This window comes from Paraburkholderia sp. UCT70 (assembly GCF_050434085.1).
GTDB classification, from domain to species: Bacteria; Pseudomonadota; Gammaproteobacteria; order Burkholderiales; family Burkholderiaceae; genus Paraburkholderia; species Paraburkholderia tuberum.
In genome coordinates this window covers 1-115,343 of record NZ_JBNPVZ010000003.1, presented here as the reverse complement: position 1 = coordinate 115,343, position 115,343 = coordinate 1, and the positions used below count along the sequence as shown (strand labels likewise).

Genomic DNA, 115,343 nt, shown 5'->3' with positions numbered 1-115,343 from the left:
TCTCACTAACGTACAGAAGTCCTATACGAGCGGTAACTCGGTGATCCGCGACGCCAACCTCGAAGTCGGCAAGGACGAATTCTGCGTGTTCCTCGGGCCGTCGGGCTGCGGCAAGTCCACGCTGCTGCGCATGATCGCCGGTCTCGAATCGATCACCGACGGCGAACTGCGCATCGACGGTCAACTGATGAACAACGTCGAACCCGCGAAGCGCCAGGTCGCGATGGTGTTCCAGAACTATGCGCTCTATCCGCATATGAGCGTGTACGAGAACATGGCATTCGGCCTGCGTCAGGCGAAGGTCGATAAGGCCACCATCGACAGGAAGGTGCGCAGCGCCGCTGCCGCGCTGCAACTCGACAGCTACCTCGAACGCCGCCCCGCCGCGCTGTCCGGCGGCCAGCGCCAACGCGTGGCGATCGGGCGCGCAATCGTGCGCGAGCCGGGCGTGTTCCTGTTCGACGAGCCGCTGTCGAATCTCGACGCCGCGCTGCGCGTGCAGACGCGTACCGAAATCGCCCGTTTGCATCGCGAGTTCAACCGCGCGAGCGCGGTGTACGTCACCCACGACCAGATCGAAGCGATGGCGCTCGCCGACAAGATCGTGCTGCTGCACGCCGGCGCGGACATGGAAAAACACGGCAGCATCGCGCAGATCGGCGCGCCGCTCGATCTGTACCACCGGCCGAAGAGCCGCTTCGTCGCAGGCTTCATCGGTTCGCCGAAGATGAACTTCATGCCGGCCACGGTGCTCGCGGTCGACGCCAAGGGCATTCAGGTCGAGCTGACCACGGGCGAGCGCGTGCGCGCCGAGGTCGACGGCCGCAGGCAGCGCGTCGGTTCGCAGGTCACGCTCGGCATCCGGCCGGAGCACCTCGCCCTGCCATCGGCGCAGGCCGGCGTGCAGACAATCCGCTGCGCCGTGCGCCTGGTCGAACGGATGGGCGAGCACAGCTACGTGCATGTGGACGGTGGCGGGCGCGACGGCAACACGATGATCGCCAAGCTGCCCGGCGACGGTGGCGTGACGCACGACGAACGCGTCGAACTGGCGTTCGCACCGCACGCGTGCCACGTGTTCGACGACAAGGATTTCGCGCTGCCGCGTCTGCACTGATCCGCTTGCGATCGCGGTACTCGGACGACGCGAGCAGGCGCAGTCCCACCGCATCGTGTCGCTAGAGCCAAACGAATGACCCGTAGTCGATCAAACACGGCGAATACGAGTTGCGGCTGCGTTCGATCGATTAGCAGGACTGCGAAGTGCGGAAAGGTATCTGAAATAGAAGGGGATGGCATCCGGCCTGAAGCAACGCCATGCCGCACGCTTGTCAGGAACAACGGATTTGTCGGCGCTTCATGCGCTTCGTACACCAGGATAAAAAAAAGGAGTTTTCGATGTTGCTTCGCCAAAGTGAGGTCCAGCTCTACCGCAATCCAGCGGCAGCCGTGGAAGAGCGCGTGGCCGATCTGCTCGCGCGCATGACACTCGACGAAAAGATTGCGCAGCTTCACGCCGCGTGGCTGAAGCTGTCGGCCGATGGCAATCACAAGGCGCGTAGCATCGATTTCGCGCAGAGCGCCAACCAGATCACGGTCGACGAGATCCTGCAGCATGGCCTCGGCCAGATCACGCGTCCGCTCGGCACGCATACGGTCGATCCGAAAGAAGGCGTACGCGCGCTCAACGAGCTGCAGCGTAAGATGGTCGAAGACACGCGCCTCGGCATTCCGGTGATGTCACACGAGGAATGCCTCGTCGGGCTCATGATCAAGGACGCGACGCTGTTCCCGTCGCCGTTGAACTATGCGGCGACGTGGAATCCGCAACTGGTCGGCGAAGTGGGCACGATCATCGGCGAGCAGGCACGCTCGATCGGCTGTCATCAGGGGCTCGCGCCGGTGCTCGACGTGTCGCGCGACCCGCGTTGGGGCCGCACTGAGGAGACGCTCGGCGAAGACCCGTATCTGGTTGGCGTGCTCGCGTGTCATTACGTGAAGGGCCTGCAGGGCGAACAGCGCGATCTGCTCGCGACGCTCAAGCATTTTGTCGGTCATTCGGCGAGCGAAGGCGGCCGCAATCATGCGCCGGTGCATGTCGGTCCGCGTGAGCTCAACGACGTGTTCATGCTGCCTTTCGAAATGGCCGTGAAGCTCGCGAACGCGGGTTCGGTGATGCCCGCCTATCACGACGTCGACGGCGTACCCTGTCATGGCGATCGCGCGCTGCTGCACGACACGCTGCGAGAGAAATGGGGCTTCGACGGTCTCGTCGTCGCCGATTACGCGGGCGTCGACCTGCTGTTCAGCCATCATGCCGTGGCGCGCGACAGCGCGTCGGCCGCAGCCCTCGCGTTCAACTCCGGCCTCGACGTCGAGCTGCCGGGTCACGAGTGCGCGGTGCATCTGAAGGAAGCGCTCGAGCGCAACGAGATCAGCGAAGCGACGATCGACACCGCCGTCTCGCGCGTGCTGCGCGTGAAATTCCAGCTCGGCCTGTTCGAGAATCCGTACGTCGATCCCGAACGCGTCGACGTGAAAAGCGCGACCGCGGGCGATACCGCGTATCAGGTCGCGCTCGAATCGGCGGTGCTGCTGCGCAATCAAGGCGACGTGCTGCCGCTCGACGCGCACGGCTCCGAAAAGATCGCGGTGATCGGCCCGACCGCCGACGATCCGCTCGCGCTGCTCGCCGGCTACAGCTTCCCGGTGCACCTGATCAACAGTGGCGAGCAGTCCACTGCTTCGATCGCGACGCCGCTGCGTTCGCTGCGCGCGTTGCTCGGCGACGAGCGCGTAATTCACGCGCAGGGTTGCGACATCATCAAGGAGCGCCGCGCGGGCGCGCCGGTGTTCCCGGGCGACGTGTCGCTCGATCTGACCGGCGACGCGCATTGCGACGAGCTGATCAGCAAGGACACCGACGGCATCGCGGCCGCGGTCGAAGCCGCGCGGCAAGCGGGCGTCGCGCTGGTGTTCGTCGGCGATCTGGCGGGCCTGTTCCAGTCCGGCACGGTCGGCGAAGGGTCCGATACCGACAGCCTCGACCTGCCTGGCGTACAGCAGGCGTTGCTGCAGGCGGTGGTCGACAGCGGCACGCCGACGGTCGTCGTGATGACGGGCGGCCGTCCGTACAATCTCGGCGGCCTCGAAGACCGCATCGCCGCGCAGATCATGGCGTTCGCGCCGGGCGAGCGTGGCGCCGAGGCGCTCGCCGATCTGCTGGTGGGCCGCGCCAATTTCAGTGGCCGTCTGCCGCTGTCGGTGCCGAAGAGCGCGGGCGCCGTGCCGTACGTGTATAACCATCGTCTGAAGAGCGCGGGAACGCCGATTGCATACCATTTCGGCTGCCGCTATCCGTTCGGCTTCGGTCTGGGCTATACGCAGTTCCGTTACGGCGATCTCGCGCTCGCGCACAGCGAAGTGCCGATCGAAAACGGTACGATCGAGTTGAGCTTCGCGGTCGACAATATCGGCGCGCGCGACGGCACCGAGATCGTGCAGATCTATGCGCGCGACCGGCACGCGTCGGTCGCGCGGCCGGTCCGCGAGCTGAAGGCGTTTGCACGCGTGCCGCTCGCGGCCGGTGCGTCGGCGCGTGTGCGCGTGAAACTGCCGGTCGACATGCTGAACTTCACCGACGCGTGCGGCGAGCGTATCGTCGAGCCCGGTGACTTCGATCTGCTGGTCGGCAGCTCGAGCCGCGACATTCATCTGAGCGGCACGGTCGCCGTCGCGGGCTCCGCGACGAGAACGCTCGAACGCAACTGGCGCATGCTGAGCGAGGTCGAGATCGTGGCCTAAGCGGCGGGTCAGGGCGGCGAGCGCCGTCCTGTGTGTGGTCCTACTCGTAACAAGTGGAAAATCTGATGTCGTATGCAACCTATCCAAGTCTGTCGGACAAAACCATCGTCGTGACCGGCGGCGGCAGCGGGATCGGCGCCGCGACCGTCGAGGCCTTCGCGCAGCAAGGCGCGCGCGTGTTCTTCCTCGACGTCGCCGAGCACGATTCGCTCGCGCTGCAGGAAACGCTTCGCCACGCGAAGCATCCGCCGCTGTTCCGCCGCTGCGACCTGAAAAATGTCGACGCGATCGAACACACCTTCAACGAAATCGTCGATGCGGCCGGCCCGATCGACGTTCTCGTCAACAACGCCGGCAACGACGACCGGCACGAAATCGGCGAGCTTACCGCGAGCTACTGGGACGACCGTATCGCGGTGAATCTGCGCCACCAGTTCTTCTGCGCTCAGGCCGCCGCGAACGGTATGCGTCGCGCGGGGCGCGGCGTGATCCTGAATCTGGGCTCGGTGTCGTGGCATGTCGCGCTGCCGAACCTGGCGATCTATATGACCGCCAAGGCCGGCATCGAAGGGCTCACGCGTGGTCTCGCGCGTGATCTGGGCAGCGCGGGCATCCGCGTGAATTGCATCATCCCCGGGGCGGTGAAGACACCCCGGCAGATGCAGCTGTGGCAATCGGCGGAAAGCGAAGCGAAGGTCGTCGCGAGTCAGTGTCTGCAACTGCGCATCGAGCCCGAGCACGTCGCGCGTATGGCGCTGTTCCTCGCCTCCGACGACGCGTCACGCTGCTCCGGCCGCGATTACTTCGTCGACGCAGGGTGGTACGGAGAATGAGCATGCCGGTTCCTGTGTGCGTATGGGCGGTCGGCGCCGAGCTGGCCGAAGGGCCGCTATGGCAGGCCGCCGAAAACGCGGTGTATTTCGTCGATATCAAGGGGCGCCGGATTCATCGGCTGTCCGTCGCGACCGGCGAGCAGCGGACGTGGCAGGCGCCCGACCAGCCCGGTTTTCTGGCGCCGCTCGCGGACGGCACGTTCGTATGCGGGCTGCCATCCGGCTTGCATCGCTTCGATCCGGCGAGCGGCGAGTTCAGCAATCTCGCCGACGTCGAACCGCATCTGCCGGGCAACCGCCTCAACGACGGTTTCGTCGATGCACGGGGACGCCTGTGGTTCGGCTCGATGGACGATGCGGAAGAGGCGCCGAGCGGCACGCTGTATCGCGTGAACGAGCAAGGCGCGGCAATCGCGCAGGACGACGACTACGTGATCACGAACGGCCCGGCAACGAGCCCGGACGGCCGCACGCTGTATCACAACGACACGATGCGGCGGGTGGTTTATGCCTTCGACGTCGCCGCGGACGGCACGCTGTCGGGCAAGCGCATCTTCGCCGCCATCTCCGGCGACGGCCATCCCGACGGCATGGCAGTCGATGCCGACGGCTTCGTGTGGATCGCGCTGTTCGGCGGCTGGCGGATCGAGCGTTACTCGCCGGCGGGCGAGCTGGTCGATCAGGTGCCGTTGCCGTGCGCGAACGTGACGAAGCTCGCGTTCGGCGGCGACGATCTGCAAACCGTCTATGTGTCCACCGCATGGAAGGGACTGACGGCGGTCGAGCGCCAGCATCAACCGCAGGCGGGCGGGCTGTTCTCGTTCCGCGCGCCGGTGGCGGGGCAGGCTCAGGCGCGCTGCACGGTGGGCTTCGAGCGCTAGACGACAACAACACAGCGACAGGACAAGCCGCAAAACGCAACCCTGACGTTGCCTGGTCGCTCCGCAAGGAGCGGCCCGCTATCATGTGCGTTCCATGACTTTCGCGCATTCGCCCCGATACCTATCATGACGTCCAGGCCGCCAGTCCCGCCCCGCATGTCCGATGTTGCCGAACGCGCGGGCGTCTCGAAGATGACCGTGTCGCGCGTGCTCGCCGGCCGCAACGTGTCGCAGGCGACTCGCGAACGCGTGCAGAAGGTCATCGACGAACTCGGCTACGTCGCCGATGCGGCGGCGGGCGCGCTGTCGTCGGGACGCTCGGCGTTCGTCGCGGTGCTGGTGCCGTCGCTGTCCAGCTCGAACTTCTCCGACACCGTGCGCGGACTGAATGCCGTGCTGGGCCCGCACGGTCTGCAACTGCTGCTCGGCGACACGGACTACCGTCTGGAACAGGAAGAACTGCTGGTGCGCTCGATGCTGCGCCACCAGCCGCGCTGCGTCGCGTTGACGGGCGGCCGGCACACCGAGGCGACGCGCATGCTGTTGCAGCGCGCCGGTATTCCGGTCGTCGAAATGTGGGATCTGCCCAGCGATCCAATCGATACGGTCGTCGGCTTTTCGAACTCGGCGGCGGCGCGCGCGATGGTCCGGCATCTGCACGAGCGCGGTTATCGGCGGATCGGCTTCATCGCGGGTGCCAGCGAGCGCGACCGGCGCGGACACGACCGGATGCGCGGCTACGTTGCCGAAATCAAGGCGCTCGGTCTCGGCGATCCGCGCGTGATCCGGCTCGGCGATTCGCCGATCACGATGAGCCACGGCGCACCGGCGATCGGCGCATTGCTCGACACGTGGCCCGATACCGAGGCCGTGATGTGCGTGAGCGACATGTCGGCGTTCGGCGCGATCATGGAGTGTCACCGGCGCGGGCTGTCGGTGCCGGGCGACATCGCGGTCGCCGGGTTCGGCAACTTCGAGGTGTCGTGGTGCTGTCAGCCGAGCATCACGACGGTGTCGGTCGACGCGTACGGCATCGGCCTGCGCGCTGGCGAAACGCTGCTTGCGGCGCTCGCCGATCGCGAAGCGGGCGAGGTGCATCGCAGGAAAGCGGTGAAGATCGATTTCACGGTGATTGCACGCGATAGCGCGTAGAGGACACGCTGCGAGCATCAGCGGCGCGACGCTGAATTCGCAAGCCGCGAACACCTCGAACTACCCTTAATTAAACAGATCAGGGATATCCCTTGGTTGCCCGGATGGTAAGCCGGGCGTAACATCCACAGCCAGAAATGTTACCGGTAACTTATCGGCGAGGTTCGTCGGCTCGAATCGCACGAGCGGCGAAGCAACGGCATTTCCCACGAAAAACAGGCTGATGGAGATACGAATGACCGCTGTGCCGTCCGCAATCGCCGCGCCCGCCGCGCGCGTCGACGAGTTCGAGGAAAGGACCTATCGCAAGGTCGTGCGCCGGCTGCTGCCGGTACTGTTGCTGTGCTATGTGGTTGCGTATCTGGATCGCGTGAACGTCGGCTTCGCGAAGTTGCAGATGCTCGACGATCTCGGCCTGTCCGACACGATGTACGCGATCGGCGCGAGCGTGTTCTTCTGGGGCTATTTCATCTTCGAAGTGCCCAGCAACGTGTTCCTGCATCGCTACGGTGCGCGCTTCTGGATCGCGCGGATCATGTTCACGTGGGGGCTCGTGTCGATGGCGCTCGCGTTCGTCGCGCCGCTCGCGCGCGTCGCGCACGTCGAAACCGCGACGATGTTCTACATCCTGCGCTTCCTGCTCGGGCTCTGCGAGGCCGGCTTCTTCCCCGGCGTGATTCTGTACCTGAACTTCTGGTTTCCGTCGCAGCGCCAAAGTCGCGTGATGTCAGGCTTTCTGATCGCAATGCCGGTCAGCCTGATGCTCGGCGGCGTCGTGTCGGGCTGGCTGATGAACCATACGGCCGGCCTGCTCGGCTATCAGGGCTGGCAATGGATGCTGCTGATCGAAGGCGTGCCGTCGCTGCTGACCGCGTTCGTGGTGTACTTCTCGCTCGACGACGGCATTGACCGCGCGCGCTGGCTCACGCCGCAGGAGAAGAGCCTGCTCGCGGCGAATCTGCAGCGCGAAAGCGCGCACAAGACAGCGCGCTTCGGCTCGGCGGTGCGCGATCCGCGCGTCTGGCTGCTGGTCGCGATTTTGCTCACGTTCAATACCGGCTTCTACGGCCTCGCGTTCTGGCTGCCGTCGATCATCAAGGCGACCGGCGTGCAGGATCCGCTGCATATCGGCCTGTTGACCGCGATTCCGTACGGCGTGGCGATCGTCGCGACGCTCGCGAACGCCGCGCATTCGAAGAAAACCGGCGAGCGGCGCCTGCATGCGGCGATTCCGGCGCTGATCGGCGGAATCGCTCTGATCATGAGCGCGGCTTTGGCGCATCATGTGGTGTGGGCGATCACGTTTCTGACGATCGCCACCGCCGGCATCCTTGCGCTGATGCCGATTTACTGGACGTTCCCGGGACAGCTGCTGTCGGGCGCCGCGGCCGCGGCCGGCATCGCGATGATCAACGCGATCGGCAATCTGTCCGGCTTTACCGGTTCGATGATCACCGCCGTGGCGAAAGATTTGACCGGCGACATCAACAACGGCACTTACGCACTCGGTGCGTGTCTGCTGGTCAGTTGCGTGCTGATCCTGCTCGTGCCGCGCACGATGCTGACGCGGGCCGCCTCGAATGAAGGCAGCGGCCCCGGCCGCGAGACAGCGCGGGCACAGAAACACGCGGAGCACGCATAAGAAACCCTCACCCAGACAGAGAGACAAGCATCATGTCAGCATCCACCCCGCGCCGGCTGCGCAGCCAGGAATGGTTCGACGAACCCTCGCATGCGGATATGACGGCACTGTACGTCGAGCGTTTCATGAACTACGGTCTGACGCGCGAAGAGCTGCAGTCGGGCCGGCCGATCATCGGCATCGCGCAGACCGGCAGCGATCTCGCACCGTGCAACCGGCATCACATCGAGCTCGCGGCGCGCACGAAGGCCGGTATTCGCGACGCGGGCGGCATTCCGATGGAGTTTCCGGTGCATCCGCTCGCCGAGCAGAGCCGCCGGCCGACCGCAGCGCTCGATCGCAATCTCGCGTATCTGGGCCTCGTCGAAATCCTGCACGGCTTCCCGCTCGACGGCGTGGTGCTGACCACCGGCTGCGACAAGACCACGCCCGCGTGCCTGATGGCGGCGGCCACCGTCGATATGCCAGCGATCGTGCTGTCCGGCGGTCCCATGCTCGACGGCTGGCACGACGGCAAGCGCGTCGGGTCGGGCACCGTGATCTGGCATGCACGCAATCTGCTGGCAGCCGGCGAGATCGACTACGAAGGCTTCATGGAGCTGACTACCGCGTCGTCGCCGTCGATCGGTCACTGCAACACGATGGGCACCGCGCTGTCGATGAACAGCCTCGCCGAAGCGCTCGGCATGTCGCTGCCCGGCTGCGCGAGCATTCCGGCCGCTTACCGCGAGCGCGGCCAGATGGCCTACGCGACCGGCAAGCGCATCGTCGACCTCGTGCGCGAGGACCTGCGGCCGTCGAAGATCATGACGAAAGAAGCGTTCGAAAACGCGATCGTCGTCGCATCGGCGCTCGGCGCGTCGACCAATTGTCCGCCGCATCTGATCGCGATTGCGCGGCACATGGGCGTCGAGCTGAGTCTCGAAGACTGGCAGCGCGTCGGCGAGCAGGTGCCGCTGATCGTCAACTGCATGCCCGCCGGCGAATATCTCGGCGAGAGCTTCCATCGCGCGGGCGGCGTACCGGCCGTGATGCGCGAGCTCGCGAAAGGCGGCCTCGTGCACGAGGATTGCCTGACCGTGTCGGGCCGCACGATGGGCGAAATCGCGGCCGCCGCACCCGCGCCGGATCGCGAGGTCATCAAGACGACCGACGATCCGCTGAAGCACGGCGCGGGCTTCATGGTGCTGTCCGGCAACTTCTTCGACAGCGCGATCATGAAGATGTCGGTGGTCGGCGATGCGTTCCGCAAGACCTACCTGAGCGAGCCCGGTGCGGAAAACAGCTTCGAAGCACGCGCCATCGTGTTCGACGGCCCCGAGGACTATCACGCGCGCATCAACGACCCGTCGCTTGAAATCGACGAGCATTGCATCCTCGTGATTCGCGGCACGGGCACGGTCGGCTATCCGGGCAGCGCCGAGGTCGTCAACATGGCGCCGCCGGCGGCGCTCGTGCGCCAGGGCATCACGTCGCTGCCGACGCTCGGCGACGGCCGTCAGAGCGGCACGTCGGCGAGCCCGTCGATTCTGAACATGTCGCCGGAAGCGGCGGTGGGCGGCGGCCTTGCGCTGTTGCGCACGAACGACCGCATCCGCGTCGATCTGAATTCGCGCAGCGTCAAAGTGCTGGTCGACGAAGCGGAACTCGCGCGACGTCGCGAAACCGTGCACTTCGAGATTCCGCCCGCGCAAACGCCGTGGCAGGAGCTGTATCGCAAGACGGTCGGCCAGCTTTCGACCGGCGGCTGCCTCGAACCGGCGACGCTGTATCTGAAGGTGATTGCCGAGCGCGGCAACCCACGGCATTCGCATTGACCTGCAGGTGACAAGGCCGGGCTTCGCACGCAACGCGACGCCCGGCGTTGGCCGTTTTCCCACTTATCCGAAAGAGCCCATCCCATGTCCGCAACTTCCCCCTCCAGCTTTCTTCCCGGCGATCTGAACGACGCACTGCTGATCGGCCGCGTGTGGCGCAAGACCGAGCAGCATGAAGGACCGTGCGTGGTCGTCGTGCGCGGCGGCGAGGTGTTCGACATTACCGCGGCCGTGCCGACTACCGCCGACCTGTTCGAGCGCGACGATGCCGCGCAATTTGCGCGCAGCGCGCCGGGCGTGCCGCTCGGGCCGGTCGCGCAGCTGATCGAGGCGAATCTGCCGGGCGCGAGCGCACCGGCCGCGCGCGTGCTCGCGCCGTGCGACGTGCAGGCGATCAAGGCCTGCGGCGTCACGTTCGCGGTGAGTCTGATCGAGCGCGTGATCGAGGAGCAGGCCGGCGGCGATCCGGCGAAGGCGAAGGAAGTGCGCGAGACGATCGCGTCGACGATCGGCACCGATCTGTCGAAAATCAAGCCGGGATCGGAGGCGGCGATGAAGCTGAAGGCCGAGCTCGAGCGTCGCGATGCGTGGTCGCAATACATGGAAGTCGGCATCGGTCCGGACGCCGAAGTATTTTCGAAATCGCAGCCGATGTCGGCAGTCGGCTTCGGCGCGGACGTCGGTCTGCTCGCCGCGTCGGTGTGGAACAACCCGGAGCCGGAGATCGTGCTCGCGGTGAATAGCCGCGGCGGCATCGTCGGCGCGACGCTCGGCAACGACGTGAACCTGCGCGACATCGAAGGCCGCTCGGCGCTGTTGCTCGGCAAGTGCAAGGACAACAACGGCTCGTGCGCGATCGGCCCATTCGTGCGGCTGTTCGACGACACCTTCTCGCTCGACTCGGTACGCAGCGCGAGCGTGTCGCTGCGCGTCGAAGGCGCCGACGACGACTTCGTGCTCGACGGCGTGAGCCACATGAGCGAGATCAGCCGCGACCCGGCCGACCTCGTCGCGCAGACCTGCGGCCGCCACCACCAGTACCCGGACGGCTTCATGCTGTTCCTCGGCACGATGTTCTCGCCGATCAAGGACCGCGACGCGCCCGGCGGCGGCTTCACCCACCACCTCGGCGATCGCGTGACGATTTCGACGCCGCAGCTCGGCGCGCTGACCAACACGGTGCGCCTGTCCGCCGAAATCGAGCCGTGGACGTTCGGCGTGCGCGCGCTCTATCGCAATCTCGCGGCCCGTGGCCTGCTCGTTGCTGAATAACCGGATTGTCGTTGCAATTTTCGAAAGGAGAATCAGGACATGAGTCAGTTCGCAAACTACATCGACGGACAGTGGGTCGACGGCGCGAGCGTGTCGCGCAACGTCAATCCGTCGAATCTCGACGACGTGATCGGCGAATTCGCGCAAGCCGACGCCGAGCAGACGCATCGCGCGATCAGCGCCGCGCGCAAGGCCTTCGCGCAATGGTCGTTGTCCACGCCGCAGCAGCGCTTCGACGTGCTGGACCAGGCGGGCAGCGCGATCCTCGCGCGCAAGGCGGAGCTCGGCAAGGTGCTCGCGCGTGAAGAGGGCAAGACGCTGCCCGAGGCGATCGGCGAAGTGGGTCGCGCCGGGCAGATCTTCAAGTTCTTCGCGGGCGAAGCGCTGCGCGTCGGCGGCGAAGTGATGCCGTCGGTGCGGCCGGGCATGACGGTCGAAATGACGCGTGAGCCGGTTGGCGTGGTCGGCCTGATTACGCCGTGGAATTTTCCGATTGCGATTCCGGCGTGGAAGATCGCGCCGGCGCTTGCGTACGGCAACACGGTCGTGATCAAGCCGGCCGATCTGGTGCCGGGCAGCACGTGGGAGCTGATCAAGATCATCGCCGAGGCGGGCGCGCCGGCGGGGGTGATCAACCTCGTGATGGGGCGCGGTTCGGTGGTTGGCGAGGCGCTCGTGTCGTCGCCGGATGTCGATGCGATCAGCTTCACCGGTTCCGTTTCGACGGGCCGCGCGATCGGCGCGAAGTGCTTCGATTCGGGCAAGAAATTCCAGCTGGAAATGGGCGGCAAGAACCCGATGGTCGTGCTCGACGACGCCGATCTCAATGTCGCGATCGAAGCGTGCATCAACGGCGCGTTCTACTCGACGGGCCAGCGTTGCACGGCATCGAGCCGGCTGATCGTGACCGCGGGGATCTATGACCGCTTCATCGACGGCATGAAGGCGCGCATGCGCGCGCTGAAGGTCGGCGATGCGCTCGCGGACGGCACGCACATCGGCCCGGTCGTCGACGACAAGCAGTTGGCACAGGACGAGCGCTATCTGGCGATCGCGCGCGAAGAGGGCGGCACGGTGTTCGGCGGCGAGCGCGTCGAAGGCTCGACGCGCGGCTATTTCTTCGCGCCGGCGCTGGTCACGGAGACGACCCCGGCTATGCGCATCAACCGTGAAGAGGTGTTCGGGCCGGTGGCGTCGGTCATCAAGGTCAAGGACTACCAGGAAGCGCTCGCGGTTGCCAACGACACCGAGTTCGGGTTGTCGGCCGGCATCTGCACGACATCGCTGAAGTACGCGAGTCATTTCCGCCGCCATGTGCAGGCCGGCATGGTGATGGTCAACACCGCGACGGCGGGGGTCGATTATCACGTGCCGTTTGGCGGGCGGAAGGGGTCGAGCTACGGTCCGCGCGAGCAGGGCGCCTACGCCCGCGAGTTCTATACGTCGGTGAAGACCGCGTATATCAACCCGGGCGCGGTCTGACGCAGAACTAACAACAGAGCTCCCCAAAACGGAACTGGCCCGCCATCGCATTCAGTCGCGATGGCGGGCCAGTAGGGGAAGCTGCGAGAGCGCCAAGCCGAGCGCTCCGGCAGGTACAGCTACATCAACAGCAACTTTCCAACCTGCAACGCCTTACTGCGGCGCTGCGTGACCTTGCTGCGACGAACCGCTGGTCACGCCGCCGACCGCGGTGTTTTGCGCCGCGACTCGGGCTTCGGCAGCCTGAATGTTCGACGGATATTCGTTCGGGTTCGAACGTGCCGGGTTGTAGCCGGCTTTTTCGATCTGAGCCAGCTCTTCACGGACTTGCGCGCGGGTCAGCGGCTGGTTCGATTGAGCGAAAACGGCAACCGGAGCAGCGAGGGTAGCGGCGATAACGACAGCTTGAACGAGCGATTTCATTTTTACTACCTCCAGGTTTTGTCTTTCTAGGCTGCGAAACCATTTGTTTGCAGCAGTGATGACAGTCTAGGGGGAGCGGAAAGTAGGGTAAATACCTAATTTCTGAAATCACTGTTTCCGAAACCAAAACAATAATGAGACAGCAAGGCCATCGAGCATCGATTTGCGAAGCGATCCGCGACAGCTGGCGCGCATGAGTCAGCCGGCTGATATGGCCTTGATGAGCAGCAAGCCCGCGCCGGCGACGGCTATGGCGCCGCTCGCCCGGGCGACGAGTGCGCCGTCCGGCGCAAGTCGCTCGGCCGTAATGGCGGCCGTCACGGCGGCCATCAAGCGCAAATCCGTCATGCCGACGACCAGCAGAATTGCCGTGAGACCCCCGCAGCAACCGGCGCAATCGATGCCGATGCGCAGACCGTATCTCCACGCGCTCGGCGCATCGGCGGGAAGGCTGGGCGTCGTGCGGCTGCAGGCGAGGCGGCGGGCTTTCCATGTGCTGAACTGCAACGCGCCCGCGAGCAATGCGACCACGCTGACCGCCAGCGGCATCGAACGCGCGAGCGCTGGCCACCGCAACTCGAGCGCCGCGAGCGACGCGCCCAGCGCAAACACGGCCACGCCGAGCGCCGTCCATACGACCGCATACGCGCCACTCACGAGCATCGTCAGCAGGGCCAGTCGCTCCGCACTTGCGCGCGAGCCGATCGCGTCGCGATAGCGCAGCAGCGTCGGCATCAACGACGGCAGCATCATCGCCGCCATCATCACGATCCACATGCCGATGAACGATGCCGCGGCGCGGGCCCACGTGCGCCCGCAGGTCGGCATCCACAGCGTCGACATCGACCAGCCGCCGGGCATCGGCAACGCGCCCATCGCCGACATCGACGCGCCGTGGGCCAGTGTCGCCGCGACGCTCGCGGCGAATATCAGCACGCAGACGCCGACGAACACGCGCTGCGATGAGCGCGCCGCGCGCCGTGTGGCAAGGCGCTGCCGGCTCGTGCAAACAGCGCGCACGAGCGGACTCATGACCGCTCGTACTCGTCGTGACGGCGCCACCAGATGCCCGTCTCGTTGCGCCCCTTCGGCGCGCGATCGAGCCACTGGTACATGCCCCACAGCGCATCGACACCGCGCGCGTAAGTCGAGTACGTGTGATAGACGACGTCGTCTTCGAGCACGAACGCGCTCATGCCTGGCCGGTCGCGCGAATAGGTGGCCGCGTCGGTGCCGCAGGTCGCCGCGAACTGCGCGACCGGTTCGGGCGCGGGACTCACGTCCATCGCGTGACTGTTGCGTGCGTAGTTGTACTCGATATCGCCATCGCGCTGCTGTGCCTCGGTGAACGAGACGTTGAAGTCGAAATTGAAATCGCCGCTTGCCGACGAGGCCCATGGAAACGTCCAGCCCATGCGCCGCTTGTACGTCTGCAGCTTGTCGAGCGGCGCGCGCGACACCGCCGTCAGCATCACGTCGTGATGCGCGAGATGCACGGCGAAGCCGGCGAAGCCGTCCGCGATCGACGAGCACGATGGGCAGCCCGCCTTGTAGTCGGGGCCGAACATGAAGTGGTAGACGAGCAGCTGCGAACGTCCTTTGAACAGATCGGCGAGCGACGCGCTGCCTTGGTCGGTATCGAAGCGGTAGGCCTTGTCGACCCTGACCCACGGCAGCGCCTGGCGTTGCCGCGCGAGCTCGTCGCCGTGTCGCGTGTGGGCTTTTTCCGCGTCGAGCAGCGCGCGTCGCGCGGCGAGCCACTGTTCGCGTGTTCCGATCGGATGCGTAGTCATCGTGGGTACCTCCGTGAGTCGTGCCGCGCCGCGCGAGCCCTTGCCCGACGGCGTCGGTGACGGTTGATGGTCGTGCTAGATTAGGGCCGGGCATCGATCGGGTGGGAGTGACAAGTGTGGCGGGATTCGCTTGATGCATTGACGTGCTACTCGCGGACTCGCACGCCGTGGACGCGCTGATTTCCGCGGCGGCGCGCGCGCTCGCGGCCGGCGATCCGCTTGGCGCGCTCGACCGCGTCGCGTTGCGCGACGACGCGCCGGCGCTCGCGCTGCGCGGCATCGCGATGGCGCAGCTCGGCGATTTCGGGCGCGCCAAGGCGTTGGTGCGCGACGCCGCGCGCGCGTTCGGCGCGCAGCATGCGGTGGCGCGCGCGAGATGCGTGGTCGCCGAAGCGGAGATCGCGCTGGCGTCGCGCGATCTCGCATGGCCCGTCAAAACACTCGACGCTGCGACCGCCACGCTCGACGCGTACGGCGATCGCGTCAATGCCGCGCATGCGCGGTATCTCGCGGCGCGGCGTCTGCTGCTGATCGGCCGTCTCGACGAAGCGGAGCGCAAGCTTGCCGCGCTCGATCCCCGGCCGTTTCCGCCCGCACTGCGTGCCGCGCATGAACTGGTCGTCGCGGGAGTCGCGCTGCGGCGTTTGCGCAGCGGCGCCGCCCGTGCCGCGCTGGCGCGGGCCGGACGCGCGGCACGCGAGGCCGGCATTCCGGCGTTGATCGCGGAAGTCGAAAGCGCATCGGTGGCACTGGGCAAACCGGCGGCGCGCATGATCGCGCATGGCGAAGAAGAACCGATCCCGCTCGATGAAGTCGAGAAGCTATTGACCTCGAATCGCGCTGGCGGCGCGTTGATCGTCGACGCTTGCCGCTACGCGATCCGCGATGCGAACGCGGCGGTTGCGCTCGCGAGCCGACCGGTGCTGTTTGCGCTCGCCCGCATGCTCGGCGAGGCATGGCCCGACGACGTGCCGCGCGACGCGCTCGTCGCACGGGCGTTCCGCGCCAAACGCGCTGACGAATCGCATCGCGCGCGGCTGCGCGTCGAGATCGGCCGGCTGCGCACGGCGCTCGGCACGCTCGCGAGCGTCAGCGCGACGACGCGCGGCTTCGCGCTCGCGCCGCGTCACGCCCGCGAGGTCGTCGTGCTGGCGCCGCCGGTCGAAGGCGAGCATGCGGCGCTGCTCGCGTTTCTGTCGGATGGCCAAGCGTGGTCGAGTTCCGCGCTTGCCCTCGTGCTCGGCGCGAGTCAGCGCACCGTGCAGCGCTCGCTCGACTCGCTCGCCGCGGCCGGCAAGGTGCAGCCAGTGGGCGAGGGGCGCGCGCGCCGCTGGATGACGCCGCCCCTGGCCGGATTCGCGACGGCTTTGTTACTCCCTTCCCCGTTCCCTTCATGATTAGGATGGCCACCATGAACCGCTCTGCCGCCAGAATCGTCCGTGAATATGGGCCCTTTACGGGCGTCGACAAAGTGCATGGCGTCACCTACGACGGCCGACTGGTGTGGATCGCGACCGGCGAACGGCTCGACGCGTTCGATCCGGCGAGCGGCGAGACGCTGCGCTCGATCGCGGTGCCCGCCGACGCGGGCACGGCCTTCGACGGCGAACACCTGTTCCAGATCGCGCACGGCCGCATCCAGAAGATCGACCCGCAGAGCGGCCGCGTGCTGTCGACGATCGCGGCGCCCGGCGACGGCGGCCAGTCGGGGCTGACATGGGCCGAAGGTTCGCTATGGGTCGGTCAGTATCCCGAACGAAAAATCTATCAGGTCGATCCGGACACTGGCGCGGTGCTGCGCACGATCGAGTCGAATCGCTTCGTGACCGGGATCACGTGGGTCGACGGCGAGCTATGGCATGGCACGTGGGAAGGTGACGAGAGCGAGCTGCGGCATCTCGATCCGCGCAGCGGCGAGGTGCTCGAGCGCGTCGAGATGCCGGCCGGCGCGGGCATTTCCGGACTCGAATCGAACGGCGCGGATCTGTTCTTCTGCGGAGGCGGCAGCAGCGGGCTCGTTCGCGCCGTGCAGCGTCCCGTGCGAGAGAGCGACTCGCAATTGCCGGTCGATTCGACGAGCGAGTGATTCATCATGCAAGCAGCGCGTCCTCGTTATCGGCGCTGGTATTTGGCTTACTTGTACTCGCCGATAACGTAAGTCATCGTTGGTAAACGAAGTATTCCATTGCGTTACTCTTATCGCGAGACTACTCCCCATACGCGGGCCGCCTGCAGCGACTTCTAGCAGGCCGTGGCAAAGCACCCAGCCACCGCCGGATAGCGGTCCCGTCATCTCGCTTCTTCAGCCTCGCCCCACCAGTGCTCGCATCAGACCCACCGACGCGGCGCATGCGCCACCACCCGGTACTCGAATAGCGGTGGAACGTACATCACGTCGCTTCCCGGCTACAAATAGACGATCGACGCTCAAGGAGCTTGTCGTCCCTCTTCCTGCGGGGCGTCCAGTCCAAACCGCAACACCCTCGGATGCTGCACCGCACACGCGAAGCATTCCGAGTGTTTTTCAACAGTAGCGGGGAATTGAGAGCATTTTCGCTGCGCCCGCAACAACTACGACGGTTGGTTCTCAGCTTTATTTTCGTCTTCGTTGCTTGCCCGTGCATTGCGGCTGTTCGAACAGATGTGATCAGAACCAAGCCAGGTTCACGCTCCAATCCTTATCGTTAGCAGACATACGCCTTACACAAACCCTTCATATTATTCGCTCGTTTTACTAAGTCTTGCCCCACACAAGCGGTTGCCGATACAACTAACAAAGGGTCCCCAAATGTCATCGCATCACAAAATGCGCCCAGCGCTTTGTCTAACGTCCGTTGCCGCTGCCTGCGTGCTCGCAGCTTGCGGCGGAAATTCGGATAGCCCCTCTGCCAGCAACAACAACGGTGGCACGACCGCCGGCACGACTTACTCGGGCGTGGTCGCCGCAGCCGCCTTCGTCCCGGGCAGCTCGAGCGGCAACCCAACCTTGAAGGCCGGCTACTACTCTGGTGCCACCGTGTTCGTCGATGCCAATGGCAACGGTGTGCTCGACAGCGGCGAAGCCTCCGCGAAGACCGACAGCAACGGCCATTTCTCGTTGACCACGACCGCCACCGGTCCGCTCGTCGCTGACATCACGACCTCGGCCACCAACACGGCAACGGCCGCCAAGGTCGCCAGCCACCTGATCCTGCGTGCTTCGGCCGACCAGATCGCCGACCAGGGCGCCACCAAAGTCGTGATCAGCCCGATGTCGAGCGAAGTGCAGCGCCTCGTCGAAGCCAATGGCAGCAAGTACGCGACCGAGAAGGCTAATCTGTCGACCCGTCTGTCCGGCCCGGCATTCAACAACGCCTCCGTGACGGTTTCCGCCGGCGACGTCCTGGCCGACGCCAACACCCTGTCCGGCGCCGAGCAGTACGCGGTGCTGTTCGAAGAAAACGCACTGACGAACCGCTACACGTACGCCACCGCGAAGCTCGATCGTGGCGACAAGTACCCCGATGCGCTGGCCGTTGCCGGTGGCGACCCCACCCTGACCGGCGTTTCCGGCATCACCGCTGGCGAAACCATCCCGACGGATACGCGCAAGGCGATCACCTTCGCACAAGCCCAGCAGGCTGCGTTCAACGTCGAAGCGATTCCGCGTTACGACAACGTCTTCGTGATCATGCTGGAGAACAGCAGCACGAACCGCATCAAGGGTTCGGCGTACATGCCGGCGGTCAACTCGATGATCACCAACGGCAACTACTTCTCGACCTACTTCGCGACCGGCAACCCGTCCGAGCCGAACTACACCGCCCTGGGCGGCGCCGACGACTTCGGTATCGGCGACGACAACTGGTGGGGTTGCGCCGCCGCCGGCGCCAACGCCCCGACGGACAAGGCTTTCGCCGGCGGCACGGCTTCCGACGGCCAGCCCCTGCCGTCCCACGTCGCGCTGCCGCCGAACGACCCGATCATCGGTACCACCGCCGGCGGCGCCACCGTGGCCGTTGGATCGCTGCTGTCCAATTACACCGCGGCCACCAACCAGACGTGCTCGACGGACGGCACCGGTTCCGTCGCCAACCACAACATCATGAACGCGCCGAACCTGTTCACGCAGATTTCGAGCGCGGGCCTGACGTGGCGTACCTACAGCGAATCCTTGAACCCGGGTCAGGATCCGCGCGCCGACAGCCTCGGTGACACGGGTGTATCGCAGGCCTACAACCAGACCGACGGTAGCATCACCGTGACGGGCACGCCGTTCGCCATGCCCGGTTCGCTCTACAAGACCAAGCACCATCCGGGCATGGCCTATCAGAACGTGCGTAGCCTGCCGGAGTTCTTCGCGAACAACCGCACGATCTTCGGTACCCAGTACTACACGAATGCGGCCGACCTGACCAACACCACGCTCTACAAGGTTCCGACCGGCTACAACGTCGACCAGTTCAGCACCGACCTGGCCAAGGGCGACGTCGGTACGCTGAACTTCATCATGCCTGACCAGTGTGATGACCTGCACGGCGCCGGCAGCGACGGCACCTGTAAGGACAGCACGACCGCCTCGGGTACCGTTCCGGCTCATGCGCTGCTGACCCGCGCCGACTATTACACCAACGCCGTGGTGCAGAAGATCAAGGCCTCGCCGCTGTGGCAGAACAAGCAGCGCAACGTTGCCATCGTGGTCATGTTCGACGAAGGCAATGGCATGTCCAACGGTGCCGGCAGCTCGTGCTGCGGCTGGGACGTGGGTGGCAAGGCTACGCAGATGCAGAACGCGGACGGCAGCTGGACTCCGGTTCAGGCGAAGTACGGCAACGGCAACAAGGGCCATGGCAACTCGATCTTCGTCCTGATGACCAACCAGCAAGACGTGGGCGCCGCGCCGAAGGGCGTCGCCGACAGCGATACGTACAGCCACTTCTCGTTCGTGCGCACATTGCAGGACATGTTCCAGCTGGCCGACCCGGCTGTTCCGACCTCGTACGCCAACCGTTCGAAGTACACGGAGTCGTACATTGCGCAGAACATCGCCAACCTGCCTGAGTACGCTGGCAGCGCCGACACGCACTACGACGCGGTTCGTCCGATGAACCACGCCTACGTGATTCCGGCCGGCTACACGCAGAAGTTCCAGACGGGTGACGTGAGCGATCCGGCGCAAGTTGGTCCGGACGCGACCCAGAAGAACCTGTGGGCGACGAAGTAATAAAAAGCACTAAACGGTAAGCACGCGCAAGCGTGCCATTCATCAAGCAGTAGCCTGCGCGGGAGAGCGGTTCGGCCGCTCCCCCGCCAGCTGTTTTATCGAACAAAGCCGGGGGAGTAGCGATGCGCAAGGTTTATGCGGGGGCGCTGTATGTCATCTTGTCGACACTGGCCGCTTGCGGGGGCGGGGGCTCGTCACAGTCTGCTTCGACAGACGCAGGCACGGGCTCCTCGGGCTCCACGGGGTCGGCGCCCACGAGCAAGCTGAGCGCTGCGGCCCAGGTCGGCGAGAAAATGTTCTTCGACAAGAACCTGTCCGGCGGCAAGAACCAGGCATGCGCGAGCTGCCACGATCCGGCGTATGCCTATGGCCCGCCCAACAGCCTGGCGGTGCAGCTGGGTTCCGATGGCGTATCGGAAGGCCAGCGCGCGGTTCCCTCGCTGCGCTACAAGTCCATGACGCCCGCCTACGACGACAACGCCTCGAACCCGGACGGCATCACGGCGAACGCGCCGGGCGGCGGATTCATGTGGGACGGCCGCGGCAAGACGCTGGCCGACCAGGTGGCGCTGCCCCTGCTCAATCCCATCGAGATGAACAACGCCTCCAAGGACGCGGTGGTGCAGGCGGTAAAGAGCTCCTCGTATGCCGCACAGTTCACGGCGGTGTACGGCCCGGCCGTGTTCGGCGATACGGACACGGCGTTCCAGGACATCGGACTCGCGCTGCAGGCCTACCAGAACGAGGACCCGAGCTTTGCGCCGTATTCCAGCAAGTTCGACCTGTATGCGAACAACAAGATCGGCGGCACGTTGACGCCGGCCGAATTGCGCGGGATGAACCTGTTCAACGATACCGATCGCGGGGCCGGCTGCGTGGCCTGCCATTTCATGGGCGCCAACTTCAACGGCTCGAACGCGCTGGGGACCGACTTCACCTATCAGGCGATCGGTGCGCCGCGCAACGACACGTCGATCCCGGACAATCCGAACCCCATCGCGGCCAACCTGAAGGCGAGCTACTACGACATGGGGCTGTGCGGCCCGATCAATAACGGCAGCTATGACAGCCACACGCCGCTTTCGGCCACCAGCGGCGCCGGTCCGGACCCCTTTACGGGCGTGAACAACCCGGATCCGTATTGCGGCCGCTTCAAGGTGCCGACGCTGCGCAACGTCGCCGCGCGCAGCGCCTTCTTCCACAACGGCGTGTTCCACTCGCTGGAGCAGGTGGTGCGCTTCTACAACACGCGCGACACCAACCCCGAGTACTGGTATCCGTCCACGGGTGGCGATTCCACCAGGCTGACCAGCAACCCGAGCTATGCGCTGCAACCCACCTATGCAGCGGGCGCGACGGTGAACATGTTCAACGATCTGCCGGCCGCCTACCAGGGCAATATCGACGAGGAACTGCCGCTGGGGCAGGGCCAGACCGACGCGGGCGGCACCACCGCGTTGAACGGTGCGCAGCCGCGTGCTGTCCATTCGGCGCCGCAACTGTCGGATCAGGACGTGCAGGACGTGATCTGCTTCCTGAATACTTTGAGCGACGGCTACCAGCCTGCCGCGACCCAGCCCACGAGCGGTAGCTGCGTGAATTGATCTTTTTGAATACTTGAACTATCCACGATGATGCATTTTTCGAATCCGGTGCGCGGCACTGCCATTGCGGTTTCCCTGACGGCGTTGTTCCTGCTGGGCGGTTGCCAGAACAAGGCCGAGCCTACCGCGGAGAACTTTACCAACACGATCACGCACTACCTGGCCGATCGCGGCCACCTGTGCGTGGCGAAATACGATTGGCCCATCCACGTGGCCGATCAGGACATCGTGGTCACGCATTCCCGCGATGCGCTGCAATTGCCGGTGATGGAAAAGCTGGGCCTCGTCAAGAGCACCGTCATGACGCTCGAGCGCACTGGCGAGGACGGGGCCAGGATCGAGGCGCCGGGACGCGAGTATGTGCTGACCGACGAAGGCAAGCAGTTCTACCTGCACAAGCCGGTGGTGGTGGCGACGCCCGGCAAGACGGTCACGCACGACGCCGATTTTTGCGTGGCCACGCTGACCCTGGACAAGGTGGTGGGCTGGGAGCCGCCCCAGACTCACGACGGCGAGACCAGGACCTCGGTGCTCTACACCTATAAGATCGACCCGGCGCCTTTTGCCAGGACTCCCGAGTTCCAGCGAGCGTTTCCCATGGTGGCGCGCGTGATCGAAGGCGCGGGCACCATGCAACTGCGCGAAGGCGTGCGCTTGACCAAGGACGGCTGGGTAGCGGAAGAATATCTCGTTCGATGATCGTTGAGTTCGCCGACGCCGTATTCCAAGGCGATCGTTCCCGCACGTGGGCCGGTCCATGCCGCTGCGCCAGGACCAGGTGCACCCTTACGGTGTCCCCGCTGGACTCAGCCCCGTGCTCGCAAAATAAATCACGAGAAAATACAGCAGCACATAGAGCGCGTAGGTCTGCCCGTTGCCGGTATAGACGCGGCGTATCCGAGCCGCCGCCACGAGCGCGAAGTGCGATATGCCGCGCCAGAACATCTGCGCGACCGGCGGCACCGTGCGGCTCAGGATCGGCCGGTAGAAGTGGTAAAAATCCGGGGCGTTGCGCGCATTGCCGCGGCGGCTGCGGTAGTACAGCACACTGAGCCCGAACACGATCGCCGTGACGATCAGTACGACGATCACGACCGGCGTCGGATTCCAGAACCCGTAGATGCTTTCGAGCGACATGCCGCCCCACACCAGTGTCGCCGCGAACTGCGGATCGATCGCGGCCGACACCGGTTCGAGCAACACCTTCGGAAAGAACGACAGGACCACGATACCGACCACGAACAGCAACTGCGGCACCAGCAGCATCACAGGCGCTTCGCGCACCTGCGGCCGCTGCGGCGGGCGCGGTTTGAGGAAGACGCCGTTCAGCAGGCGCAGCATGTACAGAAAGCCGGCGCAGGTCGCGATCAGCCCGCACACGGCGAGCCCGTACCAACCCTTGTCGGTCATTGCGCTCAGTAGCAGCCATTTGCCGCCGAAGCCCATCAGCGGCGGCAGGCCCGACATCGAGACGAGCGCGATCACGACCATCGCGAACGTGAGCGGCATCTCGCGCGCGAGGCCGCCCACATCGGCGAAGTTGCGCGTGCCGGTGCGCGAGATCACGCCTGCGAGCGCGAGGAACAGGATGCCCTTCACGAACATGTGATTGGCGACCAGATACAGCGCGGTGACCCAGCCGAGATGGCTCATCAGGCCGATCGCGGCGACGATATAGCCGGTCTGGCTCATGCTCGACAACGCGAGCATCCGTTTGAAGTCGTTCTGCCGCAACGCCATCAGCGCGCCGAACAGGGTCGTCAGCATGCCTATCCAGGTCATCGCGTGCGCGAGTTCGAGGCCGACCTCCGAGCGTATCGTCAGATAGGTGCCGATCAACAGGCCGAACATCGCGACCTTGCTGACCACTGCCGACAGCATCGCGGTCACGTCGTCTTCCGCTTCGGTGTAGGCGCCCGGCAGCCATACGTGCACGCCGATCGCGCCGGCCTTGATCAGGAAGCCCGCCGCGAGCAGCACGAACGCGCGGTTCGCCTCCGGTCCCGAATGGATCAAAGCTGACAGCGCGATGCTATCGTCGATCGCCGCGACGTTGGCGAAGCCCGCCAGGAGGAAGAACGCCGCCAGCAGCGAAAACAGCAGGAAGGTCAGCACATGCGGTCCCGCGCGCCGGCACTTCGCGATCAGGAAGCACGACGACAGCGTGATGATTTCCCAGCTATAGAAGAACTCGAGCGAGGTGGATGAGCGCAGCAGCGCCGGAATCGACAGCGATAGCACGACGAGCATCGGATAGAAGCCGGCGCGCACGTCGTCGCGATAGAGACTCGCCGCTGCGATCACGAGGCTGCCCGCGAGCAGCAGCCAGGCGAACAGTCCGGCGATACCGCGCGAGCCCTCGCAGAGGAGACTGCCGATCAATCCAATCGCGATCACCGCGAGCACGCCTTTCACGCGCCCCGGCAGACGATCGGCCGCATAGAACAGCGCACCCGCCGCGAGCGGCGAGAAGATCCACGCCGACGCGACGCCCGAGAACACGGCTGCCATATAGGCCGCCGCGATCAGCAGCACGGCGACGCCGAACAGCGGCAACAGCGCGGCGATGTTCGGCCGGGCTTTGGCCTCGACGTCGGACGGAGCCAGCGCGCGCACGAACCAGTGGAACATATAACCCGCTTCGAGCAGCGAGCCGGTCAGGATCAACACGATCCAGTACGGCTTGTCGGCGGCGGTCAGGCGCATCACGAGTTCCCACTTCGCCCAGAAGCCGGGGAATGGCGGCAGTCCCGCGATCGCGACCAGGAAGAGGCCGAGCAGGCCGATCAGCAACGGGCTGCGCGACAGGATCGCGCGAGCATCGTCGCCGTGCCGCCGCAGCACGCCGATCAGCCAGAACAGCCCCGCCTTCGCGAACAGATGGTTGATGAAGAGCCCGCCGACGACGAGCGGGATCGATGCGTCCGCGCCGATCTGGCGCAACAACGCGAGCGACAGCATCAACAGCGCCATCTGCCCGATCGACGAATAGCCGAGCAAGCGTTGCGGCTTCGTCTGCTTGATCGCGAGCAGGTTCGAGAACAGGAACGTGACGCCGCCCGAGACGGCGAGCAGCGTCAGCAGGCCGTCGAACAGCGGCAGCAATTTCAGCAGCGCGAAAAACACGCCCGCCGATACGCCGACCGATACCATCGCGCCGACGCCGCTCGGCGCGGTCTCGTAGACGTCAAGCCCCCAGCCGTTGGCTGGAAACGGCTTCAGCTCGATCACGAGACCCGCGAACACGAGCAGGATCGCGGTCGTGCCGATCGGGCCGCCGAACTGGTCGCGCAGCGACAGCAGTTCGTCGATGTTCAGCGTGCCGCTCACGTAGTAGAGCAGCACCGCGCCGAGCAGAAAGAGCGTCGACGCGATCACGGTCGCAAAGATGTACTTGAATGCGGCGGCGAGCGCGGCGGGCGTGCGCTCGAGCCCGAACAGGCCGTATGTCGCGATCGACACGATCTCGAGAAACACGAACAGGTTGAACAGATCGCGGGTCATCACCATGCCGTCGATGCCCATCACCAGAATCAGGTACAGCAGCAACGCCGCGTAGTTGCCGCGCAGACGGTCCCACAGATGCAATGCGCCGAGCAGCGCGACCACATTGACGCTGAACGTGAAGAAGCCTTCCCACAAGCCGAAGCGCAGATTGATCGACACCGGCGGCAACGCGCCCGCGGTCAGCACCTCGATCGTGTCGCCGCCGTCGAGCAGGCCGTAGAACGACACGCCGGAGACGAGCACGATGCCGCACAGCGCGATGAAAAAGCCGAGCGTGAGCCATGGCTTGCCGAGCCGGTACAGCAGCGGAATGACGAAGCCGCCGCCGAGCCCGAGAATGAAGATGTGCAGCGGATGAAACAGCGCGGCTACCATTTCGACTCGGTGAAGGCGTCGATGGAAAGCGTCTTTCTGGCGGCATGAAGACGGATCGCGAACGACAGCATGATGGCGGTGACCGATAGCCCGATCACGATCGCCGTGACGACGAGTGCCGATGGAATCGGATCGATCGCGCGGTGCGCGGCGGCGGATTTGCTGAGCGCCGCGTCGATGATCGGCGCGGTGCCGCCCGTGACGTAACCGGTCGCGACCATCACGATGTGCAGGCCCGTGTCGATCACCGCGAAGCCGATGATGATGCGCAGGATGTTGCGGTGGGTCAGCATGCCCCACAGGCCGATCAAGGAAAGGCAGAAGCCTGTGATCAGCAGGATCTTCGAAACCGGGATGCCCGTGCTCATGCGCTCTCCTTCTCGTTCAGCTTCTGAACCGGTCGATGATGACGCTAAGCTCCGCGCCGACCTTGACGCCGAGCAGCGTGGAAATCAGCGGGATCGCGCCGGCGCTGAAGAACGCGCCGAACTCGCCGCGCGGCAGAAAGCGCGGGTCGAGAAAACCGCCCGCGAGCACGAGGCCGAGAATGCCGATGCACACGTAGATCACGCCCGCGAGCGACTCGACGACGCTCAGCAGCGCGACGTTCAGCGTCGAGCGGGGCCGCGCGAGCAGCATCAGCATCACGGCGGACGCGACGATCGCGCCGCCCTGGAAACCGCCGCCCGCCGACAGATGCCCGTTGACGATCACGTAGCCGCCGAAGGTGAGGATCATCGGCAGCAGCACCTGCTTGCCGGTATGTACGATCTCGCCGGCTGGGCGGCGCGCGGGCGCGGATTCGTCCGCCGCAGCGGCGGAAGTCGCGTTGCTTTCCTCTTTCAGCAGCACGCCGACGCTCGCCGCGACCATGAATAGCACCGCGACTTCGCCGAGTGTGTCGAAGCCGCGAAAGGTGATCAGAATGCCGGTCACGATGTTCGGCGCGCCGAGTTCGAGCGGCCCTCTGACGACGTAGTACCAGGCGAGCGGGCGCAGCGCCTGCAACTCCGTGTAGCCGCCGACCAGCCGCCAGAACACGACCGCGAACAGCAGCACCGTCAGCAGCGCAAACGCGCGACGCATCATGATTCGGCCTCCCCCGCGGTGCGCCCGCCTTCGTCGGCGAGTGCGTCGGTGATCGTGGACGAGGTCATCGGCGTGCGGATCAGCCAGGCGGCGCGCGATAGCGCATGCGAGGACACCGGGTTGGTCACGAGCACGAAGTAGATCAACAGGATCAGACGGAAGGTCCAGTTCGGGTGATAGAACGCGAGGCCGATCAGCACGAGCATGTTGCCGAGCGTCGACGCCTTGGTGCCGGCCTGAATGCGCGTATACGCATCCGGCATGCGCAGCAGCCCGAGGCCGGCGGAGAACAGAAAGACGGCGCCCACCAGGATGAACACGCTGCCGATCAGTTCGAACATGCGCTAGCCCTTCTGATAACCGGTTTTGCGGATCGCGTACAGAAAGATGAAGGTCGCGAGTCCGGAACCGATCGCGGCTTCGGCCATCGCGACGTCGGGCGCGGCGAGCAGCAGGAAGGCTATCGCGGCGAACAGGCTCGCGAGCCCCGAGCTCACCATCGCGGCCAGCAGATTCTTCAGGCAGACGGCCAGTACGCCGCTCACGAGGATGCTCGCGCACATCAGCAGCAGGAGCAGTTCGAGCATGGCTCACAGCCCCCTTTCGAGAAAGCGCGCAATCGCGAGCACCGCGAGAAAGCTCAGCAGTGCATAGACAAGTGCGACGTCGATATAGACGAAACGACCGGAGACTTGCGCGTACAGCGCGATCAGCGACAGCGAGACGACGGTCAGCATGTCGATCGCGACGATGCGGTCGACGAGGGTCTTGCCGATCACGAGACGGATCACGCCGAACAGGATCGCGAAGAAGATCAGCACGGCGGCGATCCGGAGCATGATCTCAGCCAAAGATTTTCTCCAGATGCTTTTCGAACGGTGCGACGAGTGCCTCGGTCGCTTCGTCGATATCGGTCGTCTTCACGTCGAGCCAGTGAATGAATAGTATGTCGTCCCGAATATCCATGACGAGCGAGCCCGGCGTGAGCGCAATAGAATTGGCGAGCGCGAGACGGCCAAGCGGTGTTTGGAGGCGCGTGCGAACCTTGACGATGCCGGGCTTGATGTCGATACGCGGCGAGTACACCAGCGCCATCACGTTCAGATTGGCGCGTACGAGCTCGACGACGAAGGTCGCGCTATACGCGGCGAAGTGATACGGTGCGCCTGGCGTTAGACGTAGGCGCTGCCATGCTTCGCTCGACGATACGAAGACACGCGCGATGACGAAGGTAATGGCGAGACCGACGAGTGCGGGTTCGACGGCGAGCGATGCATTGGCGATCATCCAGATGACGAACAGGACGACCCAGAGGCCAGGCATTCCCCGAGGAACGAACGACGACATCGGTTTTCCGTTGTTCGCAGCCATGTCATCGGTTCCTCAGGAGCCCTTGCGGAAAATTCTAAGTGACAATTTGTGGCAAATCAACCGGCGCACGGTTGTCTGCCGGTGGTCGTTTTGCGAGCGTCAATGCGCGCGGCGCTTATCGGCTGCTCATCGAGTGAATCAGTGTCATTGCGATCTTTTCAATAAAATGGCGCGCGAAATGCCGACGCCGATCGGCGCGCATTTATTTTGAAACAGACTGCGTTGCCGCGATAAGACGCGACGTTGAATCTCTAAGCGGCGCCGTTCCGTTTTTAATCACCTGTGACTGATCGGAATCTGGAAGTCTAGTCGCCAGTCTATGCGCGCGCTGCATAAATTGATTTTTTTAATGAATTTGCGCCGGTGACCAGATCACGGTCGAATGTCGGGTTTCGCGCGGTCCGCGTGTGTCGCCGTGCCGCCTGTTTGACTTCTTCAAATGACCAATAAGGAGCAACAATGAAAGCCATGCTGGCAACCCTGACGATTGCGCTGCTGGCCGTCTCGTCCGGAAGCGCAATCGCCAAGGATTGGTCGACCGTGCGGTTCGGGGTCGACGCGAGCTACCCACCGTTCGAATCGAAAGCGGCCGACGGCAAGCTCGTCGGCTTCGATATCGATCTCGGCAATGAGATCTGCCGCCGGCTCAACGCGAAATGCGTGTGGATCGAGAATTCGTTCGACGGCATGATTCCCGCGCTGAAAGGCCGCAAATTCGACGGCGTGCTGTCGACGATGTCGATGACGCCCGCGCGCCAGGCGCAGATCGCGTTCTCGTCGAAGGTGTTCCGCATTCCGACGCGTCTGGTCGCGAAGAAGGGCTCGCCGATCGAGCCGACGCCGGAAGCGCTGAAGGGCAAGCGCATCGGCGTCGAGCAGGGCTCGATTCAGGAAACCTACGCGAAGACGTATTGGGAGCCGGCCGGCGCCGCGATCGTGCCGTATCAGGATCAGGATCTGGTGTATTCGGATCTGCTTGCCGGCCGTATCGACGCGTCACTGCAAAACGCGGTGCAAGCCGATATCGGCTTTTTGCGCACCGCGCGCGGCAAGGGCTTTGGATTTGCCGGTAATCCGCTTTACGACGCGAAAACGCTCGGCAGCGGCACAGCGATTGGTTTGCGTAAAGAAGATACCGATCTGCAGGAAAAGATCGACCAAGCCATTGCCGACATCCGCGCCGATGGCACTTACGACCGCATTGCGAAAAAGTATTTCGATTTCGACGTGTACGGTCAGTGAGCCGAGGCCGCGCCGCACGTGACCAGTTTCGACCTGGCACTCGCGCGGCCCGACACCTAAACTTGTGTCATGACCGTCCTGAGCCGTGCTACGGCAAGCCGGGATGCCCGAATCGGTTGCAACCGGCGCCTCACGCGGCGCTGCAGGTTTCCGCTTACAAAAGTGAGCGGGCAGGGGGCGGCGCAATGCGGCCACCGGCTCGCATGCGGATCGCCTTGCGCACGGCGCGATCCGCATCGGGGAGGCACCGACATGCACGGCTTTCAGATCACGTTCTTCACCCAGCAGGGGCGCAGCCATCATGGCAAGCCACTTGCCGACTGGCTCGTGCGTCTCGCGAGCGAACTCGGCCTGCGCGGCGCGACCCTGATCCCGGCTTGCGAAGGCATCGGCCATCATCATCGCATTCACTCCGCGCACTTCTTCGAGCTTGCCGATCAGCCGTTGTCCGTCGTGATGGCGGTGACGAGTGACGAAGCCGATCGGCTGTTCGATCGACTGCGCGCGGAGGGTTTGCATCTGTTCTACGTGAAGACGACCGCCGAGTTCGGCGTCGTCGGCGAGGCCGACGGGGCTTGAACGACCGGGCCTCGCTGGCAAGCCCCACGCCTCGCTCGTCCAGGCGACGAAGTCGGCCGCCATGTCGGAGTCCACGGGCCGATCGCAGTCTCGTCGAAATCGTTGATGTCGAATACGAGCGCGCGCTCGGGGGTTGCGAAGCCACCGAAATGCATCAGGTGGCAGTCGCCGCAGATCTGGAAGTGAAAGCCGCTGTTCGCGGTCTTCGCAAGATCGTGCGCCTGGATGATCGCGCTGCCGCGATAGAACGTGAACGGCGACGCGAGCATGCGGCCGCAGCGCAGCGGCACGAGGGATTCGACGCGCCCGCGACTGCTTTCGCGCAGCACGCGAATCGGATCACGATGGATGTTGCCGATGTCGGAGTGGGCGCTGCGCGGCGTGTTCTTGCGTGCATGGCGGCCGACTTCGCGGCGCTCCGCGAGCGTTTCGGGTGGCTTCATCGTTTGCCCCGTGGAAATGCGGCGTTATTCGCCTCGTTTTGCGGTGCGGGCCCCGAGAAAAGCGGTGAACGACGGTCTTGCCTGCTCGCACCCTAGCGTGTCCGCGCGGTGATTGCCAGAGAGGGAGCCCGCTATGTGCCCGCGGATGTCAGGCGCCGCGCATGCGCCCGCTGGGCGTACGCGCGCCCGGTGTGGCCATTGGGCATGTCGCATGCTTCGCTGCAAGAGCCGAGTCATCCCAGGGAGAGCGAATCATGCGGCAGGTTTCGGCAAACATGCTGATCGCGCTGTCGGCCGTTGCGTTGCTGGCGGGCGCGTCCGGCTGCAAGCGGACGGCCGGGAATGGCGGTATCTCGACCGGCCAAGTGAGCAGCGGTGTCATGAGCAATTCGGCGAGCCCGCGCGGCACACCGGGCGATAGCGACGCGGCAAATCGTGCGAACGGCGAGGCGGGCGCGGCGGCGAGCGCAGCGCCCGCCGCGAGCGACGCCGCGCCGGTCCGCAGCACGCCGGCGAGCACGGCGTCCGCGACGCAGTAAGCGTCGCTTAGGCGCGGCGGCGCATTGGTCGCCGTTCCGTGCGCGCAGGCTTGCTCTCGGTCGCGCGCATGGCGACGCGATGAGACGAGATGGGTGTCGTCAGCAACTCCGGAACACTGCCAGGGGTCATCGAATCGGTTTCGCCGCAATAGAACGAGACGCGGAACCGCGCGCAGCAGGCGCCGCCTTCCTGGCAGACATGACTCATGGAAAGACGGAACGGACAGGTATTTGCGCCGCGGCGAAGCGGCGCTCGCGTGTGCGTGTGATATGGAACGCCGGCCCGCTTCAATGCTATGCCGTGGGCTCGTCGTGCCGCACATTGACCATCCACGGCACGCCGAAGCGGTCGACCAACGTGCCGAAGCCGCTGGTCCAGAAGGTCTGCTGGAATGGCAGCGTGATCTGTCCGCCGTCCGCCAGCGCGTTGAAGTACTTTTCGCCGGACGCCTGGTCGTCGGCGGTGACCGACAGGCTGAAGCCCGCATGCACAGCATTGCCGCCGCGGCAATCGCCATCCGACATCAGCACGTGCGTGTTACCGATGACGAGCGTCGCGTGCAGGATCTTGTCGGCGTGTTCGGGCGCCACCGGGCGAGCGGGATCGGGCGGCGCGTCTTTCGCGCGCAGCTTCAGCAACTCCTGCGCGCCGAGCGCCGAACGATAGAACTCAATGGCTTCCTCGCAACGGCCATTGAAGAGCAGATAGGGCCGGATTTCCATGCTGATTTCCTGAGACGGGCGAGGGTCGGGCAGACGATTCTATCAGCGTGATCTCGCGGACGAACGGCTGTCGAACTTGCGATGCATCGATCGGCCCCACGATGAAGCCATCCTGATGCTCTACAGCGTATCCCCGCATCAGGCCTTCCCGGCATGACTCCCGCCATTGGCCGGATAAGCCTCCTGCAACGCGATCGAGCCTGTCTCCAGCAGCGATTTGAGGTTGGACATGATCTTCGGCCAGCCACCCGACACCGCCTCGATGAATTTCGACGGATCGCGCTCGATCGTATGCGTGAGCGTCAACTTGACCGCCGTTCCGCTCGGTTCGAGCTCCATCGTGCAGCGCGAGTCGCCTTCGGCCTGCAACTCGGGACGAATCTGGTGCTGCCAGCGGATCACCAGACGCCGCGGCGGATCGGCCTCGACGATCTCGCCCGCGTCGAAGATCTGGCCGCCGCTCGACACGAGTTTCCATGACGAGCCCGCCGTCCATTCGCTTTCGCAGTGCATGCCGAACCAGTACTGCTTGATGAACTCCGCGTCGGTGAGCGCCGACCACAACTGTTCCGGCGTAGTGCGGATATAGGTCACATAGACGAACGTCGATCTAGTCATTGCCTTTCTCCAGGCGTCGTTTCAGGGTCGAGAGCGCCTTCAGGCGCGGCTTTTCGAACTTGGCAATCCAGCGCTCGTAGATCTGCTGCAGCGGCACCGGATTGAGGAAGTGCAACTTTTCGCGCCCGCTGCGTACGGTAACGACGAGGTTCGCCGCTTCCAGCAGGCCCAGATGCTGGGTCACGCCTTGCCGCGTCATGTCGAGGTGGTCGCACAGGTCGTTCAGGGTCTGGCCGTCGTGCGCGTGCAGCACATCCAGCAGCTTGCGCCGGCTCGGATCGGCGAGGGCTTTGAATAGCAGGTCGGTGTCGTCGGGGCGCTCGGCCATGAACGGCTACAGGCAAGTAATTTGTTGCGTTTACTATAGGCAAGAGATTGCTTGCATGTCAAGCAGGCGTGAGGGACACTCCGCAGGTCCGACACATGCGCCGACTACCGCTTACGAGCCGCTCAAGTCCGTTTCGGAATGTTGCCGCCATGCAAAGGACCGAACAGCCGCGCACAGAGCATGCCCGTCGCCAGGATACCGAGGCCGAATGGCACGGCATCACCCGTTGCCTCGATCCGAAAGTCGCCAACACGAAAAATCAGAAGATAGCCGACGACCATATTGAAGAAGCCCCACAGTACATTGACGGTCGATGACGACAGCCCTTTTCCGGACGGCTTCGCGAACGGGCTCTGAAACGGCTCGCCCATCACACCGCAGACGAAATGCGGCACGGCATTCGCGAACAGGACACCGCCGAAAAAATAAGAGACGACATGCGGCCAATCCATTTCAGTTGCTCCTTGAATCGAGTAAATCGATGAGGTCGCGGGCTGTGCCCGTTTCGATGCCGTTTCGGATGAAGTACCTGCAAACGTTCAGGAGTCAGCGAGCCGCTGCAGCAGTCCCACCGCGGCGGCGAGCGTGGCCTGTTCTCGCGGCGATAGCTGCGCTTGCAAGGCACGGATCAGCCAGTCCTCTTTGGCCGCCCGACTCGCCTTGAGCGTTCGTCTGAACGTGGGGGTGAGATCGATAAGGGTTTTGCGTCCGTCGGTTGGATCCGCTTCGCCTTTGACGACGCCCAGCGTCTCCAGACCGGCAACGGTAATGCGCATGGACTGGGGTTTTACGCGCTGCGCTCGCGCTAGCGCGGAAACTGTGGCTGGGCCGTCGCGCTCCAGATGAAACAGCACCGACTTCTGCGCCGACGTAAAGTCGCTCGATTGCGAATGTTCCCGCGCGCGGCGAATCAGTTTGCTCACGGCAATGCGCAGTTCGCCCGCAAGGGCGGCTAGATCGGTAGATTGGGAAGACGGTGATTGTCGTGACATGCCGAAAACATAGCATATGTACAGTTTAACTGTACATATAAACTGAATATATTTTCGCCGTCGAGTCCCCACGAACCCAGCATAAACAAGCGCCTGTGAGATACTTTCTCATTCACGCATGATCCCTGAGTCCACCACGTCTCAACCGGCCCAGGCATGCAAGCTCATCCCCTCCGACTCGCGCCCGGCGACGACCTTCGCGTCGCCGTCGAAGACGCGCTTCGTCAACGCGACCTGCAAGCGGCCTTCGACGTCCAGGGCATCGGCAGCCTCCACGTTGCGGCATTGAGGTTCGCTGGCGCGCAAGCGCCGACAGAAATTCGCGGCGACCTCGAAATATTGACCCTCGCAGGCTCCGTCTCGCCCGATGGCGCTCATCTGCACATGTCGATCGCGGATGCGCGCGGGCAGGTGTTCGGCGGTCATGTGGCGCGCGGCTGCACGGTACGCACGACCGTCGAGTTGCTGCTCGTGTCGGTTCCGGGCTATTCGTTCGCGCGGGAACCTGATCCGCAGACGGGTTTTATGGAACTCGTGATTCGCGGCGGCGGCGCTCCGCAATCCGGCTCCGCCTGATCACGCAAAGGCGCTATCGCTTCGCGCGCCGGAAGTCGCTCAACGCCCCGCCAACATCCGCCCGCCGACCCCCACCAACAGCACACCCGCTGCCGTATCCAGCACGGCCTTGCGCCGAACCAGCGTGCGCCGAACCGACGGATGCGAGGCAAGCAACGCCATCGCGCAGTACCACGCGCACGAAATGCCGATCGACAGCGCCACGACCGTGATATCGAGCCACAACGGCGCATGCGCGGGCACCATCAACGCAAAGATGCTGCCGTAGAACGCGATCGACTTCGGGTTCGTCATGCTGACGAAATAGCCTTTCTTCGTCGCAGCCCAGCCGGACGCGGCGCTGCCGACGTGCGCGGACAACGGCCGCCGCGCGGTCACGATCAACTTGATGCCGAGCCAGATCAGGTAAAGCGCGCCGGCGATCCGCAGCACGGCGCTGAGCCACGCCACGTGCGTGACGATCAGGCCCAGTCCCGCGATCGCGATCAAGGCCCACGTGCCGGATGCGGCGGCGAGCCCAAGGTCGGTCATCATGCCGGCGCTGCGCGACGCGACGGCCGTCGACGTGACGATAAGAAAGTTGGGTCCCGGGCTCGCGACGCTTAGCAACAGAACGCCCGCAAGCGCAAGCAGGATGTTGACGGAACGCAAGATGAATCCTCCGTGGCGGGCCGGCATGGGTCCGAGCGATCGCTCCGACGCCTTCATCATACCGGCGCGCTTCGGGCCCGCTGACCGTGTCCCTGATATTGGGAGGTCGGGTTTACTGTAATTGAAAGAGCGTGCCTTTCCGAAGCATGATCCGTCGTACGTTGTACGATGAATTTCAACGTTGCCCGACAACTTGGTTCGCGAGCTCGCGGAGTCGGTTGCCGGCGAGGCTGCGGCATGGTCGGCTCGCAGACAGAAAATAACCTTCGAGACGCAGTCCCATGCTGGCAAAGCATTTCTCTTGCAATGCGTCCTCGAGATCCGGCCGGGGGCCGGGTCGTTGCGTCGACATAAGTTGGGCGATGTGTGGGTTTTCTGCCGTCGCACGTCGAAGTGGAAGCTCCCGATTTCAGGTTGTACCTTATACGATGTCTTATAACAAATATTGATGCTCCACATGCCCTGACGCTTTCCGCGCCGCATCCGCGCGAAGAGAGCGAGGCCTGCCAGGAACACGCGGTGGATCCACTTCCAAGGAGATAACTTATGAAGATGCGCTCAGTCCGAGAGCTTGCGGTACTCGGCCTGTTTGTTCTGACCGTCGCCGGTTGCGGTGAAGGTAATAACATTTCAGGTCCAGGTAGCTCGACCACGCCACCCACCAACCCGACTTCGCCGACCTCCCCGGTCTGGACGCCCGGCCGCTACGCTGGCGACACGAACCTGCCGGATTCGCCGTCTTTGCCGGCGGACACCCAGGTTTGCTCGACGCTTCAGGCAAGCAACAACCTGGTGAAGAACGCGGACGGCTCGCTGCCGGTCAGCTCGGATCCGACGCCGGTCACCTACGGCGGCGCAACCACGGCGCTGAACAACCCCGACCAGGCGCGTATCCAGGCCGCGCTCGACGCGTGCGGCGCCGCCGTGGACGCGGAAGTCGGCGCGAAGATTACGCAGGCCGATCAGCAGGCTGCCGCTACGCAACAGGCGGCCAATAATCCGAACGTCAACATCGCGGGTGCATCGAGCGAAACGCTGTCGAACCCGACCTATAAGGCCACCAAGTTCGCGGTGCGTCTCGTCAAGAACAGCAGCGGCGCCGGCAATGCATTCCTGAGCGGTCCGCTCGTTCTGCCGTCGGGCGTCACGCTGTGGATCGACGACGGCGTCACGCTGTTCGCGAGCCGCGACGTGGTCGTGTACGACAAAACCGCGCAGGATCGGCCGAACGCGATCACCTGCGGCGCCGCGATCAACAACCCGGCCGGGCTTCCCGCGCCTGTCGGCACCGCCAACGCGGGCGCGGCGACCATCGCGGGCACGAGCGGCATGCAGAACTGCTATCCGCTGATCCGCGGCACGCATACGGTCAACGCGTCGATCATGGGCACGGGCTCGATCGATGCGCGTGGCTACATGCCGCTGATCAGCTCGTCGCCGCAATATCCGACGATCCGCTGGGCAACCGGCGTCATCGAGGCGTTCACGTATTCGGGCAACAACATCACGGGCGTGACGACGCCGAAGTTCAGCTGCACGAACACGATCGCCGCTTACCGTGCGGGCACGCTCGCGCCGGAAGGCACCGCTTGCGACGTGGTCACCGCGATGGGCAAGACGACGCTGACCACGCCGGCCGTCACCTATGTGGTGAACCGCCAGGCAACCAGCATCCCAGGCGGCTACACGGTTACGGGCGGCGGCTGTACCGCTGGCACGGGCGGTTGCGCACGCTGGGTGCCGGCAAGCTGGTGGGATATCTCGTACCACGGCAACAAGGACATCGGCGGCGGCCCGTACAGCTTCCAGGGCAACCCCGGCATGCTGTGGATGCAGCAGTCGAAGAACCTGTCGCTGTATCAGATCACGTTGCGCAACAGCACGTTCTTCACCGTCGAAGCCGACGGCGTGGACGGCTTCACCGTGTGGGGTATCAAGATCATCACGCCGTTGCTGCCGGATGCGGCGAACCAGGCGAGCGTCGGCATGAACAACGACGGCTTCGACGGCGTCAGCGGTTCGTACGCGCACCTCTATACGGGCGCGACGATCGATGCCAGCTCGACGGGCGTGAAGAACACCGACGGCGTCGACCCGAGCGTTGCAGCGGGTCCGGAACACGCGGCTCTCGGCACGGGCAGCAAGACGACGTCAGCAGGCCAGGTGTACTTCGACGGCTACGTGAAGAACGTCGCGATCGTGTACAACTTCCTGAGCCCGTCCGACGACAACGTCGCGTTCAAGGGCGGCCTGCAGGATCCGCGTCCGGCGGCGGCACAGGGCGCGACGACGCCGGCCAACATGCTGTGGTCCATCGACGGTAACCGCGGCGTTTCGTCGAACCGTACGTACGGCATCACGGTGGCGCACAACCACAACTACAACGGCCATGGTCTGTCGATCGGCAGCCCGACGAATGCAGGTGTCCGGAACATTCACTTCTACGACAACTACTTCGACAATATCTACGACGGCACCAATTCGTCGACGGATATGGGCGTCGTGGGGCTGCGTATCAAAAGCGGTCAGGCACGCGGCGGCGACGTCAGCAACATCTACTATGACGGCGCATGTATGCGTGGTGTGAAGGATTTCCTCGTGTTCGACATGTACTACACGGGCCCGAGTGCCGATCCGATCTCGTACACGGGGTTGGGATGGCTGGTGCCGAACTTCCACGACATCAACCTCAGCAACATCCGCATGATGAACATCCCGGCCAACAAGACCGCGGGCAAGAACGGCGGCGGCGGCCTGACCTTCCGTGGCCTGCATGCCGATACGGCATACGCCAATACGCAGAGCGTGATCCAGCTGAACCTGGATAACGTGGTCGCGGACAAGGACGTCACGATGTCGATTGCGAACCTGAGCAAGCCCGTCGTGAACATTGGTGCGCTCGATGGCTCGACGCAATCGAAAGCCGCCAACGCCACGCTGAACCTGGGCGCGAACGTGAGCCTGATTGGCTCGTCGATGGCTCACGGCACGGGCGGTATCCTGACGAACACGTCGAGCGGCGCGGGCAAGTACACGACCCCGACGAACACGTTGAACCTGACCGTCAATGGCAGCGACGACGCTGGCGCCGCGGGCGACACGAATCCGGCGGCCACGATCGTCTCGCAGAATGCGAAGCTGTCGCTGTGCGATGAGGCTTCGTCCTGGCCGGTCTTCCCGAATGTGAAGTAAGCGTGGTTGCTTGAAAGACCGGGACTCGCGGTGTCAGGCTGCGGGTCTTTTTGAAGCCTCACGGGTGACTGTGGGGCTTATTTTCTTTTGGGCTGGCGCGGGAAGTCATCATTCCGCGGTATTGCCATGCGCCCGAACCAGCTTGTGCAGCAGGTTGGCCGGATCGTCGGCGCAGCCCGCATTGGTGCGTTCGCGAAAACGCGTCATCGATACCGACGAGCCGAGGCCGAATAACAGCAGCCCCAACACCGCTACGCATCCGAGAGCAATGGCGTTCATGGCATTGCGGCTCCTTGTCAGGCAATCGACGCACGCCTGTTTGGCGAGAATCAGGCGGCTCCCATTCTCGCACGGGCCGGCACGCGAGGTCCGCGCGGCTGGACCCCGCAAAAACGACTGCGCCGCGATCGTTCCAACACCGATCGCGGCGCAGCTTACTACTCAAATACGTGGACTACGGCCAGGCTTAGTCTTCGTGATCGAATTCCGGCAGCGCACGCGTTCCTTCAATCGCGACCGAATGCAGCAGCTCAGGCTTCAGATCGAGCAGACGCAAGATCGTCGGCGCGACCTGCGTGGTCAGCACCGGCTCGTCGTTGACCTGCCCGGCGTGATGCGCGTGAGGCACGTACATCACGAGGCCGAGATGACTGTCGTCGGGCGCGTTGCCGCCATGCTCTTCGTCCTTGGACTTGCTCGACGTATAGATGACGCCCGGGTTCGGTTGAACGATGATGTCGGGCGTACGGCCGCGCGACGGGTCACCGAACCGGTTAGCCAGTTGCGGGCCGGACAGGATGTACGCCTGAGGGCCGTCCGCGCAAATGCCGGGTGCGTTGCAGCTCAGATTGGCTTTCAGCGTCTTCACGACCGACGACACCTGGCTTTGATCGCGCAGCCAGATCAGGCCGACGTCGTCGGTCTGCACGAAACCCGTGCCGACAAGTCCGGTGCCGTCGTTGAGGTTGCCGCTCTTCGTAGCGGCCTGCCCAATATTGCCGCCCGAATCCAGGTAGTTGTTGGCTTCGAGCAAGTTGGTCAGCGTATCGCCGTTCTTCACGAGCTTCGAATGATCGGTCGGCGACTGGCCATGCTTCGCGGTCACGATGATCGCCGTCGACGAATAGAGATTGCGTTGCTTCAGTTCGGACACGACGCGTCCCAACGCGTCGTCGATATACGCGATCGCGCCCGCGACTTGCGGACCCGGCGTGAAGCTCGCATCCAGATAGCCGCCGCCCGACGCGACCGTGGCCTTCTGCGCGACGCTCAGCGTCTGGAAGTTGGCGCCGAACACGGTCGGCACCGCGACGTTCTTTTGACCTGTCGAATCCTTGCCATCGATTTCATTGATCAGCGATTGCACGTGATAGTTGTCGAACTTCTTCGTGTGCGTGTACGTGTCGAGGTAGTAGGTCTTGGTATCCGGATCGATCGAATTTATTTCGGTGCGCGAAAGGTCGTCGACGCCCGCGCCCGACGGTCCATTGAGCCAGTCGTAGCCCCACGCGTGCTTGTCCGCCCACGCGGTGCGCGCGCCGTTGACGTTGCCCTTGATCACTTCGAAAACCGTGTTGGTCTTCAGATAGTTGTGCGGATAGACGGGCGTACAGACGCCATTGACGAGCGCATTCGGAATCGCCTGCGGATTGAACGCGCCGCCGCCGTCGAGATGGATCAGCGCGCCGCCGTTCTCGCCGTCGATGCCGGTCGTTTCATCGAAGACGACATTCCAGCCGGTCGGGCCCGTGCAATGGGTATCGGACGGCGCATAGAGCGTGCGGTCGTAGGAGACGTCGTAGAACAGCCCCGCGGACTTCGGCGAGCCGCCGGTCACGAGCGCGGCGAGGCCAGGAAACGAATCCGACAGTCCCGGTGTATGCGCGTTCGTATAGGTGGTGCCTGACTTCGCGAGCAGCGCCAGGTTAGGGCACGTATTCGCGCCGATGCAACGCGCGACGTCCTGCTCATGCAGACCGTCGAAGCTGATCAGCAGCACATGCTTGACGGACGCGCGATCGCGATCGTGATCGCGGCCGTGGTCGTGATCGTCGCCGGCTGTCGCGACTGCCGAGTACAACCCGGCGAGCAGTGCGACGGCGGCGCACATTGCGCTTTGCTTACGCTTCCATTTCGTGATCGGTTTCATGTCTCGTCCTTTTGTTTGACAACAAATTTGGGTAGTGCGGGACGAATTTGAACCGTAAAAAAAGTCATTTGCGTGACCTGAAATTAATACTTTGCAATACTGAGGTGTTAAGGTTTTGTTAAGGTTGGGGTGATCCATTCGACGCGCATGCGCTGTGAACCTGATTCGATTCGGCGCGTGATTTTTCGCGAGTCGTCAAGCATAAAAAACGGCGCGGGCTATTGCAGCCCCTGCCGTTTCGCCGGTCCTCGGTAGTCGAATACCGCCAGGCGTCATCCCAGTGAATGAATCAAGGCCTGATCCGTCACCTGCACCGGCCTGACCTTGATCGATTGACTTTAAAGCGGCGGCAGCGTCGAGCAAAACTCGTCGAGGTCTCCTTGTGGCATGCCGGGCTTAACGTATTGCAAAGGCGACGGGTTTACGCGGGGCAGTGGACCTTCCATCGTCGAACCGTACGCGCCGAATTCAAGCAGGCCTTGCGAACCGCTGTCGGGGCCGAGCGCCATCACGAACGTGCAGTATTTCGGGTGGCCGAGATACTTGAGGAGTTCCGGGACGTTCTGGCTCAGCAGCTTGCTGCGAAGCCGCGCGTGACGTCGAGAAAGGCGCGCCGAATTTTCGACAGCCCCTCGATGCCCGGCAGACACAGCAGCAGATAGCCGCGGTTGTCGAGCATTGCGACCGCGTGCCCCGTGCCGCCGTTCTTCAGGTCCTCGGCCACCGCTTCCTTCAGGAAATGGCGCGAGCCCCACGTCCGGCGCGCAGGGTCTCGCTCCCCGGTATTGCAACGCTTTGCCGTAATGCGTTTTGAGTTGCTCAATGATCGGACTCGCCGGCGGCAGGGTGCGGACGTCGAGCAACTGATCGAGCGGCAGATCGTTGTTGATCTTGTCCCTGATCTCGCTGAGCGTCGCGGCGAAGAGGCTGCCGCAAAGCGCGAGGGTTTTGCCGTCGAGTTTGCTGCCATCCGGCAGCGGCGGAATGTTCAGCGGACCTTGTCGCGCGCGATTGAAGCAGTCGCCGTTTTCCACTTCGGGATAGGCGAACGTGCTGAGGGCCTGCGTGCGCGCGAAACCGCGCAGCGACGGAAACGTGAACTTCTGGTCGTAGTTGATGCCGGCGTAGGTATCCAGCGCACCGACCGCGACCTTGAAGCCCGCAGTCAGCATCGCGCCGGTGCACATGCAGCAGGGATCGAGCGACGTCACGACCGTCACCTGTTCCGGTGGCGGCAGACCTAATGCTCGCCTGTTCGCGTAGTACCAGTCGACAAGTTGACGCTCGCCGTGCGCGGTCGGATCGTTCGTGCGGCCGTTCTGGATGACCCGCTTCGACATCTTGTTCAGCACGTTGCCGTTATCGTCGACCAGCGCGCCGCCAACGCTGAACGAGCCGGCGCAGTTCGCCGTCATCGCCTGGAGCGCGGCCAGTGTCATCGCGGATTCCGTCGATGTAACTTTTTCAGCCATGTTGTTCACCTCTGTAGCGCGGATTGAATACCGACTGCAAAGAGAATGAGCGGCACCGGCGGTCGGATGTGCGCCCATCTGGGTGGTACCGGCATGAAAGCCGAGTGAGGGAGCAGGCGTGACGGTAGATTCTGTTACTTCGAACGCGAGAGGGAAACCTGCTCGGATTGATAGCTTGCGTGGTGGGAGCAGCGGCCGCCGTGCGGCGCCGCCGCCGTCCGTGCCGCTCGCGCCATGCCGGTCGCCGCGATCGCCGCGCCCGCACGCGGCATGACGCGCGCGCGTTCGCCTAGTGCGCGGCCGGCTCCCGCGTGATGGAATCCACGCGGTCGGGATAGAACGCAAGGTGCTCGCGGATCGACGCGACAGCGTCGTATGGGTGCTCGTAGGTCCACACCGCGTTGGTGCCGCGCTCGCCGGCCGAAGGAATCGAGAAGTATGCGCATTCGCCCTTGTACGGACAATAAGTGGCGTGCGCCGTGCGTTCGAGCCGGGTCATGTCGACGTCCTTGCGCGGGATGTACAGCACGGCCGGATAGCGGGCTTCGAGCAGCGTCAATGCGTCGTGCGTATCGGCAATCACGTGACCGCCTGCCATGACGATCACGCGCGCCTGGTGGTGCTCGACCGTGATTGGATGATCCGGGCCGGGGATCTTGACGGGTTTGTCGTTCGGGACCGAATGAGTGGACATAACGAGGCTCCCTGCGAAAGTGGGGCTGCGAGGTTTCGTGAGTCGACGGCGATGTTCGTCGCCGAACGCCATGCAAGCGACTGAACATTGCCCGTATTGCCGTACTACTTCCTTTCAGGTATTTCTATCACATACTAACGCAGACCTTCCAGGTGCTGTGAGCGGCGCAATGCCCGTCGGAATTGCATCAGTTGCGTGCGCGTGCTTTTGTGCAACGGGATGGCGACTTCGCGGAAGACGAACACGATCAGCCGACTGACAGGAGCGCGTCATGCTCGTTGGATATCCCGTGTATGACCCTGCAAGTGAGCCTGCAATCTCGTCGACAAATGGCGAGGTTGTTTGACTATGCCGGCACTTCGGAAGCGTTGGTCACTTCGCGCATTTGAGGCGTGTGCCGCTCTAACCTTGAACCTGTTGTCCTGCCCTTCGCACGCACAGGTCGTGCCGGGGCAATTGTCGAGCAATACCGTGATTGGCGGCAATGTAAAGCAGCACGCAGACGCTGTGCTGGCGATCATGACCTACACGACAGTCCCGGACGTTACGACCAGTAACCTGTCGGTCAATAACGGCCTGACGGGTAATCCCGGCTTCGGGCAGACTCAATTTGGCGGCGGCTTCACGCTCAGCAGGTCGTTTCCGTTGTACATGGAGGGCACGCTCGCCTACAGCCGCTACGATCCGATCTTCATTGCCACGGATGGCGCCCAGCAGCGTGCGGTGCCGACGAAGTGGAATACCTTCAGTGGCACGGTCGGCCTGGGGTGGGATTTCCGCATCACGGACGAACTGGCGTTCCGTCCGATCTTGAACGGCACGATTGGGCGTGTCTCGAGTGACCTGAAGGTAGGGCAGTCCCTCTTCAATCGTGTCACCGACAGCAACCTGCAGTTCCTCGAAAACGGCTCGCTGAACGCCTACGGCTATGGCGGCTCCCTGATGCTCGACTACGAGCATTACCGCGAAAACTACGAAATCGACGCCGAACTGCGGGCAACCGATATTTACCTGCGCAGCTTCGGCGGTTCTTCGGAGGCCGTTCAGGGCTCGGCCATGGCGCAACAAGTGAGCCTCTGGACGCGCTGGCGCGCGCCTACCGGCTGGCACGCGCTGGACCGGCCGGTCCGCTATGTGCTCGAAGCCGCTTACTCGCACTATTTCGGCGACAGTGCAGGCGTGCTGGGTTTCAACGACCTCACGTCGTTGGGAGTCGGCCTCGAACTCGACAGCAGCAGGTATCCCGTCATCGTCGCCCGTACGCGCGCGATGGTGCGCTATGTGTTCGGTCGCAACGTGCACGGGGTGTCGTTCGGATTCGCGATGAGTTTCTAGCCGGGCCAGCTTGCCGGTCCGGCAACGAGGCTCGAACCCATGCGCGCGATCCAATGCTTCTGGTTCCCGCGCGGCCACGCGGTATAGCGCTTGCTCGGCCCAGACATGAATCGATCAAGGGAGCCGTGATGAACGACAAACCGAAACAGCCCGATGCCGGCGGCAATCTGCCGGGCACGTTGTAGCAGAACCAGGCCCTGAACGAAGGGCCAAAACGAAGGACCTCGTGCCATGCGTACATTCGAACAGAGCCGGTCGACGAAGTGGATCGACAGCGAGCCGGACATGCGCTTGCAGAAGATAGAGATTGCCGACTTCCTCGTAAGCTGGACCGTCATCCGGGATTCGGAAGGCGCTTTCCAGTGGGTCGTGGTCGTGACGGAGCGTGGCGGCGAGCATCACACGATCTTCGAGCGACGCGGGACGTGCGGCCACGTGTCATGGGACGACGCGCTCGACATCGCGGCCGAAACCGCGCGCCGCGTCGCGGCCGGGCTCGTCGAGCCGGGTGAACCGGCGAAGACGAAACAGCGGCGCGGGCGCACGCCGGGTGCATCGCGCCCGAATCATTGATGCGCGATCGCGGGCGGCGCCCCGTGGTGTCAGTAGTATGTGCTAGCGCGTCTGTGCCGCGCGACGCGACCTCGGCAGCCAATGCCGCAATGCGAGCAATACAGTCGATCCCAGCAGCAGCGTGGCGATCGGAAACGTGCCTGCGGCATTCACCGCAATGTCCATCGGGCGCTCTCCGAGCAACTGCATCCGGCTGCGCGTCATCGCGGCGCCAAGCGACTGCAGTTCGTTCTTCAGCACGCGCTCAGCGTCGGGCAGCAGGATGGTTTCCTCGTCGGCGACATGATGAGCGACTTCGCGGATCAGTTGATAAAAGAGCCCGTCGTAGGCGGCGTTTTCGGGGCCCATCCCGCGCAGCTTCGCGATCGTTGCGCGCATCTCGTCGTGCTCGGGACGGCTTTTTCTCAGTGCCTCGTCATTGCCGAGCGCGCGGTCGAGCGCCGGGTAGAAAATTTCCTCCTCGAGTTGCGCGTGGATATCGAGCGCGTCGCACACGCCGTTGACGATCGCGCGTTTGCGCCACCACGGCGTGGACGCGTGGTATCGGTGCGAAGCGGCGAGCACGTGCATATGGTCGAGGCGGATCATCGACGTAATCGACGGCGACAGCGATGAGGCGTCATTGGACATGGCGTTTCTCCAGGGAAAGGGTGCCGGCGGTTACCGCATGCGCCATTCCCGCTGCCCAGCAATCGATCAACGCGGTGCCGGCTGCCGCGAGCGCACTGCTTTGCTGCTCGTGAGGGCGCTCAACGCGGAGTCCGCGGCATCCGCCGCACGGGCGAACAGGTCGTCGACGATTCGGCGCGCCGCGCTATATCCGCCCATCAACGCATCGGCCTCGGTGTCGAACGGCCGGCTGCCCGCAATGTCGACGCGCAGCGGCGAGAACGTTGCGACCGCAGCACCCGCCTGATAGATGTGAACTACCGCCGCGTAGCGCGTGCGTACCGCCGCGCGCCCGGCGGGGCGCAACGTGAAATCCGCCTCGACGGTCACCTCGATCGTGAACCCGTGGTATTCGTAGGTCCGCATCATCATGTCCTTCGTCGCGTGAGTGTGTGATCGTGCCGGTGCGCGATGATAATGCGCGACGGGCGCGGCGCTAGTTGGCGCCCTGCGCGCTCGAGCGGCGCTGGCTCCGTGCTTCGAGCGTAGCGAGCCGCGCGAGCAGCAGGCGCGCTTGCGGCTGCAGCGCCGGCGGCAGTTCGGCGTTGGCCTCGATGCGCGCGCGCCAGTAAGCCGGCTTCGCAATTCCCGTGGCCTGCCAGTCGACGCGGTCGCCTTGAACGAGTTGTTCGAGGCGCTGGACAATCGCGCTGACGTGCGTCAATTGCCTTGTGACTTTTTTGTAATTACGCGCGGCTTTCACAGGTTCTCTCCCCGTTTGGTTATCTCCAGCTTACTCGTCGTTCACAGTAAGTCATACCGGCTTGATGACATGTCCGAAAACGCCGGATTCAGCATACGCTGACATTCGCAAAAAAAAAAATCGCAATGAGTTGTCCGAGACAGCCGCATTGTGGACAGCCCTGTCCACTCTCGCGCCGCAGTTTGCGGGACCCACATTCGACGGATCGACGCGCCGGATTGCTTCTACGCTCGACTGTTGGTGTGACGTCGTGATGACAGCGTGTGCAAATGAAGTTCGCGCCGTCGTCGGTTAGTCGGTCAACTTCTGATCTGGATCAAAATAGCAAAAGGCGGTGCGCTGATCGCGCCAACGCTCGGGTACCCTCGTTGGAAATCCCTTTGTGCGTGGCACGATGAACGTGGTGACTATCGCGAGGGAGGGCGAAATGCCTGATGTCGGACAAGGCTCGTGCGCTACCGATGCACGCAAGCGCGGCGCATCCGCGCGTTGCGATTGTGATCGCACCACGACTCACGCTGCGAAGAATCGGCACGCGGCAGCGCTGCGCGGAACGCTCGTGATGACATTTGCCGTCGCCATGATGGGTGGATGCGCGACGTCGGCCGAGCGCACCAATGTGCGGCCTTCCGGTCAACAGACGTGCAATGTGGCCGGCAAATTCTGCAACACGTTTTTCGGACCTTGACGGAAACGCTTCCAGCGCGTGCCGGCGGCCACGGCACGTTCCTGACCGACCCGCGTTCGTCTGCAATCGGACGACCGATGTTGGACGTGTCGCGGCGCGCGCGTTTGCTCGGGCGTGTCCATTGCCTTCAGCTTGTGGACAGCCAGCATCGGTTGGAGGAGCATGGTCGCCTGGATACGCTTGAAGGCGTATGCGCGATCGGACAATTCCACCCGCCACTTACGCGCACGAGCGAGGCAACCAGTCGTCCTGTTGCAGGAGGAAAGAAATGCTCACGCAGAAAACCAAGGACATCGTCAAGGCCACGGCGCCGGTTCTGGCAGCGCACGGCTATACGATCATTCAACGTTTCTACAGGCGGCTCTTCGAGGCGCGCCCCGAACTGAAGAACGTGTTCAACATGGCCCACCAGGAGCAGGGGCAGCAGCAGGAAGCGCTCGCGCGCGCCGTGTACGCATACGCCGAGAACATCGAGGACCCGGGCAGTCTCGCCGCGGTGCTGCGCAATATCGCCAACAAGCACGCGAGCCTCGACGTGAAGGCGGAGCACTATCCGATCGTCGGCGAACATCTGCTTGGCGCGATCAAGGACGTGCTCGGCGACGCCGCGACCGACGACATCATCTCCGCGTGGGCGCAGGCATACGGCAATCTCGCGGACATGCTGATGGGCATGGAAGCCGAATTGCGCGAAACGCGCGCATCGCAGCCGGGCGGCTGGACCGGATGGCGCACGTTCGTCGTCAAGGAGAAGCGGCCCGAGAGCAGCGTCATCACGTCGTTCATTCTCGAACCGAAGGACGGACAGCCGGTCGCGAACTTCGAGCCGGGTCAGTACATCGGCATTGCCGTCGATGTGCTCGCGCTCGGCCTGCAGCAGATCCGGCAATACAGCTTGTCCGACGTGCCGAATGGCCATACATATCGGATCTCCGTCAAGCGCGAGAGCGGCGAGGCCGGGCGACCGCCGGGCTATGTGTCCTCGCTGCTGCACGATCACGTGAACGTCGGCGACGAAGTCAAACTGGCGGCACCGTACGGCACGTTCTACATCGATGTTCATGCGAAGACGCCGATCGTGCTGATCAGCGGCGGTGTCGGTCTGACGCCGATGGTCAGCATGTTGAAGCGCGCGATTCAGAACTCGCAGCGGCGCGTGGTGTTCATTCACGGTGCGCGCAACGGCGCCGTGCACGCGATGCGCGACCGTTTGCAGCAGACCGCCGCCACCCAGTCGAATTTCCGCGCGACGGTGTTCTACGACGCGCCGCTCGATACCGACGTGCAGGGCCGCGACTATTCGATTACGCGGGTTTCATCGGCCTCAGCAAGCTGCGCGACGAGATCCTGTTGCCCGACGCCGACTACTACATCTGCGGTCCTGTTCCTTTCATGCGGATGCAGCACGACGCGCTGAAAAACCTGGACATTCACGAGTCGAAGATTCACTACGAGGTGTTCGGACCGGATCTGTTCGCCGAATGACGCAGACGGTCGTGCAGCGACGGCTGCCGTGGAAGCGACCAGCAGGAATGCAGTCACCGTGACCGGGAGCGCGGCATGAAAGTGCATCATCTGAACTGCATTTCGACTTGCCCGCTGTGCGGCAAGCTGTTCAACGGGCACCCCGATTCGTTGATCCGCCGCGGGCATCTGACCTGCCATTGCCTGCTCGTCGAAAGTCCGGCGGGGCTCGTGCTCGTCGATACCGGTTTCGGTCTGCGCGATGTCGCCGATCCCTATTCGCGCCTCGGCAAATTCTTCCTGAGACTGCTGAAGCCTGAGTTCCGAAATGAAATGACGGCGATCAGGCAGATCGAGCGGCTCGGTTTCGACCCGGCCGATGTGCGCCACATCGTGATGACGCACCTCGATTTCGACCATGCGGGCGGACTCGACGACTTTCCGCACGCGACGGTGCACATGCTCGCGAGCGAGCGCCAATACGCGGCGCAGCAGAAGACGTGGCTGGACCGGCAGCGCTTCAGGCCGCAGCAGTGGTCGTATCAGAACATGTGGCGCGTGCATTCGCCGCAGTACACCGAGCGTTGGGAGGGCTTCGCCAAGGTCCATCCGATCGAAGAACTCGCGAGCGAGATCGCGCTCGTACCGTTGCGAGGCCATACCTATGGTCACGCGGGCGTCGCGGTACACGGCGATGGCGGCTGGTTGCTGCTCGCGGGCGACGCCTATTTCGACAACGGCGAACTCGACCCGGTGCGTCCGCATTGCGCACCCGGTTTGCGCTTCTATCAGTGGATGCTCGAAAAGGATCGCGCGGCGCGACTGTACAACCAGCGCCGCCTGCGTGATCTGGCGAAGACGGCGAGCCCCGCGCTGACGATTTTTTGCAGCCACGACGTCGACGAATTCGAGCGGCTCGCGGGCCGTTCGGTGGCGGTGCCGGCGGAGCAGATGGCGTGACGCTCGCAGGCTTGCGAGCGCGCCCGGTGCTTCGCGGATCGCTCACGTCTTGCGCCTGGCGGGTGCCCGACCGGGTGCGCACCGAACCGGCGTGGGCCGCGCTCGGGTTGACTGTCAACGTGGCGACCAAGCTCAATCGCAGCCATCTGGTGCACGGCCAGCGCTCGTATCTGCTGCCGTGTCTGAGCCGCATCGAGATCGACCGGCAGGCGGGCGGCGCGCAGGCGGTGTCGATGGAAGACAGCACGGCGCACTTTCATGGCTCGCGTGGCATGGCCGAACCGGCCGCGCCGACGATCCGCTCGGAGCCGTTCATCGTCGCGGGCATCGCGAAGGCGACGCTCGGCGAGCGCTCTAGCGTCGACTGGGATGCATGGCGCGACGACTATTCGCGCGTGCGTCTGGAGATGTCGAAGACATGGCCCGAGATGTTCGGTGATTTCGAGGCGCGCATGTGGACACCCGGCGGCGTGATCCGGCCGCTGCCGGCGCGGGAGCGCAAGTGGAAGACCAAAAGCGGCAAGGCCGAATTCATGGTGCCGACTTCGATCGGCGAAGATCCGGACATGCCCGCGCGTGAGCCCGATTCGCTGCGGTTGATGACCTTGCGCAGCGACAGCCAGTTCAACACGACCATCTATGGCCTCGACGACCGCTTCAGAGGCATCAAGGGTTCGCGCATGGTGATTCTGATGAATCGGGCCGACATGGAGAAGCGCGGACTCGCGCACGGCGACCGCATCTGTCTCGAGACGATCGCGGACGACGGCGTCGAGCGGCACGTCGACGGACTGACCGTCGTGCCGTTCGACGTGCCGCAGGGATGCATCGGCGGCTATTACCCGGAATGCAATCCGCTGCTGCCGCTATGGCACTACGCGAAAGAGAGCAAGGTGCCGGGCGCGAAGTCGATTCCGGTGCGCGTACTGGCGGCCACGCGGTGATCAGTGCTTCGTAGATACAAAGAGGCCGGCATCGTTACCTGAGCCGGCCGCTGAATTACACCCGGGCAGCGCGTGAAGGGCATGATAAGCGCGTGCCCATCTCCATCATAGTCGCGCCAGCGGCCCTTAACGGGCGCGCAGGGTGTTGGTAATGCATGAGTTGCGTACAAAGCCGAACCGGCAAGCTGGCAAAGGACGAGAACCAAAGGTCTCGCACCGGCTGTGGCGCGCGCAGCGCTTTCCGTGATGTCCGTTACCCATTGAAGGACAGCGCACGACGCCACATAGTGTTCGGATACTGCGACGTCCCCTACGGATTCGGGGACAGCGTTTCTCCAGAAGCGCTCATGGCGTTCCATCGCTGCCTCCGGGCCGCGGTTCGATTTGCCGGCAACCCGGCATCGTCCGTTTCATCGCGTCGGCAGCCCCCGCACGCGACACGCAGTCCATGCGCGATGTCCGCGACCTGTGCGCGTGGCTGCACGCGTCATCCCGTGCAGCATTGCCAGGATCGCAGCGATGCGTGCCGCCGTTGCGCGGACGCCTGCCGCGCGTTATGACGGAACGCGCGTCCACAGGCGACCCGCGAAACGCAGCGTTCAGCGCCGCGGCTTCGAGCCCTTCCAGCTCGACTTGCGCGCGAACTCCACGAACGAATGCAGATAGTCGAGCGACGCGTCCGCCTCGCGCGTGCCGAGAAAAATCTGCCTGGCGATGCCGGTCTTGCCTAGCTTCACGCTGACCACCGGCATACGGTCCGCGTATTCCTCGGCGAGCCAGCGCGGCAGCGCGGCGACGCCGCGATCGCTCGCGACCATCTACAGCATGATGTCGGTGGTTTCGATGGCGTGCCACAACAGGTAGGGCTCGCCGCGCAACGTCACAAATAATTCGTCAAGGTGCCACGTGGTGCCGGGCTCGTGACGCGCCGCTCTGACACGGCGCGCGAAGCACCCACCGAACTTGTCGCACAAGCGACGGATCGTCTCGTAACTGACGATAACCCCGCGCTCGAACAACAGTTCTTCGATATCACGCAGGCAACTGATGACCGCTGCCGGAAAGCGATGGCCGTGGTAAAGCGATTCGGCGAATTGGGGTTCGAGCAGGCGTCGATGTCCGAGATTGCGGCGCGGGCAGGCGTGTCAAAGGCCACGCTCTACAACTACTTCGAGTCGAAAGAGGAGATGTTCGCCGAGTTCATGGGCGCCGCCGCGCAACAAGGAGTAGGAGCTGCATTCGAGCGACTGAAGACCACCGTGCCGGTTCGCGACGCACTGTTGAGCTTCGGCAAGCACTGTCCGGTTGTGGTCCTGACACCGCAACTGCTCGCGGTGCGCCGTCTCGCGCATCTTGAGGGTGGCCGGTCGAAGGTCGGCGCTCTGTTCTATGAGCGCGGGCCGAAGCCCGGCTGGGGAGTGGTGACCGACTTGCGGCAGCAATTGATTGACGCCGGGAAGCTGCGCAGCTGTAACGCAGCCATCGCGACAGCGCATTTGCGTGGGCTGTACGAGGCGGAGTTGCTGGAACTCCGCCTGCTGGGCGTGCCGGCGGATACCAGTGCGCGCAATATCGCCAAGGTCGTTCAAAGAACGGCCGACATGTTCCTGGCCGCATATGGGCCAACGGACGGGACTGACGCCGCATAGGCTGGCGCCTGGACGCTCGCGGACCGTGGGAGACGGCAAGCGAAGCACCACCGTGTCGCTAGGTGGACGGTTCACCCTACACAGCGTCGGCGAAATCCGCCGTTTGCAACGCCTGACATGGGTATCAACCTGTTGCGGAGCCAATCGTCACGATGAATGGGCCAGTGGACGGCTACTCCGGATCATGCCCGGATGGCGGGGCACGCCGATGGCGGTCCATGCGATCGCCGAAACCCGCAGGCAGCCGACGAAGATGCAGCGCCTCATCAAATTGCTGACGAAGCGTTGAGGGCAGTCCATTGTTCACCCATCCAGGGTCTCGCGGCCAGCGATTTGCCGACGTCATGAACGAATCGCCGCAAACGCCGTCGTGCATCACATGCGCCTACTGCGATGAACAGAATCCGGGTAGCCGCGACAATCGCCGGTCTCTCAGGTATGGCTGCGCGGGTTGCGCAGCCATACGGGGTTATTTCGAAAGCTGGGTCGGCACTTGCGTCGACGCTTGTGTCGGAAGTTGCGGAATCTGCGGAAGCTGTGGAGGTTGCGGAAGCTGCGACCCACCCTGTGAAAGCTGCTTCGTGGACGGTTGCCCGGCGGACGCTGTCTGCTGCGACGGCAATTGCTGCGGCAGATTGTTTTGCGCAAGAACGGATGTGCTGGTAAGGAAGGCGAACAGTACGAGGAAGATCTTTTTCATTTCAATTCTCTACAGTTGGTTGTATTGATCTTGATGCGATTAGCAGCCGCGGGCCGTATCAACGCGCGGCCAAGGTTGCCTTGTAACGCCAGGACGCTGTTGCGGTACTGAAGTCGACGGGTTTATCCGACGCTACGTTGTCTGACGGGAGGGAAGCCGACGAACTAGTCACCCCGCCGTAGTTGTTGAACGCCTGTCGTTGGGCTTCCACGCGGGCTAACACTGCCTGAAAGTCCATTGCATGTTGCGTATCGGCGCTTGCGCGTTCGTGGTAGCCGACCGTTTGACGCTGAACCGCTTGAGAAGCCGCTTGCTCATACGTTTGGGGACCATTGCTGTTAGCGAATGCGGCGGTCGAGAAGGACAAGATCGACGCGACAACAGGGACGGGGATGAAGGTCTTCGACTTTGGCATGATCAGACTCCATATCGAGCGTCGGATGGAGACGCGGTGTTTGGGGAACAACGGTCTGGCGAGGCCTTGAGTGCTGTTTGCCAGTTCGTTGAGTGCCAGTTTAGTCACTTACTATCTACTTACAAGCATCCCCAGGGCAACGGATAGTTGTCGTCGCTGCAAGGTTGTAGCGCGACTGCGCTGAAGCGGTTGCGCGCTTCTTTAGTGTGTCCGGAGGCAAGGGCGGTGCGGACCGTCTGAATGACACGCAGCACATTTGCTTCGACGCTATCCAGCCGGGCGTTACGCAAGCGGGATCAGCCGTCGAGCATGCTTGCTGTTCTTATGTCAGCGATTCGCGATTCACGCAAACCGTGTATTGAAGATCTCGCAACTCATAATTGCGCGCGTCGAATGGCGGCGCGCTTTGCTTATACTGCGTCCACATGAAAAAGGCTTCGTTTTTACGCAGGAATACTTATGGCACACCAACTTACGTTCCACGCCGGTTCATCGAACACGGACGTCATTCACGACATCGTTCAGCACGCGTTGCGCAGCGCTGCTACTGCCTCCACCACGAATGGAGCTATCGATGTGCTGGGTCAGGCGCTACTCGAGGTCGAGCGCCTCGCCGCGCACACGACCGTCCTGACGCACTGAGCCCACTGCGCGTCTGCGAACTGACCGGGAGTCGGACCGGCAGCGCAGCGCATGGCGTACCGGCGATGGGGGATGCAGCGCGGATCGATCTTTATAATCAATATTGACCAAGCGCGCGAATGTGATAATATTATCACATATCGGCCCGTCCGCGAAGTTGCTGTAGGCGAGTCGCCGCAATGCCAGCGCACGCTGAATCAACCGTGGAGATGTCACCCATGACTGCTCAACCAGACCTGAACGATTCGCTGCATCGGTGGCAGGAATGACGCGCCGACCGCGCATCTTTTTCGCCTTGCTGTGCTCGTTCCCGCTTGCTGCGACGCTCTGCGGTTGTTCCACGACCGTGATGCCCACGCCGCGCGTCATCGCGATTGTCGTTCCCGCGATGCCAGCACCGGCAACGATGTCGCCGCCCGATCCGATGGCGCGTCCATTGTGGATCGAAGTCACCGGGCAACCCGGCGGCCAATCGCAGACAGGCACCAGCAAACCGGCGACGCCGCAAGACCCGTCGCGCCAGCACGGTGATGACAGGCGTACCCACAGCGCGGCTAGCGGCGCGACGCCGATCTGACGGATGCGCCGCGCGGCGACCCGGCATCGCCGGCTCCTGCGGTTAAGACGGATACTTCCGCCGATGCTTCGGCCCAACGACGAAAGCCACTCGATCACTCGCCCAGTGGGGGCGCTTATGACTGTATACCATCGTCAATCTCTGTTTTGGGGCGCCGTTGCGTTAGCGGCCGGCGTGTTGCTGTGGAACCTGCGTGCCGTTCTCACGCCGTTTCTGCTCGGTGCGCTCGTCGCATACATTTTGCAGCCGGGCGTGGAGTGGCTGGTACGCCATCGCATTCCGCGCGGCCTTGCGGCGCTGGTGATGATGTCTTTGTTTGCTCTGTCCGTCGCACTCGTCATGCTGCTCATGTGCGTAGTTGTCCAGAAGGAAGGGCCGGAACTCATCAGGCAAATTCCCTTTATCGTCGCAAAGCTCGATGGATGGCTGAAGCCCCGTCTGGCTTTTCTGGGACTGGATTATTCGCTCGATGTGACGAATATCCGCGATGTGCTGGCGGCCCGTCTCAAAGCGGACGGGCAGGGCGCGATGCTTGCCGTATGGCAGTACCTGCGCACCAGCAGCAACGTGATGATCAATGTCGTGAGCAATGCGGTGCTGATGCCACTCGTCCTGTTCTATCTGCTCTACGACAGGCACGAGGCGTTCGCGCGCATGGCGAGCTTCGTGCCGCGGCGCTGGCTCGGCAAGACACGGGAATTCGTCGGAGAGATCGATCGCATGATGTCGCAGTACCTGCGCGGGCAATTGCTGGTGATTGCAGTGCTCGCCGTCTTCTACCCGACTGTGCTGACGATTGCAGGGTTGGATCTGGCGGTGCCCGTCGGCTTGTTTAGCGCGCTTGCAGTATTCGTCCCTTACATCGGCTTTGCGACCGGCCTCGCGTTCGCGCTGCTGGCGGCGCTGCTGCAATTCGGTGACTGGTATGGCCTGGCCGTGGTGGTCGCGGTGTATGGCGTCGGCCAGATTCTCGAAAGCTTTGTGCTGTTGCCGAGACTGGTTGGCGAGCGCATCGGCCTTCATCCGCTCGCGGTCATCTTTGCGTTGCTGGCTTTTGGGCGGCTATTCGGATTCTTCGGCGTGCTGCTCGCGTTGCCGGTCAGCGCCATCCTCGCATCGGCATTGCGGGAACTGCGCCACCGCTATCTCGCGAGTGCGCTTTACCAGGGCTGACCGGCATCGCGATCGCCCGATTCGATGTCCGGGCACCTGCCCCGCCTACCCACCAACCCGACACCGCACCGGGCGGCCGCACCTGCGATGGCGCGGAAACGCCGCGCTAGTTGCACTGTCACGGCAAGGTCGGAGCATCGGGAACGGTGGGCAGTGGACGTCGCGCGATCCGCTCGGCCTCTACACGTGTGAGACCGAACGCCTGCAACACAATGGCGGCGGTTCGCTGGGCAAACTTCTCCTCCTTCGAGCGAAGCACCTTTCGCGCACGAACGGTCCGCTTCGACGAGATGGCCAGTTGCATTTCGGCGGCAATTCCCGCGAGCACCGTCCCAATCACGGTGATAACGGACATGAGCCGGTCCGCGATCACAAAGCGCCTTTCTGAAATGCCCTTCTCGCTATCGCGCAGCAGGCGCAGGCCGAGACCCCTGCTGAGCAGGCGCGGCGACAAACCTTCGCGAATGAGAAGTTGCCCCCAAACTGGCTCGCGGTAGGCCCGCAGGAGCGTGTGACGGACTGAGACGGCGATCACTTCCGCTGGATCGGACAACCCCGCGGCGAGGCGATCGAGCGTATCCGCAAATTCCTCGAACAGCCATTCGATGAGCGCCGTGAAGATGCCTTCCTTGGATTCGAAGTGGTTATAGAAGGAGCCGAACCCGACGTCGGCTGCCTCGGTGATTTCGTTAATGGTGACGGAGCTCAAACCCTTGGCCGCCACCAGTTTCAGCGCAGCGTCGAGCAGGCGCGCGCGCGTCTCGCGTTTGCGACGGGCACCGCGCGGATAGCTTCGATTGATCGCGTCGTGGGACGCACTTGGCGCCTTGAGAGAGCGTCCGCGGCTCGCGCGCGGTTGGGGGGCTTGTGGCATGTCGGCTCCGTAGTCGTGGTTATTCGATATCCGGATTCTAGATATATATGTCATAGTTGACAATATACTCAGTATTGGGTCTAATGTCACCCGCGTCGCCGACAACCGGACGTACGAAGGACCCGACGATGCCGACGGAGCGAAAAAAATCCGTTAGCGGTCGATCCCGAGTCCTCGGCCGGAACTGACAGACCAGACAGACCAGCAGATCACCGGGCGGTAGGCATGAACGGGCGCTGCCCCACGTACTGGTTGCGTGGAGGCACATCGAGCTGGCAAGTACCGACATGCACGTCGATAAGTAGCACTAACGTATCAACGAAGCTTGTTTTATGCGTCCGCGCTGATAGCGAACCGTGCTTGCTGGCACTCGGGTTTGCACGGCATCGGGAAACTTTCTTACCAGGGTTATCACCCGTCTTGTGAACATCGTGAAACATTCCGGCCCTATCGCGCAGGCGCCTGCGCGTCGCTTCTTACCTTCCCTCGTCCAATCGCCGCAGTGCGCACGCGTGGTGCTTGCGGCTTGCTGCGCGGTCATGCTCGCGGCATGCCACCAGCGCGAAGCCGCCGCTCCAGAGCCAAAGCCCGTGGTCGCCCTGGCCGTCCACGCTGACGGGCGCACGGCAAGTGCGTCGCTGCCGGCTCAGGTGCAGGCGCGCTACTCCACGGCGCTTTCGTTCAGAGTGGGCGGCAAGATCATCGAACGGCGCGTTCGCCTCGGCGACGCCGTCAAGGCGGGACAGGTTGTTGCGCTGCTCGACCCGACCGACCTGCGCAGTAACCTTGCTAACGCGCGAGCGCAGCTCGATGCCGCCGAACACCGGTTCGTCTACGCGAAGCAGCAGCTCGATCGCGATCAGGCGCAGGCGCAGGCAAACCTGATTGCACCGGCGCAGCTCGAACAGACGCAGGACGCGTACGCATCCGCTGTTGCGCAGCGCGACTCGGCGCGCGCACAGATGGCGCTCGCCTCGGACAATCTTCGCTATGCGACGCTGACTGCGGATCACGACGGCGTGATTACCTCGGAGGACGCCGACACGGGCCAGAACGTTCAGGCAACCCAATCCATCTATCACCTCGACTGGACGGGCGACGTAGACATCGTCTGCGACGCGCCCGAGCGCACGCTGAGCTCGCTGACAGTCGGCAGCATGGCGCGCGTAACGCTGCCGGCGCTACCCGGCAAGACCTTCGAGGCCCGCGTGCGCGAGGTGTCGCCTAGCGCGGATCCGCAAAGCCGTACTTGGCGCGTCAAGCTCAGCCTGAACGCGCCCGGCCCTGAAGTGCGCCTCGGCATGACGGCCACCGTTGCGTTCGATGCCGTCGGTGACGCGTCGGACGCACAGCCGTTCACCGTGCCGGTGACGGCGCTCTTTCATCAGGGCGAGAAGCCTGCTGTGTGGGTGGTGCGTACCGGCACCGACACACTCGAACTGCGTCCTGTGACGGTGCAACGATACGACGAGCGCACGGTCTCGATCGCATCGGGCCTCCGCGACGGCGACCGCGTCATGGTGCAGGGCGTACACGCCGTGAGCGCAGGCCAGCATGTGCAGGTGGTGGCGCCCTTGCATCCGGAGGATTTCCCGTCATGAATTCACGCGACGATGAATCCGTGCGCGAGAGCGCGCCTGTCCCGTCTTCCGGGGCAGACAAATCTGGCGAAGGCGGCTTCAATCTTTCCGCCTGGGCGTTGCGTCATCAGCAGCTCGTGATCTTTCTGATCGGGCTCGCCACGCTTTTCGGCGTAATCGGCTATACGAAACTCGCGCAGTCGGAGGATCCGCCGTTCACCTTCCGCACGATGGTGATCAAGACCTACTGGCCTGGTGCGACTGCGCGCGAGGTGCAGGAACAGATCACGGACCGGATCGGCCGCCAGCTACAGGCCGCGCCGAACATCGACAACATCAAGAGCTACTCGCGGCCTGGCGAGTCGATGATCTTCTTCGCCATGAAGGACTCCGCGCCCGTCAAGGAAGTGCCGGATACCTGGTATCAGGTGCGCAAGAAGGTCGGCGACATTGCCGCGACGCTGCCGAAGGGAACCGTCGGCCCGTTTTTCAACGACGAATTCGGTGACGTCTACACCAACATCTATGCGCTTGAAGGCGACGGCTTTTCGCCGGCGCAACTGCACGACTACGCTGACAGGCTGCGCACAGTCCTGCTGCGCATACCCGGTGTGGCGAAGGTCGACTATTTTGGCGACCCCGATCAGCACATCTTCGTCGAGATACCGAATGCGCAGCTCACGCGGCTTTCGATCACGCCGCAACAGCTCGCGCAGGCGATCGACGCACAGAATGCCGTGGCGCCCGTCGGCACCATCACGACCGCGGACGACCGCGTGTTCGTGCGGCCGAGCGGCGCGCTCAAGGATGTGCAGGCGCTCTCCGACATGCTGATCACCATCAACAAGCGCACGTTCCGGCTGGGCGACATCGCGAAGGTCACACGCGGTTATGACGACCCGCCGGCGACCCAGATGCGCGTCGGCGGCCAGGCGGTGCTCGGCATCGGCGTGACGATGCAAAAGGGCGGCGACGTGATCGACCTCGGCAAGGCGCTCGACGCAAAAGCCGCCGAACTGCAGGCCACGCTGCCGGCGGGTCTGAAACTCGCGCCGGTTTCGAGCATGCCGCACGCGGTCAAGCACTCGGTGGACGAGTTCGTGAAATCGGTTGGCGAAGCGGTGGCGATCGTGCTGGTCGTGAGCCTCGTCTCGCTCGGCCTGCGCACCGGCATGGTCGTCGTGATCACGATTCCGATCGTGCTGGCGGTGACGGCGCTTTGCATGCACATGTTCAATATCGGGCTCGATAAGGTCTCGCTCGGTACGCTCGTGCTCGCGCTGGGCCTGCTCGTCGACGACGCGATCATCGCCGTCGAAATGATGGCGGTGAAGCTGGAACAGGGCTGGAGCCGGGCGCGCTCGGCAGCGTTCGCGTATACCAGCACGGCATTCCCGATGCTCACCGGCACGCTCGTCACCGTATGCGGCTTCCTGCCGATTGCGCTCGCCAAATCGAGCACGGGCGAATACACGCGTTCGATCTTCGAAGTGTCGGCCATCGCGCTGATCGTTTCGTGGTTCGCGGCCGTCGTGCTGGTGCCGTTGCTGGGTTATTACCTGCTGCCGGAACGCAAGCCTGAACCCGGCGGTGCACACCATGATCCGCATGAAATCGGCAACACCGGCTTCTACCGGCACCTGTCGGGATGGGTTGGGTGGTGCGTCGAGCGTCGATGGGTCGTGCTCGGCGTCACCGTCGTGCTTTTCGCGATTTCCATGCTGGCCTTCACGCGCGTGCCGCAGCAGTTCTTCCCGAACTCGGAACGGCCGGAACTGCTGGTCGATCTGCGGTTGCCGGAAGGCGCCTCGTTCGAAGCGACGCTGCGTGAAGCGAAGCGTCTGGAAAAGGTACTCGACGGCAAAGCCGAAATCGACCACTTCGTCGACTTCGTCGGCACCGGCGCGCCGCGTTTCTACCTGACGCTCGACCAGCAGCTTCAACAGCCGAATTTCGCGCAGTTCGTGATTACGGCTAAAAGCGTGGAAAACCGCGAGGAACTGATGCGTTGGCTGGACGGCAAGCTCGAGAAGGATTTCTCCGGCGTGCGAGCGCGCGTCTCCCGGCTCGAGAATGGTCCGCCGGTCGGCTTCCCGATCAAGTTCCGGGTGAGCGGCGACGATATCGCGACCGTCCGATCGATTGCGCAGACGGTGGCGGACAAGACCCGCGCCGATCCCCGCACGCGCAACGTCCAGTTCGACTGGGACGAGCCGGCGGAGCGCTCGATCTCGTTCGAGATCGATCAGAACCGTGCGCGCCAGCTTGGTGTCACGTCGGAAGACGTGTCGAACTTCCTCGCGATGACGCTATCGGGCTACACGGTGACGCAGTACCGCGAGCGCGACAAGCTGATCAACGTCGATCTGCGTGCGCCCAGGAGCGAACGTGTCAATCCGGCGCAGCTCACGAGCCTCGCGATTCCGACGCCGAACGGCCCGGTGCCGCTCGGTTCGCTCGGACACGTGCGCAATACGCTCGAGTACGGCGTCATCTGGCAACGTGACCGCCAGCCGACCATCACGGTGCAGGCGGACGTGCGCGGCGACGCGCAGGGCATCGACGTGACCCACGACATCGAACGTGCGCTCGCGGCGGAAACCGCCAGGCTGCCGGTCGGCTATCGCATTCAGGTGGGCGGCGCGGTCGAAGAAAGCGTGAAGGGCCAGACGTCGATCAATGCCGAAATGCCGTTGATGATCATCGCCGTGCTGCTGTTGCTGATGATCCAGCTCAAGAACTTCGCGCGGACCTTCATCGTCGTGCTGACGGCACCGCTCGGTCTGATTGGCGTCGTGGCCGCGCTGCTGCTGTTCGGCAAGCCCTTTGGTTTCGTCGCGTTGCTGGGCGTGATAGCCATGTTCGGCATCATCATGCGCAACTCCGTGATTCTGGTCGACCAGATCGATCAGGATATCGCGGCAGGGCAGCCGCGCTTCGACGCGATTATCGGCGCAACGATAAGGCGTTTCAGGCCGATCATGCTGACGGCCGCCGCCGCCGTCCTCGCGCTGATTCCGCTGCTGCGCTCGGGCTTCTTCGGTCCGATGGCGACCGCACTGATGGGCGGTATCACGATTGCGACGGTACTGACCGTGTTCTTCCTGCCCGCGCTGTACGCGGCGTGCTTCAGGGTCCGGCGCGACGAGCGCGGAACGCAACCGGTCGTCGCCGAGCAGATGGAGGTTTGATGATGAGTTTCGCCTACAAGACATCCGTGATGGCCGTGGCTGTGGCCATCGCACTGACGGCCTGCACGTTCGGCCCGAACGGCGCGCCCCCGGCCATGCCTTCGCCTGCGCACTACGGTGCCGGGGCACAGCCGGCGAAGACCGTCGCAGCGGGCGGCGTGGCGCAGCAGTTCGATATCGGCGCAGTGGGCGTTCCGCAATGGTGGCAGCTTTACCGGTCGGACGCGCTGAGTGCACTGGTCGAGGAAGGCTTGCGCAACAGCCCCACGCTCGGGGCTGCGCAGCGGACGCTCGCGGCCGCGCAGCAGGAACTGCGCGCCCAGGTCGGCGCATCGACGCTGCCTTCAATCGATGCTGCCGCACAGGTCGATCGCGGGCGTTCACCGCTTGTGCCCGGCATTGGCCCCAGCGAGGTTAGCTATAACTTTTTTGCCGGACAGGTTCTCGCGTCCTACACCTTTGACCTGTTCGGTGCGACGCGTTCGGCGAATGCGGCCAGCGCCGCTCGCGTAGACGTGCAGGCGTATCAACTGGAGGCGGCGCGGCGCGCGCTGGCGGCAAACATCGTCGGTACGACGATCAGCGTGGCGGCACTCGATCGCCAGATCGCGCTCACCGAACGGCTCGTCGCCGTGGCCAGGACGGTCGCGAACGAGGACCAGCAGCGGTACGCACTCGGGTCAGTTTCCCGTGCGCAGGCGCTCGCATCGACGCAGGATGCGGCTTCGGCTGCGGCGAGTCTTCCTGCGTTACGCCAGCAGCGCGCCACAGCCCTCCATGCGCTCGCGGTGCTGATGGGCCGCACGCCGGACAACGCCCCGGCCGTTCCCGACCTCGACAGCCTGACGTTGCCCGAACACGTGCCCGTCGTGGTGCCGTCGGACCTGCTGCGTTCGCGCCCCGACATTCAGGCAGCCGACGCCGCCGTGAAGGCCGCCGCCGCCGACGTCGGCGCGGCGACCGCGCAGCTCTTTCCGAGCCTGTCGCTGACGGCCTCGATGGGCCGCGGCGGCTTTAGCTGGCCGGCGGTGCTCTCAGGCGCGGGCGGGCTGTGGGCCATTGGTGCAAGCCTGTCGCAACCGATCTTCCATGGCGGGGCGCTGTTCGCGCACCGCAAGGCCTCGATCGATGCTTACGATGCGGCGGTGCTGAACTACAAGTCCACCGTACTGTCGGCGTTCCAGAATGTCGCGGATTCGCTTGCCGCGCTGGATAACGACGCACAGACACTCGCGTCGACTGAAGCAGCGGCACAGGCAGCGCAGGCGGGATTCGACGATACCGCGTCGCGCTGCCGCATGGGTTCGCTGCCGTCAACGGCGGAGCATGCCAGCGAGCAGCGCTTTCTCAGCGCACAGATCGGCGCCGTGCGCGCGGCAAGCCAGCGCATGAACGATACCGTTGCACTGTTCCAGTCGATGGGCGAACTGCCGCCGGGCCAGCCGCAAACAGCGTCGGCGCAATGATCGCGTGTCGATGAAGACGGAAAGAGCGACCTGCCGATCAGGCCGCTCTTCCTCGACTGCACCAGCGGGTATCGGAGCAGTCGTTTCATATCCGAAATAAGAATGCGCCCACGTGCAGGAAGGTCAAGACGGACTTCACGTGCATCGAACGCGCCAGAACTTCAGGTTGTCCGGTTCCCTGTATGGACTATAAGAAACTGATCGCCTGTCACGAGTGCGATCTGCTGTTTCGCAAGCCTTTGCTGCGGGGCGGGCAGACTGCGAGCTGCTCGCGCTGCCGTGCGAGCCTGGAAGGAACGCAGGCATCGAGCGTGCCCCTCGACCGGATTGGTGCGCTCACCGTTGCAGCTTTGATCACATTCTGTATTGCGCAGGCTTTCCCGGTCATACAACTGCAGACCAACGGTATGACGTCGGAGGCGACGCTATTCGGCGCGGTGCAGTCGTTGTGGACGGGGCACATGCGCATCGTCGCAACGATGGTCTTATGTTCGGCGATCCTGTTTCCGCTGATCGAACTCCTCGCCCTTCTCTATGTGCTCGTTCCGCTGCGCCTTGGCAAAGTAGTACTTCATTTCAATCGAATGCTTCGCGTCGTGCAGCTCATCCGTCCATGGGGCATGGTCGAAGTGTTCATGCTCGGCGTGGTCATCACGATCGTGAAAATGGTCAGCATGGCGCGGGTGATCCCTGGGCCAGGACTGTTTGCATTCGGCGCACTCACGTTGATGTTGGCGTTTCTCGCCACTTTCGACCCGCGCGTGCTCTGGTCGACGCGGGACGAAATAAAGTTTCGACAACCCGCTGAGATCCGCTGGACCAGAGTGAAGCGCAGGTGCGCCCCGCGAGCCCCGAGGTTCTTCGGCCTGAAGCCCGCGCCGACGGCGCATATGACGGCGCGCAGCGCCGGGCTCATAGCCTGTCATACCTGTGGACTGGTGCAGAAGCACATCGCGGCGTCGTCAGAGCAGCGCTGCTCGCGGTGCGAATCGGTGCTGCACACGCGCCATCCCGATAGCGTGACGCGCACGTCGAGTCTGGTTCTTGCCGCCGCGCTCGCCTACATACCCGCGAATCTGTTGCCGATCATGCACGCGTCATCCCTCGGCCACTCGGAGGAGGACACGATCCTCGGCGGCGTGGCGTACTTCTGGACTTCAGGCGACTGGCCACTCGCCGTCGTCGTGTTCGTAGCCAGCGTCGTGGTGCCGATGCTCAAACTCGCCATTCTCACGCTGCAGATCGTAGCGGCCCGTCGCAGTCCGGACTGGCAGCCGCTCGAACGCGCTAGGCTGCATCGGCTCGTCGAGTGCGTGGGCCGGTGGTCGATGCTCGATGTCTTCGTTGTCGCACTGACGGTCGCGCTGGTGCATTTCGGTTCGTTCGCGGTTGTCACTGCCGGTCCGGGCGCGCTGGCTTTCGGCGCGGTGGTGATTCTCACCATGCTCGCGTCGCATCAATTCGATCCGCGGCTGATCTGGGACAACGTCCGCTGCGGGCCAGCGCGTGGTTCACGGCGATGAACGAATACCGTTCTAGCGGCGTCCGCACTCCTAAATAACCTCATATTTGCGAACTACTCTCCGAGCGATGCATCTTCCCACGCCACCCAGACCTGACATCAAGCCGCGGAAACGCTGGATTCCCTCCCTCATCTGGTTAGTGCCGCTCATCTGTGCGCTGATCGGTGTGGCGCTGGTAGTCAAATCCGTCACCGACAAGGGACCGACAGTGACGGTCACGTTCAGCAACGCTGAGGGCATGGAGGCGGGCAAAACGAAGGTCAAATACAAGGACGTGGAGATCGGTTCGGTACAGGCGGTCGCGCTGTCAAAGGACCTGCAGCACGTCATCGTCACGATCGAGCTGACCAAACAGGCAGAAAAATTCGCAAGCCGCGGCACGCGCTTCTGGGTGGTTCGCCCGCGCGTGGGCGCTAACGGCATCTCGGGCCTCGGTACGCTGCTCTCCGGCGCGTATATCGGTGTCGACGTCGGGCAGTCTTCGGAAAGGCAAACCGCATTTGTCGGCCTCGAAAGTCCGCCGATCGTCACGTCCGGGCAGCCGGGGCATCAATATACGCTGAGGGGCGACTCCTTGGGCTCCGTCGATATCGGCGCGCCGATCTTCTACCGTCGCATCCAGGTGGGCCAGGTGGTCGGCTTCTCGCTCGATCCGACCGGCGCGGGCGTGGTTGTCAATGTTTTCGTCAATGCCCCGTTTGACCGGTATGTCGGCACCAATACACGGTGGTGGCACGCAAGCGGTGTTGACCTCCGTCTCGATTCGAATGGATTGAAGCTCAATACACAATCTCTGGCGACGGTGGTCGTCGGAGGCCTGGCGTTCCAGTCGCCGCCGGGTCAGGACGCCGGACAACCGGCCGCTGACAAGGCGGCGTTCCGACTCGCATCGGACGAGTCGGACGCGATGCGCGAGCCCGATGGCGCGCCGCTCAATGTCGTGATGCGGTTCAACCAGTCGCTGCGCGGCCTGTCTGTCGGCGCTCCCGTCGACCTTCGAGGCATCGCGCTGGGGCAGGTGACGGACATCGGTATCGAATATAACGAAAAGGAGAAGAGTTTCAGCATGAAGGTATCGCTGGCGCTGTATCCCGACCGGCTCAGCCGGCGCTCCAACGAAGCGCTACCGGCTCCCAACTCGCAGGGTGGTCATGAGTTGCTGGAAAACCTCGTCATGGAGGGAATGCGCGGTCAGTTGCGAACCGGCAACCTGCTGACAGGCCAGCTATTCGTGGCGCTCGACATGTTTCCGAAAGCGCCTCGGGCGACCGTCGATGTTCATCGCAATCCTATTGAACTGCCGACTGTGCCTAACACCCTTGACGAACTTCAGGTGCAGATTGCCGATATTGCGAGGAAGCTGAATCAGGTGCCGTTCGACAAGATCGGAGCCAACCTTAACGGCGCACTTGAAAACGCCAACAAGCTGTTCGGGCACATGGACACAGAGGTCGTTCCGCAAGCCCGCGACACACTGGCGGCCGCGCAGAAAACCTTCAGTACCGCCGAAACGACGCTCCGGCAGACCGCGCCCCTGCAATCGGACATCCAGGATGCGATGCAGGAATTGACACGCACCCTGCAATCCCTCAATGCGCTCGCCGATTATCTGGAACGTCATCCCCAGGCGCTCCTGTTCGGCAAGAAAGGAGACCAACGGTGAAACTGATCCAATCCCGCGCGCGGCGCGCGATCGCCCGTATCGCGACCGTCATGGGTCTGGCCGCGCTGTGCGCCTGTGCTTCCCCGCCGGCTCGCTTCTATACCCTCGGCACTGACAGCGAACCGACGCGTGCAAATGTTACGGTCAGTCCGGCCTTCTGGATCGACATGCGCATGGTGAAGGTGCCTGTTTCAGTGGCAAGGAGCCAGCTCGTCGTACAGGTCGATGCGGCGCGCGTCAGGATTCTGGAAGACGAGCGCTGGGCATCGCCGCTTGCAGACGAGATCCGCAATGCGCTGCTCGCGGCCGCGACTCGACAGGCGGGCGGCCCCGACACATACCGGGCTGGTCACGCTGAGGACGCTCGCACGTATCAGGTCTCCGTCGACGTGCAGCGTTTTGAATCGTGGCCGGGCTCACACGCGCTGCTTGACGTCACCTGGAGTGTACGCAAGTCGAACGACTCACGAACATTGACCTGCCGCAGCATAGTCAGCCAGCCCGTATCGGCCGGTTACGATGCACTCGTCAACGGCCATCGAGTCGCAGTGAGAAGGATAGGCGCTCAAATTGGCGAAGTCGTCCGGGAATTTTCGGCGTTGCCTACCGTGTCCGCCGTTGCACCGGCGCGCATCCCTGCGAGTACGAGAAGTTCGGCGTTGTTATGCCCGGCTCTAGCAGGCTGAACCGATACAGGAATTGGTGCATCACGCACCGGGAGGGAAGTGGAACGAAACCGCCGCCGCAACTATGTGGGAACATTCAAGATCGTCGGGACCGATGCTTGCAACAGCAGCGGGAACGACGATTCCTGCTTGCGCAAGGAGGTCGATGACCTGTGCATCGCGCTCTTGATCGCTGGCGCGAACGCCGCGAGATCACGCCACTCATGTACCTGCTCCATGCGTGGCCGTTTTTGACGTCGGCGCCTCATCCGGTCAGAGCTGTGTCGCGAGCGCTCCACGCCGTTTCGAGGTTCCACAGCGAAGCTCTCGACGACAAGGAGCCCGAGCTGATTGCTAGCGTCGAGGCTTTAGCAGGTGATTGAGTTTAATCGCTAGCGGCCCGACCGGGCTTCTCCGCCGGGCCGCACCCGGCTGACTTCAGGCCGATCAGACCGATGGCGCCGGACCTCTTGATTCAATCGGCGTCGACAGTCTCCTCCACGACCGGCAGCGGACGCGCTGCAATCTTCTCCGCCTCCGCGCGCTTGAGCCCGAGTGTCTGCAGCAGCATTGCTGCAGTACGCTCAGGGAAGCGCTCCCCGCTAAAGCCAAGCTCCTTGAGTACGCTTGCCGCGGGCGCGCCCGGTGCGACGAAGTTCAGCTCGGCGGCGATTGCACAGAGGACCGTACCGGCTACCGCAAGAAATCCGATGAACGGGTCGGCGACCACAAAGCGCTTCGCGGCAATGCCATTCACAATGTCGCGCAGCAGCCGCTGGCCCAGTCCGCGGCTCATCGCATGCGTCGGAATAAACCCTTCACGTATCAGGAAACGTCCCCACACGGGGTCTTGCTGCGCACGCAGGACCGTATGACGCACGGCGACAGCGATCACTTCGGCCGGGTCGGAAAGGCCAGCGGCGAGGCGATCCATCATGTTAGCGAAATCCTCGAACACCTCGTCGACAAGCGTCGCGTAAATCGCCTCCTTCGATTCAAAGTGGTTGTAGAACGAGCCAAAGCCGACATCAGCGGCTTCGGTGATTTCATTGATCGCCACGCCCTCCATGCCTTTTTCGGCCATCAGCCTGAGGGCGGCGTCGAGCAGACGGGCACGCGTCTCGCGCTTGCGACGCGCACCGCGCGGCTCGCGTTGTTCGGGAACGGCAACCGGGGCGACTGGCGCCGCACGGGTAGGACGCTTTGTAGTGTTCGGCATGATGGATCCAAGCTTGGTTATGCCTAAGTATAGATCGTAATGTCTATGTTGACAAAACACTCATGAATGACTTTAATGTCATTAAAGGCGACCCGAAGGCCGGCCTTACATACAAGTACAACAGACAACATCTGGAGTGACTGTGGAGACAGCAGCAAAGGACGGCGCCGCGCCGTGGAGCCGGCATGGACAGGTTCGTCCGCCGATTGGCGCATTACCGTCGGTGGTTGACGTCTTACTGGTGGGTTGCGGACCTGTCGGTGCAACGATTGCCAATCTACTGGCGCACTACGGCGTGCATGTATTGATTGTCGACAAGTCGCCCGAGGTTTCCATCGCGCGCCGGGCAATCGGGCTGGATAGCGACGCGCTGCGCATCCTTCAGCTTGCGGGCATTGGCGATCACGATTTCGAGACCAGCACCATTCCATATGTGCGGATGAGGTCGCCCATGCTGGGGCAGGTCGGCCAAATCAGTTCGGCGAGCCGCCTGGATGGCTATCCGAAGCCCGTCACGTTGTACCAGCACGAACTCGAGCGGTGCCTGCGGGCCCGGCTCGAGAAATACGACTGTGTGCATATCGCGCCAGGTGTCGAACTGGGGAGCTTCACGGAAGAAGGCGACCATGTGCTCGCGTCGCTGGAGCTTGATCACGGCCGCCCTCACATCGTCCGGGCGCGCTACGTGGTCGGTGCAGACGGGGCGTATTCACTGGTTCGGCAGACTATCGGGCCGCACTTCTGGGGTAAGACATTCGCCGAGGAAGCCGAGGTCCGCATACGCGAGATGGTCGCTCCATCGGGCAACCCGGAAGACACGATGATCGAGCGCAAGGCGGTGTATCGCTTCCGAACGCGAACCCTTAATGCATCCAGCCGGGGGCGTGTGTTCTTCGCGGGCGACGCCGCGCACATTATTCCTCCATCCGTCGGCCGAGGGTTGGCCGCGGGACTGCGAGATGCCGCCAACCTGTGCTGGAAGCTTGCATGCGTAGTGCAGGGGCGAGCGGATTCACGCATTCTCGACACTTACGGCGAGGAGAGGCGGCCTCACGGGAAGGCGATAACAAAGCTCGCAAGGTTCATGAGAAAGCTCGTCACGCCGCGCAATGGCGGCAATGCCTTGTGGGCTCATGGGCTGATGCAATTGTCGCCACCGGTGCTCCCGCTGCGTGCGCAGCCCGACGAATCGCAGATCCAGCCGAAAAAAACAACTAGAAGAGGTGTGGTTGTCAAAGGCCGCTCGCCGACGAAGCTTGTGCGCGGCGCAGTCATTGGGCAGGGGCGGGTACGTGGTTTGGATGGCAAGGCGCGTCCGAGCGACGAGGTGTTCGGGCAGGGCCTGGCGCTGATTGGATTTGGCACAGATGCCCGAGCCTCGCTTGATTCTTCTGAGGCAGCAGCCTTCGCGCGTGCCGGCGGAAGCACTGTGCAGATCGCACACCGTGGAGAGCGGCCGCATCTCGCTCGGCATGACAGCTGGGAGGACCTCGACGGTGTGTTCCTTCCGCGTCTCGTACCGGTTGGTTGGGCCGCCGTGGTGCGGCCCGACAAGACCGTCGTTCACGATGGCCCGGCGACCGATGCGTCGCGGCTCGTGCGCGAGAGTCTTTCCTTGCCAGGTCAGCACTGCTGGGTCATGCAGTGATCGCGAAGCCGCATGCCATCTCGAAACCCCATTCACACCGTGTGATCTCTTATCGCCATGAACCTGACCACTGTACAACCAGCCCGTCACCCCGATCCTACGACGAAAGCGTCGGCATTGGCCTATCTGATATTCGACCGGCCAGATCTCGAGAAGGCCGAGCAATTTCTCAGTGACTTCGGGCTCCGAACGGTATCGCGCGGTGAAGCGCTCCTGCTGCTGCGGGGAACGGGCGCTTCACACTTCTGCTATGTCGTCCGGAAGGCCTCGAAATCCCGGTTCGTTGGTTTTGGGCTACAGGTCGACAACAGGGCCGAGCTTGATGCACTTGCAAAACTGCCGGGCGCCTCGGACGTCGAACGCTCGCCCCTGCCCGGCGGCGGCTATACGGTACGGCTGACCGATCCTTCGGGCTTTCGCGTCGACGCGATATGGGGCCAGCTGCCAGCTTCGACGTTGTCTCATCGGCCGCCCTTGCCGTTCAACTCCGTGGATGCGGCGGTCAGGATCAACGGGACGCAGCGACCACCCGAAGGCGCGCCGGAAATTATCCGGCTCGGACACGTCGTGCTCGAACTCGTTGACTATCAGGAAACCTGCGCGTGGTATACGCGGCATTTCGGCTTCATCCCCAGCGATGTGCAGGTGCTTCCCGATGGTTCGCCCGCCGTCGCGTTCATGCGGCTCGATCTCGGCGACAAGCCAGCCGATCACCATACGCTCGCGCTTGCACAAGGCTTCGTGCCCACCTATAGCCATAGCGCGTACGAAGTCGTTGACGCCGACGCGGTTGGCATGGGCCAACGCATTCTGCGCGACAAAGGTTGGACGCACGCGTGGGGGATCGGCCGACATATCCTGGGCAGCCAGGTGTTCGACTACTGGCAGGATCCGTGGGGCGACAAGCACGAGCACTATTGCGACGGCGACCTCTTTACGGCGGACGCGCCGACGGGTGTCCATGCGGTGAGCCGCGAGGCGATGGCCCAATGGGGACCGACGATGCCACGCAGCTTCACGAAGCCCAGGTTCACACCCGCGAGCGTCGTGGCACTTTTCAGAAACCTGCGCCGCAGCCCCGACCTGACGTTGAGCAAGCTGCGCACGTTGGCGAAGCTTTTCGCCTGAACCACCCTACTTTCATAGAATCCGGAGATCGATAAATGGCACTTCACGTTCTGCATTACCTTCATGATGGCCGCGCCCAGTGGGGCGTAGTCGCTAATGGCGCCATCACGCCGATTCATGGCGAATTCAAGTCGACCGCCGAGTTTATTGAAGCCAATCCCGTCGAACGGCTGGCGGTACTGGACGGTTCTCCGATTCCCGAATCGGATGTGCAATGGCTGTCACCCGTGACCGCCAACCAGCAGTTTATCTGTCAGGGCGCGAATTATCGCCAGCATATGATCGACTCCGGCATGGACCCGGATGTGAAGAAATTCAACATGATCTTCACGAAGGCGACGAGCTGCATCGTTCCTGCCGACTCGCCCCTCGTAAAGCCCAGGGAGGTGCAGTTGCTCGACTACGAGATCGAACTCGGTCTTGTGCTCAAACGCGACGTCACTTCCCGCGAAACGGTCACCGACGAGAACCTGCATGACTACATTGCTGGCGCCGTGATCGTCAACGACTACTCCGCGCGCGATATCCAGATTCCGCAGATGCAGTTCTACAAGGGCAAGAGCTACCGCACGTTTGGCCCTGTCGGCCCTTACCTTTGCCTCCTTGAGAAACATGATATTCCGAAGTTGAAGGAGCTCGTGCTGACACTGACGGTCAATGGATCCGTCCGCCAGAATGACACGACTGCGGGTCTCGTCTATGGACCGGCAGAGACCTTGACGGAGCTTTCCGGCGTGCATGATCTGCGCATCGGTGACCTGCTCGCGACGGGCACGCCATCTGGCTGTGCACTGAGCATTCCATCGCCCGAAAAGCAACGCGCCGCGGCGCAGCTGCCTGAAGCGGAAAAATGGCGTCTTTTCCTGAAGATGCAGGCGGACAGGCCGCAGTACCTGAAGGTGGGGGACGTCGTGGAGGCGCATATCGTCAGCCACGATCGCTCGATCAATCTGGGCGTGCAGCATAACGTCGTTGTGGAAGAGGCAGCATGAACGGCATCGCAAACGTAGACGAAGTCCTTGCCATCGAAACGCAAGGGCTGCCGGCGGATCTCCCGTCGAGCACCTACGAGATGATCTGCCGGGGCGCGGCGATTAATCCATCGGCACCGGCACTTTCGTTCTTTGCAACGGCCGACGACTATCGGAACGCCGAGTGCTGGACGTATAGTGAACTCGTCCGAGATATCACGCGCACCGCGAACATGTTCTCGCGCCTCGGAGTACAACGCGACTCAGTCGTCGCATATGTTTTGCCCAACCTCCCTGAAACGCACTTCGTGATCTGGGGTGGGGAGGCCGCCGGAATTGTCTGCGCGATCAATCCATTGCTTGAGCAGGAAGCCATCGGCCAACTCCTCAACGCTGCAGGCGCCAGCGTGCTGGTAACGCTGGCGCCGTTTCCCGGAACTGATCTTTGGCAAAAGGTACAAGCGGTGCTGCACAAGGTTTCTTCGCTGAAGGATCTGGTGCTCGTGAATCCGGCCGAACGTGTGACGGGTTCAAAACAGTCCGCGACGCGGATGCTGCAGCGTAACGAGTGCTCAAGGCTGCACGGCGAGGGCGGCGTGCGGGGCGCGGTTCCTGCGCATATCGAGATCCACGACTTCGGCGTTGCCATCGCGCAGGAGTCGGGAACGGCACTTCAAGGCGCGCGGCACTTTGGCGCCGACGACGTGTCGTCGTACTTCTGCACGGGCGGGACGACCGGTCTGCCGAAAATTGCGATGCGCCGCCACGGCAATGAGGTGGCTAATGCCTGGAGCACGGGTCAATTCTTCGGCGACAGCGTCGGGCCAGGCAAGACGCTTTTCTGCGGACTGCCACTCTTCCACGTGAATGCCGTCATGGCAACGGGTCTCCTGCCTTTTTCCAAAGGCGCCCAGGTCGTGCTCGGCACGCCACAAGGCTATCGCGGCGATGGCGTCGTCAAACGTTTCTGGGAAATCGTCGAGCATCACCGCATCAATTTCTTCAGCGGTGTCCCGACGCTTTATGCGGCGTTACTCGATATTCCTGTCGGCGAGCACGATGTGAGTTCGCTGGAGTACGGACTGTGCGGTGCGGCTCCCATGCCGGTCGAAGTTTTCCGGACCTTTCAGGAAAGGACGCGCATCCGGATTCTCGAGGGCTATGGCCTGACCGAGGGGACCTGCGTGAGCAGCGTCAATCCGCCGCTGGGGGAGCGCAGGCTGGGCTCAATCGGGCTCCGCATTCCGGGCCAGGCGATGAAAGCCGTCATCGTCGACGCTGACGGGCGATATGTACGGGATTGCGAGATCGATGAGGTCGGCCTGCTGACTATTTCCGGCTCGAACATTTTCCTCGGGTATATCGTGCCAGAGCAGAACAAGGGGCTCTGGCTGGACCTCGGCGATGGCAGGTGCTGGCTCAATACCGGCGACCTCGCTCGATGCGATGTCGATGGTTATTTCTGGCTTACTGGTCGCAAAAAGGAAGTGATCATTCGTGGCGGTCACAACATCGATCCGGCAGCGATCGAGGAACCGCTCTATCGCCATCCCGCCGTCAAGATCGCGGCGGCGGTCGGTCGTCCCGATGCACACGCCGGGGAGTTGCCGATTGCCTATGTCCAGCTCAAACCGGGTGCAACCGCGACTGAGGACGAACTCGCCGAGTTCGTGCGACTCGAGATAGGCGAGCGCGCGGCACTGCCTAAACGGATCAGAATCCTGGATGCGATGCCGTTGACAGGCGTGGGCAAGATTTTCAAGCCGGGGCTGAAACAGCGCGAAACGGTAGACGCGTTACAGTCGGCACTCGTGGAGGCTGGCGTCGAGGGAGCAACCGTTAGGATCATTGAAGATACTTCGCGCGGGCTTTCGCTTCACGTCGAACTTCCCGACCCCGCGCTCGAAGCATTGGCGACTTCCGCGCTCGGGCGCTTTCCGTTCGCATTTTCGCTTTCGGTTGCCGCGAGGCCATCACGGAAAGAGCAATGTTGATGTACCAGCGGCGATAGAGACGCACACCAGGCCAAGGTGATAGGAGCCTGACATCAGCGGGGGCCTTCAGTCACGCGCACGCGGCTCGATGCGGCGTTTCAAACGCCAGTGTCATGAGTTAAACGCTCGCGTCGGTTTAGAGGAAAGAGGATGAATACTGCTTCAGAAAGGTCCTTGCGTTCGCTTGTTGAAAAATGGCTCGGGCCAATATCGGCGACTGCGGTTCGGATTACCCGGTTCGGTCGTGCCGGCTCAAACCAGAGCCCCTATGTGCATATCGAGCTACTGCTGCCGACAGGACCGGTTGGGTTATTTTTCTTCCGGCACCGCGACGGTGCGTGGTGCGTATTCCCGCCCGAGACTGAACGTTTGGCGATGCGCGCTTACTAGCGTGCAGGGCGATGGAGGCATGCTGTACCAGCAACTATTCCAAAGGCAGAGAACGAATAATTGGACGGTTTAAAGTCTCGACACCAGGAGGTACGAAGAATAGAAAGAATGGTAAGGATAACGCGAAAGCGTATTTCCACATAACGTGTACGAGGCAGTAGCGGTGTTCTAAACATTCGTGCCTGTTTCATGTCATTTAGTAAAACTACCTAATCATAAATAACCGGCGGACCTGATAAGCGGTCGAAGCCTATGAGGAACGACGCAACGACCCCAGACGGAGCGCCGCATCGGTTCCACAGGAAGCACCACGGGTTCACAAAAATGCCCGGGCAACGAGACAGGAGAAGACACGTGAGGAATTACAGGCGAATGATCAGCTCTGCCGGTATGGCGGCTTGCCTCTGCTCGGCTGCGCTGACCGACAATGCAAACGCCCAGTCGGCGGGAAGCATTACGCTGTCCACAGGATGGCTTCACATCGCGCCACAGGGCGACGCAACGCCACTCACCGTGGAGAGTATTGGCGGCGAAACGGTGAATCGCCAGCTAGCCGGTAGCGGGGCGCATGCGACGTCAACGAATACGGTGGGAATTACCACCGAGTACTACGTCACGGACAACATTGGCGTCGCTATGCTTCTGGGACTGCCATTGACAGTAAATCTGGTTGGCGATGGGACGCTGGAGAAGTATGGCAACCTCGGCTCGACGAGGCCAATGCCGCCCGCCGTCGAACTTCGATATCACCTCTTTTCGGCCGGCTCGAAATTCCGTCCATTCATCGGTTTGGGCGTGAACTACACATGGTTCACCCAGGTTCGGACAACCAATAGCCAGTTTGTCACTGATAGCGTTGGTCCCGGTGGTTCGGCACACGCAACACTCAGTTCATCGTGGAATCCGGTATTCGAGATCGGGGCAAGTTACGCGATTACAAAACACTGGGCTGTCGGAACCTCCGTCAACTACATGCCGGTGAAGACGATGCTTACGTTAGATGGTCAGACCGCGACTGGAACGCAGATCGTTTCCAAATCGACGCTCCGACTCAATTCCCTTAGCGTCTTCGTGAACGTCGCCTATACGTCCTAGCGCGCACGACTCGCTGATGCACCGATCGAGAGATTTGAATGCCCATCGAAGAGATCGACTACGTTATTTTTCGCGCCCCGGGCCTGGCTGCGGTCCGCGACGTCATGCCACCGCTAGCGCACCCCGCTTCCCTTTGGATCGAACAATGAAACGACAGGTCCTCAAGACTATTCTTTTTGCTTTGCCCAAGGCTCTTGAGCTGACGGCACGCCGCTTTCCCGCTTATCGTGATCGTCTGACGGAGCGCGATCTCGTCGCCTGGATCGGACTCGCGGATCAAAGCATCGGTCGCGTCATCAGGTTAAGGAACGGACGTGTTCGGTCCAGCGCCGGCAGGCATCCGCGGCCCGACGTGAGCATGGTCTTCAAGGACGTCGCCACCGCCCTGAAGTTCCTTTCTCCCAATCCGGACCAGGGCGAAATCATCCACGCTGCCAAGAACTTCAAGGTGGTCACCGAGGGCGAGGACGAACTGTTGGTTTGGCTAATGCAGACCCTGAGCATGATGCGGACCGTCGGCCTGCCGATGGGCACGCCTTTGCGCGACGGCACCCGCCGCTTCACCACCTGCACCAACGGCGGGCCTCTGTTCGTCTACGTCAAGGATGGCCGCGTCGTTCGGGTGACGCCCATCGAGCTGGACGGCACGGATGCGCCAAGTTATGTGATCGAGGCGCGCGGCCGCCGTTTCAGCCCGCCACGGCGTGGCCTGGTCGCGCCCCACGCGTTGACGCTCAAGTCGCTGGTCTATTCCGACAAGCGCATCCTTCACCCCATGAAGCGGGTCGACTTCGACCCTGACGGCGAACGCAATCCCCAGAACCGGGGCAAATCCGGCTATGTGCGTATCAGTTGGGACGAGGCCCTGGACATTGTCGCCAGGGAAATCAACCGGCAGAAGCGCGTTCACGGTCCCGGTTCCATCACCTTCCCGATGTCGTCCCATCACCAGTGGGGCAACGTGGGTTACTACCTCAGCGCGCTGACGCGCTTTGCCAACCTGATCGGCTTTACCCGGGTCGCGGCCAATCCGGATAGCTGGGAAGGCTGGTACTGGGGTGCCATGCATCATTTCGGCAACTCGATGCGCGTCGGCGTGCCATCCGGCTATGGTGGCGTCGAGGATTGCCTGAAGGAAGCCGACATGATCGCGTTCTGGTCCTGCGACCCCGAAAGTACCAACGGGGCCTATGCGGGATTCGAGGGGACTCCGCGGCGCCTGTGGGCCAAGGAACTCGGCATTGAGTTCGTTCATATCGACCCGCACTGCAACCCGACCGCGCAGTTGCTGGGCGGGCGCTGGATTCCGGTCCGACCGCAAACCGATGCTGCTCTCGCCACCGCCATCATGTACGTGTGGGCCGTGGAGGGCCTGTACGACGAGGATTACATCGCCACCCGCACGACCGGTTTCGACGAGTGGAGGGCCTATCTTCTGGGCGAAACCGACGGCGTTCCCAAGACGCCCGAGTGGCAGGAGGGCGAAACGGGCGTGCCCGCCAAGGACGTCCGTGCGCTTGCGCGCCGATGGGGGAACAGGAAGGTCCATCTCGCGGTCGGGATGACCGGCGCGGGATTCGGCGGCGCGGGCCGCGGCGCGACCGGAGCGCAATGGGCGCGCTGCATGATCATGATGATGGCGATGCAGGGCTGGGGCAAACCGGGGGTCAATTTCGGCTGCCTTGAAGCCGGGGTGCCCCACGACCTCCATTTCTATTTTCCCGGCTACGCGGACGGCGGCATATCCGGCGACCTGGCGTGGACCGCCAATGCGGTGAACAATTACCAGCGCATGCCGCACATTCTGTCCATGAATCCGGTCAAGCAAATGGTCCCGCGGCAGCAACTGCCCGACGCCATCATCAACGGCCATGCGACGGGCTACCTCTGGGACGGCATGTCCCAGGAAGCCCAGTTCGCGCCGTTCAGCTACCCCATGCCCGGATATTCGCCGATCCACATGATCTACCGCTACGGCGGGTCCGCCTTCAGCACGGTGACGAATTCCGGACGCTGGGCTGAAGCCTACCGGCACCCGAGCATCGAGTTCGTGGTCAACCAGTCGATCTGGATGGAGGGCGAGGCCCAGTTCGCCGACATCATCCTGCCGGCGTGCACCGCGCTGGAGCGCTGGGACATCGGCGAATGGGCGAATTCCGGCGGCTACGCCCATCATGGGTTTAGCACGGTCAATCATCGCGTGATGACGCTGCAGCACAAGTGCATCGAGCCTTTGGGCGAATCCCGTTCCGACTACGACATCTTCACTGCCATCCTGACCCGGCTGGGCCTTGGCGGGGTGTTCACCGAGGGATGCAGCGAGCTGGACTGGGTCAAGCGGGTCTTCGACTCGTCGGATCTGCCCGATCGCATTTCGTGGCGCGAGTTCTGCCGCAAGGGCTATTTCGTTGTGCCGCCCGAAAAGCCCGAGTTGCGCCATCCGGTGGACATGCGCTGGTTCGCGGAGGGACGGCGCAAGGACCTGCAGGAACCCCATCCGCTGCCGTCCCAGTTCGCCGAAAAATTCGGCATGGGCCTGCAGACACCGAGCGGCAAGCTGGAGTTCGTGCCCGAGCTGCTGAAGCGGCACACTGCGGACAATCCCGAGCGGCCGCCGCTCAACCGCTATATCCCCTCGTGGGAGGGGCGGCGCTCGGACCTGGCTCAGCGCTATCCGCTGCAGCTGATCGCCACCCACAGCCGTTACAGCTTCCATACCCATTGTGACGGCAAGAACTCCTCGGTCAACAGTGTTGAGGATCATCGCGCGCTGATTGGCGGGCACCGCTTCTGGCTACTGAGGCTTGGTCCGGCCGACGCGGCTATTCGAGACATTGCCCATCGCGACCTCGTCAAGGTGTACAACGACCGCGGCGCGGTGATCTGCGCGGCCGACGTCTCGGCGCTGGTCACCGCGGGAGTGGTCAAGTCGTACGAGGCGAGCGCCGAGTTTCAAATGATCGAAATAGATGGCGAGCGAGTCGAGATAGGCGGTTGTATGAACGTGCTCACCCCCGACCGGCCGCAAACCGCCGGAACCAGCAGTATGAGCCCGAACTCCTGCCTGGTGCAGGTCGAGAAGTGGCGAAGCGCCGAGGCGTTCGTGCTCGGTCGCGCAGCGTGAGGACTACAGAATGAGCAAGTTGAACCTGGTTATCAAAGTCGGGCGTTGCGAGAACTGCCAGAACTGCGTCATTGCCGCCCGGGACGAGCACGTCGGCAACGACTTCCCCGGTTATGCCGCGCCCGCCGCCGCCAATGCCGACAGCCCCATCCGGATCCTGCGGCGCGTTCAGGGCGACTCGCATATGGTTGAGACCACGTATCTGCCGGTCATGTGCAACCACTGCGACGAAGCGCCTTGCATGCGGGTGGGCGGCGACGCCATTCGCAAGCGCGCCGACGGCGTGGTCATCATCGATCCGGACAAGGCGCGGGGCCGGAAGGACATCGTGAAGTCCTGCCCGTACAAGGCGATCGTCTGGAACGATGAGTTGCAACTGCCGCAGACCTGGATCTTCGATGCCCATCTGCTCGACCAGGGCTGGCCGCAGCCGCGTTGCCAGCAGTCGTGCCCCACCGACGTCTTCGAGACGGTCAGGCTCGATGACGCTGCGATGGCCGAGAAGGCCCAGCGCGAGGGGCTCAAGGTCTTGCGGCCTAACCTGGGCACGAAACCGCGCGTGTGGTACAGCGGCCTCGAACGCTGGGAAACCTGCTTCATCGGCGGAAGTGTCAGCGCGCGGATGGGAGATGTGGTCGAGTGCGTCACGGATGCGGCGGTCGCCCTGTACCTCGGCAATCAGAAGGTGGCCGAAACCGTCTCGGACGGCTTCGGCGATTTCCGGTTCGGCGGTCTGGCCAAAGGAAGTGGCATGTACCGGGTCGAAATCCGTCATGCCCTCGGCAGCGCCTGGCGCAAATGCGAATTAGGGGGCGAGAGCGTTTACCTGGGCGAGGTCAGCCTCGCACAGTCGACAAACGGTATGGAAGTCGCGTGATCATGGGCACCGCAACGAAGCTGCTTGGCATGAGACGGGCGGACCGCTCACGCTTCAGGATGGGCGACGTATGCAGTCGCCGGCCGACTCAAAGTCGCACGCTATCGCCCGAAAATCTTCCAACCGGACGAAGGAGCTCATGACGTCCTCGCGAAGCGCGCCTCTGCGCTTTTCCGAAGGGCTTTGGATGCCTTGGTCCGGAATACCAGTGCGCGGTATGACGGTTCCGATTTCCTCTCACGTGTGCCAGATTTCGTTAACTTTGTTGACAACAAAATCAGATATGAGTCTAATGTCACATAAACCGCGAGGCGGCCTGATCGGGCGTCGACGGATCATTGCGAAAACCGTCATCTGACAAGCATGCCGATCTGGCGGCACCGCAGATGTCGGCCTGACCGGTACTTTATGCCATGAAGCGGGAACGCCTGACACGGGCACAGCGCAGAGAGCAGACGCGCGAATGCCTGCTTGAGGCTGCGCGGAAGATGTTCATTAAAAAGGGATTCGCCGCGACGAGCGTGGAGGACATCGCTGAGGCGGCTGGCTATACGCGCGGCGCGTTCTACTCAAACTTCGGCGGCAAGCCGGATCTGCTGATCAGGTTGTTGCGCCGCGACGACGATAGGGCGCGGACGAATCTCCTGACGATGATGGAGAAGGGCGGCACGCCCGATGAAATGAAGGACCGCGCCATCGCGTACTACAGCCAATCTTTTGTTGAACACGATTGCTTTCCACTTTGGGTCGAGGCCCAGTTGCTCGCGTGCCGGGACACCCCGTTTCGGGAGCGCATTAACGCCTTCCGGCAGGAGAAGCTGGAACAGATCAGCGTGTACATCCGCATGTTTTCGGCGCGCAACGGCAGGCCGTTGCCCCTGCAGGCCGAGGCTCTCGCGGTTGGCCTGGTGAGCCTGTGCGAGGGCGTGCAGTTCTTCAGGATGTGCAGTCCGCAAACGGTGAGCGACAAGGTGCTTCAGACAGTGCTTGCCGGATTTTTTTCGTGCGTGTTGTCGCGACAGCCGGAAGAAACAGTCTACGACAATCATCGCCTGGACGTACCCGCCTGAACCGTGAAAGTCAGAGGGCTACTGCGTACGAGGGCCAGTTCCGCTACGAAGGCCTGACACGATAAAGGTGAAGCGGCAACCGCTCGGGCAAGGGACTGTCCCGAGAGAACATGCCGGTCTCTAGCGGTTCGCGCGGATCTTGATGTATTTCAAGCTGTTAAAGACGATGGCCATGAATTACGACCACACGAATTCCCTAAATACCACGGTCGGGAGCAGCACAAATGACCGGAATGAACCGGGTTCGGTGTCGAACCACCTCGTCGAGGCAACCAGTACCCATTACAGCAAGGAACTGGGCATGGGCGCACCATAGCGACTCATATGACAGGATGGACTGGCACAGCCCAATTCCCGCGGCAGCCCCTTCCGAGTGAACGCGGCATGGCGGCGCCGAGCTGTCGCCAAGGCGACGCAACCGCTCGATAAGTTACCGCGGGCATCAGTCGGAGGCATCGACAGGTGCCACTCCACCCCCGCTCGCCACAACAGCACATTGGCCGCACCTCAAGCGCCTTCGGCTGTTGATCGAGACGACCCGAAAGACACGGCGTCAAGCCTTGCTGTAGCCGGCTAGACGTACCGCTACCTCCACTTTCAGGCAGCGCACAGCATTTCAATTCCCGACGTGCAAGAAAGAACCGGATGAGCTCGGGGCCAACCCGCCGTTCGCGCTTTTTGAATCTGTCACTCATATCTGACACGCGAACCATATATGATTGCATTGTCAGTAGTGACGCGAAGGCGTACAATGCACGCGTCGATGAAACGTGCGATCCGAAAGTCGTTATGACTGACGGCGCGCGGGTCGTCAACGCTACTCGTGATGGGCGCGGCGGTCTCGATACGTGGGGGAATCAGTGAAGGATATAGTCTCCGGACAGGCGCTCGGGTTGCGCCAGATGTTCGCCAAGAGTGCTACGCGTGTGGTCGCTGTCACAGGCGGCTCGAAAGGAGTCGGCCGTACGAATGCCGTTGTCAACCTCGCGATGGCGCTGACCAGACAGGGTATGGACGTGCTGGTGGTGGACGAATGTCCTGGCGCGCGGTCGGCGAGCACAATGCTTCAAGACATTCACGCCGCAGGCGTGTTCGCTCCCGCGATACATCGCAACTTGCCGCGCGTGCTGGCCGTTGACCGTGGTCGACGTCAGTTCCACTCGACTGGCACAGGCCATACGGATCACGAAAACTTCGCTGGCCTGCAGTACGACGCGGTGCTCACGAGCCCGCCGAACATCGTGCTGATTGACGCCGCGCTTGCTGGCAACGGCGCGTTTTCACCGCTTGCGTTGCAAGCCCACCACGTCATCGTCGTCATGCAGCTGTCGGCCGCTGCAGTAGCAGACACTTACGTTTGCATGAAGCGCCTGCGTCTCGCACAGGGCATCGAGGAATTCCGCATCATTGTGAATCTGTTCGATGGTGAAGCGGACACTCACGCGCTGCTGGAAAATCTCGGAGCCATTGCCCGCGATTATCTGGCTGTCTCGGTTCTCAAGGCAGGCTGCATCTCAATCGATCCGTGTATCGCGCAAGCGGCAGAGCTTTCGCGCTGTGTCGTCGATGCATTTCCTGGGTCCCCGGCGGCGAGCGATTTTGCACGCGTTGCTGCCGATATGCAGTCCTGGTCGAGGCGGCCCGCAGCGTCCTGGCTGCCACCTGCGACAACGCACATGGCGGCACGGGGGCAGCGCACGCATAGGACTTTGGGCCCGGCAGCAGCATACCGGTAAAGCCTCGAAGAACGATCTCCCCGACCCAGGGGACTTGCCGGGGTCACGGTGTTTTTCGGGTAGGCGCGGTTCGTGAAAGCGTGACTATGGTCGCAGGGGCAAAGACATCAAAAAGGTCTTTGCCGACGCAATCGGACCGGTAATTATCGACGGAAGAGAGCAGCTATGGTGGGCAGCGCTCACGCGAAGCGCACGCGTTCGAGCTTGCACAGAGGGAGCCGGGTTATGAATCGCGCTGTTGATCCGTGGAGTATGACCGTCACAAGGCTTGGCGATTGGAGACTTAACGAACGAGCCACTGCGCATGGATCTGCCTTGAACGGTTCCTCTGTTCGACAGTCGATCGCTTCGACCGATAAGCCAATCATACGGGTACTCGACCAACCGACCGCGCAAACACTGATCGTTTCATGGTGCGATGTGCGCTCCGGACACTATGGATACCAGACATGGCGCGAAGTCGTCGCGCGGGTGCCAGGCATCTGTGCGCTGACCGGTCGGCTAATCGAAGTCGGAGATGCCATCTACAGGCCGCGCCTCACTGGGCCCACACCGGCTAATGCTCACGCAATGATCTGTGCGAGAAGCGTTAGCCTGATAGAACAGCCGATCTGATGTGATTCGGTTCTCTGGTGTCTTTACGGCAGAATGCTCAGCGCTTTCATGTGCGGCGGTGACACCAGGCGCATCCACGCGCGTCAGGCGTGACCGGACAGTACCCCTGGTCGCGGTTGCACGGCATTGGACTATGTTCCACAGCGTGCGGTGCGGTACAGGTCCACGAACAGGACTGGTATCCAAAGGATATCCACACAAGTCGTCAGATAGCAGATGGGACGTTAACCATGGAATACATTGAAAGCTTGCGCCTGTTCCGGACTATTGTCGAAGTCAAACACTTCAGACGTGCCGGGGAAATGATGGATCTCTCGCCATCGGTCGTTTCGCGGGCGATCTCATCGCTGGAAGAGCGCCTGGGCACGCGACTTTTCCATCGCTCGACCCGACAGTTTTCGCTGACGGAAGCCGCGGAGCGCTTTTACGATGGATGTTGTCGCATCCTGGATGACCTTGATTGCCTGGAAGCCAGTGCGGCGGGCCACGGTCGACTGCCGGCGGGCGTACTGCGACTGGTCGCACATACGACCACCGCATTGACGTGGCTCGCACCGCTGATTGCGTCCTTTAAACGCAAGCATCCGAACGTCACCCTGGATATCACATTGACCGAGCGGCCCGTGGACCTGACGGCCGACGGTTACGATCTGGGTATCGTCCTGCCTTTCATGCTGGCGACGGATCTGGCTGTGACGCGGCTGCTCCAGCGGTTGCCGCTGGTCATTGTCACAACGGAAGCTTATCTGGGCAGGCGTCCTCGGCCCCGGCATCCGGCTGAGCTGGCCGACCATGTATTCGTCACGGTCCCTCCTTCGATGCACAAACCATGCGTCACCTTTCGAATGGATCAGGAAAGCATCGCGGTCCCGATCAGCTACGAAATTGCGTCGAACAATCCCATATTCAATCGCGACATCGTACTCGAAGGATTCGGTGTTGGTCTGCTTCCAATCGCCCTTGTTGAGGAGGACATAAAGGCCGGACGGCTCGTTCGTCTGCTGGAAGACTTCGAGATCGCCGATACTGTGGCCGAGGTCCGCCTGGCATACATCGGACGCGCACTGTTGCCCGCGAAAGTCAGGGCGTTTATCGACCATACCGCGGAGTTCTTCGAACAGGGCATGGGACCTTCCGCTGCTGGTTAGGTGGCGCCGCATTGCTGCCGCATGTGGTCGAAGCATGAAAGAAACGCCTGCGTGCGACGTGTGCTGCGATAGGGGGCGTTTGACGAAAGGGGTGACAAAGTACGTTAAGGCAACAAGGGCTTCCCCATTGAGCGCAAGCACAAATGTGGTTTTCTGTTGTTGCCATGCTGCCTTGCCGGCGTCGCCTGAGAAGGTGAAGGACTGCTGTACTACAACGGCGTGGTTCGAAAAGCGCCGATTTTGGGTAACACGGACGAACTGAGCCGCACCGCTCGTGGAGGGCGGTGTGTTGATTTGTGGTGAGTATCCCGATGGATTTGGAGGTCTTGGGTATCGACCTCCCGCGCTCAGACTTGCCGCGGTTGAAGCGGTCCGAGTCCCAGCATCGTGAGCCAGTGCGGGTGGTCCCGCCCCGTCATCAACTCACACGGAATTTTGCCTTGACGCTCGGTCCGGCGGCTGCGCACGAAGCGCCGATGATTCAGGAAGAAGCGCAGTAGGTCGAGGTAAGGGGCGCCCAGATGGCGACGCAGCGTGAAATAGTTGCGCAAGCGCGAGTTCAGATTTTCGACGAGCGCGCTGCTGCGCGGCGTGTGGGCCATGGCCTCGGACACCGCGGCCAGCACGGCGTGGAACTGGCGAACGCGAGCAGGTCATCGCGCTGGTTCTGCAGCGCGATGCGCACCGGGCGGATGCGGCGCGCATCCAGCGCTTCGAGCACGCCCAATTCCTCGACGATGAAGTCGAACAGCGCTTGCCGCGTGGCGAGTTGCGGACCCGCCAGCGACACGATGTCATGACTGAGCCACTGGGCCAGCGTGCGGATGTCGCAGGCTAACTGATGCGCCTGCGCTTCCGTCGGACGTGCCCGCCTCGGCTGGGCAGCGAAGCCGCCGGCGCGCCGCCGCGAGCGGGGCTGGTTGAGGCTTGGCTTGTAGCTTCTCGCGCCGCGACCGGGCGCTGACGAAGTTGCCCAGCGTGTTGGTCAGTCCTTCGCACTGGCGCTGGATGTTTCGTGACGACGCCCGATAGTTTTCCCAGGCAGTTTTCCCACGCTGCGGCGAAACGACGCGATCCGCTGAACTCAACCGTTGTGTCATCGACTGGATTTATAATGACCATATTGTCATAAATGACATATGTGTCAGTTGACGGATTGTTTGTGCTTGGTGCTGCCCGTAATCCAGTCGGCATCTAAGCTTCTCTGCAACCAGGCAACGGAATGAGCGGTTGTGCCGGGTTAAGTCGCTTCGCTTAAGGAGATTCATGAGATGGACCAGGTTACACAGCTGACACGCAATCACGAGATCGCATTGAAAATCCTGCGCCTGTTGCACAATCGCCTGGAAGAGGCCCGGCAACGGTTCGGGCAGAGGACGAGCGACGCAATCAAGGGGAGCGACGGCACGTCCGCGCTCACCATTCCCAACCTGGCGCAGTTCACACCATGGGGTGCCTGGCACTATACGGCCGATTTCGCGCAGCGCTCCGTCCTGTTCTGGGATGCCTTGCGTCAACGCGGCAACGAGTTCATCGAGCGCAACAAGGCCGGGATCAAGCCGGCGTTGCATTTCGACTATGACGTAGTGCTCGACGCGAGGCACTTTGAGCGGCCCGTCAACTACGCTCTGCTGTCGATACGGCCGCCGGAGGGTGTCGTGGTCGACGTGAAGAAGCGCCCGTATCTGATCATCGATCCGCGCGCCGGGCACGGTCCCGGCATCGGGGGCTTCAAGGACGATTCGCAGGTCGGCGTTGCCCTGCGCGCCGGTCATCCCGTCTATTTCGTCGTGTTCTTCCAGGAGCCAGAGCCCGGCCAGACCCTGCTCGACGTGTGCGCGGCCGAGCAGCAGTTCGTACGGAAGGTGCGCGAACTGCATTCAGACAGCCCAAAGCCCGCGATTGTCGGAAATTGCCAGGGCGGCTGGGCCGCGATGATGCTTGCCAGTTCGTCGCCGGAAGACACCGGTCCCATCCTGGTCAACGGCGCGCCCATGTCTTACTGGAGCGGGGCGTGGAGCGAGAGCGAGGTGCCCAATCCAATGCGTTATGCCGGAGGCATTCTGGGCGGCACGTGGCTCTCGTCCCTGGCGGCCGATCTTGGCAACGGCAAGTTCGACGGCGCGCATCTCGTGAACAACTTCGAGTATTTGAACCCCGCCAACACGTTCTGGGACAAGTACTACAACGTGTTCGCCAACATCGATACGGAACCGGCGCGCTTTATCGAGTTCGAGCGGTGGTGGGGCAGCTACTACCTGATGAACCGGGAAGAGATCGAGTGGATCACCCGTAACCTCTTCATCGGCAACAAGCTGTGGTCCGGCGAAGTGTCCGGCCCGTCGGGCAAATCCTTCGATCTGCGTGCCATCCGCTCGCCCATCATCCTTTTCGCATCGATGGGCGACAACATCACGCCGCCGCAACAGGCGTTCAACTGGGTCGCTGACATATACAGCAGCACCGAGGAGATCAAGGCGCGCGGCCAGGTCATCGTCGCCCTGACGCACGAGGACGTCGGCCATCTCGGCATCTTTGTTTCCGGCAAGGTGGCGAAGAAGGAATACACGCAAATCTTCAACGTGCTGGAGACAATCGAGACGCTCGCGCCGGGCCTCTACGGCATGTCGATCAAGGAGGGAAAGGGCGCAGACGGCAAAACGGAATACGAGGTCTCGCTCACCGAACACCGGCTGGAAGAAGCCGTCGAGCATTTCAACGAGTTGCGGCGCGAGGACGAAAAGCCGTTCAAGGCCGTGGCGGTGGTGTCGGAGTTCAACCAGCGAGCCTACGAGCTGTTCGTTCAACCCTTTGTGCAGCATGCGTCGAACGAGATGACCGCGCGGTTGCTGCGCGATTTTCATCCGTTGCGTCTCCAGCGCTGGGCATTCTCGGATCTGAATCCGTGGGTGGCCGCGCTGCGTCCGATGGCCGATGCTGTCAGAGCCAGCCGGCAGCCCTCGAGCGACCTCGAACCCTGGCGCAAGGTGGAGCAGCGCGGCTCAGAACTGATCAGCGCCTCGCTCGATCAGCTCCGGGCGGTAAGAGACGCCAGCATTGAAGCACTGTTCTTCTCCATCTACGCGAATCTTTTCGCAATGTACGACCCGGACCGCCTCGGCGAGCATGGGGCCGGCACGTCCGCCGCCGCCGATCCTCGCAGCCTGCCGTTCGTCCAGGCGGCGCTCGCCTCGCTGAGGCAGGGCGGCTACAACGAGGCGGTCGCGCGCACCGCGTTCCTGCTCGCGCCAAAGGGCGAGCCGCTGCCGCTATCGCGCATCGAGACAGTCAAGCAACTGGTCGATGAATATGCCGACGACCTGCCGCATTTGCCTCCTGCCGACTGGCGGCGCATTCGCGGGGAGCAGGAACTCATCGCGACTTTTGAGCCGCAACAGGCTATCCAGACGTTGCCCGATCTGCTCGCCAGCCCGGAAGACCGAAACCGGCTCCTGACCTTGCTCGACAAGCTGCTGGCCGACCGGCGGGTGCTGCGCATCCCGCCGACACCCGCGCAGGAAGAGGCGCTGCGCGCCATCCGGTCAGTGCTCGGCGCGACAACCGCGCTCGAGTCGCAGCCCCAAAAGGCCCACGCACCGCGCGTTCGGGCCACGGCATCGTGAATGCCGCCAACCCGTCAGTGAGGGCTCCCGGCGGCAATCACGGACCTCGGCGTGCGCCGCTATGGCTTTCACGGGCTGTCGTACGAGTACATCGCCAGCGTGTTGCCCCACGTCGCACCCGGAGCAGCCGCCGGGCGCACTGTGGTTGCGCATCTCGGCAACGGCGCGAGCATGTGCGCCCTCGTGGCGGGCGCGAGCGTGGCCAGCTCGATGGGCTTTACTGCCCTTGATGGCCTCCCGATGGGCACCCGCTGCGGCAATCTCGATCCCGGCGTGGTGCTGTACCTGATGGAAGAACAGGGCATGGATGTGCGTGCTGTGGAGGTTCTCCTGTATCGCAAGTCTGGATTGCTCGGCGTATCGGGCGTCTCCGCGGACATGCGCACGCTGCTCGAAAGCGACGATCCTCGCGCCCGCTTCGCGGTCGATCTTTTCGTCTATCGCATCTCGCGCGAGCTGGGCTCGCTTGCCCGCCGCCATAGAAGGCATCGACGCGCTCGTGTTTACCGGCGCCATAGGCGAGCACGCGGCGGCGGTCCGCGAGGCTGTCGTGCAGCGAGCGAAGTGGCTCGGTGCTGAACTGGACGGCGCTGCTATCTCAAGGGCGGACCGCTCGTGACCACCGCTTCAAGCCGCATACCCGGTGTGGGTCATTCCGACCAACGAAGAACTGATGATTGCGCGCCATACGCGCGCTGTCGTGGAGTAAAGCGATGTCAACGGAAAACAGCGGACAGGCAGGTCCACTGCTGAAGGGCATGAAGGCGCTCGTCACGGGCATAGCCAACGAACACTCAATTGCATAGGGGTGGGCGAAGGCGTTTCGCGAACTCGGCGCTGACCTTGCGATCACGTATGCCACGGAAAAGACCAAAGCCTGGGTCGAGCCAATCGCGCAGGAATTGGATACTCACATGCTCCTGCCGCTCGACGTCGCCGATGCGAACCAGCTCAACGCGGTGTTTGCCGAAATAGGCCAGCGTTGGGGACGCCTCGACATCGTGCTGCACTCGATTGCGTGGGCACCGAAGGACGACCTTCAGGGCGGGCTGTTGCACTGCTCGAGCGAGGGCTTCGCGCAAGCAATGGACATTTCGTGCCATTCCTTCGTGCGTATGGCCGCGCTTGCCGCGCCCCTCATGGATAAAGGTGGCACGCTGCTCACCATGAGCTATCACGGCGCAAGCAAGGTCGTGCCGAACTATAGCGTCATGGGACCCGTGAAGGCCGCGCTCGAAGCGTGCGCGCGTTACCTCGCCCATGAACTGGGTCCGCAGGGCATCCGCGTTCACGCCATCTCACCGGGTCCGCTAATGACGCGCGCCGCTTCCGGACTCAAGGACTTTGGTCTGCTGCTCAACGAAGCAGCCCACCGTGCGCCGCTCGGCGAACTCGTCGACATCATGGACGTTGGCTACACCTGCGCTTTCCTCTCCACGCCGTACGCACGGAAAGTGTCCGGGGAAACGCTGTACGTCGATGGCGGCGTCAACATCATGGCGTGACACTGCACAGGAGAAGGACGTCGTGACTGAGCTATTGCTGCAAACCGTCGAAGACACTGTTTCCGACGAAGACATCCGGGGTTTTTTGAGCCGCTATGGCTTCCCGCCGTTTATTTCCATCGAGCGCGTGGCAGGTACCGGAATCCCGCCTGCTGGGCTGCTTGCGTTCCATGATCTGCAGCCGGAAACGCTGCGACTGCTTCAGGCCAGGATTCACCGCGTGTTCTGGAACGACCACGTGATCGAAGCGATCATTGCAGCGCCCAACAGAATGACCGGCATGGGGTGGCGGCGGCGCATTGCGCCGCGCTCACGCGCTGCTTGCGGTCCACGTGCAAGCCTTCCAGCATGCACAGTGGCGCATCCGTGTTCGGCGCACAGAGCGTGGTCACGCCGTCTTCGTCGCGCAACTCTCCCCACGGGGGTAAGCGGGCCGCGACGGCCGTTTCCTATTCCGCGAGCGCGTTGGGCATGATGTGAGCACTCCGTGGACATCCGGGTGAACGATTCTCGGTCATGGACGGGATCTATCTGCATGCCGATTAACACGGGCAACAAGGTTGGCCACCCCCACCGTACATACTCGCTGACGTTCAAGCAACAAGTCATCAGAGAAACTCGTTGGCACCGGGCAGTCCCCGATCCTGTCGTGGCTGAGCGTGCCAATGGAAAGCCTCTGTCCAATCTCGCGATACGACTGTCCCGTCGCAACGAGTGTCAGAACTTTTGGCGCGAGCTTGTCGGCCTTGACACGCTGCCCGGGTTGCCGGCCAAATGCAATCCCACGAGCCTGAGCGGCGGCAATCCCGGAGCGGACGCGCTCACGCAGCAGATCCCTTTCGCGTTCAGGCAGCGCCGCCCCAAAGCTACCATCGCGAGTTTCCGAAAACCGTCATTCCCGTCACGACAGCGGACACGCCGGGCGCCCGGCGAGGGCAACCTCGATGTCGAGTCGAAGTCAGCATGCAAGTGCCTTCACAACCTCGAACAACTGACCGCGGCCGCCTTGCTTCGTCAGTCGCTGCGGCCGATTGGACTGGCGTCAATCAGAAGGCCTTGGTCGAAAATCGTGGACCTCGATCGCGACGAGAGTCGGAGCTGGCAATGGAGCATTGCCAACCGGCAGCGGCTTTACCGTCCTGCGAGTCGGTACCAGGAATCCATCGAATTCGCGAAAGTCCTCGCAGATGTGAGCGGCCCGCGCCCAGCGTCCGATAACCATGGCGGTGTAATCGATCCTGCAAAGGCGATGTTGCCTATCGAAATAGAAATCCTGGACCCGGCTGTGCGTTGGAATGTCGCTGGGAAAGGTCGCCCGGATTCTTGGCCATATCCCGGCCGAAGTCGCCAGTGGCGGAAGTTCTTTGAACGTAAAGCCGCCGCGCAAGAATAAGAAAGGTGCTGTCAGATAGTTCCAGAACGCGTAGGCGCCGAAATAGACAAAGTCGAGGTCGTCCCAGTAGATTTGCCGTCGCCAGCCACGAAATGCTGTTCGCGGTCCGTCGCGGCGAGCCAGGATAGCCCCGTCTCGCCCGACGACGCGAACAAGTTCCTCTCCTTGAAGTTCACTCGTTTCGCCAACATGCGGAAAATCGTTGAAAGCGAAACGAGGCTCGTGTGTCGACGCGCGAACCTGCACTTGTCGCAGTATTGGCCGTCGCTTTGCGGTGAACAGAAGGCCGCAGGCGGAAACCGTCGCCTCGATCTCCGCCAGTTCGGCCCATCGCGCTGCACCGCCGTGCGCCTCAATCGCTGCTCGGATCGAATCCGGCAATGCGTTGCTCCGTTCCATGTCGATGCTCCCGATGCTCGTCATTTGCAACCAATTCGTGCAGGCGGCGATGGAATGCAAGCGCGCGTGGCTGAATGCAAGCACACTTGCCGATAATCCGAGCACGCGCGTTCCGTCAGCTGCAGCTATTTCGAGTCGGAAAACGGGTCGATCGCAAGCACGCCCGGTTTCAAACGCAAGTCGCTACACCCTCGGGTCCAGACGGTAACCGCCTACGGCCAATGTACGTCCCAAATAAATGGAAATGGTCGCCATCCGCCTGGCCGGTCATCCAGACGCCGTGGTAACCCTGAGCTCCGACCAGTAGCGGCCCCCATCGCACATCAGCGGGCCAAGCGCTGACCGTGCACCCACCCTTCATATTTGCCGTATCGATCATATATGATATTATAATCACGTATGATTCATTAAGCTTGCTCTCTTATCGCAGTGCGGCTCCCTCATTTCACGCCCGGCCGCGACCGAATGCAACACCGCTTACATAGGTATCGCGTGCATGAGCCAGGTCTCTCAAATGCATACTCTTTGCCGCGCTTCCGCCGCGCGACAAATAGTTGCAGTCATTTTTCACCTTATCGCGCTGACGATGTTCGGCCTGATTCCGGTTGCCTCCAACGCAGCGACGCTGCCGCCCCTTAGCATAGATGCTCCTGCTGATTCTTCGCCATCCATGGGCGCGGGCTCCGAGGCATTACAAAGGCTCGGTGCGCTTCAGGAAAAACAGGACCAGATCCGGCAGGGTGCTTCGACGGCAACAAGCGACGCGCAACTGTCCGGGCTGGACGCATTGAGCCGGCGCGTCGCCGAAGACGTCGACAGGCTGATAACCACGTCGCTGGAGCCCGATCGCGCGAAAACGCACGCCCAGCTCGACGTACTCGGAACAGCACCCGCTTCCGAATCCGCCGCGGAAACTCCCGCGGTCGCCCAACAGCGCAGCGTTCTCGCTGCTCAGCAATTGCAACTCGATGCCGAACTCAAGCAGGCGGCAACGATCAAGGAGAACCTTGCCAACCTGAGCGCCCAGATCACGCGACTGCTGCAAAACCATCTGAAAGATCAACTGGCCCTTCGTTCCGACAGCGTAGTCAGCGCCGCGTTCTGGGCGTCGGCGCTCCGCCCGGACACGGCTGACTATCAACGTCTGCGAGACTTCAATGCGCAGATCGACAGGCAGATTCAAACGACATGGCAACCGGGGCAGCGGGTTGCAACCGCCCTGCTTGTGCTGCTCGCCCTGGCAGTTGCAACGATTGGAACGCGGCTTCTTGACAGAGCATCAGAACGGTTCTGCCTACGCCGCCTTCCGGAAGGCCGGCTACGGCGCAGCGCGATGGCGATCTCGACCGTGTTCGCGTCTGTGGTGACCACCATATGTGCCGTTGATCTGCTCTACTTCGCGTTGACCCGTCAGCAGGCGCTGCCTCCTGCGCTGCAAGGCTTCGCGAGCGAAATCATCAAACATGTTGTGACTTGCGCGCTGGTCGCTGCTCTCGGCCGGGCATTGCTTTGCACACGACATCCGTCATGGCGGTTGCCGGCCATCGCGGATCCCGTCGCTCGCGCGCTACGCCCTTTCCCATGGACACTGGCCGCATTGCTGCTGTTTTCAGGAGCCATCGAGCAGATCAACCGGGCCGTCGACACCAGCGTGCAACTTACGCTCTTTACTCGCGGCGTGGTGGCGTTGGTGGTCGCTCTGACCATCGGGATGTCGCTTTTACGCGCAAACCGGGTACTCACTGCGCTCGCCGCTGCCGGAGAATCGCCTGAGGCGCGTTCTACCCTCGCTGGCATTATTCATGCCGCCGTCAGCCTTGCCGTCGGAGCTTCTCTGATTGCATTGCTCTGTGGTTATGTTTCGTTCGCGCGGTTCCTGACTTACGAACTGGTCTGGTTCGATCTCGTACTGAGCAGCGTTTATCTGCTGACGAAGCTCGCTCATGATGTTTGCGAAACCGTATTTTCGCCATGCCACGCCAGCGGCAAAACAATCAGGCATCTATTCGGCCTGCAAGATGTTCATCTCGAACAGGTGGCAACGGTACTCTCCGCCATTCTTCGCAGCGCATTGATGCTCGCCGCAGTCATCGCACTGCTAACGGGCGGCCTCGGGACAACGCCCCGAGATCTGGTCGATAGCATTCTCGACGTATTCGTTGGCGAGCGATTACATGCGCTCAATATTGTTCCCGCCCATATCTTCAGCGCTATCTTTACCTGTGCAGTCTGCCTGTATCTGGTTGGGCTCATGCGCAAATGGCTGGACGCCGAGTTTCTGCCCAAGACGCAAATGAGTTCGGGTATGCGCGCGTCGCTGGTGACGGTCTTCGCCAACGTCTGCTATGTCCTCGTCGCGCTGCAAACCTTGGCCGTACTCGGCGTGAAATGGCATAACCTGGCGTGGATCGTCAGCGCATTGTCGGTAGGCATCGGCTTTGGTCTGCAGGAAATCGTTAAAAACTTCATTTCCGGGCTGATATTGCTTGCTGAACGGCCGGTCAAAGTAGGCGACATGATCAGTATCACCGGCATTGAAGGCGATATCCGGCGCATCAGTGTACGTGCGACCGAAATACAGCTTGCAGACAGATCAACGGTGATCGTTCCGAATTCGCACCTGATTTCTCAGAATGTGCGCAACGTGACAATGGGAAACAAAACACAGGGGGTTGTCACACTGGCCCTTACTTTTGCGCTGGACGTCGATCCGGAGCAGGTGCGCGATGTTCTTCTGCAAGCTTATCTGGATCACCCATCGGTTCTCGATCGTCCCGCGCCATCGGTGATCTTTAGCCAGTTGACGCCTGACGGTATGACATTGACTGTTACCGGCTATGTCGGTAGCCCGAGAATCGCCGGGGATACCAGAAGCGATCTGCTATTTGCAATCCTGAAGCGACTACGTGCTGCAGAAATACCGCTGTCGATCTCTCGAACCGTCGTCGTCCGAAGTATGAGCGATATCATCTCGAACCAGGAACCCACCGATCGCAATTCCGGTCCGGTAGAGCTCCGTGTCCTGTCTGCAATCAGCGAAAATAGATAGTCGTCGAAGTGATTTCTCGCGGTCATGGGACTGGTAAAAGCCGTTATCGGTGGCTTGCTGGCCCTCGTTACACCGGTGATCGCAGCTCTACGCTATCGCCCACGCGGAACCGCTTTCCGCCGGGCGAATCCAGCGAAACGCGTTCCCTGGTATAGGTTCCGTTCGCTTGCAGGCATTCCGAGTAACTGATAACTGTCATCCAGTCATAGACTTTTCCGTCCTGGATCAGTGCAGCGATGTTCTCTGCCATGCCACGCGGCGCACGAGCAGTCTGCTGCAGTACACCGTAATAACGGCACTTGCTGTCCGCTGACCGTAGCACGACGAAGCCGCCGACCTGATTCGTACCTGCGACGCTTTCAACCGTTGCGTTCATCGAGGAATCGCCGGCTGCATGCGAACTCGCTGCGAATAAAATCAGCAGCGCGGCAAACCACTTTTTCATTAAAGACTCCTATGGGTTAAAGGAAGGGTAGCGGCTTTGTATTTGCGACCAGGCGCTCGACTTCGAGCTGCGCGTCGCCGAGCACATCTATAGCCCCGCTTGCAGTGGATGCCGTAGCTGCGCTGCGCAACGCGTGCTGCACGATCTCGTGAATAACTTCAGTGTCCGATTGTCTGCGCTTGGACGTGAATCGTTGTGCTGGCTAATCCTTTGTAAATAATGGAGCCGGTATCCACCGCAAAACTGAGCACATGCTGTGTCGGATGTGGGTTGCAGTATAACGACAGCGCGTCGTTATTCGACGCGCGCAATTGTGAGTTGCCATTTCATACATTCGCCGTCCGCTCGCAAATTACGCCGGTTGGGCGGCCGTCATCAAATGCACGTCGCAGCACGAGGGCTCCGCGCCCCGAGATCGCCGTTCGGTCCGGCGCCCTGTCGTTTCGCGACCGCTGCGCGCGGATAGATGCCTCTCGACGTTGCAAGCTCGGAAACAATGTATTGAAGAGAGCTATTTGTGATTAAACGATAAGAAAATGACGGACCTCAACGGAACGGGCACACGGGCTTCAAGGACCTTGCCTGGTCGTTGTTTCGTTAACCCGGCGTCTGTTGTTCCTGGCGCTCGAGACTGGAAGCTTCATCATGGCTAAAGCGTTCATGCCCGTTCTCACTGTCGTGTCAGTCATCGCTCTCCCCACGGGCACCTCTGCTCAGGGCAACGGTCCTCTGACGCGTGAGCTAGTGCACGAAGAAGTCATCCGACTGCAGCTAACGGGCTCTGACCACCCCAACGGTGACGCACACTATCCGGCGAACATCCACGCGGCCCTGGCGAGCGTGGCGGCTCAACAGCAGGCGTTCAGTGGGCACGGTGGCGTGAAACTGGGCTCCGCAGTTTCGGGGGTACCGGCAATGGCTCAGCTGGCCTCGTATCGTTCTATCTACAACGAAAGTTGATTGGACATCACGGCGGGGCAAGCCGCAGCCTTGTCTGGCTTTCCATAGCGACGTCGGCGTACCCCTCCGGACGCGAGGTTCAGCGGAAGGCGTAGATGTCGGGAATCTGCATTCGGGGTCGGCCGACCCCGGAATCACCAGGTTCGGCCACGCGGGGATTCACTTCAACCAGCACCAACGAGATTCCCTTTTTTGTCGCGCAGCGGAATTCGCCCAGGTTGAACCCGTTCGGTTTTTTGCGCCATGGCCTTACCGTTTTGCGCCGGATCGCGGCAGGCCCGCTTCATCGAATAGGAGAAAGTTTGTGAGATTCAGGATAGTTTTGCTTGCGCTGACCGCGACTACGGCCGTATGCCTGAATAGCACCGCGCAAGCGCATGTGAGGGTCGGTGTCCTTGTGGGTATCCCGCCCCCCATGATGATGGCGCCACCCGCCGTCGTCTACGCTGCGCCCGCCCCACTCGTCGTCCAGTCGGTCCAGCCAACCCCGAGCACCGTCTACGTCGAAAAAACGCAGACGAGTCCGCCGTCGGGTACCTGGTGGTATTGCCCGCGTGACAAAAAAATATTACCCGTACGTGAAGGGGTGTTCGAGCGGCTGGGTGGAAGTGCCGGTGAGGCCAACCGGGCCGAAATGACATGAGCAAAATGAATTCCCTCTCTCTGGCAATGCGCACGAAACGGGGCGTATCCGCGCTAGTCACCGCCGCGGTCAGCCTGAGCTGCATCATCGCGCTCGACGGCTGTGCTGGCATGCCGACAGGTCCCACAGTGATGGCCCTGCCCGGCACCGGCAAGTCCTTCGATCAATTCCGCGCCGACGACGCGACGTGCCAGCAATTTGCTTCTCAGCAGACCGGCGGCGTGAGCACCCAACAGGCCGCAGCGACAGGCGCCCGAGGCGGTACGGTCGTCGGCACCGCGCTCGGCGCGGCGGCCGGTGCGGCGTTCAACGGCCGCCGCGGCGCAGCGGTCGGCGCAGGCGCAGGTCTGCTCGGCGGCAGCATGATCGGCGCCGGCATGGCGCAAAGCTCGGCCGCCAGCCTTCAACACCGCTACGACCAGGCGTACGTTCAGTGCATGTACGCAAATGGCGAACGTGTGCCGGTCCCGCGCAGCGCCGCCAATGTGTATCGGACGCACGACGAAGCGACGCCTCCGCCGCCGGCCTACGATACGGCGCCTCCGCCAGGTTACTGAGCCAGGCACGCCGACCACGCTCGCGTTGTCGACGGGGAGCGAGCGCTTGAGCGCTTACTCCCGTCAGGTGGCCTGTGGAAAAGCCGAGAGTTGTTCTCTCATCCTGCACGACGACTCTTGCAGTACGAGCTTTCCGCTCAACCAGAGTCGGTCTGACACGGCAGAAGGGCAGGGCCGTCGTTCACGCCGCGGTCGCCTGTTGTGATTTGAGACAAACGGCTTGGCCGACGGCAACAATTCTTACTTCGAATGCGATCTTACATTCATACATGATATTTAAGTCATAGTTGACAAAGCGGGCGTATTTGACTTAAATGATGGTTGTGCGACGACTGCAGATAGAAAGTCCGGATATCCGGCGGCCAACCCAGATGCTCACGAGTGCTCGGTCCGATCAGCCGTCGTATTTGCCCGGGCGTGTGACGCATGAACATTGGGCTGCTGTCTCGGCCAGCCGCAAGCACCTCGCGCTGGGAACGAAACTGAAGGAAAGGGCTATGAGGGTGGCAGCACATAGAGACCGATTCATAGGCAACGTCCTCGGCAGTTGGGTGATCGCCTGCTGTGCGATGGATGCAGTGTGCTACTTCCTGCCTGACACGCAGCAGCTAGCACCGCTGCCGTTGGTTTTTGAACTGGTGATGGCGACAGGCGTGGCGGCGTTGGCCGCACTGTTCGTGCCATCGCTATGCAGTCGTTTCGTGGCACGTCAGGCTGGCTTGCCCGGTCATGAGGGCACGCATTACGCGGCATGGTGTGGGCGTCTGGCCGGGCTGCTTTTCGGTGTATTGGGCGATATCGCGTTGCAGGGGATCTGAGAGAAGAGGTATCGAGGGTCGGCCGGGATTCGTTAATATCTGAAGCTTAAGATATTCACGATTACCCCCGACGGGAAATCAGGCGAAGCGCCATGCAGACGACGGCGCTACCGCCATTTTGCAGGCGGGATCGCGCGAACCGAACCGGGTTGCAACAGTTCGCATCATCCTGCACTTTTCCTACCGGTCGTGGTGGCCGGTAAGGAGAAGTTCATGGCACAGTCTGAACTGACGTGCGGCAAGCAACGTACCGCGACGCGCGCACGTTCGATTTCGTGCGCGGCCGAATTCCTCAGCGAGTTTGACGCGTATCTGGGCACCGTCAAGGGCCTCGCAGAGGGCACCCGCCGGAAGTACGGCCGGTTTGTCCGAGGCTTCCAGGACGTCTGGTGCTGCGACGACCCACCGAATTGGCAAGACCTGTCAATCGAAGATCTCCGCGGATATCTGCACCGCGAACTTTCGAGCAAGAGGCGCCGACCATCGAATTCGCCAATCGTCGCGCTGCGCGCGATGCTGCGGTTTCTCACCGCGATGGGTCTTGTGCCGTCCGGTCTCGAGGAAGCACTACCTCGAATCCGAGATGGCGTCACGCGACGCTTCCAGCCAGCCTGACGAACGATGATGTGGAACGGCTCAATCAAGTGCGGGTCGACGCTGCTACGTTTCAGCCGCTGCGGAACACAGCAATCATATTGTTGCTCGCCAGGACCGGGATGCGGGCTGCTGAAGTCATGCACCTCGGTCCGGATGCGTAAAACGAAGCGATGTTGTCACCGCATAATGCCCACAAGGGAAGGGCGTCAGCCCGGCCGCCGGTTGTCCGGCACGGGAAGCTTCGATGGTAGTAATAGAACGGATAACGATGACGATGCGCGAGCTGGACGAAAACGCGTCAGTGGGCGGAAGTGATTCCCGCGCTCACGAACATGTTCGCCGCCGCGAAGACGCTGCGCAGCCGGCTTCAGTAATGAGGCGAGCGAGCCGTCGCGTTCTTCGCGTCGGCTCGTATCTGCGGCCGCTCTGTCGCCGAGCTTTGAGCAGGGCGCCACATGCCTTCCCGTCAGACGGATTCCGCGGTCATCCCCGATTGCGGTTCCCCGATTGCGGTTCCCCGACACGCGGCCGTCACTTGCCGCGCCTCCACCGCCCACGCAATGACAGTTCAATCGCGCCAATACCGACGCCAACCGTATTGGACGTTCAACGCGATTGATACACTTTGAAAATTCCTCCACCGGGCTGCTTGCATCGCCAGCGGAAGCGTCATAGCCTGGCGCTTGCATGCCCGCGCCGCAACGCTCTGGCGCGGGCAGGACCGGGAACGCTGGTTGCGGGTTGATCACGATGGCCGCGGTTAGCCACGGTCACCCGCAATCTCACATAGGAGAGCGTCATGACTTTGGACAAGAACTCGAATCGTCAGCCGTCGAATCCGGCGCAGCCCGGCCGCGACAGCGGACAGCAGCAACAGAACCAGACTCCTCCGACGCATCAGGGCGGCCAGCGGCAGCCCTGAGCGCGATGAGTGACGGCGTGTCCAGGCGTCGTCGCTCGAAAAACCGGAACCCCGACGTAACAGCGCCGCTAATGGCGGATCGTGACTACGAAGGCGAAGTGGAAAAACTACACATCTATCTGTTCGGCGCGCACGATGCGGTTCGGCATGAGCAGGCGCTGATCCGGCTCGACAAGGCCGGCTACATGGTCACGCTCGCGCGGGTCGTGGTCGAAGATCTGCCGACCTATGCGCAGGCGCGCGACCGCCCCGAGCTGCAGAGTCTGATCCGACGACTCGCGCCGCGCGACACGCTCGTCGTGCTCGAGCTGGCCGCGCTGGGCTGCAACGCGCGCGACATCCTCGCCACCGTGATGCAGTGCCGGAAGGCCGGCGTGGCGCTGCGGTGCGTCGAAGTCGGCCACCCCGATCTGGCCGGGCGCCCCGAGCCCTCGGCGGTGAAGGCATTGCGCGCGCTGGTGCGGCTCGACGCCGCGTGCCGCAGCCTGCGCAGCCGCGACAGTCTTGCGGCCGTTCGCGCGAGCGGCAAGCATACGGGCAGGCCGCCGTCGCTTTCCGAGCAGCAGCGTCAACGCGTGCTGCAATCGCTCGGCAGAGGACAGTCGGTCAGCGAGGTCGCGCGGCGCTTCGGCACGTCGCGTCAGACCGTGATGCGCATTCGCGCGGACACGCCAGCCGTGTAGAAATTGCGTGCCGGAGCCGTTTGCGTCACCTTCTTACCGCATCGCTGATCGTGCAGCCCGCGCGGCGCGTTTCGCACGACTCATCGCGTGAAACGCGCCATTCCGTTCTGACATGTGCGCAGATGCTCCTGTCCGTAACGTAATTGTTACGGTCAGGGGCATCTGCTTTGCTTTGAAAGTTCATACGTCTAACCTCAACGTACAACAAACCATATCAATGCCTGAGATCCGAATCCGAGGCGCGGCGCGATGCCGTGTGAACGCCATGAACGTAAAACGTCTGACTGTTTATGCAAGCCCGGGATCACTGCGAGTCGTCGAGGTCTGGAAAAGCCTGATCGAACATCGTGCGCAAGTGTGCGGCTGGTCCGCCCACGTGAACAACGCGGGCGGACGCGAGTCGCTGAGCGTCGATCTGGTCGATTGCCCTGCGGATCGCCTCGCGATTATCTCGGCCGCGTTGAGCTCGGGACCGATGACCGTGCTGGCGACCGACACTGAGTCGACCATCCGTTCCTCCTGAATGCGCAAGACCGCTGCGCCAGAGCTTTACCCTATGCCATTGCGCACTCGCCCTTCGCGGCACGGCTTTTGAGCGGCCTTCATGGCACTGCTCCCCAAGCGGCCCTGGTGGCCGCTTCTTTTTTTGCGCGTCGCGAGGTTTGCAAGGCCGCCCGCTTTCAACGGTATGGCGCGCGCCACGCCTGCTTACGCAAGCGTCGGAAATGAAACGCATTGAAGGGTAGATGCCTTGCTCGGTCGTCGGCAGCTCGATGAAGGAGAAGCCGATGTCCAACGATCGATCGACGAGCGCGCCGGATCGCGAGTCGCAAGCGGAAAACGACACGCCCGCGGACCACGTGTCGCAAACGCACCGCAAGATGGTGCAAAGCGCCGCGGCTGGGCTGGCCGCTGCCTTCGCGGGCACCGCTGATCACCGGCGGCGATTCCGGCATCGGCCGCGCGGCGGCGACCGCGTTCGCGCGCGAGCTATGTGACGGGACAGGTGGATGGCGCGACGGGCGGCGAGGGGCCGCCGTGATCGCGTGAAGAACGGCGCCGCGACGGCGGCAGCGCTGCGCCGCTGGCTCAATGAAGGCGAGCGGACGTGACTCCGGCGCCGTCCGTGCCCGCACTCGGCGGCGTCTGCTGACTCGCCTCGATGCGCGCGCGGAAATAACGCGCGGTGCGCGGTAGCCCTTCGTCAAGCGACGTGCCCGGCTGCCAGCCGAGCAGTTTTGTCGCCAACGAGATGTCCGGCTGTCGATGCCACGGATCGTCGGCCGGCAGCGGCTGTGATTCGAGCGGCGACGCGGAGCCGGTCACCGCGACGATGCGCCGCGCGACCTCGCGCATCGACACTTCGTGCGGATTGCCCAGGTTGACCGGGCCGCCTGGATCGTCGGCGCTGTTCATCAGCAGGATGAAGGCGTCGATCATGTCGTCGACATAGCAGAACGAACGCGTCTGCGAGCCGTCGCCATAGACGGTCAGCGGCTCGCCGCGCAGCGCCTGCATCATGAAGTTCGACACCACCCGGCCGTCGGACGGATGCATGCGCGGACCGTAGGTGTTGAAGATGCGCGCGATGCGGATCGACAGACCATGCTGGCGGCGATAGTCCATGAACAGCGTTTCCGCGCAGCGCTTGCCTTCGTCGTAGCACGAGCGCGGACCGATCGGATTCACGTGGCCCCAGTAGTCTTCTTTCTGCGGATGGACGAGCGCGTCGCCATACACCTCGCTCGTCGACGCCTGGAAAATCCGCGCTTTCATGCGTTTGGCGAGCCCGAGCATATTGATCGCGCCGTGCACGCTGGTCTTCGTAGTCTGCACCGGATCGTGCTGGTAGTGGATCGGTGACGCGGGGCACGCGAGGTTATAAATTTCATCGACTTCCACATACAACGGGAACGTAACGTCGTGACGCATCAGTTCGAAGTTCGCGCAGTCGAGCAGATGCGCGATGTTGTCCTTTGTACCGGTATAGAAGTTGTCGACGCATAGCACGTCGTGTCCTTGCGCGACGAGCCGTTCGCACAGGTGCGAGCCGAGAAAGCCGGCGCCGCCGGTGACCAGAATGCGCTTGCGGGTAAGTTCTTTCATGGTGCGTGATCCTGTGGTTGGACCGCATGAACGTTGAAAAGCAGCGTGGCATCACGCCGTGACGTGCAGCAGCGCGTCGTGCCAGTCCTGCGCGAAACGGTCGATATGAAAGCGTTCGAGCGCCGTGCGCCGCGCGCCTTCGCCGAGCCGCCGCGCTTCGCCGGGATCGCGCAGCAGCCCGAGCATGGCGTCGACGAGCGCGTCGACGTCGGTATGCACGAAGCCGTTTTCGCCGTTGCGGATCACGGTGGCGAGCTCGGCCGTAGCGAGACCGACGATCGGCATGCCGATCGTCATCGCCTCGACGATCGCGAGGCCGAGGCTGGTCCAGCGGATCGGATTGAAAAAGAAGCGGTAGCGCGCGCTGAACGCGGCCAGATCGAGGTTGCCGATTTCACCGATGCCGTCCAGCCGCTGTGCGTCCATGCCGACCAGATCGAGCGGCACGCGCGTGCGCGTTTCGCTGAAGACATCCGCGCCGAGGCGCCGGCCGCGCTGCGCGAGATGATTGACGACCACGATGCCGCGCTGCAGTTCGCCGCTGTAGCGCACGCCGTCGGGCACCACGACGCCATGTTCGATCACGCGCGTCGGCGTGACGCCGCTGTCCCACATCAGCTGGTTGAAGTGCGTGACGTGGACCAGCAGCGTTCCGGGATCGTCGACCCAATGCCATTGCTCGAACGGGTTTTCCTGCGGCGGGTCGTGCTCGACATAGACGCGTGGCAGACGTTGCTGCGCGGTGCTCAGCACGCGCTCGCGGTCGTGGTTCCAGTGGGCGCGATGCTGGTACAGCACCACGTCGAACTCGTGGTTGGCCACGTCGTCGATTGCGATCTCGTGCACGTTGTCGCCCCACGGCAATACGCCGACCTTGCCGGCATAGCCGGGCGGATGACCGGGTCTCGTCACCAGATAGAAATCGTGCGGCGTCTGGCTCAGGTAATACATGTAGTTGCCGTGCACGTGCCAGGTCAGCACGCGCAGCCGGCGGCAATTACGCAACATGGTGCAGGTCCTCGAAAGACAGCGAAACGGTCCCCTCATGCAGGCTGCAGGGCGCGCCTGGTTGCGCGCCGGGCGCGCGCGCAAGCTGCTCGCGGGCGGTCTCGACCACCTGTTCGACCTGCACGTTCAGCGCGCACGGATGACCGTATGGGCAGTCGCGGAACATGCACGGCCGGCACGCCGGATAGTCGGCCAGCACGCGATGCCGCGCATGATCGAGCGGCGCCCAGCGCCGCGTGTCGCTGCCGCATGCGATCACGACCGACGCGCTCGCCATCGCCGCGGCGATGTGCGAGATGCCGGTGTCGTTGCAGACCACGAGCCGCGCATGCGCGACCAGCGCGGCGAGTCCGCCGAGCGACGTCGCACCCGCCAGATGCAGCGCGGGCGCGCTCATCGCGCCGAGCACCGCGCAGGTCAGCGGCGCTTCGGCGGCCGTGCCGGTGATCGCGATCTGCCAGCCGTCGGCGGCGAGGTGGTCGGCGACGGCCGCGAAGCGCTCGGCGGGCCAGCGGCGCGACGGCAATTGCGAACCGGGGTGAACCAGCACGAGCCGCTCGTCTTCGATGCCGTGATGCGTGCGCAGCGCGGTGTACTCGTCGAGGTCGAGCTCGGTGAGCGGGAACGTCAGACGCCGGTCGTGCGCCGGCGCGCCGAGTGCGCTCATCAGCGCGAGATAGCGCTCGGGCTCCGGCAGCGCATCGGGCCAATCGATGAAGCAACCCTCGCGCGGTACCTCGTCGGGCTGCACGAAGCCGGCGTCGGCACACGCGCCGAGTTGATGCAGCAGATGGTTGGCGATGCCGCCGCTGCCGTGCAGCTGGATCGCCAGATCGAAACGCCGCTCGCGCATCCGCGCGAAGAACGCGGGCAAGCCATCGTTCGATTCTGGCTGCTCGGGAAAACCGACCGCGCCCGGAAACACGATCAGCTCGTCGACGAGCGCCGCATAGCGCTCGACGAACGCGCGTGCCCACGGCAGTCCGATCAGCGCGATATGCGCATCCGGCGCGGCCGCGCGCAGTGCGCGCAAGGCGGGCACCGCGCACAGCATGTCGCCGAGCTGCAGCGCGCGAAATACGGCGATACGGCGCGGCGCGAGCGCCGCCAGCAGCGAGGGTGGGGTCATGGAAAGAACACCTTGAAACGGATGGCGCCATAGAGCCGCCAGTAGATCGATAGAAACGGAATGGGGATCGACGTCCAGAGCATTTCGGCGACGTGACGCCAGCCATGGTTGCGCCCGCGCAGCCGGCGCGCGCAGAAATAGCCGGTCAATCCGCACCACGCGATCAAACCCGCGCCCGCGAGCATCGGCTGATCCGCGAACGAACCGCCGATCGCCAGCAACGCGGCGGAGAGAATCGCGTAGTACAGTAGCGGCGGCCGCGAGCGGATGCGCGTTCGAAACAGTTCGGGATGCTTGCGATAAAGCAGCGCATCGAACTGGCTCTTTTTCTGCTGCGCGATGCTGACGCCCCAGCGCGCGGGCCGCACCGGATGCACGACCACCGCGTCGCGGGCGCGCACGATCTGGCCGCCCGCGGTAAGCAGCGTGAACTGCAGGTCCGAATCCTCGCGCCACGCCGACGTGAACCGTTCGTCGAAGCCGCCGGTCGCGACGAGCGCCGCACGCGTGACGAACACGTTCGCGGTCGCGAATTCGGCGCGCGCGAGGCCGCTCGCGTCGGCTTCGTAATCGGTCGGTAGATCGGGCGGCGAGGGCAGCGGCACGACGATCGTGCCGGCGGCCGCCGTCGCGCCTTGCGCGAGCGCCGCGACGCCAGCCGTCAGCCAGTGCGGATCGGGCAGCGTGTCGTCGTCGGTGAAGGCGATCAGCGAAGCGCGCGCATACTGCCAGCCCGCGTTGCGCGCGCCGGCCGGCCCCTGGGTGCGCGTGACCGGGAGATAGTGCAGTTCCAGCCCGCGCGGCGCCTTCTCGCGTGCGAATCGTTCGACGCAGGCGCGCGTGGCGTCGCCGGGACCGTCGTCGCAGACCACGATCTCGTAGCGGTGCGGCGTGAACTGCTGCGCGCATAGCGCGGCAAGGCAGTTCGCGAGCATCGCGGGACGGCGGTAGGTGGGCACCACCACCGACACGTCGGGCCACGACTGCGTGCGCAACGTGCGGCCGGTTTCCTCGGCATCTTCGCTGCTGTAGCGCGCGGCCACGCCGCCATGCAGGGGCGACGGACACATGACCGAGGCGTTCATGCGCGGCCCCCCGCCTTGTCGACGAGGAACGGGCCGATCACGAGCGCGTCGAGCGGCGAGGTCCAGAACGACTCGACCGCGTCGCGCGGCGAATTCACCATCGGCTCGCCGCGCGTGTTGAACGACGTATTGACGAGAATCGGCACGCCCGTGCGCTGCTTGAACGCCGCCAGCAAGTCGTAGTACAGCGGCTGCTGCGCGCGGTTGATGGTCTGCACGCGCGCGGTGCCGTCCACATGCCGCACGGCCGGAATACGCGCGGCCTTGTCGGCGCGCACGTCGAACACGAATAGCATGAACGGCGCGGTTTGGCCGTTCACGAACCATTCGTTGGCTTCCTCTTCCATCACGACCGGCGCGACCGGGCGGAAGTCCTCGCGATCCTTGATCTCGTTGAGCTTCGCCTGCATTCGCGGATCGACCGGCGACGCGAGGATCGAGCGCGCGCCGAGCGCGCGCGGCCCGAATTCGGTGCGCCCCTGATACCAGCCGATCACCTTGCCTTGCGCGAGCAGATCGGCGGTCTCGCCGGCGATATCGGCGAGTCGCCGGTACGGTACTTTCGACCAGCGCAGGAACTGCTCGATTTCCGCTTCGCTGTATTCGGGCCCGAGATACGCATGATCCATTCTCCAGTGACGTTCGCGGTCGCCGCGCGCGGCACGCTCGCGATAGTCGGTCCACAGTGCCGCGCCAAGCGCGGTGCCAGCGTCGCCGGCCGCCGGTTGCACCCACACTTCGCTGAATGGCCCGGCGTCGCGCACCTTCGAGTTCATCACGCAGTTCAGCGCGACGCCGCCCGCCATGCAGAGCCGGCTCAAGTCGGTCTGCCGATGCAGCCAGTGCGCGAGTTCCAGCACGGTCTCCTCGAGCACGCGCTGCAACGAATTGGCGATATCGAAATGGCGTTGTTCGAGCGGCCCGCCGCGTTCGCGCGCGGGACCGAAGCGTTCGGTCAGCCGCGGAGCGTCGACGGTATAGCTGCCGTCCTGCCGATAGCGGACGATCTCGCGGAACACCTCGACATAAGCCGGCTTGCCGTACGACGCGAGCGCCATCACCTTGTACTCGTCCGACGAGTGCAGGAAGCCGAGCCAGTCGGTGACCTCTTCGTACAGCAGCCCGAGCGAGTGCGGCAGCTCGACCTGTTTCAGACGCTTGTACTCGCCGCCGACGAATTGCCCCATGCTGGTCGTCACGCCCTCGCCGCGGCCGTCCATCGTCAGCACGGCGGTGTCGTCGAACGGCGCGGCGAGAAACGCGCTCGCCTCGTGCGCGAGATGGTGCTCGACGAAGTGCCATGCGAAGCCGTGCTCGCGGTCCACGCCCTGGAAGCGCTTGCGCAGATGATGCGGCGCGCCGTCGAGCAGTTGGCCCTTCGCGTTGGCGATATAGCTGAGGAACAGCGGGTCCCACGGCGACGCGGACGGGTTGTCCGGGCGCGTGCCGGCCGGATCGAACGGCAGCTCGATCGTCGCGCCCGGCATCTTCGGCATGCCGCCGAATAGCGTGGGGTCGTACGAGTAAGCGACGCGATCGATCGCGGCGAGCGTAATGCCGGCGGCCTTCAGGCAGTAGTCGATCGCATCGAACGGGAGCTGCCAGGTCGAGAACGGCACCGGACGTTTCGCGTGCTTGACGTGCGTGAAGCGTTCGTCTTCGGCGGCGGCGAGCACCACGCCGTCGCGCAGCAGCGCGGCGGCGCTGTCGTGATAGACCGCATTGATTCCGAGTGTGTACATGGCATTAGCAGTGGAAGTGGGTTCAGCGGACGGTTGGCTGATCGATCAGCGACGGCGTGCTCGTGTTTTCGGCGTGACCGGCGCGCTCCGATACACCACGACGCGGCGCATGCGCATGCGCTTGCCGCAATTCGAGTGCCGCGTGCACGACCTCGTCGGTCGGAACGCCGAGCAGGCAGGCGTGATGCCCGTGCGGACACACGCTGCGATAGCACCAGCGGCATTCGACGTCGCGATACAGCACGCGTTGCGGCGTTTGCCACGGCGTGTGCTGCGGGTTGGTCAGCGCGTAAAGATCGACGACCGGCGTGCCGAGCGCGGACGCGACATGCACGGGTCCGCTGTTGTTGGACACGAGCACGCTCGCGCGTTCGAGCAGCGCGGCGAGTTCGGCGAGCGTCAGCGCACCGCTCAGGTCGTATAGCTGCGCGCGCGCGCCGGGCGCGGCCGTGCGCATCACGGTCTCGACGAGCGCTCGCTCGCTCGCGCCGCCGGTCACGAGCACCGAGGCGCCGGTTTCGCGCGCGAGCTGCGTGGCGACCTCGCCGAAGCGCTCGGGCGGATAGCGGCGCGACGCAGCGGTCGCACCTGGATGCAGCACGAGGCACTCGGTGTGGCGGCAGATGCCGAGCGTCCTCAGTTTCGCGTCGAGCGACTGGCGCGCGGCCGGCGGCACGCGAAAGCGCATGCCGGTGTCGCCCGTCTGCGCGCCGACGTGATGCACCAGATCGAGCTGGCGTTGCACCTCGTGCCGTGTGTGCTGCTGCGGCTCCGGCTCGCGCAGCCAGTCGGTCAACAGCGCGTACGGATTTTCACGGCAATGCGCGAGGCGGCGCGGAATCCCCGCGAGATAGCACAGCATCGCGGCCGGCAACGGGCTCTGGCTATAGACGGTGAAAATCACCGCCGCGTCGAAGCCGCCGCGCCGCAGCCGCTGCTGCATGCGGTGATCGTCGAGCAGATCGCGCGTCACGGTCGACGCGGGCGCGACCCACGGCGCGTCGTATTCGATCACATCATCGACGTCGTCGAGAAACGGCGCGAGCGCGACGCCGCTGCGCGACGCCAGCAGCGTGATATGGCGGTCATCGGCGGACTCGCGCAGCGCGTGCAACGCGGGCGTGGTCATCAGCACGTCGCCCAGATTGTCGAGGCGCACGCACAGAATCCGTTTGACCTCGCCGCCCCAGCACACCGGCTGCGACGTATCGGGCGCGCGCGCGTGAGCCAGCCTGGGCGGCGCAAGTGGCAGAGGTGCGTTCACCGCGGCGCCTCCTTGCGGCGCGCCGCGGTGCCCGGCGGCAGGCCGTGCAATACGACGCGTTGCGCGGCCTCGTGGAGACCGGCGGCGCGCGCGCTCGGCGTGCGCTGCGGGCCGGTTCGCCATTCGGTCTCGTGGCCGTTGTCAAGCAGGATCGTACGGCAGCCGGCGCGATTGCCCGCTTCGACGTCGTCGAGAATGTCGCCGATGAACCAGCTGTTGGCGAGATCGAGCTCATGCTCTTCGGCCGCGCGCAGCAGCATGCCGGGCGCGGGCTTGCGGCAGTCGCAGACGATCGCGTAACGCGCGACGCTGCCCTCGGGGTGATGCGGACACCAGTACGCGCCGGCGAGCGTGGCGCCGCACTCGGCGAACATCTGCCGCAGCCGGCGTTCGACGTCGAACAGCGCTCTGTCTTCGAACTTGCCGAGCGCGATGCCGGACTGATTGCTGATCACGAACAGCGCGTACGGGTACGCGGCGAGCAGCGCGAGCGCTTCGCGCGCGCCCGGCGCGAAACGCATCAGCGCGGGATCGGCGTTGTAGGGCACGTCTTCGAGCAGCGTGCCGTCCTTGTCGATGAACACAGCGGGTAGCGTCATGATGGTTCGTATGCGCGAGCTTGGGTCAAAAGTCGGAAAAAGGCGCGCCGCAGCCGCTGGACCGGCCGCGGCGTGTTCCAAATGCGCACACCGTGCGGGTTCGCGCGGCGTGCGCCGTCGTCAACGGGACGACGCTCCGGCTGCTGCTCGCAGCGGTAGCTGCGCCGGCTCGGACGCGGTGTCGAGCGATGTTTTGGTCGGTGCGAGCCTTGCCGCGCGTGCATAGATTTGCGCGAGCGCATCGCTGACGCCGCGCCAGGTGAAGCCGGCCCGCGCCCGTTCGAGGCCCGCTTCGCCCATCCGGCGCGCAAGCGCGGGGTCGCGCCGCAAGCGGTCGAGACGCGCGGCGAGCGCATGCGGATCGCGCGGCGGCACGAGAAAGCCGGTCACGCCATCGAGGATCGAATAGCGGATGCCGCCGACATCGGCGCCGATCACCGGCGTCGCGCAGGCCATCGCCTCGATCGGCGTGATGCCGAACGGCTCGTACCAGGGCGTCGTCACGAACACGTCGGCGGCGCTGTAGAAGTAGCGCAGCCGCGGGCGACCACACCGGCCGACGAAGCTCGTCTGCTCCGCGACGCCGCATTCGCGTGCGATCTCGCGCAGGCGCGCGATCTCCGGCGTCGCGATTTCGTTGGGCGCGTCCGAATTGCCGCCGACTATGTACAGCTGCGCCGACGCGTTGAACGTGTGCTTCAGCACGCCGACGCCGCGCACCACATTGTCGATGCCTTTGCGCTGCACGAGCCGCCCCACTTGCAGCACGATGAAGTCGTGCTGGCGCCAGCCGAGCGCATCGCGGGCGGCTTCGCGCTCGACGGGCAGGAACTCCTCGGCATCGAAACCGCACGGCACGATCTGGATGCGCGCTGGATCGGCGCGATAGTGTTCGAGCAGATCGGCTTCGTCCTGCGGACATTCGGCGACGAGCACGTCCGAACCTGCGACCAGTTCGTCTTCGATCGCGAAGCGCTCGTCGGGGAAGCCGTCATCCGTTCCCTGATGGATACGCCGCACGCGGCCGAGCGCGTGAAAGGTCGTGACCAGCGGCACGCCGAGCGCAGCTTTCACTTGCAGCGCGGCGAGGCCGGACATGAAGAAGTTCGCGTGCATCACGTCGTAGGACTGCGGTTCGCGGCGAAAGAACGCGCTCAGAAACGCGGCGAACTCGTCCATGAACGGCAGCAGTCGTTCCTTTGGCAATTGCCGCGGCGGTCCCGCGGGCACATGAATCACGCGCACGCCGTCCATGTCGACGCGCTCGGGCAGCAGTGCGCGATCGCGGCGCGTAAACACGTCGACCTGATGGCCCATTTCCACCAGTTGACGCGCGACGTTCGCGACGTAGATGTTCTGTCCGCCGCTGTCGACGCCACCGGCGACAGCAAGTGGCGACGCGTGTTCGCTGATCAGGGCGATCTTCATTGGCATTCCTTCTTGCGATGAGCGGCAATTGATGTTGACTTTCGTAAGCGGCGCACAGCATGTGGTGTGCCATTCGCATCCTGCGGTGCGGACAAACGACGCAAACGTCGCGCGGAACCGTACGAAGCGCTGTAGCGTGCCCTTTTCCGTGGGTAGAGAAGCGCTGTGGCGTCCCCTGTTTCTACATACGGTCATGTAACTTCGAACCGCTTGCGCCGCGCCGGTACTAGGATGGGCGAAGGACCCCGCCCATTTAATAAGTAAGAAGTGCGCGGAAAAGGGCTGGAGCCAGCGCCTTTTTTGCTTGCGCCCGGGCGCGCCGCTTGCGCGACGCCACACTTGTGCGACGTTTCTTCCGGGTGCCCCCACCACGACCTCATGCCGAATTCCGCCCCGCCGCCTCGCTCCGAACTGACGCGCCGAATCGTCGGCGATCTCGCGCATGCGGTATGGCGTTATCGCTGGCAGACCAGCGGGGCGCTCGCGCTGATGATCGCCGCGCGGCTCGCGACCGTGCTGATGCCGCTCACGCTGAAGCACATCGTCGACGAACTGAGCCATCCGCTCGCGCATGTGGCGTTTCCAGTGTTCCTCGTGCTCGCCTATGCGCTGCTACGATTTTTCGGCGACGCGCTGAACGAGGCGCGCGACGTCGTGTTCAGCATGGTCGTGCAACGCACGGTCGCGGCGCTGACCGAGCGGACCTTCGCGCATCTGCATCGGTTGAGCGCGCGCTTTCATGCGCGGCGCGAGACTGGCGCGATCGTGCGCGACGTGCAGAAAGGCGCCGACGGCATCGGCTTTCTGCTCGGCACCGCGCTGTTTACGATCGTGCCGACCTTCTTCGAGATCGCGGTGATCGTCGCGATCATGGTGCATAGCTACGCGCGCGAATTCATGCTCGCGATCGTCGTGACCTTCGTGCTGTATGCGGGCTATACGTTCGTGTTCACGCGGCGGCGCGTCGCATTCCAGCGCGCGGTCAATCTGCTCGAAGCGCAATCGGACGGGCGGCTCGTCGACAGTCTGCTGAACTACGACACGGTCAAATACTTCGCGACCGAAGAGAGCGAGACGCAACGGCTCGGCAACGTGCTGGAGAAGTGGGTGCACGCGCGCATCGCCAACCAGAACGCATTGACCGCATTGCACGTGGGACAGAGCGCGGTGATCGCGCTCGGGGTAGCGGCGGTCATGCTGCTCGCCGCGCAGCACGTGGTGGCCGGCAGCATGAGCGTCGGCGATCTGATTCTGGTGAACGCCTACCTGATCCAGATCTGCATGCCGCTGAACACGCTCGGCTTCGTGTTTCGAGAGACCAACGACGCGCTCGTCAACGTCGAGCGCATGTTCGTGATTCTGGCGGCGCGCGGCCGCGTCGGCGAGGATATCGATGCGCGCGACGCGCAGCCGCTGAAGGTCGGCGCGGGGCTGATCGAGTTCGAACACGTCGATTTCGGCTACGACACAACGCGTCAGGTGCTGCGCGATGTCGACTTTCACGCGTATCCGGGCAAGACGCTCGCGGTGGTCGGCGGCAGCGGCTCGGGCAAATCGACGCTCGTGAAGCTGCTGTTTCGCCTCTATCGGCCCGAGCGCGGCATGATCCGCATCGACGGGCAAGACATCAGCATGGTCACGCAGCGCAGTCTGCGCGAGGCCATCGGCATCGTGCCGCAGGACACCGTGCTGTTCAATGAAACGATCGCCTACAACATTGCCTATGGACGTCCGTCGGCGACGCGCGCGGACGTCGTGCGGGCGGCGCGGGCGGCGCAGCTCGACGAGTTCATCGAGCGCTTGCCCGACCATTACGACACGCGCGTCGGCGAGCGGGGCGTGCGGCTATCGGGCGGCGAGCGGCAGCGCATCGCGATTGCGCGCGCGATTCTGAAGGACCCGCGCATCATCGTGTTCGACGAGGCGACCTCGGCGCTCGACACGCGCTCCGAGCGCGCGATCCAGACCGAGCTGACGCGCCTCGCGCAAGGCCGCACCTCGATCGTGATCGCGCATCGACTTTCTACCGTCGTCGACGCGGACTGGATTCTGGTGATGGAGCACGGCCAGGTGGTCGAGCAGGGCACGCATCGGGAACTGCTCGCGCGCGAGGGCGTGTACGCGAAGATGTGGTCGCTGCAATGGCAGCAGGGTGAACTCGAACACGCGCAGCGCCGGCTGACCGCGCGATCGGTCAGCGTCAGCGCATTGACGGCGGGTGTGATCGATGCATTGCACGACGAGATCGCCGAGCAGCGCGTCGTCGTCTACGCGGAGCCGTCCGACAACGAGCTGCGGGTGACCGGCGATCCGAGCGTGCTGCAACCGTTGATCGCCGAGTTGTGCCGCAATGAGATCGCGCAGGCGAGCCTGGGGCAGCGCATCGCGTTGCGCGCGGAGCGGCACGGCAATCACGTGTGGTTCAGCGTGCTCGGCATGGGCGACAAGCCGGCCGAGCTATCGCAGGCGGCGGCGCGGCAGATGGAAAGCGCGCTGGCGGCCGTGGGCGGCAGCTTCACGCTGACGCCGCTGAACGGGCGGCTCGCCTATGTGGCGATGCTGCCGCTGCGGCCGGTCGCGGACGCGCAACCGCCACTGGCGTCGGCGTCCACGGCGCCGGATTCGGCGGAGCCCGCTCCGCTCGATGGCCTCTTCGTGCTCGCGATCGACGACCAGGAAGAAGCGCGCGACGCGCTCGAAGCGGTGCTGAGCACGAGCGGCGCACGCGTACGGCTATGTGCAGCGGGCACCGAAGCGCTGGACTGGCTGCGCGCGACGGACCCGGCGCAATGGCCGCACGTGCTGCTCTGCGATCTGATGCTGGCCGGCGAAGATGGCTATGACGTGCTGAGCCGTTTGCGCGCACTGGAAGGCGGGCGGCCGTCGATACGGGGCAGCCCACTGCCCGCGATCGCGCTGACCGGCTACACGGACGCACTCGACGAACAGCGTGCGCGCACCGCGGGTTTCGACGCGCACTTGCACAAGCCCGTGGCGCCCGCGGAACTGATCGCCGCGATCCGGCGGCTCGCGCAGGCGCCGTCGCGCACGGACACGGCGTTGCCGCGATAATGATGCGCGCGATTCAGGTCTGAGCGAGGTCTCAGATCGGCGCGTCGAACTTGCCACCAACAGTCGTCGTTGCGGACGCCTCGAGATTGCGCTCGGCGGCGCGCACGCGGTCGCGCATCGCGAGGATCGACCGCGGGACCACCCGACGTTCTCGCACGGTCCACGCCAGCCCGGCCAGCAATCCGGTGCCGTCGCGCATCAGCGTGCCTTCCCGCGCGAATACGTCGAGGGCGCGCAGAGTCGCGCTCAACGCTTCGCCCAACGGCAGACGCAGCCACGCGACCCACGCGGCGTTGCGCGCGAGCATGCGACGGCGCAACGCGCTGTCGCGCACCGGCGACGGATGGTGATGGAGCGTCAACTGCTCGCAGTAGACGATCGCATGTCCCGACGCGAGCACGTCGAGCGAAACGAGTGCTTCCTCACCGCCGATGAAAAGACGCGGCTCATAGCCGCCGATCTCGCGATACAGCGCCGCGCGAAACACGCACGCGCCCGCCATATAGCCGATCAAGGAGGGCCCCGGCAGACCGACACGGCCGAGCGGGCTTGCGCGCATCAACGCGCAGGTCGGATCCGTCGTGTTGTCCGCGCCGACCGCGACACGCGCATTCAGCACGCCGACGCACGGCCATGCATCGAGCAATTGCACCGCGCGTTCGAGCGAGCCCGGGCCCCACCAGGTGTCGTCATCGCAGAACGCGACATAGTCGGTCTCGACGCACGCGACCGCGTGGTTGCGCCCTGCCGCGCCGAGATTGCCGTTGCATTCGACGACGCGAACGCTCGGATAGCGCGCTGAGACGAGTGCGACCGTGTTGTCGGTGGAACCGTTGTCGGCGACGATGATCGGCGGGTTCTCGGGTAACGCGAGCAGACGTTCCAAGGTGGTGAGCAATTCGCCCGCGCGGTTATACGTGAGAACGACGACCGAAATGCGCGGGTGGGAGGCGTTGGTTTGCATGCTGTGCAATCGTTCAACGTTGGACTGCGACGACGCAGCAAACCTCGTGCCGTACGTCACGCGTTTTGCGTAGCTGGAGCCGATTCGTCGCGGCCAAGCTGCCAATAGCGTTCGGACGAAAAAAGGCTTGCCTGTCCTTCGGGACCGAATGCGCGCAATTGACTGCGATAAGCGTCGAGTGCCGCGCGCTTCATGCGCTCGTGTTGCGTGGTGCCTGGCACGTCCAACGCATGCGGCGTGTCAGCGGCGTAGCCGCGCTTCGCGAGGTCGGACAGGCGCGCTTGCACGACGCCGGACATGCGCCAGTAGGGCACATCTTCATAGGCGATGAACGGAGTGGCTGGCTGACGCCGCATCAGGGCGAGACAGGCATTGGACACGAGAACGTGATCCGAATGGAACAGGCCCAACGGCATCACGATCAGCGTGGGTTTTGTTTCGGAAACAGCGTGGTTCAACGCGGTGATCAGCCCGTCCGCATCAGGCGATGCGTGGTATTGCGCGTCGCGAAACTGCAGATGCATGGGAATCGCCGACAGCAACCCCAGCGCCTCCCGGTCTTCCGCCTGACGCGCCCGCATCGCTTCGAACGCGTCGGCGAAACCGGCGGCGCGGTCCCAATCGGTCGTCATGTTGTCGGCGGGCGGCGCGGTGAAAACTGTGCAGACGACCGTGCCGGGATGAGCGGCGATCACCAGTCCGCAGCTGAGGACCGCATCGTCGAGATGCGGTGAGATGACGAGCAAGCGCTGGTTCGATTCCATACCGGCAATTAGCAAGCTGCATTCCGCCGGCGCGGTGCGCGAAGGGTCGGTGCGGGAATAGCACTTGCTGCCATTGCGGTTCTACTATCGCTTGCCACTTCAACTATGAGCCCCCTGCAAAACCGCCCGACCACGTTCGCACCGTCGAAGTTCGCAAAGGTCAGGTTACCGAATCGATGTCGCGCGACGCGTTTCACGAACGCGTTTTATCGGCTATTACGAGCCCTATGCGACCAGCCATGAATCGCTCGATCGCGACGAGGACGTGCAGCAGGAAGTGGCCAACGCGGCCGAAGCCGTCGCGAGTTGCGTCGAGCAGATCCGCGGCGGGCGCAAGGAACCGGGCGAAAGCCTCGGCACTCCGCGCGCCAAATGATCCGCAATTCACTTAAGAAGGGCGAAGCATGACGAACGACGAAGTGGCGAGCCCGCGCACGCAACGGCGGCGGCTTGGAGGATGGCTGCCGCGCGAGGAAGCGCATCTCACGCGCTACCGGACCATGCTGGTCGCCAAAGCACGCGAACGTGCGCGCACGGCGCCACGCACGCGTGCCGTTGAAGAACTCGCGGCGCTGATCGAAGGCGATCCGGTGCTGCGCATGGATATGACGCGGGCCATCATTCAGGCGCAACAGGCGGGCTACGTGCTCGGCTATACATCGATCGACGAGCTGATGACGATCGTCGATTACCTGATGACCTACGCGCCGCCGTTCAGCGAATCGGATCTGATTCATTGTCCGCTGAACGCGGTGCTCGACTGGCCGATGTGCATGCCGTCCGGCTATGCGCTGTTTCGCGACCCGGCGCTCAACGCGCAACTCAAGCACGTGCTGAACTGCTGGTGTGGCTTCCTGAGCGGCCCGCATTCACGCGCGCATTTAAATACGTCGTCGCCCGACGGCTGGTTCAGCCCTGAGGCCGACAAACGGATCGGCCTCGCGCAATTCGTGTGCGATCCCGAGCAACCGTATTGGGGCTTTACGTCGTGGAACGACTTTTTCACACGGCGCTTCCGTCCCGGCATGCGGCCCATCGAGGAGCCGGACAACGACAAGCTGATCGTCAGCGCGTGCGAGGCGACGCCGTACAACGTGCAGCACGGCGTGAAGCTGCGCGACACGTTCTGGATCAAGTCGCAGCCGTATTCGCTCGAAGACATGCTGAGCTCGCGCGAGCGCGGACTGGCGCGGCGCTTCGAGGGCGGCTCGGTGTATCAGGCCTTTCTGAGCGCGTTCAACTACCACCGCTGGCATGCGCCGGTCAGTGGCGTGATCTCGCGCGCGTACGCGGTGGACGGCAGCTACTATTCGACCGCCGATAGCGAAGGCGAAGACCCGAGCGGCCTCAACGATTCTCAGGGCTACATCACGGCACTGGCGGCGCGCGCGGTGATCGTGATCGAGTGCGACGATCCGGCGGTGGGGCAGGTGGCGTGCGTGTTCGTCGGCATGGCGGACGTGTCGTCGTGCATGATCGAGGCGTTGCCTGGTCAGCGCGTCAGAAAGGGCGATGAGTTGGGGTTTTTCCAGTACGGCGGATCGACCTGCTGCCTGGTGTTCGAGCCGGGCGTGATAGACCGCTTCGTCGTGGAACCGCCGTTCGGCGACAGGCAGCCACCGATCGAGGTCAACGCGGCCGTTGCGAGGGCCGCGTCGCGCAACGCGTCGTCG

The 115,343-nt window shown here is 63.3% G+C and carries 95 protein-coding genes and 10 pseudogenes (1 of these 105 running past the window's edge); 60 read left to right on the top strand and 45 right to left on the bottom strand.

All coding sequences use genetic code 11. The features are described 5' to 3' along the window. From OKW41_RS18295 to OKW41_RS18255, 9 genes are all read left to right on the top strand, one after another. On the top strand, positions 1-1,117 hold the 3' portion of the coding sequence (locus tag OKW41_RS18295) for an ABC transporter ATP-binding protein (RefSeq protein WP_429573509.1). Its footprint begins 14 nt before the window's first position; the window shows 1,117 of its 1,131 coding nt (coding positions 15-1,131); its start codon lies off the left edge, out of view; its stop codon occupies positions 1,115-1,117. A gap of 281 nt (positions 1,118-1,398) precedes the next feature. Then, the gene (locus OKW41_RS18290; RefSeq protein ID WP_429573508.1) at positions 1,399-3,804 is read left to right on the top strand and encodes a glycoside hydrolase family 3 N-terminal domain-containing protein; all 2,406 of its coding nucleotides are present in this window, start codon (positions 1,399-1,401) and stop codon (positions 3,802-3,804) included. Positions 3,805-3,869: 65 nt separating this feature from the next. Next, on the top strand, positions 3,870-4,637 hold the full coding sequence (locus tag OKW41_RS18285; RefSeq protein ID WP_429447150.1) for an SDR family NAD(P)-dependent oxidoreductase: 768 nt from the start codon (positions 3,870-3,872) through the stop codon (positions 4,635-4,637). Beyond that, on the top strand, positions 4,634-5,518 hold the full coding sequence (locus tag OKW41_RS18280; protein ID WP_429573507.1) for an SMP-30/gluconolactonase/LRE family protein: 885 nt from the start codon (positions 4,634-4,636) through the stop codon (positions 5,516-5,518). The genes OKW41_RS18285 and OKW41_RS18280 overlap by 4 nt, the downstream gene beginning before the upstream one ends. 156 nt (positions 5,519-5,674) lie before the next feature. Next, a complete protein-coding gene (locus tag OKW41_RS18275; protein ID WP_429573506.1) occupies positions 5,675-6,670 on the top strand; it encodes a LacI family DNA-binding transcriptional regulator in 996 nt (331 codons plus the stop codon). 235 nt (positions 6,671-6,905) lie between these two features. After that, positions 6,906-8,312 (top strand): MFS transporter, encoded by a 1,407-nt coding sequence (locus OKW41_RS18270; RefSeq protein ID WP_429573505.1) that lies wholly within the window; start codon positions 6,906-6,908, stop codon positions 8,310-8,312. Positions 8,313-8,344: 32 nt separating this feature from the next. Beyond that, entirely contained in the window at positions 8,345-10,129 is a 1,785-nt protein-coding gene (locus OKW41_RS18265; protein WP_429573504.1) for an IlvD/Edd family dehydratase, read from the top strand. A gap of 84 nt (positions 10,130-10,213) precedes the next feature. Continuing rightward, positions 10,214-11,401: a fumarylacetoacetate hydrolase family protein gene (locus OKW41_RS18260; protein WP_429573503.1), complete on the top strand. Its 1,188-nt coding sequence runs from the start codon at positions 10,214-10,216 to the stop codon at positions 11,399-11,401. Positions 11,402-11,440: 39 nt separating this feature from the next. Beyond that, positions 11,441-12,883, top strand: a complete 1,443-nt coding sequence (locus OKW41_RS18255; RefSeq protein ID WP_429573502.1) for an aldehyde dehydrogenase family protein — start codon at positions 11,441-11,443, stop codon at positions 12,881-12,883. Positions 12,884-13,036: 153 nt separating this feature from the next. On the opposite strand, the gene OKW41_RS18250 is transcribed toward OKW41_RS18255, so the two are convergent. The 3 genes from OKW41_RS18250 to OKW41_RS18240 form a co-directional block, all read right to left on the bottom strand. Next, positions 13,037-13,306 (bottom strand): DUF4148 domain-containing protein, encoded by a 270-nt coding sequence (locus OKW41_RS18250; RefSeq protein ID WP_429573501.1) that lies wholly within the window; start codon positions 13,304-13,306, stop codon positions 13,037-13,039. A 198-nt stretch (positions 13,307-13,504) separates the two neighbouring features. Further along, the gene (locus tag OKW41_RS18245; protein ID WP_429573500.1) at positions 13,505-14,338 is read right to left on the bottom strand and encodes a DUF2182 domain-containing protein; all 834 of its coding nucleotides are present in this window, start codon (positions 14,336-14,338) and stop codon (positions 13,505-13,507) included. Continuing rightward, a complete protein-coding gene (locus tag OKW41_RS18240) occupies positions 14,335-15,099 on the bottom strand; it encodes a DUF899 domain-containing protein (RefSeq protein ID WP_429573499.1) in 765 nt (254 codons plus the stop codon). The genes OKW41_RS18245 and OKW41_RS18240 overlap by 4 nt, the downstream gene beginning before the upstream one ends. A gap of 167 nt (positions 15,100-15,266) precedes the next feature. On the opposite strand from OKW41_RS18240, the gene OKW41_RS18235 reads away from it, so the two are divergent. From OKW41_RS18235 to OKW41_RS18215, 5 genes are all read left to right on the top strand, one after another. Continuing rightward, positions 15,267-16,496, top strand: a complete 1,230-nt coding sequence (locus tag OKW41_RS18235; protein ID WP_429573498.1) for a helix-turn-helix domain-containing protein — start codon at positions 15,267-15,269, stop codon at positions 16,494-16,496. Positions 16,497-16,510: 14 nt separating this feature from the next. Continuing rightward, positions 16,511-17,185 (top strand): glutamine cyclotransferase, encoded by a 675-nt coding sequence (locus OKW41_RS18230; RefSeq protein WP_429447168.1) that lies wholly within the window; start codon positions 16,511-16,513, stop codon positions 17,183-17,185. Positions 17,186-17,887: 702 nt separating this feature from the next. Beyond that, positions 17,888-20,302 carry an alkaline phosphatase family protein gene (locus tag OKW41_RS18225; protein ID WP_429573497.1) on the top strand — a complete coding sequence of 805 codons (2,415 nt, stop codon included), beginning with the start codon at positions 17,888-17,890 and terminating at the stop codon, positions 20,300-20,302. A gap of 122 nt (positions 20,303-20,424) precedes the next feature. Next, complete coding sequence (locus tag OKW41_RS18220; protein WP_429573496.1) at positions 20,425-21,906, top strand: cytochrome-c peroxidase; 1,482 nt, start codon at positions 20,425-20,427, stop codon at positions 21,904-21,906. Positions 21,907-21,933: 27 nt separating this feature from the next. Then, entirely contained in the window at positions 21,934-22,605 is a 672-nt protein-coding gene (locus OKW41_RS18215) for a hypothetical protein (RefSeq protein ID WP_429447174.1), read from the top strand. Between the two features lie 87 nt (positions 22,606-22,692). Here the strand turns inward: OKW41_RS18215 and OKW41_RS18210 are convergent, their stop codons facing one another. Genes OKW41_RS18210 through OKW41_RS18180 form a run of 7 tightly spaced genes read right to left on the bottom strand, consistent with a single transcriptional unit; the run spans position 22,693 to position 28,248 of the window. Next, positions 22,693-25,788, bottom strand: a complete 3,096-nt coding sequence (locus tag OKW41_RS18210; protein WP_429573495.1) for a complex I subunit 5 family protein — start codon at positions 25,786-25,788, stop codon at positions 22,693-22,695. Further along, positions 25,782-26,156, bottom strand: a complete 375-nt coding sequence (locus OKW41_RS18205; RefSeq protein WP_090810587.1) for a sodium:proton antiporter — start codon at positions 26,154-26,156, stop codon at positions 25,782-25,784. The genes OKW41_RS18210 and OKW41_RS18205 overlap by 7 nt, the downstream gene beginning before the upstream one ends. Positions 26,157-26,172: 16 nt before the next feature. Continuing rightward, entirely contained in the window at positions 26,173-26,877 is a 705-nt protein-coding gene (locus OKW41_RS18200; protein WP_184059171.1) for a Na(+)/H(+) antiporter subunit B, read from the bottom strand. Further along, positions 26,874-27,218 carry a monovalent cation/H(+) antiporter subunit G gene (gene mnhG, locus OKW41_RS18195; RefSeq protein WP_090810583.1) on the bottom strand — a complete coding sequence of 115 codons (345 nt, stop codon included), beginning with the start codon at positions 27,216-27,218 and terminating at the stop codon, positions 26,874-26,876. Before mnhG ends, OKW41_RS18200 begins: the two co-directional genes overlap by 4 nt. A gap of 3 nt (positions 27,219-27,221) precedes the next feature. Then, positions 27,222-27,464 (bottom strand): hydrogenase subunit MbhD domain-containing protein, encoded by a 243-nt coding sequence (locus OKW41_RS18190; RefSeq protein WP_018422732.1) that lies wholly within the window; start codon positions 27,462-27,464, stop codon positions 27,222-27,224. 3 nt (positions 27,465-27,467) lie between these two features. Continuing rightward, entirely contained in the window at positions 27,468-27,728 is a 261-nt protein-coding gene (locus OKW41_RS18185) for a monovalent cation/H+ antiporter complex subunit F (protein ID WP_018422733.1), read from the bottom strand. After that, the gene (locus OKW41_RS18180) at positions 27,721-28,248 is read right to left on the bottom strand and encodes a Na+/H+ antiporter subunit E (RefSeq protein WP_429573494.1); all 528 of its coding nucleotides are present in this window, start codon (positions 28,246-28,248) and stop codon (positions 27,721-27,723) included. The genes OKW41_RS18185 and OKW41_RS18180 overlap by 8 nt, the downstream gene beginning before the upstream one ends. A gap of 459 nt (positions 28,249-28,707) precedes the next feature. Between OKW41_RS18180 and OKW41_RS18175 the strand changes: the two genes are divergently transcribed. Both OKW41_RS18175 and OKW41_RS18170 read left to right on the top strand, forming a co-directional pair. Beyond that, positions 28,708-29,490 (top strand): ABC transporter substrate-binding protein, encoded by a 783-nt coding sequence (locus tag OKW41_RS18175; protein WP_429573493.1) that lies wholly within the window; start codon positions 28,708-28,710, stop codon positions 29,488-29,490. Between the two features lie 252 nt (positions 29,491-29,742). Further along, the gene (locus OKW41_RS18170; RefSeq protein WP_184023499.1) at positions 29,743-30,069 is read left to right on the top strand and encodes a DUF190 domain-containing protein; all 327 of its coding nucleotides are present in this window, start codon (positions 29,743-29,745) and stop codon (positions 30,067-30,069) included. 71 nt (positions 30,070-30,140) lie between these two features. Here OKW41_RS18170 and OKW41_RS18165 read toward each other — a convergent pair. Further along, a pseudogene (locus OKW41_RS18165) lies at positions 30,141-30,512 on the bottom strand (DUF2252 family protein); the annotation flags it as partial. A gap of 254 nt (positions 30,513-30,766) precedes the next feature. Here OKW41_RS18165 and OKW41_RS18160 point away from each other — a divergent pair. Then, positions 30,767-31,051 carry a hypothetical protein gene (locus OKW41_RS18160; RefSeq protein ID WP_429447183.1) on the top strand — a complete coding sequence of 95 codons (285 nt, stop codon included), beginning with the start codon at positions 30,767-30,769 and terminating at the stop codon, positions 31,049-31,051. A 294-nt stretch (positions 31,052-31,345) separates the two neighbouring features. Here the strand turns inward: OKW41_RS18160 and OKW41_RS18155 are convergent, their stop codons facing one another. From OKW41_RS18155 to OKW41_RS18135, 5 genes are all read right to left on the bottom strand, one after another. Next, complete coding sequence (locus OKW41_RS18155; RefSeq protein WP_429573492.1) at positions 31,346-31,774, bottom strand: VOC family protein; 429 nt, start codon at positions 31,772-31,774, stop codon at positions 31,346-31,348. A 138-nt stretch (positions 31,775-31,912) separates the two neighbouring features. Further along, a complete protein-coding gene (locus tag OKW41_RS18150) occupies positions 31,913-32,392 on the bottom strand; it encodes an SRPBCC family protein (protein WP_090810571.1) in 480 nt (159 codons plus the stop codon). After that, positions 32,385-32,720, bottom strand: coding sequence for an ArsR/SmtB family transcription factor (locus OKW41_RS18145; protein ID WP_429332558.1), 336 nt, complete (start codon positions 32,718-32,720; stop codon positions 32,385-32,387). Before OKW41_RS18145 ends, OKW41_RS18150 begins: the two co-directional genes overlap by 8 nt. A 122-nt stretch (positions 32,721-32,842) precedes the next feature. Next, the gene (locus OKW41_RS18140) at positions 32,843-33,172 is read right to left on the bottom strand and encodes a hypothetical protein (RefSeq protein WP_429447187.1); all 330 of its coding nucleotides are present in this window, start codon (positions 33,170-33,172) and stop codon (positions 32,843-32,845) included. Positions 33,173-33,259: 87 nt separating this feature from the next. Then, positions 33,260-33,712 (bottom strand): MarR family winged helix-turn-helix transcriptional regulator, encoded by a 453-nt coding sequence (locus tag OKW41_RS18135; RefSeq protein WP_429447189.1) that lies wholly within the window; start codon positions 33,710-33,712, stop codon positions 33,260-33,262. Positions 33,713-33,868: 156 nt separating this feature from the next. On the opposite strand from OKW41_RS18135, the gene OKW41_RS18130 reads away from it, so the two are divergent. After that, on the top strand, positions 33,869-34,288 hold the full coding sequence (locus tag OKW41_RS18130) for a PPC domain-containing DNA-binding protein (RefSeq protein WP_429573491.1): 420 nt from the start codon (positions 33,869-33,871) through the stop codon (positions 34,286-34,288). 39 nt (positions 34,289-34,327) lie between these two features. On the opposite strand, the gene OKW41_RS18125 is transcribed toward OKW41_RS18130, so the two are convergent. Next, positions 34,328-34,966, bottom strand: coding sequence for a LysE family translocator (locus OKW41_RS18125; RefSeq protein WP_429573490.1), 639 nt, complete (start codon positions 34,964-34,966; stop codon positions 34,328-34,330). A 519-nt stretch (positions 34,967-35,485) separates the two neighbouring features. Here OKW41_RS18125 and OKW41_RS18120 point away from each other — a divergent pair. After that, positions 35,486-38,131: a glycosyl hydrolase family 28 protein gene (locus OKW41_RS18120; protein ID WP_429573489.1), complete on the top strand. Its 2,646-nt coding sequence runs from the start codon at positions 35,486-35,488 to the stop codon at positions 38,129-38,131. Positions 38,132-38,242: 111 nt separating this feature from the next. Here the strand turns inward: OKW41_RS18120 and OKW41_RS18115 are convergent. From OKW41_RS18115 to OKW41_RS18100, 4 genes and pseudogenes are all read right to left on the bottom strand, one after another. Then, positions 38,243-38,410: pseudogene (locus tag OKW41_RS18115) on the bottom strand (MAPEG family protein); the annotation flags it as partial. A gap of 187 nt (positions 38,411-38,597) precedes the next feature. Next, on the bottom strand, positions 38,598-40,280 hold the full coding sequence (locus OKW41_RS18110; protein WP_429447197.1) for an alkaline phosphatase family protein: 1,683 nt from the start codon (positions 40,278-40,280) through the stop codon (positions 38,598-38,600). 338 nt (positions 40,281-40,618) lie between these two features. Then, complete coding sequence (locus OKW41_RS18105; RefSeq protein WP_429573488.1) at positions 40,619-41,752, bottom strand: nucleoside deaminase; 1,134 nt, start codon at positions 41,750-41,752, stop codon at positions 40,619-40,621. A gap of 289 nt (positions 41,753-42,041) precedes the next feature. Then, positions 42,042-42,446 (bottom strand): DUF427 domain-containing protein, encoded by a 405-nt coding sequence (locus OKW41_RS18100; RefSeq protein WP_429447199.1) that lies wholly within the window; start codon positions 42,444-42,446, stop codon positions 42,042-42,044. Positions 42,447-42,794: 348 nt separating this feature from the next. Between OKW41_RS18100 and OKW41_RS18095 the strand changes: the two genes are divergently transcribed. Then, the gene (locus OKW41_RS18095; protein ID WP_429573487.1) at positions 42,795-43,781 is read left to right on the top strand and encodes a hypothetical protein; all 987 of its coding nucleotides are present in this window, start codon (positions 42,795-42,797) and stop codon (positions 43,779-43,781) included. Between the two features lie 231 nt (positions 43,782-44,012). Next, complete coding sequence (locus OKW41_RS18090) at positions 44,013-44,354, top strand: hypothetical protein (protein ID WP_429573486.1); 342 nt, start codon at positions 44,013-44,015, stop codon at positions 44,352-44,354. A 42-nt stretch (positions 44,355-44,396) separates the two neighbouring features. On the opposite strand, the gene OKW41_RS18085 is transcribed toward OKW41_RS18090, so the two are convergent. From OKW41_RS18085 to OKW41_RS18075, 3 genes are all read right to left on the bottom strand, one after another. After that, on the bottom strand, positions 44,397-44,984 hold the full coding sequence (locus OKW41_RS18085) for a hemerythrin domain-containing protein (RefSeq protein WP_429573485.1): 588 nt from the start codon (positions 44,982-44,984) through the stop codon (positions 44,397-44,399). A gap of 66 nt (positions 44,985-45,050) precedes the next feature. Beyond that, positions 45,051-45,389 (bottom strand): hypothetical protein, encoded by a 339-nt coding sequence (locus OKW41_RS18080; protein WP_429573484.1) that lies wholly within the window; start codon positions 45,387-45,389, stop codon positions 45,051-45,053. A 70-nt stretch (positions 45,390-45,459) separates the two neighbouring features. Next, positions 45,460-45,726: a hypothetical protein gene (locus tag OKW41_RS18075; protein ID WP_429573483.1), complete on the bottom strand. Its 267-nt coding sequence runs from the start codon at positions 45,724-45,726 to the stop codon at positions 45,460-45,462. A 956-nt stretch (positions 45,727-46,682) separates the two neighbouring features. Between OKW41_RS18075 and hmpA the strand changes: the two are divergent. The 3 genes and pseudogenes from hmpA to OKW41_RS18060 all read left to right on the top strand — a co-directional run. Further along, positions 46,683-47,899, top strand: a pseudogene (gene hmpA / locus OKW41_RS18070) (NO-inducible flavohemoprotein). Between the two features lie 75 nt (positions 47,900-47,974). Continuing rightward, a complete protein-coding gene (locus OKW41_RS18065; RefSeq protein ID WP_429573482.1) occupies positions 47,975-48,838 on the top strand; it encodes an MBL fold metallo-hydrolase in 864 nt (287 codons plus the stop codon). Positions 48,839-48,900: 62 nt separating this feature from the next. Continuing rightward, positions 48,901-49,782, top strand: a pseudogene (locus OKW41_RS18060) (molybdopterin dinucleotide binding domain-containing protein); the annotation flags it as partial. Positions 49,783-50,381: 599 nt separating this feature from the next. Here the strand turns inward: OKW41_RS18060 and OKW41_RS18055 are convergent. After that, positions 50,382-50,630, bottom strand: a pseudogene (locus OKW41_RS18055) (LysR substrate-binding domain-containing protein); the annotation flags it as partial. Then, positions 50,622-50,891: pseudogene (locus OKW41_RS18050) on the bottom strand (IS6 family transposase); the annotation flags it as partial. The pseudogenes OKW41_RS18055 and OKW41_RS18050, both read right to left, overlap by 9 nt. On the opposite strand from OKW41_RS18050, the gene OKW41_RS18045 reads away from it, so the two are divergent. Beyond that, positions 50,850-51,431 carry a TetR/AcrR family transcriptional regulator gene (locus OKW41_RS18045; protein WP_429573481.1) on the top strand — a complete coding sequence of 194 codons (582 nt, stop codon included), beginning with the start codon at positions 50,850-50,852 and terminating at the stop codon, positions 51,429-51,431. The pseudogene OKW41_RS18050 and the gene OKW41_RS18045 sit on opposite strands and share 42 nt — an antisense overlap. A 758-nt stretch (positions 51,432-52,189) precedes the next feature. Here the strand turns inward: OKW41_RS18045 and OKW41_RS18040 are convergent. Further along, positions 52,190-52,546, bottom strand: coding sequence for a hypothetical protein (locus OKW41_RS18040; protein WP_429444778.1), 357 nt, complete (start codon positions 52,544-52,546; stop codon positions 52,190-52,192). A 459-nt stretch (positions 52,547-53,005) separates the two neighbouring features. On the opposite strand from OKW41_RS18040, the gene OKW41_RS18035 reads away from it, so the two are divergent. The 3 genes from OKW41_RS18035 (at position 53,006) to OKW41_RS18025 (ending at position 54,938) form a co-directional block, all read left to right on the top strand. Beyond that, positions 53,006-53,188, top strand: a complete 183-nt coding sequence (locus tag OKW41_RS18035) for a hypothetical protein (protein WP_429573480.1) — start codon at positions 53,006-53,008, stop codon at positions 53,186-53,188. 265 nt (positions 53,189-53,453) lie between these two features. Next, positions 53,454-53,765 (top strand): hypothetical protein, encoded by a 312-nt coding sequence (locus OKW41_RS18030; protein WP_429573479.1) that lies wholly within the window; start codon positions 53,454-53,456, stop codon positions 53,763-53,765. Positions 53,766-53,882: 117 nt separating this feature from the next. Beyond that, positions 53,883-54,938, top strand: coding sequence for an AI-2E family transporter (locus OKW41_RS18025; RefSeq protein WP_429574338.1), 1,056 nt, complete (start codon positions 53,883-53,885; stop codon positions 54,936-54,938). Between the two features lie 118 nt (positions 54,939-55,056). Here the strand turns inward: OKW41_RS18025 and OKW41_RS18020 are convergent, their stop codons facing one another. Next, a complete protein-coding gene (locus OKW41_RS18020; RefSeq protein WP_429447225.1) occupies positions 55,057-55,812 on the bottom strand; it encodes a TetR/AcrR family transcriptional regulator in 756 nt (251 codons plus the stop codon). A 539-nt stretch (positions 55,813-56,351) separates the two neighbouring features. Between OKW41_RS18020 and OKW41_RS18015 the strand changes: the two genes are divergently transcribed. From OKW41_RS18015 to OKW41_RS17990, 6 genes are all read left to right on the top strand, one after another. After that, entirely contained in the window at positions 56,352-57,413 is a 1,062-nt protein-coding gene (locus tag OKW41_RS18015) for an efflux RND transporter periplasmic adaptor subunit (RefSeq protein WP_429574337.1), read from the top strand. Next, positions 57,410-60,583 carry an efflux RND transporter permease subunit gene (locus tag OKW41_RS18010; RefSeq protein ID WP_429573478.1) on the top strand — a complete coding sequence of 1,058 codons (3,174 nt, stop codon included), beginning with the start codon at positions 57,410-57,412 and terminating at the stop codon, positions 60,581-60,583. The genes OKW41_RS18015 and OKW41_RS18010 overlap by 4 nt, the downstream gene beginning before the upstream one ends. A 2-nt stretch (positions 60,584-60,585) precedes the next feature. After that, positions 60,586-62,049 carry an efflux transporter outer membrane subunit gene (locus OKW41_RS18005; RefSeq protein ID WP_429574336.1) on the top strand — a complete coding sequence of 488 codons (1,464 nt, stop codon included), beginning with the start codon at positions 60,586-60,588 and terminating at the stop codon, positions 62,047-62,049. Between the two features lie 182 nt (positions 62,050-62,231). Beyond that, positions 62,232-63,572 carry a paraquat-inducible protein A gene (locus tag OKW41_RS18000; RefSeq protein ID WP_429573477.1) on the top strand — a complete coding sequence of 447 codons (1,341 nt, stop codon included), beginning with the start codon at positions 62,232-62,234 and terminating at the stop codon, positions 63,570-63,572. A 67-nt stretch (positions 63,573-63,639) separates the two neighbouring features. After that, the gene (locus tag OKW41_RS17995; RefSeq protein WP_429447233.1) at positions 63,640-65,235 is read left to right on the top strand and encodes an intermembrane transport protein PqiB; all 1,596 of its coding nucleotides are present in this window, start codon (positions 63,640-63,642) and stop codon (positions 65,233-65,235) included. A 50-nt stretch (positions 65,236-65,285) separates the two neighbouring features. Beyond that, positions 65,286-65,921: a PqiC family protein gene (locus OKW41_RS17990; protein WP_429573476.1), complete on the top strand. Its 636-nt coding sequence runs from the start codon at positions 65,286-65,288 to the stop codon at positions 65,919-65,921. Positions 65,922-66,375: 454 nt separating this feature from the next. On the opposite strand, the gene OKW41_RS17985 is transcribed toward OKW41_RS17990, so the two are convergent. Further along, positions 66,376-67,119, bottom strand: coding sequence for a TetR/AcrR family transcriptional regulator (locus OKW41_RS17985; RefSeq protein ID WP_429448724.1), 744 nt, complete (start codon positions 67,117-67,119; stop codon positions 66,376-66,378). Positions 67,120-67,261: 142 nt separating this feature from the next. Between OKW41_RS17985 and OKW41_RS17980 the strand changes: the two genes are divergently transcribed. The 11 genes from OKW41_RS17980 (at position 67,262) to OKW41_RS17930 (ending at position 82,915) form a co-directional block, all read left to right on the top strand. Continuing rightward, complete coding sequence (locus OKW41_RS17980) at positions 67,262-68,767, top strand: FAD-dependent monooxygenase (protein ID WP_429573475.1); 1,506 nt, start codon at positions 67,262-67,264, stop codon at positions 68,765-68,767. Positions 68,768-68,824: 57 nt separating this feature from the next. Then, positions 68,825-69,895 (top strand): VOC family protein, encoded by a 1,071-nt coding sequence (locus tag OKW41_RS17975; protein WP_429573474.1) that lies wholly within the window; start codon positions 68,825-68,827, stop codon positions 69,893-69,895. Between the two features lie 35 nt (positions 69,896-69,930). After that, complete coding sequence (locus tag OKW41_RS17970) at positions 69,931-70,887, top strand: fumarylacetoacetate hydrolase family protein (protein ID WP_429573473.1); 957 nt, start codon at positions 69,931-69,933, stop codon at positions 70,885-70,887. Then, positions 70,884-72,860, top strand: a complete 1,977-nt coding sequence (locus tag OKW41_RS17965) for an acyl-CoA synthetase (RefSeq protein WP_429573472.1) — start codon at positions 70,884-70,886, stop codon at positions 72,858-72,860. The genes OKW41_RS17970 and OKW41_RS17965 overlap by 4 nt, the downstream gene beginning before the upstream one ends. Before the next feature lie 762 nt (positions 72,861-73,622). Beyond that, a complete protein-coding gene (locus OKW41_RS17960; protein ID WP_429573471.1) occupies positions 73,623-74,345 on the top strand; it encodes an OmpW/AlkL family protein in 723 nt (240 codons plus the stop codon). 145 nt (positions 74,346-74,490) lie between these two features. After that, positions 74,491-77,469: a molybdopterin-dependent oxidoreductase gene (locus OKW41_RS17955; protein ID WP_429573470.1), complete on the top strand. Its 2,979-nt coding sequence runs from the start codon at positions 74,491-74,493 to the stop codon at positions 77,467-77,469. Between the two features lie 10 nt (positions 77,470-77,479). After that, entirely contained in the window at positions 77,480-78,346 is an 867-nt protein-coding gene (locus tag OKW41_RS17950) for a 4Fe-4S dicluster domain-containing protein (RefSeq protein WP_429573469.1), read from the top strand. A gap of 413 nt (positions 78,347-78,759) precedes the next feature. Further along, positions 78,760-79,416, top strand: coding sequence for a TetR/AcrR family transcriptional regulator (locus tag OKW41_RS17945; RefSeq protein WP_429447250.1), 657 nt, complete (start codon positions 78,760-78,762; stop codon positions 79,414-79,416). 902 nt (positions 79,417-80,318) lie between these two features. Continuing rightward, positions 80,319-81,152 carry a MinD/ParA family ATP-binding protein gene (locus tag OKW41_RS17940; protein ID WP_429574335.1) on the top strand — a complete coding sequence of 278 codons (834 nt, stop codon included), beginning with the start codon at positions 80,319-80,321 and terminating at the stop codon, positions 81,150-81,152. Between the two features lie 165 nt (positions 81,153-81,317). Then, the gene (locus tag OKW41_RS17935; protein ID WP_429573468.1) at positions 81,318-81,767 is read left to right on the top strand and encodes a DUF3331 domain-containing protein; all 450 of its coding nucleotides are present in this window, start codon (positions 81,318-81,320) and stop codon (positions 81,765-81,767) included. A gap of 230 nt (positions 81,768-81,997) precedes the next feature. Next, entirely contained in the window at positions 81,998-82,915 is a 918-nt protein-coding gene (locus OKW41_RS17930) for a LysR family transcriptional regulator (RefSeq protein ID WP_429573467.1), read from the top strand. Positions 82,916-83,262: 347 nt separating this feature from the next. On the opposite strand, the gene OKW41_RS17925 is transcribed toward OKW41_RS17930, so the two are convergent. Together OKW41_RS17925 and OKW41_RS17920 are read right to left on the bottom strand one after the other, a co-directional pair. Next, entirely contained in the window at positions 83,263-83,517 is a 255-nt protein-coding gene (locus OKW41_RS17925) for a hypothetical protein (protein WP_429447254.1), read from the bottom strand. Continuing rightward, positions 83,475-83,705, bottom strand: a complete 231-nt coding sequence (locus OKW41_RS17920; protein WP_429447256.1) for a hypothetical protein — start codon at positions 83,703-83,705, stop codon at positions 83,475-83,477. Before OKW41_RS17920 ends, OKW41_RS17925 begins: the two co-directional genes overlap by 43 nt. A gap of 481 nt (positions 83,706-84,186) precedes the next feature. Here OKW41_RS17920 and OKW41_RS17915 point away from each other — a divergent pair, with 481 nt between their 5' ends. The 3 genes and pseudogenes from OKW41_RS17915 to fabI all read left to right on the top strand — a co-directional run bounded on the left by OKW41_RS17915 (position 84,187) and on the right by fabI (position 88,043). After that, positions 84,187-86,538 (top strand): DUF3141 domain-containing protein, encoded by a 2,352-nt coding sequence (locus tag OKW41_RS17915; RefSeq protein ID WP_429573466.1) that lies wholly within the window; start codon positions 84,187-84,189, stop codon positions 86,536-86,538. A 24-nt stretch (positions 86,539-86,562) separates the two neighbouring features. Continuing rightward, positions 86,563-87,247, top strand: a pseudogene (locus OKW41_RS17910) (acetate/propionate family kinase); the annotation flags it as partial. A gap of 4 nt (positions 87,248-87,251) precedes the next feature. Continuing rightward, positions 87,252-88,043, top strand: a pseudogene (fabI, locus tag OKW41_RS17905) (enoyl-ACP reductase FabI). Between the two features lie 31 nt (positions 88,044-88,074). Here the strand turns inward: fabI and OKW41_RS17900 are convergent. From OKW41_RS17900 to OKW41_RS17890, 3 genes and pseudogenes are all read right to left on the bottom strand, one after another. Then, entirely contained in the window at positions 88,075-88,281 is a 207-nt protein-coding gene (locus tag OKW41_RS17900) for a hypothetical protein (RefSeq protein WP_429573465.1), read from the bottom strand. A gap of 49 nt (positions 88,282-88,330) precedes the next feature. Then, a pseudogene (locus OKW41_RS17895) lies at positions 88,331-88,471 on the bottom strand (DUF3564 family protein); the annotation flags it as partial. A gap of 614 nt (positions 88,472-89,085) precedes the next feature. Continuing rightward, on the bottom strand, positions 89,086-89,940 hold the full coding sequence (locus OKW41_RS17890) for a hypothetical protein (protein ID WP_429573464.1): 855 nt from the start codon (positions 89,938-89,940) through the stop codon (positions 89,086-89,088). 409 nt (positions 89,941-90,349) lie between these two features. On the opposite strand from OKW41_RS17890, the gene OKW41_RS17885 reads away from it, so the two are divergent. Further along, positions 90,350-92,884 (top strand): DUF3772 domain-containing protein, encoded by a 2,535-nt coding sequence (locus OKW41_RS17885; RefSeq protein WP_429574334.1) that lies wholly within the window; start codon positions 90,350-90,352, stop codon positions 92,882-92,884. 67 nt (positions 92,885-92,951) lie between these two features. Here OKW41_RS17885 and OKW41_RS17880 read toward each other — a convergent pair whose 3' ends face one another. Next, positions 92,952-93,329 (bottom strand): hypothetical protein, encoded by a 378-nt coding sequence (locus OKW41_RS17880; protein WP_429447264.1) that lies wholly within the window; start codon positions 93,327-93,329, stop codon positions 92,952-92,954. 645 nt (positions 93,330-93,974) lie between these two features. On the opposite strand from OKW41_RS17880, the gene OKW41_RS17875 reads away from it, so the two are divergent. From OKW41_RS17875 to OKW41_RS17840, 8 genes are all read left to right on the top strand, one after another. After that, the gene (locus OKW41_RS17875; RefSeq protein WP_429573463.1) at positions 93,975-94,289 is read left to right on the top strand and encodes a DUF4148 domain-containing protein; all 315 of its coding nucleotides are present in this window, start codon (positions 93,975-93,977) and stop codon (positions 94,287-94,289) included. A 639-nt stretch (positions 94,290-94,928) separates the two neighbouring features. Further along, a complete protein-coding gene (locus tag OKW41_RS17870; protein ID WP_429573462.1) occupies positions 94,929-95,489 on the top strand; it encodes a hypothetical protein in 561 nt (186 codons plus the stop codon). Between the two features lie 497 nt (positions 95,490-95,986). Then, positions 95,987-96,307 carry a hypothetical protein gene (locus OKW41_RS17865; protein ID WP_429573461.1) on the top strand — a complete coding sequence of 107 codons (321 nt, stop codon included), beginning with the start codon at positions 95,987-95,989 and terminating at the stop codon, positions 96,305-96,307. 213 nt (positions 96,308-96,520) lie between these two features. Continuing rightward, the gene (locus OKW41_RS17860) at positions 96,521-96,922 is read left to right on the top strand and encodes a site-specific integrase (RefSeq protein ID WP_429447274.1); all 402 of its coding nucleotides are present in this window, start codon (positions 96,521-96,523) and stop codon (positions 96,920-96,922) included. Positions 96,923-97,703: 781 nt separating this feature from the next. Beyond that, positions 97,704-97,826, top strand: a complete 123-nt coding sequence (locus OKW41_RS17855) for a hypothetical protein (protein ID WP_429447276.1) — start codon at positions 97,704-97,706, stop codon at positions 97,824-97,826. Positions 97,827-97,897: 71 nt separating this feature from the next. Next, positions 97,898-98,509: a recombinase family protein gene (locus OKW41_RS17850; RefSeq protein ID WP_429573460.1), complete on the top strand. Its 612-nt coding sequence runs from the start codon at positions 97,898-97,900 to the stop codon at positions 98,507-98,509. Positions 98,510-98,774: 265 nt separating this feature from the next. Next, complete coding sequence (locus OKW41_RS17845; protein ID WP_429447280.1) at positions 98,775-99,032, top strand: hypothetical protein; 258 nt, start codon at positions 98,775-98,777, stop codon at positions 99,030-99,032. Positions 99,033-99,297: 265 nt separating this feature from the next. Continuing rightward, complete coding sequence (locus tag OKW41_RS17840) at positions 99,298-99,507, top strand: hypothetical protein (protein ID WP_429573459.1); 210 nt, start codon at positions 99,298-99,300, stop codon at positions 99,505-99,507. A 91-nt stretch (positions 99,508-99,598) separates the two neighbouring features. Here the strand turns inward: OKW41_RS17840 and OKW41_RS17835 are convergent, their stop codons facing one another. From OKW41_RS17835 to OKW41_RS17800, 8 genes are all read right to left on the bottom strand, one after another. Next, entirely contained in the window at positions 99,599-100,615 is a 1,017-nt protein-coding gene (locus OKW41_RS17835; RefSeq protein WP_429573458.1) for a UDP-glucuronic acid decarboxylase family protein, read from the bottom strand. A 51-nt stretch (positions 100,616-100,666) separates the two neighbouring features. Beyond that, complete coding sequence (locus tag OKW41_RS17830; RefSeq protein WP_429573457.1) at positions 100,667-101,623, bottom strand: glycosyltransferase family 4 protein; 957 nt, start codon at positions 101,621-101,623, stop codon at positions 100,667-100,669. Beyond that, entirely contained in the window at positions 101,613-102,752 is a 1,140-nt protein-coding gene (locus OKW41_RS17825; protein ID WP_429573456.1) for a glycosyltransferase family 9 protein, read from the bottom strand. The genes OKW41_RS17830 and OKW41_RS17825 overlap by 11 nt, the downstream gene beginning before the upstream one ends. Further along, entirely contained in the window at positions 102,749-103,837 is a 1,089-nt protein-coding gene (locus tag OKW41_RS17820; RefSeq protein ID WP_429573455.1) for a glycosyltransferase family 2 protein, read from the bottom strand. Before OKW41_RS17820 ends, OKW41_RS17825 begins: the two co-directional genes overlap by 4 nt. Continuing rightward, positions 103,834-105,579, bottom strand: coding sequence for a carbamoyltransferase family protein (locus OKW41_RS17815; RefSeq protein WP_429573454.1), 1,746 nt, complete (start codon positions 105,577-105,579; stop codon positions 103,834-103,836). The genes OKW41_RS17820 and OKW41_RS17815 overlap by 4 nt, the downstream gene beginning before the upstream one ends. 22 nt (positions 105,580-105,601) lie before the next feature. Continuing rightward, positions 105,602-106,843, bottom strand: a complete 1,242-nt coding sequence (gene waaF / locus OKW41_RS17810; protein WP_429573453.1) for a lipopolysaccharide heptosyltransferase II — start codon at positions 106,841-106,843, stop codon at positions 105,602-105,604. Further along, on the bottom strand, positions 106,840-107,442 hold the full coding sequence (locus OKW41_RS17805) for a D-glycero-alpha-D-manno-heptose-1,7-bisphosphate 7-phosphatase (RefSeq protein WP_429447294.1): 603 nt from the start codon (positions 107,440-107,442) through the stop codon (positions 106,840-106,842). The genes waaF and OKW41_RS17805 overlap by 4 nt, the downstream gene beginning before the upstream one ends. A 120-nt stretch (positions 107,443-107,562) precedes the next feature. After that, positions 107,563-108,870: a glycosyltransferase family 4 protein gene (locus OKW41_RS17800; RefSeq protein WP_429573452.1), complete on the bottom strand. Its 1,308-nt coding sequence runs from the start codon at positions 108,868-108,870 to the stop codon at positions 107,563-107,565. Positions 108,871-109,248: 378 nt separating this feature from the next. Here OKW41_RS17800 and OKW41_RS17795 point away from each other — a divergent pair, with 378 nt between their 5' ends. Continuing rightward, a complete protein-coding gene (locus OKW41_RS17795) occupies positions 109,249-111,942 on the top strand; it encodes an ATP-binding cassette domain-containing protein (RefSeq protein WP_429573451.1) in 2,694 nt (897 codons plus the stop codon). A gap of 31 nt (positions 111,943-111,973) precedes the next feature. Here the strand turns inward: OKW41_RS17795 and OKW41_RS17790 are convergent, their stop codons facing one another. Beyond that, positions 111,974-112,906 carry a glycosyltransferase family 2 protein gene (locus OKW41_RS17790; RefSeq protein WP_429573450.1) on the bottom strand — a complete coding sequence of 311 codons (933 nt, stop codon included), beginning with the start codon at positions 112,904-112,906 and terminating at the stop codon, positions 111,974-111,976. A gap of 56 nt (positions 112,907-112,962) precedes the next feature. Beyond that, on the bottom strand, positions 112,963-113,670 hold the full coding sequence (locus OKW41_RS17785) for a PIG-L deacetylase family protein (protein ID WP_429574333.1): 708 nt from the start codon (positions 113,668-113,670) through the stop codon (positions 112,963-112,965). A gap of 202 nt (positions 113,671-113,872) precedes the next feature. On the opposite strand from OKW41_RS17785, the pseudogene OKW41_RS17780 reads away from it, so the two are divergent. Together OKW41_RS17780 and OKW41_RS17775 are read left to right on the top strand one after the other, a co-directional pair. Beyond that, positions 113,873-114,046: pseudogene (locus OKW41_RS17780) on the top strand (NADPH-dependent FMN reductase); the annotation flags it as partial. Positions 114,047-114,074: 28 nt separating this feature from the next. Next, positions 114,075-115,343 (top strand): phophatidylserine decarboxylase associated domain-containing protein (locus OKW41_RS17775; protein WP_429573449.1); only part of this gene is annotated, 1,269 nt, incomplete at its 3' end.

Coding starts and splice junctions, on each gene's coding strand:
- OKW41_RS17940 (WP_429574335.1), top strand. CDS start 80,319: ATGTTCGCCAAGAGTGCTACGCGTGTGGTCGCTGTCACAGGCGGCTCG.
- OKW41_RS18015 (WP_429574337.1), top strand. CDS start 56,352: ATGCTCGCGGCATGCCACCAGCGCGAAGCCGCCGCTCCAGAGCCAAAG.
- OKW41_RS17985 (WP_429448724.1), bottom strand. CDS start 67,119: ATGCCGAACACTACAAAGCGTCCTACCCGTGCGGCGCCAGTCGCCCCG.
- OKW41_RS18010 (WP_429573478.1), top strand. CDS start 57,410: ATGAATTCACGCGACGATGAATCCGTGCGCGAGAGCGCGCCTGTCCCG.
- OKW41_RS18180 (WP_429573494.1), bottom strand. CDS start 28,248: ATGGCTGCGAACAACGGAAAACCGATGTCGTCGTTCGTTCCTCGGGGA.
- OKW41_RS17885 (WP_429574334.1), top strand. CDS start 90,350: ATGCATACTCTTTGCCGCGCTTCCGCCGCGCGACAAATAGTTGCAGTC.
- OKW41_RS17845 (WP_429447280.1), top strand. CDS start 98,775: ATGAACGTAAAACGTCTGACTGTTTATGCAAGCCCGGGATCACTGCGA.
- OKW41_RS18025 (WP_429574338.1), top strand. CDS start 53,883: ATGACTGTATACCATCGTCAATCTCTGTTTTGGGGCGCCGTTGCGTTA.
- OKW41_RS18260 (WP_429573503.1), top strand. CDS start 10,214: ATGTCCGCAACTTCCCCCTCCAGCTTTCTTCCCGGCGATCTGAACGAC.
- OKW41_RS18040 (WP_429444778.1), bottom strand. CDS start 52,546: ATGCCAAAGTCGAAGACCTTCATCCCCGTCCCTGTTGTCGCGTCGATC.
- OKW41_RS18155 (WP_429573492.1), bottom strand. CDS start 31,774: ATGGAAATCCGGCCCTATCTGCTCTTCAATGGCCGTTGCGAGGAAGCC.
- OKW41_RS17925 (WP_429447254.1), bottom strand. CDS start 83,517: ATGGCCCACACGCCGCGCAGCAGCGCGCTCGTCGAAAATCTGAACTCG.
- OKW41_RS17935 (WP_429573468.1), top strand. CDS start 81,318: ATGGTGGGCAGCGCTCACGCGAAGCGCACGCGTTCGAGCTTGCACAGA.
- OKW41_RS18090 (WP_429573486.1), top strand. CDS start 44,013: ATGCGTACATTCGAACAGAGCCGGTCGACGAAGTGGATCGACAGCGAG.
- OKW41_RS18135 (WP_429447189.1), bottom strand. CDS start 33,712: ATGTCACGACAATCACCGTCTTCCCAATCTACCGATCTAGCCGCCCTT.
- OKW41_RS17880 (WP_429447264.1), bottom strand. CDS start 93,329: ATGAAAAAGTGGTTTGCCGCGCTGCTGATTTTATTCGCAGCGAGTTCG.
- OKW41_RS18275 (WP_429573506.1), top strand. CDS start 5,675: ATGTCCGATGTTGCCGAACGCGCGGGCGTCTCGAAGATGACCGTGTCG.
- OKW41_RS17995 (WP_429447233.1), top strand. CDS start 63,640: ATGCATCTTCCCACGCCACCCAGACCTGACATCAAGCCGCGGAAACGC.
- OKW41_RS18045 (WP_429573481.1), top strand. CDS start 50,850: ATGGCCGTGGTAAAGCGATTCGGCGAATTGGGGTTCGAGCAGGCGTCG.
- OKW41_RS18215 (WP_429447174.1), top strand. CDS start 21,934: ATGATGCATTTTTCGAATCCGGTGCGCGGCACTGCCATTGCGGTTTCC.
- OKW41_RS17865 (WP_429573461.1), top strand. CDS start 95,987: ATGAGGGTGGCAGCACATAGAGACCGATTCATAGGCAACGTCCTCGGC.
- OKW41_RS18130 (WP_429573491.1), top strand. CDS start 33,869: ATGCAAGCTCATCCCCTCCGACTCGCGCCCGGCGACGACCTTCGCGTC.
- OKW41_RS17820 (WP_429573455.1), bottom strand. CDS start 103,837: ATGAACGCCTCGGTCATGTGTCCGTCGCCCCTGCATGGCGGCGTGGCC.
- OKW41_RS17870 (WP_429573462.1), top strand. CDS start 94,929: ATGAGCAAAATGAATTCCCTCTCTCTGGCAATGCGCACGAAACGGGGC.
- OKW41_RS18035 (WP_429573480.1), top strand. CDS start 53,006: ATGGCACACCAACTTACGTTCCACGCCGGTTCATCGAACACGGACGTC.
- OKW41_RS18110 (WP_429447197.1), bottom strand. CDS start 40,280: ATGAAACCGATCACGAAATGGAAGCGTAAGCAAAGCGCAATGTGCGCC.
- OKW41_RS18140 (WP_429447187.1), bottom strand. CDS start 33,172: ATGGATTGGCCGCATGTCGTCTCTTATTTTTTCGGCGGTGTCCTGTTC.
- OKW41_RS17860 (WP_429447274.1), top strand. CDS start 96,521: ATGGCACAGTCTGAACTGACGTGCGGCAAGCAACGTACCGCGACGCGC.
- OKW41_RS18265 (WP_429573504.1), top strand. CDS start 8,345: ATGTCAGCATCCACCCCGCGCCGGCTGCGCAGCCAGGAATGGTTCGAC.
- OKW41_RS18065 (WP_429573482.1), top strand. CDS start 47,975: ATGAAAGTGCATCATCTGAACTGCATTTCGACTTGCCCGCTGTGCGGC.
- OKW41_RS17965 (WP_429573472.1), top strand. CDS start 70,884: ATGAACGGCATCGCAAACGTAGACGAAGTCCTTGCCATCGAAACGCAA.
- OKW41_RS18030 (WP_429573479.1), top strand. CDS start 53,454: ATGACGCGCCGACCGCGCATCTTTTTCGCCTTGCTGTGCTCGTTCCCG.
- OKW41_RS17785 (WP_429574333.1), bottom strand. CDS start 113,670: ATGGAATCGAACCAGCGCTTGCTCGTCATCTCACCGCATCTCGACGAT.
- OKW41_RS18125 (WP_429573490.1), bottom strand. CDS start 34,966: ATGCCGGCCCGCCACGGAGGATTCATCTTGCGTTCCGTCAACATCCTG.
- OKW41_RS18220 (WP_429573496.1), top strand. CDS start 20,425: ATGCGCAAGGTTTATGCGGGGGCGCTGTATGTCATCTTGTCGACACTG.
- OKW41_RS18255 (WP_429573502.1), top strand. CDS start 11,441: ATGAGTCAGTTCGCAAACTACATCGACGGACAGTGGGTCGACGGCGCG.
- OKW41_RS17930 (WP_429573467.1), top strand. CDS start 81,998: ATGGAATACATTGAAAGCTTGCGCCTGTTCCGGACTATTGTCGAAGTC.
- OKW41_RS18095 (WP_429573487.1), top strand. CDS start 42,795: ATGCCGGCACTTCGGAAGCGTTGGTCACTTCGCGCATTTGAGGCGTGT.
- OKW41_RS17795 (WP_429573451.1), top strand. CDS start 109,249: ATGCCGAATTCCGCCCCGCCGCCTCGCTCCGAACTGACGCGCCGAATC.
- OKW41_RS18290 (WP_429573508.1), top strand. CDS start 1,399: ATGTTGCTTCGCCAAAGTGAGGTCCAGCTCTACCGCAATCCAGCGGCA.
- OKW41_RS17950 (WP_429573469.1), top strand. CDS start 77,480: ATGAGCAAGTTGAACCTGGTTATCAAAGTCGGGCGTTGCGAGAACTGC.
- OKW41_RS18175 (WP_429573493.1), top strand. CDS start 28,708: ATGAAAGCCATGCTGGCAACCCTGACGATTGCGCTGCTGGCCGTCTCG.
- OKW41_RS18105 (WP_429573488.1), bottom strand. CDS start 41,752: ATGGCTGAAAAAGTTACATCGACGGAATCCGCGATGACACTGGCCGCG.
- OKW41_RS18200 (WP_184059171.1), bottom strand. CDS start 26,877: ATGATGCGTCGCGCGTTTGCGCTGCTGACGGTGCTGCTGTTCGCGGTC.
- OKW41_RS18240 (WP_429573499.1), bottom strand. CDS start 15,099: ATGACTACGCATCCGATCGGAACACGCGAACAGTGGCTCGCCGCGCGA.
- OKW41_RS18160 (WP_429447183.1), top strand. CDS start 30,767: ATGCGGCAGGTTTCGGCAAACATGCTGATCGCGCTGTCGGCCGTTGCG.
- OKW41_RS18225 (WP_429573497.1), top strand. CDS start 17,888: ATGTCATCGCATCACAAAATGCGCCCAGCGCTTTGTCTAACGTCCGTT.
- OKW41_RS17975 (WP_429573474.1), top strand. CDS start 68,825: ATGAACCTGACCACTGTACAACCAGCCCGTCACCCCGATCCTACGACG.
- OKW41_RS17825 (WP_429573456.1), bottom strand. CDS start 102,752: ATGACCCCACCCTCGCTGCTGGCGGCGCTCGCGCCGCGCCGTATCGCC.
- OKW41_RS17830 (WP_429573457.1), bottom strand. CDS start 101,623: ATGTTGCGTAATTGCCGCCGGCTGCGCGTGCTGACCTGGCACGTGCAC.
- OKW41_RS18020 (WP_429447225.1), bottom strand. CDS start 55,812: ATGCCACAAGCCCCCCAACCGCGCGCGAGCCGCGGACGCTCTCTCAAG.
- OKW41_RS17855 (WP_429447276.1), top strand. CDS start 97,704: ATGACTTTGGACAAGAACTCGAATCGTCAGCCGTCGAATCCGGCGCAG.
- OKW41_RS17850 (WP_429573460.1), top strand. CDS start 97,898: ATGGCGGATCGTGACTACGAAGGCGAAGTGGAAAAACTACACATCTAT.
- OKW41_RS17970 (WP_429573473.1), top strand. CDS start 69,931: ATGGCACTTCACGTTCTGCATTACCTTCATGATGGCCGCGCCCAGTGG.
- OKW41_RS18150 (WP_090810571.1), bottom strand. CDS start 32,392: ATGACTAGATCGACGTTCGTCTATGTGACCTATATCCGCACTACGCCG.
- OKW41_RS17915 (WP_429573466.1), top strand. CDS start 84,187: ATGGACCAGGTTACACAGCTGACACGCAATCACGAGATCGCATTGAAA.
- OKW41_RS18080 (WP_429573484.1), bottom strand. CDS start 45,389: ATGCGGACCTACGAATACCACGGGTTCACGATCGAGGTGACCGTCGAG.
- OKW41_RS18005 (WP_429574336.1), top strand. CDS start 60,586: ATGAGTTTCGCCTACAAGACATCCGTGATGGCCGTGGCTGTGGCCATC.
- OKW41_RS17990 (WP_429573476.1), top strand. CDS start 65,286: ATGGGTCTGGCCGCGCTGTGCGCCTGTGCTTCCCCGCCGGCTCGCTTC.
- OKW41_RS18085 (WP_429573485.1), bottom strand. CDS start 44,984: ATGTCCAATGACGCCTCATCGCTGTCGCCGTCGATTACGTCGATGATC.
- OKW41_RS18245 (WP_429573500.1), bottom strand. CDS start 14,338: ATGAGTCCGCTCGTGCGCGCTGTTTGCACGAGCCGGCAGCGCCTTGCC.
- OKW41_RS18170 (WP_184023499.1), top strand. CDS start 29,743: ATGCACGGCTTTCAGATCACGTTCTTCACCCAGCAGGGGCGCAGCCAT.
- OKW41_RS17960 (WP_429573471.1), top strand. CDS start 73,623: ATGATCAGCTCTGCCGGTATGGCGGCTTGCCTCTGCTCGGCTGCGCTG.
- OKW41_RS17790 (WP_429573450.1), bottom strand. CDS start 112,906: ATGCAAACCAACGCCTCCCACCCGCGCATTTCGGTCGTCGTTCTCACG.
- OKW41_RS18230 (WP_429447168.1), top strand. CDS start 16,511: ATGAACCGCTCTGCCGCCAGAATCGTCCGTGAATATGGGCCCTTTACG.
- OKW41_RS17800 (WP_429573452.1), bottom strand. CDS start 108,870: ATGAAGATCGCCCTGATCAGCGAACACGCGTCGCCACTTGCTGTCGCC.
- OKW41_RS18210 (WP_429573495.1), bottom strand. CDS start 25,788: ATGGTAGCCGCGCTGTTTCATCCGCTGCACATCTTCATTCTCGGGCTC.
- OKW41_RS17805 (WP_429447294.1), bottom strand. CDS start 107,442: ATGACGCTACCCGCTGTGTTCATCGACAAGGACGGCACGCTGCTCGAA.
- OKW41_RS17840 (WP_429573459.1), top strand. CDS start 99,298: ATGTCCAACGATCGATCGACGAGCGCGCCGGATCGCGAGTCGCAAGCG.
- OKW41_RS18145 (WP_429332558.1), bottom strand. CDS start 32,720: ATGGCCGAGCGCCCCGACGACACCGACCTGCTATTCAAAGCCCTCGCC.
- OKW41_RS17875 (WP_429573463.1), top strand. CDS start 93,975: ATGGCTAAAGCGTTCATGCCCGTTCTCACTGTCGTGTCAGTCATCGCT.
- OKW41_RS17945 (WP_429447250.1), top strand. CDS start 78,760: ATGAAGCGGGAACGCCTGACACGGGCACAGCGCAGAGAGCAGACGCGC.
- OKW41_RS17955 (WP_429573470.1), top strand. CDS start 74,491: ATGAAACGACAGGTCCTCAAGACTATTCTTTTTGCTTTGCCCAAGGCT.
- OKW41_RS18120 (WP_429573489.1), top strand. CDS start 35,486: ATGAAGATGCGCTCAGTCCGAGAGCTTGCGGTACTCGGCCTGTTTGTT.
- OKW41_RS18100 (WP_429447199.1), bottom strand. CDS start 42,446: ATGTCCACTCATTCGGTCCCGAACGACAAACCCGTCAAGATCCCCGGC.
- OKW41_RS17815 (WP_429573454.1), bottom strand. CDS start 105,579: ATGTACACACTCGGAATCAATGCGGTCTATCACGACAGCGCCGCCGCG.
- OKW41_RS18205 (WP_090810587.1), bottom strand. CDS start 26,156: ATGAGCACGGGCATCCCGGTTTCGAAGATCCTGCTGATCACAGGCTTC.
- OKW41_RS18000 (WP_429573477.1), top strand. CDS start 62,232: ATGGACTATAAGAAACTGATCGCCTGTCACGAGTGCGATCTGCTGTTT.
- OKW41_RS17835 (WP_429573458.1), bottom strand. CDS start 100,615: ATGAAAGAACTTACCCGCAAGCGCATTCTGGTCACCGGCGGCGCCGGC.
- OKW41_RS18250 (WP_429573501.1), bottom strand. CDS start 13,306: ATGAAATCGCTCGTTCAAGCTGTCGTTATCGCCGCTACCCTCGCTGCT.
- mnhG (WP_090810583.1), bottom strand. CDS start 27,218: ATGTTCGAACTGATCGGCAGCGTGTTCATCCTGGTGGGCGCCGTCTTT.
- OKW41_RS18190 (WP_018422732.1), bottom strand. CDS start 27,464: ATGCTCGAACTGCTCCTGCTGCTGATGTGCGCGAGCATCCTCGTGAGC.
- OKW41_RS18285 (WP_429447150.1), top strand. CDS start 3,870: ATGTCGTATGCAACCTATCCAAGTCTGTCGGACAAAACCATCGTCGTG.
- OKW41_RS18280 (WP_429573507.1), top strand. CDS start 4,634: ATGAGCATGCCGGTTCCTGTGTGCGTATGGGCGGTCGGCGCCGAGCTG.
- OKW41_RS18270 (WP_429573505.1), top strand. CDS start 6,906: ATGACCGCTGTGCCGTCCGCAATCGCCGCGCCCGCCGCGCGCGTCGAC.